At 43.7% G+C, this 115,343-nt stretch carries 96 protein-coding genes, 1 tRNA gene and 1 pseudogene (2 of these 98 only partly in view); 41 read left to right on the plus strand and 57 right to left on the minus strand.

What is annotated here, in order from left to right; genetic code table 11:
- The 3 genes in view from GQ671_RS08580 to GQ671_RS08590 are tightly spaced (at most 37 nt apart) and all read right to left on the minus strand, a layout consistent with a single transcriptional unit that may run on beyond the window.
- Window positions 1–615, minus strand: the start of a protein-coding gene (locus tag GQ671_RS08580; RefSeq protein WP_160655659.1) for a GntP family permease. Its footprint begins 735 nt before the window's first position; the window shows 615 of its 1,350 coding nt (coding positions 1–615); its start codon is at window positions 613–615; its stop codon lies off the left edge, out of view.
- Window positions 616–652: 37 nt separating this feature from the next.
- Window positions 653–2,329 carry a dihydroxy-acid dehydratase gene (locus GQ671_RS08585; protein WP_160655662.1) on the minus strand — a complete coding sequence of 559 codons (1,677 nt, stop codon included), beginning with the start codon at window positions 2,327–2,329 and terminating at the stop codon, window positions 653–655.
- Window positions 2,330–2,342: 13 nt separating this feature from the next.
- Window positions 2,343–3,011 (minus strand): FadR/GntR family transcriptional regulator, encoded by a 669-nt coding sequence (locus tag GQ671_RS08590; protein ID WP_160655665.1) that lies wholly within the window; start codon window positions 3,009–3,011, stop codon window positions 2,343–2,345.
- Window positions 3,012–3,823: 812 nt separating this feature from the next.
- Between GQ671_RS08590 and GQ671_RS08595 the strand changes: the two genes are divergently transcribed.
- From GQ671_RS08595 to GQ671_RS08620, 6 genes are all read left to right on the plus strand, one after another.
- Window positions 3,824–5,314 (plus strand): phytoene desaturase family protein, encoded by a 1,491-nt coding sequence (locus GQ671_RS08595; RefSeq protein WP_160655668.1) that lies wholly within the window; start codon window positions 3,824–3,826, stop codon window positions 5,312–5,314.
- A 78-nt stretch (window positions 5,315–5,392) separates the two neighbouring features.
- Window positions 5,393–5,866, plus strand: coding sequence for a glycosyl-4,4'-diaponeurosporenoate acyltransferase CrtO family protein (locus GQ671_RS08600; RefSeq protein ID WP_160655673.1), 474 nt, complete (start codon window positions 5,393–5,395; stop codon window positions 5,864–5,866).
- A 106-nt stretch (window positions 5,867–5,972) separates the two neighbouring features.
- Window positions 5,973–7,475 carry a phytoene desaturase family protein gene (locus tag GQ671_RS08605; RefSeq protein ID WP_160655675.1) on the plus strand — a complete coding sequence of 501 codons (1,503 nt, stop codon included), beginning with the start codon at window positions 5,973–5,975 and terminating at the stop codon, window positions 7,473–7,475.
- A 73-nt stretch (window positions 7,476–7,548) separates the two neighbouring features.
- Window positions 7,549–8,655 carry a glycosyltransferase gene (locus tag GQ671_RS08610; protein WP_246153216.1) on the plus strand — a complete coding sequence of 369 codons (1,107 nt, stop codon included), beginning with the start codon at window positions 7,549–7,551 and terminating at the stop codon, window positions 8,653–8,655.
- A gap of 65 nt (window positions 8,656–8,720) precedes the next feature.
- Window positions 8,721–9,599 carry an alpha/beta hydrolase gene (locus GQ671_RS08615; protein ID WP_160656362.1) on the plus strand — a complete coding sequence of 293 codons (879 nt, stop codon included), beginning with the start codon at window positions 8,721–8,723 and terminating at the stop codon, window positions 9,597–9,599.
- 422 nt (window positions 9,600–10,021) lie between these two features.
- Window positions 10,022–11,914 (plus strand): ATP-binding protein, encoded by a 1,893-nt coding sequence (locus GQ671_RS08620; protein WP_160655678.1) that lies wholly within the window; start codon window positions 10,022–10,024, stop codon window positions 11,912–11,914.
- Between the two features lie 238 nt (window positions 11,915–12,152).
- Here the strand turns inward: GQ671_RS08620 and GQ671_RS08625 are convergent, their stop codons facing one another.
- Complete coding sequence (locus GQ671_RS08625) at window positions 12,153–13,397, minus strand: DNA cytosine methyltransferase (protein WP_160655681.1); 1,245 nt, start codon at window positions 13,395–13,397, stop codon at window positions 12,153–12,155.
- 152 nt (window positions 13,398–13,549) lie between these two features.
- On the opposite strand from GQ671_RS08625, the gene GQ671_RS08630 reads away from it, so the two are divergent.
- From GQ671_RS08630 to GQ671_RS08645, 4 genes are read left to right on the plus strand one after another with little or no spacing between them, the layout of a single operon-like run.
- The gene (locus GQ671_RS08630; protein WP_160655684.1) at window positions 13,550–15,985 is read left to right on the plus strand and encodes a hypothetical protein; all 2,436 of its coding nucleotides are present in this window, start codon (window positions 13,550–13,552) and stop codon (window positions 15,983–15,985) included.
- Between the two features lie 30 nt (window positions 15,986–16,015).
- The gene (locus GQ671_RS08635; protein ID WP_211364904.1) at window positions 16,016–19,366 is read left to right on the plus strand and encodes a helicase-related protein; all 3,351 of its coding nucleotides are present in this window, start codon (window positions 16,016–16,018) and stop codon (window positions 19,364–19,366) included.
- Window position 19,367: 1 nt separating this feature from the next.
- Complete coding sequence (gene drmB, locus GQ671_RS08640; RefSeq protein ID WP_160655690.1) at window positions 19,368–21,236, plus strand: DUF1998 domain-containing protein; 1,869 nt, start codon at window positions 19,368–19,370, stop codon at window positions 21,234–21,236.
- Window positions 21,237–21,260: 24 nt separating this feature from the next.
- Window positions 21,261–22,217, plus strand: coding sequence for a DUF3883 domain-containing protein (locus tag GQ671_RS08645; RefSeq protein WP_211364905.1), 957 nt, complete (start codon window positions 21,261–21,263; stop codon window positions 22,215–22,217).
- 227 nt (window positions 22,218–22,444) lie between these two features.
- On the opposite strand, the gene GQ671_RS08650 is transcribed toward GQ671_RS08645, so the two are convergent.
- From GQ671_RS08650 to GQ671_RS08710, 13 genes are all read right to left on the minus strand, one after another.
- Window positions 22,445–22,735, minus strand: a complete 291-nt coding sequence (locus tag GQ671_RS08650; protein ID WP_322789467.1) for a MazG-like family protein — start codon at window positions 22,733–22,735, stop codon at window positions 22,445–22,447.
- Window positions 22,728–24,380, minus strand: a complete 1,653-nt coding sequence (locus GQ671_RS08655; RefSeq protein WP_160655695.1) for a DUF2075 domain-containing protein — start codon at window positions 24,378–24,380, stop codon at window positions 22,728–22,730. Before GQ671_RS08655 ends, GQ671_RS08650 begins: the two co-directional genes overlap by 8 nt.
- A gap of 88 nt (window positions 24,381–24,468) precedes the next feature.
- Window positions 24,469–26,139 carry a DUF262 domain-containing protein gene (locus tag GQ671_RS08660; protein ID WP_160655698.1) on the minus strand — a complete coding sequence of 557 codons (1,671 nt, stop codon included), beginning with the start codon at window positions 26,137–26,139 and terminating at the stop codon, window positions 24,469–24,471.
- A 513-nt stretch (window positions 26,140–26,652) separates the two neighbouring features.
- The gene (locus GQ671_RS08665) at window positions 26,653–27,822 is read right to left on the minus strand and encodes a PD-(D/E)XK nuclease family protein (protein WP_160655701.1); all 1,170 of its coding nucleotides are present in this window, start codon (window positions 27,820–27,822) and stop codon (window positions 26,653–26,655) included.
- Window positions 27,823–28,103: 281 nt separating this feature from the next.
- Entirely contained in the window at window positions 28,104–29,714 is a 1,611-nt protein-coding gene (locus GQ671_RS08670; RefSeq protein WP_160655704.1) for an OPT/YSL family transporter, read from the minus strand.
- Window position 29,715: 1 nt separating this feature from the next.
- On the minus strand, window positions 29,716–30,360 hold the full coding sequence (locus GQ671_RS08675) for an aspartate/glutamate racemase family protein (protein WP_246153217.1): 645 nt from the start codon (window positions 30,358–30,360) through the stop codon (window positions 29,716–29,718).
- Between the two features lie 31 nt (window positions 30,361–30,391).
- Window positions 30,392–31,465: a M24 family metallopeptidase gene (locus GQ671_RS08680; protein ID WP_160655710.1), complete on the minus strand. Its 1,074-nt coding sequence runs from the start codon at window positions 31,463–31,465 to the stop codon at window positions 30,392–30,394.
- Between the two features lie 28 nt (window positions 31,466–31,493).
- Complete coding sequence (locus GQ671_RS08685; protein WP_160655712.1) at window positions 31,494–32,165, minus strand: AroM family protein; 672 nt, start codon at window positions 32,163–32,165, stop codon at window positions 31,494–31,496.
- Window positions 32,162–33,274: a DUF917 domain-containing protein gene (locus GQ671_RS08690; RefSeq protein ID WP_160655715.1), complete on the minus strand. Its 1,113-nt coding sequence runs from the start codon at window positions 33,272–33,274 to the stop codon at window positions 32,162–32,164. Before GQ671_RS08690 ends, GQ671_RS08685 begins: the two co-directional genes overlap by 4 nt.
- 43 nt (window positions 33,275–33,317) lie before the next feature.
- Entirely contained in the window at window positions 33,318–34,253 is a 936-nt protein-coding gene (locus tag GQ671_RS08695) for a DUF1177 domain-containing protein (protein WP_160655718.1), read from the minus strand.
- A gap of 232 nt (window positions 34,254–34,485) precedes the next feature.
- Window positions 34,486–35,364, minus strand: a complete 879-nt coding sequence (locus GQ671_RS08700) for an IclR family transcriptional regulator (protein ID WP_246153218.1) — start codon at window positions 35,362–35,364, stop codon at window positions 34,486–34,488.
- Window positions 35,258–36,934: a hydantoinase B/oxoprolinase family protein gene (locus tag GQ671_RS08705; RefSeq protein WP_160655721.1), complete on the minus strand. Its 1,677-nt coding sequence runs from the start codon at window positions 36,932–36,934 to the stop codon at window positions 35,258–35,260. Before GQ671_RS08705 ends, GQ671_RS08700 begins: the two co-directional genes overlap by 107 nt.
- Window position 36,935: 1 nt before the next feature.
- Window positions 36,936–38,981, minus strand: coding sequence for a hydantoinase/oxoprolinase family protein (locus tag GQ671_RS08710; RefSeq protein ID WP_160655724.1), 2,046 nt, complete (start codon window positions 38,979–38,981; stop codon window positions 36,936–36,938).
- 284 nt (window positions 38,982–39,265) lie between these two features.
- Between GQ671_RS08710 and GQ671_RS08715 the strand changes: the two genes are divergently transcribed.
- The 3 genes from GQ671_RS08715 to GQ671_RS08725 all read left to right on the plus strand — a co-directional run bounded on the left by GQ671_RS08715 (window position 39,266) and on the right by GQ671_RS08725 (window position 43,611).
- Window positions 39,266–40,789, plus strand: a complete 1,524-nt coding sequence (locus GQ671_RS08715) for a Na+/H+ antiporter NhaC family protein (protein ID WP_246153219.1) — start codon at window positions 39,266–39,268, stop codon at window positions 40,787–40,789.
- 122 nt (window positions 40,790–40,911) lie between these two features.
- Window positions 40,912–42,099 (plus strand): MalY/PatB family protein, encoded by a 1,188-nt coding sequence (locus GQ671_RS08720; protein ID WP_160655727.1) that lies wholly within the window; start codon window positions 40,912–40,914, stop codon window positions 42,097–42,099.
- Window positions 42,100–42,231: 132 nt separating this feature from the next.
- On the plus strand, window positions 42,232–43,611 hold the full coding sequence (locus GQ671_RS08725) for a DHA2 family efflux MFS transporter permease subunit (protein WP_160655730.1): 1,380 nt from the start codon (window positions 42,232–42,234) through the stop codon (window positions 43,609–43,611).
- 42 nt (window positions 43,612–43,653) lie between these two features.
- On the opposite strand, the gene GQ671_RS08730 is transcribed toward GQ671_RS08725, so the two are convergent.
- The 4 genes and pseudogenes from GQ671_RS08730 to GQ671_RS08740 all read right to left on the minus strand — a co-directional run bounded on the left by GQ671_RS08730 (window position 43,654) and on the right by GQ671_RS08740 (window position 47,516).
- Entirely contained in the window at window positions 43,654–44,814 is a 1,161-nt protein-coding gene (locus tag GQ671_RS08730; RefSeq protein WP_160655733.1) for an aminotransferase class I/II-fold pyridoxal phosphate-dependent enzyme, read from the minus strand.
- Between the two features lie 67 nt (window positions 44,815–44,881).
- Window positions 44,882–45,055 (minus strand): annotated as a pseudogene (locus GQ671_RS13155) (IS30 family transposase); the annotation flags it as partial.
- Window positions 45,056–45,216: 161 nt separating this feature from the next.
- Window positions 45,217–45,681 (minus strand): TspO/MBR family protein, encoded by a 465-nt coding sequence (locus GQ671_RS08735; RefSeq protein ID WP_160655736.1) that lies wholly within the window; start codon window positions 45,679–45,681, stop codon window positions 45,217–45,219.
- A 449-nt stretch (window positions 45,682–46,130) separates the two neighbouring features.
- A complete protein-coding gene (locus GQ671_RS08740; protein ID WP_160655739.1) occupies window positions 46,131–47,516 on the minus strand; it encodes a PQQ-dependent sugar dehydrogenase in 1,386 nt (461 codons plus the stop codon).
- 135 nt (window positions 47,517–47,651) lie between these two features.
- On the opposite strand from GQ671_RS08740, the gene GQ671_RS08745 reads away from it, so the two are divergent.
- From GQ671_RS08745 to GQ671_RS08755, 3 genes are all read left to right on the plus strand, one after another.
- Entirely contained in the window at window positions 47,652–47,849 is a 198-nt protein-coding gene (locus tag GQ671_RS08745; RefSeq protein WP_160655742.1) for a hypothetical protein, read from the plus strand.
- 122 nt (window positions 47,850–47,971) lie between these two features.
- The gene (locus GQ671_RS08750; RefSeq protein WP_160655745.1) at window positions 47,972–49,315 is read left to right on the plus strand and encodes a YjiH family protein; all 1,344 of its coding nucleotides are present in this window, start codon (window positions 47,972–47,974) and stop codon (window positions 49,313–49,315) included.
- Window positions 49,316–49,409: 94 nt separating this feature from the next.
- Window positions 49,410–50,312 carry a DUF5996 family protein gene (locus GQ671_RS08755; protein ID WP_160655748.1) on the plus strand — a complete coding sequence of 301 codons (903 nt, stop codon included), beginning with the start codon at window positions 49,410–49,412 and terminating at the stop codon, window positions 50,310–50,312.
- A gap of 94 nt (window positions 50,313–50,406) precedes the next feature.
- On the opposite strand, the gene GQ671_RS08760 is transcribed toward GQ671_RS08755, so the two are convergent.
- The 3 genes from GQ671_RS08760 to GQ671_RS08770 are packed head-to-tail and all read right to left on the minus strand — an operon-like array spanning window position 50,407 to window position 54,692.
- The gene (locus tag GQ671_RS08760; RefSeq protein WP_160655751.1) at window positions 50,407–51,678 is read right to left on the minus strand and encodes an amidohydrolase; all 1,272 of its coding nucleotides are present in this window, start codon (window positions 51,676–51,678) and stop codon (window positions 50,407–50,409) included.
- Window positions 51,679–51,704: 26 nt separating this feature from the next.
- The gene (locus GQ671_RS08765) at window positions 51,705–53,228 is read right to left on the minus strand and encodes an AbgT family transporter (protein WP_160655754.1); all 1,524 of its coding nucleotides are present in this window, start codon (window positions 53,226–53,228) and stop codon (window positions 51,705–51,707) included.
- Window positions 53,229–53,261: 33 nt separating this feature from the next.
- Complete coding sequence (locus GQ671_RS08770) at window positions 53,262–54,692, minus strand: M20 family metallopeptidase (protein ID WP_160655757.1); 1,431 nt, start codon at window positions 54,690–54,692, stop codon at window positions 53,262–53,264.
- 279 nt (window positions 54,693–54,971) lie between these two features.
- On the opposite strand from GQ671_RS08770, the gene GQ671_RS08775 reads away from it, so the two are divergent.
- Window positions 54,972–55,044: transfer RNA gene (locus GQ671_RS08775), tRNA-Ala, on the plus strand.
- A 44-nt stretch (window positions 55,045–55,088) separates the two neighbouring features.
- On the opposite strand, the gene GQ671_RS08780 is transcribed toward GQ671_RS08775, so the two are convergent.
- The 3 genes from GQ671_RS08780 to GQ671_RS08790 form a co-directional block, all read right to left on the minus strand.
- Complete coding sequence (locus GQ671_RS08780; RefSeq protein WP_160655760.1) at window positions 55,089–55,466, minus strand: VOC family protein; 378 nt, start codon at window positions 55,464–55,466, stop codon at window positions 55,089–55,091.
- A gap of 113 nt (window positions 55,467–55,579) precedes the next feature.
- Window positions 55,580–56,683, minus strand: coding sequence for a threonine synthase (locus GQ671_RS08785; protein WP_160655763.1), 1,104 nt, complete (start codon window positions 56,681–56,683; stop codon window positions 55,580–55,582).
- Between the two features lie 50 nt (window positions 56,684–56,733).
- The gene (locus GQ671_RS08790) at window positions 56,734–57,108 is read right to left on the minus strand and encodes a RidA family protein (RefSeq protein WP_160656374.1); all 375 of its coding nucleotides are present in this window, start codon (window positions 57,106–57,108) and stop codon (window positions 56,734–56,736) included.
- 360 nt (window positions 57,109–57,468) lie between these two features.
- On the opposite strand from GQ671_RS08790, the gene GQ671_RS08795 reads away from it, so the two are divergent.
- The 3 genes from GQ671_RS08795 to GQ671_RS08805 are packed head-to-tail and all read left to right on the plus strand — an operon-like array spanning window position 57,469 to window position 61,747.
- Entirely contained in the window at window positions 57,469–58,902 is a 1,434-nt protein-coding gene (locus GQ671_RS08795; protein ID WP_160655766.1) for a sodium:solute symporter family protein, read from the plus strand.
- Entirely contained in the window at window positions 58,899–60,503 is a 1,605-nt protein-coding gene (locus tag GQ671_RS08800; RefSeq protein ID WP_160655769.1) for an amidohydrolase, read from the plus strand. The genes GQ671_RS08795 and GQ671_RS08800 overlap by 4 nt, the downstream gene beginning before the upstream one ends.
- Window positions 60,504–60,535: 32 nt before the next feature.
- Window positions 60,536–61,747 carry a DUF819 family protein gene (locus GQ671_RS08805; RefSeq protein ID WP_160655782.1) on the plus strand — a complete coding sequence of 404 codons (1,212 nt, stop codon included), beginning with the start codon at window positions 60,536–60,538 and terminating at the stop codon, window positions 61,745–61,747.
- A gap of 433 nt (window positions 61,748–62,180) precedes the next feature.
- On the opposite strand, the gene GQ671_RS08810 is transcribed toward GQ671_RS08805, so the two are convergent.
- The 11 genes from GQ671_RS08810 to GQ671_RS08860 all read right to left on the minus strand — a co-directional run bounded on the left by GQ671_RS08810 (window position 62,181) and on the right by GQ671_RS08860 (window position 73,942).
- Window positions 62,181–62,885 carry an MOSC domain-containing protein gene (locus GQ671_RS08810; RefSeq protein WP_160655785.1) on the minus strand — a complete coding sequence of 235 codons (705 nt, stop codon included), beginning with the start codon at window positions 62,883–62,885 and terminating at the stop codon, window positions 62,181–62,183.
- Window positions 62,886–62,908: 23 nt separating this feature from the next.
- A complete protein-coding gene (locus GQ671_RS08815; protein WP_160655788.1) occupies window positions 62,909–64,339 on the minus strand; it encodes a plasmid pRiA4b ORF-3 family protein in 1,431 nt (476 codons plus the stop codon).
- Between the two features lie 12 nt (window positions 64,340–64,351).
- A complete protein-coding gene (gene gntK / locus GQ671_RS08820) occupies window positions 64,352–65,866 on the minus strand; it encodes a gluconokinase (RefSeq protein WP_160655791.1) in 1,515 nt (504 codons plus the stop codon).
- A 91-nt stretch (window positions 65,867–65,957) separates the two neighbouring features.
- The gene (locus tag GQ671_RS08825; protein ID WP_160655794.1) at window positions 65,958–67,319 is read right to left on the minus strand and encodes a GntT/GntP/DsdX family permease; all 1,362 of its coding nucleotides are present in this window, start codon (window positions 67,317–67,319) and stop codon (window positions 65,958–65,960) included.
- Window positions 67,320–67,338: 19 nt separating this feature from the next.
- Window positions 67,339–68,487: a galactonate dehydratase gene (gene dgoD, locus GQ671_RS08830; RefSeq protein ID WP_160655797.1), complete on the minus strand. Its 1,149-nt coding sequence runs from the start codon at window positions 68,485–68,487 to the stop codon at window positions 67,339–67,341.
- A gap of 1 nt (window position 68,488) precedes the next feature.
- Window positions 68,489–69,115, minus strand: a complete 627-nt coding sequence (locus GQ671_RS08835; RefSeq protein WP_160655800.1) for a bifunctional 4-hydroxy-2-oxoglutarate aldolase/2-dehydro-3-deoxy-phosphogluconate aldolase — start codon at window positions 69,113–69,115, stop codon at window positions 68,489–68,491.
- Window positions 69,116–69,158: 43 nt separating this feature from the next.
- A complete protein-coding gene (locus GQ671_RS08840) occupies window positions 69,159–70,136 on the minus strand; it encodes a 2-hydroxyacid dehydrogenase (RefSeq protein ID WP_160655803.1) in 978 nt (325 codons plus the stop codon).
- Between the two features lie 63 nt (window positions 70,137–70,199).
- Complete coding sequence (locus GQ671_RS08845; protein ID WP_211364906.1) at window positions 70,200–71,177, minus strand: 2-dehydro-3-deoxygalactonokinase; 978 nt, start codon at window positions 71,175–71,177, stop codon at window positions 70,200–70,202.
- A 57-nt stretch (window positions 71,178–71,234) separates the two neighbouring features.
- Complete coding sequence (locus GQ671_RS08850) at window positions 71,235–71,987, minus strand: IclR family transcriptional regulator (RefSeq protein ID WP_160655809.1); 753 nt, start codon at window positions 71,985–71,987, stop codon at window positions 71,235–71,237.
- 206 nt (window positions 71,988–72,193) lie between these two features.
- Window positions 72,194–73,702 (minus strand): sodium:solute symporter family protein, encoded by a 1,509-nt coding sequence (locus GQ671_RS08855; protein ID WP_160655812.1) that lies wholly within the window; start codon window positions 73,700–73,702, stop codon window positions 72,194–72,196.
- Window positions 73,703–73,942: a hypothetical protein gene (locus tag GQ671_RS08860; protein ID WP_160655816.1), complete on the minus strand. Its 240-nt coding sequence runs from the start codon at window positions 73,940–73,942 to the stop codon at window positions 73,703–73,705.
- Window positions 73,943–74,283: 341 nt separating this feature from the next.
- Here GQ671_RS08860 and GQ671_RS08865 point away from each other — a divergent pair, with 341 nt between their 5' ends.
- From GQ671_RS08865 to hxlA, 8 genes are read left to right on the plus strand one after another with little or no spacing between them, the layout of a single operon-like run.
- Window positions 74,284–75,282 (plus strand): LacI family DNA-binding transcriptional regulator, encoded by a 999-nt coding sequence (locus GQ671_RS08865; RefSeq protein ID WP_160655818.1) that lies wholly within the window; start codon window positions 74,284–74,286, stop codon window positions 75,280–75,282.
- Window positions 75,272–75,826 carry a 6-phospho-3-hexuloisomerase gene (gene hxlB, locus GQ671_RS08870; protein WP_160655821.1) on the plus strand — a complete coding sequence of 185 codons (555 nt, stop codon included), beginning with the start codon at window positions 75,272–75,274 and terminating at the stop codon, window positions 75,824–75,826. Before GQ671_RS08865 ends, hxlB begins: the two co-directional genes overlap by 11 nt.
- A 13-nt stretch (window positions 75,827–75,839) precedes the next feature.
- Window positions 75,840–76,874, plus strand: a complete 1,035-nt coding sequence (dctP, locus tag GQ671_RS08875) for a TRAP transporter substrate-binding protein (protein WP_160655824.1) — start codon at window positions 75,840–75,842, stop codon at window positions 76,872–76,874.
- Window positions 76,875–76,918: 44 nt separating this feature from the next.
- Entirely contained in the window at window positions 76,919–77,413 is a 495-nt protein-coding gene (locus tag GQ671_RS08880) for a TRAP transporter small permease (RefSeq protein ID WP_160655827.1), read from the plus strand.
- Window positions 77,413–78,690: a TRAP transporter large permease gene (locus tag GQ671_RS08885; RefSeq protein ID WP_160655830.1), complete on the plus strand. Its 1,278-nt coding sequence runs from the start codon at window positions 77,413–77,415 to the stop codon at window positions 78,688–78,690. The genes GQ671_RS08880 and GQ671_RS08885 overlap by 1 nt, the downstream gene beginning before the upstream one ends.
- A gap of 3 nt (window positions 78,691–78,693) precedes the next feature.
- Entirely contained in the window at window positions 78,694–79,371 is a 678-nt protein-coding gene (gene rpiA, locus GQ671_RS08890; protein WP_160655834.1) for a ribose 5-phosphate isomerase A, read from the plus strand.
- A complete protein-coding gene (locus GQ671_RS08895) occupies window positions 79,371–80,324 on the plus strand; it encodes a sugar kinase (protein WP_160655837.1) in 954 nt (317 codons plus the stop codon). The genes rpiA and GQ671_RS08895 overlap by 1 nt, the downstream gene beginning before the upstream one ends.
- 7 nt (window positions 80,325–80,331) lie before the next feature.
- Entirely contained in the window at window positions 80,332–80,955 is a 624-nt protein-coding gene (gene hxlA, locus GQ671_RS08900) for a 3-hexulose-6-phosphate synthase (RefSeq protein ID WP_160655840.1), read from the plus strand.
- A 69-nt stretch (window positions 80,956–81,024) separates the two neighbouring features.
- Here hxlA and GQ671_RS08905 read toward each other — a convergent pair whose 3' ends face one another.
- The gene (locus tag GQ671_RS08905) at window positions 81,025–81,996 is read right to left on the minus strand and encodes a LacI family DNA-binding transcriptional regulator (RefSeq protein WP_160655842.1); all 972 of its coding nucleotides are present in this window, start codon (window positions 81,994–81,996) and stop codon (window positions 81,025–81,027) included.
- 92 nt (window positions 81,997–82,088) lie between these two features.
- Between GQ671_RS08905 and eda the strand changes: the two genes are divergently transcribed.
- The gene (gene eda, locus GQ671_RS08910; protein ID WP_160655845.1) at window positions 82,089–82,733 is read left to right on the plus strand and encodes a bifunctional 4-hydroxy-2-oxoglutarate aldolase/2-dehydro-3-deoxy-phosphogluconate aldolase; all 645 of its coding nucleotides are present in this window, start codon (window positions 82,089–82,091) and stop codon (window positions 82,731–82,733) included.
- Window positions 82,734–82,838: 105 nt separating this feature from the next.
- Here the strand turns inward: eda and GQ671_RS08915 are convergent, their stop codons facing one another.
- The gene (locus GQ671_RS08915; RefSeq protein ID WP_160655848.1) at window positions 82,839–83,468 is read right to left on the minus strand and encodes an SDR family oxidoreductase; all 630 of its coding nucleotides are present in this window, start codon (window positions 83,466–83,468) and stop codon (window positions 82,839–82,841) included.
- A 154-nt stretch (window positions 83,469–83,622) separates the two neighbouring features.
- On the opposite strand from GQ671_RS08915, the gene GQ671_RS08920 reads away from it, so the two are divergent.
- Window positions 83,623–84,381 (plus strand): SDR family NAD(P)-dependent oxidoreductase, encoded by a 759-nt coding sequence (locus tag GQ671_RS08920; protein WP_160655851.1) that lies wholly within the window; start codon window positions 83,623–83,625, stop codon window positions 84,379–84,381.
- A gap of 67 nt (window positions 84,382–84,448) precedes the next feature.
- Here GQ671_RS08920 and GQ671_RS08925 read toward each other — a convergent pair whose 3' ends face one another.
- Together GQ671_RS08925 and GQ671_RS08930 are read right to left on the minus strand one after the other, a co-directional pair.
- Complete coding sequence (locus GQ671_RS08925; RefSeq protein ID WP_160655854.1) at window positions 84,449–85,753, minus strand: amidohydrolase family protein; 1,305 nt, start codon at window positions 85,751–85,753, stop codon at window positions 84,449–84,451.
- A gap of 1 nt (window position 85,754) precedes the next feature.
- Entirely contained in the window at window positions 85,755–86,606 is an 852-nt protein-coding gene (locus tag GQ671_RS08930; protein ID WP_160655857.1) for a fumarylacetoacetate hydrolase family protein, read from the minus strand.
- 151 nt (window positions 86,607–86,757) lie between these two features.
- Here GQ671_RS08930 and GQ671_RS08935 point away from each other — a divergent pair, with 151 nt between their 5' ends.
- Complete coding sequence (locus GQ671_RS08935; RefSeq protein WP_160655860.1) at window positions 86,758–86,961, plus strand: helix-turn-helix transcriptional regulator; 204 nt, start codon at window positions 86,758–86,760, stop codon at window positions 86,959–86,961.
- On the plus strand, window positions 86,962–87,630 hold the full coding sequence (locus GQ671_RS08940) for a DUF3169 family protein (protein WP_160655863.1): 669 nt from the start codon (window positions 86,962–86,964) through the stop codon (window positions 87,628–87,630).
- Window positions 87,631–87,698: 68 nt separating this feature from the next.
- On the opposite strand, the gene GQ671_RS08945 is transcribed toward GQ671_RS08940, so the two are convergent.
- From GQ671_RS08945 to GQ671_RS08955, 3 genes are read right to left on the minus strand one after another with little or no spacing between them, the layout of a single operon-like run.
- Complete coding sequence (locus GQ671_RS08945) at window positions 87,699–89,063, minus strand: GntP family permease (RefSeq protein ID WP_246153220.1); 1,365 nt, start codon at window positions 89,061–89,063, stop codon at window positions 87,699–87,701.
- Window positions 89,029–90,414: a four-carbon acid sugar kinase family protein gene (locus GQ671_RS08950; RefSeq protein WP_160655868.1), complete on the minus strand. Its 1,386-nt coding sequence runs from the start codon at window positions 90,412–90,414 to the stop codon at window positions 89,029–89,031. The genes GQ671_RS08945 and GQ671_RS08950 overlap by 35 nt, the downstream gene beginning before the upstream one ends.
- 8 nt (window positions 90,415–90,422) lie before the next feature.
- Window positions 90,423–91,298 (minus strand): NAD(P)-binding domain-containing protein, encoded by an 876-nt coding sequence (locus GQ671_RS08955; RefSeq protein ID WP_160655871.1) that lies wholly within the window; start codon window positions 91,296–91,298, stop codon window positions 90,423–90,425.
- A 118-nt stretch (window positions 91,299–91,416) separates the two neighbouring features.
- Here GQ671_RS08955 and GQ671_RS08960 point away from each other — a divergent pair, with 118 nt between their 5' ends.
- Window positions 91,417–92,010, plus strand: coding sequence for a GntR family transcriptional regulator (locus GQ671_RS08960; RefSeq protein ID WP_160655874.1), 594 nt, complete (start codon window positions 91,417–91,419; stop codon window positions 92,008–92,010).
- 43 nt (window positions 92,011–92,053) lie between these two features.
- Here GQ671_RS08960 and GQ671_RS08965 read toward each other — a convergent pair whose 3' ends face one another.
- Both GQ671_RS08965 and GQ671_RS08970 read right to left on the minus strand, forming a co-directional pair.
- Window positions 92,054–93,247 (minus strand): MFS transporter, encoded by a 1,194-nt coding sequence (locus tag GQ671_RS08965; RefSeq protein ID WP_160655877.1) that lies wholly within the window; start codon window positions 93,245–93,247, stop codon window positions 92,054–92,056.
- A 15-nt stretch (window positions 93,248–93,262) separates the two neighbouring features.
- The gene (locus tag GQ671_RS08970; RefSeq protein ID WP_160655880.1) at window positions 93,263–93,670 is read right to left on the minus strand and encodes a MarR family winged helix-turn-helix transcriptional regulator; all 408 of its coding nucleotides are present in this window, start codon (window positions 93,668–93,670) and stop codon (window positions 93,263–93,265) included.
- 282 nt (window positions 93,671–93,952) lie between these two features.
- Here GQ671_RS08970 and GQ671_RS08975 point away from each other — a divergent pair, with 282 nt between their 5' ends.
- Window positions 93,953–94,696, plus strand: a complete 744-nt coding sequence (locus GQ671_RS08975) for a phosphatase PAP2 family protein (protein WP_160655883.1) — start codon at window positions 93,953–93,955, stop codon at window positions 94,694–94,696.
- A 113-nt stretch (window positions 94,697–94,809) separates the two neighbouring features.
- Window positions 94,810–95,247 (plus strand): acyl-CoA thioesterase, encoded by a 438-nt coding sequence (locus tag GQ671_RS08980; RefSeq protein WP_160655886.1) that lies wholly within the window; start codon window positions 94,810–94,812, stop codon window positions 95,245–95,247.
- A 45-nt stretch (window positions 95,248–95,292) separates the two neighbouring features.
- Here the strand turns inward: GQ671_RS08980 and GQ671_RS08985 are convergent, their stop codons facing one another.
- The 4 genes from GQ671_RS08985 to GQ671_RS09000 form a co-directional block, all read right to left on the minus strand.
- Window positions 95,293–96,144: an aldo/keto reductase gene (locus tag GQ671_RS08985; protein ID WP_160655889.1), complete on the minus strand. Its 852-nt coding sequence runs from the start codon at window positions 96,142–96,144 to the stop codon at window positions 95,293–95,295.
- Window positions 96,145–96,167: 23 nt separating this feature from the next.
- A complete protein-coding gene (locus GQ671_RS08990; RefSeq protein WP_160655892.1) occupies window positions 96,168–97,304 on the minus strand; it encodes a catalase family protein in 1,137 nt (378 codons plus the stop codon).
- Window positions 97,305–97,500: 196 nt separating this feature from the next.
- Complete coding sequence (locus GQ671_RS08995) at window positions 97,501–98,124, minus strand: SDR family oxidoreductase (RefSeq protein WP_160655895.1); 624 nt, start codon at window positions 98,122–98,124, stop codon at window positions 97,501–97,503.
- Between the two features lie 77 nt (window positions 98,125–98,201).
- On the minus strand, window positions 98,202–99,020 hold the full coding sequence (locus GQ671_RS09000; RefSeq protein ID WP_160655898.1) for a ZIP family metal transporter: 819 nt from the start codon (window positions 99,018–99,020) through the stop codon (window positions 98,202–98,204).
- A 128-nt stretch (window positions 99,021–99,148) separates the two neighbouring features.
- Between GQ671_RS09000 and GQ671_RS09005 the strand changes: the two genes are divergently transcribed.
- Window positions 99,149–100,036, plus strand: coding sequence for an EamA family transporter (locus tag GQ671_RS09005; protein ID WP_160655902.1), 888 nt, complete (start codon window positions 99,149–99,151; stop codon window positions 100,034–100,036).
- Here GQ671_RS09005 and GQ671_RS09010 read toward each other — a convergent pair.
- Complete coding sequence (locus tag GQ671_RS09010) at window positions 100,033–101,580, minus strand: M protein trans-acting positive regulator PRD domain-containing protein (protein WP_322789474.1); 1,548 nt, start codon at window positions 101,578–101,580, stop codon at window positions 100,033–100,035. The genes GQ671_RS09005 and GQ671_RS09010 overlap by 4 nt on opposite strands.
- A gap of 332 nt (window positions 101,581–101,912) precedes the next feature.
- Between GQ671_RS09010 and GQ671_RS09015 the strand changes: the two genes are divergently transcribed.
- From GQ671_RS09015 to GQ671_RS09030, 4 genes are all read left to right on the plus strand, one after another.
- Window positions 101,913–105,458: a vWA domain-containing protein gene (locus GQ671_RS09015; protein ID WP_160655908.1), complete on the plus strand. Its 3,546-nt coding sequence runs from the start codon at window positions 101,913–101,915 to the stop codon at window positions 105,456–105,458.
- A 36-nt stretch (window positions 105,459–105,494) separates the two neighbouring features.
- Window positions 105,495–106,967: a SpaH/EbpB family LPXTG-anchored major pilin gene (locus tag GQ671_RS09020; RefSeq protein ID WP_160655910.1), complete on the plus strand. Its 1,473-nt coding sequence runs from the start codon at window positions 105,495–105,497 to the stop codon at window positions 106,965–106,967.
- Between the two features lie 73 nt (window positions 106,968–107,040).
- Window positions 107,041–107,919: a class C sortase gene (locus GQ671_RS09025; protein WP_160655912.1), complete on the plus strand. Its 879-nt coding sequence runs from the start codon at window positions 107,041–107,043 to the stop codon at window positions 107,917–107,919.
- Window positions 107,912–108,748 carry a class C sortase gene (locus GQ671_RS09030; protein WP_160655914.1) on the plus strand — a complete coding sequence of 279 codons (837 nt, stop codon included), beginning with the start codon at window positions 107,912–107,914 and terminating at the stop codon, window positions 108,746–108,748. The genes GQ671_RS09025 and GQ671_RS09030 overlap by 8 nt, the downstream gene beginning before the upstream one ends.
- 61 nt (window positions 108,749–108,809) lie before the next feature.
- On the opposite strand, the gene GQ671_RS09035 is transcribed toward GQ671_RS09030, so the two are convergent.
- Window positions 108,810–109,910: a M24 family metallopeptidase gene (locus GQ671_RS09035; protein WP_246153221.1), complete on the minus strand. Its 1,101-nt coding sequence runs from the start codon at window positions 109,908–109,910 to the stop codon at window positions 108,810–108,812.
- 112 nt (window positions 109,911–110,022) lie between these two features.
- Between GQ671_RS09035 and GQ671_RS09040 the strand changes: the two genes are divergently transcribed.
- Complete coding sequence (locus GQ671_RS09040; RefSeq protein ID WP_160655919.1) at window positions 110,023–110,634, plus strand: hypothetical protein; 612 nt, start codon at window positions 110,023–110,025, stop codon at window positions 110,632–110,634.
- Window positions 110,635–110,676: 42 nt separating this feature from the next.
- Here GQ671_RS09040 and GQ671_RS09045 read toward each other — a convergent pair whose 3' ends face one another.
- From GQ671_RS09045 to GQ671_RS09060, 4 genes are all read right to left on the minus strand, one after another.
- A complete protein-coding gene (locus GQ671_RS09045; RefSeq protein ID WP_160655921.1) occupies window positions 110,677–111,228 on the minus strand; it encodes a sugar O-acetyltransferase in 552 nt (183 codons plus the stop codon).
- Between the two features lie 10 nt (window positions 111,229–111,238).
- Window positions 111,239–112,390 (minus strand): beta-aspartyl-peptidase, encoded by a 1,152-nt coding sequence (gene iadA, locus GQ671_RS09050; RefSeq protein ID WP_160655923.1) that lies wholly within the window; start codon window positions 112,388–112,390, stop codon window positions 111,239–111,241.
- A 36-nt stretch (window positions 112,391–112,426) separates the two neighbouring features.
- Window positions 112,427–114,379 carry a S9 family peptidase gene (locus GQ671_RS13115; RefSeq protein ID WP_160655926.1) on the minus strand — a complete coding sequence of 651 codons (1,953 nt, stop codon included), beginning with the start codon at window positions 114,377–114,379 and terminating at the stop codon, window positions 112,427–112,429.
- 87 nt (window positions 114,380–114,466) lie between these two features.
- Window positions 114,467–115,343, minus strand: the 3' portion of a protein-coding gene (locus tag GQ671_RS09060) for a FecCD family ABC transporter permease (protein ID WP_160655928.1). It continues 77 nt past the right edge of the window; the window shows 877 of its 954 coding nt (coding positions 78–954); its start codon lies off the right edge, out of view — the gene reads right to left on this strand; the stop codon is at window positions 114,467–114,469.

A 115,343-nucleotide genomic window follows, 5' to 3' on the forward strand; every position in this document is an offset into this window, starting at 1 on the left:
TTTTTTTGAAATGAATGTCCCAAAGATTGGACCTGCTATAATTACAGCTGGAATAGCTGCAATTACACCGAACAGAATTACGTATCCCAAATCAGCCCCAATAATACTGGCTGTTGCAATTGGTCCCGGAGTTGGTGGTATAAAAGTATGGGTAACACTTAAACCAGCGGTGAGCGGAATACCGTAATACAGCAATGATTTTTTGGAACGTCGAACTAAAGCATATGTGAGTGGTACAAGAATTACTATTGCTACATCAATGAAGACTGCTATCGATACAAGAAAACCACTTGCAGCAAGCGCCCACACGATGTTTTTTTCTCCGAACTTGTCCATCAGTGTCAATGCAAGCTTCTCTGAAGCCCCTGATGCCCTGAGCACTTCTCCAAAAATTGTTCCTATACCGATAATCAGCGCAACAAAACCGAGTGTTCCCCCCATCGATTCTTCAATATGCGTAATCAGCTCTTGAGGTGGCATGCCAACTGCCAAACCGACAAACAGACTGGCGATGATCAAGGCTAGAAATGCTTGCAGCTTTGTTTTAATGATCAAAAATAGTAGAATGAACATGGCCAAAACGGCAATAGTAATGATTAAAGCAGTGTTATCCAAAGTAAAGCCCCCTTGTTTGGTTATAAACTTAACAGTACTAAGGTATTAGAAAATCAAAGTCACATCCTTCTGAAGCTTGGAGAACATGAGATCTGTAAAGTTTAGAATATCCACGCTCTTCCTTGAAAATTGGTTTCTTCCATTCATTCTTCCGATCTTTAAGCTCTTCGTCAGAAATCAATACTTCAAGAACACCCTCTGCTACATTCAGATGAATTTCATCTCCATTTTTAACAAGTGCCAGCGGTCCCCCTACAGCCGCTTCCGGAGAAGCATGCAGTACCACTGAACCCGATGCAGTACCACTCATACGACAATCCGAAATCCGTACCATGTCTCTGATCCCTTTTTCCAGCAACTTTTGAGGAATAGGTATACCACCCGCTTCTGGCATTCCAGGCGCACCTACCGGACCGGCATTTCTTAATATCAGTACAGAATTTTCGTCTACCTCCAACGTTTCGCTGTTCACCCTATCCTCCATATCCTGGATGGATTCAAAGATAACAGCTTTGCCGGTATGCTTCATCAATGTTTCATTAAGTATTGCTTTAGGCTTAATGATGGCACCTGAAGGTACAAGGTTCCCCTGCAGCAGTTTGATACCCCCATTCTTGTAAATAGGATTATCCATTGTCCTGATCACATCACTGTACTCTTCGATTACTGTTGTATCCCCGATGTTCTCTTTTAAAGTTTTACTACTTACTGTCTTTTCTTCCAAATGTAATAGATTCTTCAATTCAGATAAAAGACCAGAAACACCTCCTGCATGATAGAACTCTTCCATCTGATACTTGCCAGCTGGCCTTAAGTTACCTATAATAGGTGTCTTTCTAGAAATGGCTTCGAAATCTTTAAGCGTCAGTTTTATACCTAATCGTTTCGCCATCGCAATCAAATGTATCACTGTATTGGTAGAACCACCCACAGCCATAAGAGTAGTAATAGCGTTTTCAAAAGAACGCCTGGTAACTATATCTGAAGGTTTTGTGTTATCTTCTACGAGTTTCACAATAGCTTTCCCGGTCTCTTTGGCCATTCTCAGCCTTTCATTTACGGTGGCTGGTGGTGTGGCGCTGCCCGGTAGCATCATACCCATAGCTTCAGAACATACAGCGATAGTACTGGCGGATCCCATTACCATGCAGTGACCATTGGTCGGTGCGAGCTGTGCATTGATTTCCATAAGTTCTTCTTTTGAAATGGTACCAGCCTTATACTCCTGCCAATATTTTCTGCAATCACTGCAAGCACCTAATTTTTCACCTTTGTATTCTCCATTTGCCATTGGACCGCCTGTGAAAAGGATTGCCGGTTTGTCAGCACTGAAAGCACCCATAAGCTGTCCTGGTGCCATTTTGTCGCAGCCTCCAACCAAAACCACCCCATCTATTGGTTGCGCCTTTATCATTTCTTCAGTATCCATTGCCACCAGGTTACGATAAAGCATGGTAGTTGGGCTGGTAAACATCTCTCCAACTGAAATCGTTGGAAACTCCAGTGGTATACCTCCAGCCATGATTACACCATTTTTAATGGAATTTATTATCGGATTCAGATGGGCGTGACATCTGTTTATCTCGCTAAACGTATTGCATATGCCGATGATCGGTTTTCCATAATCCTCTTCGTCATAACCAAGGTTCCGTTGAAAAGCCATTCTGATATATTCACTGAAACCTTGATCTCCATAAGACGTTGTATGTTTCATTTGTATCCCCCTATCAATTTTCAGCAATCCACATCTCGAGCACAAGTTCTTCGTTTGATTCAAGGTGTGATCGCATATACATTTCTGCCTGCCCACTATTTCTTGTTTTGATTGCTTCTGCAATCATAAGATGATAATGCGCAGCTTTTTCTTTCATGCCCGGAATATTAGTATGTTTTCTCGCTTTAGCCAATTCTTCTTGGAGCTCTTCATATACTTTAATCGAATAAGCATTATGTGTTGCTTTAGCTATCAGCATGTGAAAGTTCAAATCTTCATCTTTCGTCTTCTCATTATTTTTGGCCAAATCAGCCATCTTTTCAGCAGATTCGATAATCATATCTATTTCCGTTTGAAATGCCTGAACGGCAGCAGTTCTGGCAAACGATGGTTCCAACATTGCTCTGAATCTAGTCAGATCCAGAAGTTCTCGAATCTCAGATTTCGAAACAAATAGCTTGTTTGAACCGGGCTCATATATTACAAAAGACCCTCGCCCTTGCTCAATCCTAATAATTGATTGGCTTTGAAGTGCTCGAAGAACTTCTCGCATCATTGACACTCCGATTCCGTACTTATCTGATAAGTTGGAAACAGAGGGCAACTTTTCTCCATTTTTAATTTTCCCTTGAGTAATATCATTAAATAAACTGTTGTATATATTATCAAAACTTTCTCTCAAGTAACTGACCACCCTCCAAGTTATGTGATGAGTAAATAATACATCACATAAGTTGTAAGCGCAACCACTTATTAAAATATTCAGATTTAACTTACATAATTATCTCTAATCAATAGCAACTATCAATGATAAAACGGAGAAGTATCAGTTATAAATTTCAAGCCGGCCAAGTGTCGAAGTGTTCTGTCTGCATTGACCACCGACATTGAAGCATCAACAACCTGCCCCTACCACTCCGACCAGGAATGAGCCTATCAGATAAGAACTATCAGGCGAGACGCGAGGACCATGGTATAGTTCAGAGCATATCCCGGAAATGCGACTGTGCTGAAAAACGCATTAAAAATAGAGCAGCTTTCTCTGCTCTTAAAAGTCTATTTTATTGGGGTCGTTAAATCCCATAGATTGGGGGTTTAGTGCACCATGTTAAACAACAATACTCGATCACTTATACTACAGCACCTTTATTAGAATCTTAAAATGAATTCACAACTGCCTCTAAATATTAATGGATGTATTTATTTGATATGATACTAATACAATAAGGTGTCCATTTGAATAAAAATTTAATATTGGAGATACTTCCTGGTTGATTCCTACATAATGGAGATGGGAGACAGTTCATTCGAAAGTAGAAGTGGTTCCTATGATCACCCAAGGTGTGTCCACTTGAACATAAAAACATCAAATAATGGGTATAAATCATAAAGCTTGATTTCATTATGACAATGCATAAATTGAATCAGTGTATATATAAAAAATTAATAACGCAATGCACACCAATTATTTTCTACTATGAGGAGATGTCTCGAATGCCACAAAAAAGCGTATTGATCATCGGCGGTGGGCTCGGCGGCCTATCAGCCGCGATATCACTGGCACAAAAAGGATACGATGTATCACTATATGAAAAAAATGATCACCTGGGTGGAAAGGTGAACCGTCTCGAGCAGGATGGTTTCGGCTTTGATCTTGGCCCTTCCATTTTGACCATGCCGAAAGTGTTTGAAAAACTCTTTACTGCAAGCGGAAAAAAAATGGCGGACTATGTGCCAACCATGAGACTGGATCATCAATGGCGCTCTTTCTTCCCTGATGGCAATGTAATCGATCTATATGAAGACCTAGAAGACATGGAGGAGAAGAATACATCACTGACCGAAAAGGATATGAAGGAATACAAAAAACTGCTTACATATTCCAAAAAGATCTATGACACGACCGAGAACAGCTACTTCAAAGGGGTCGACGATGCGAGGGATATTCTGAAGTACCAGAGCATGTTCAGTGCGCTCCGAGGCTTTGATCTATTTTCAACAGTGCACCAGGCGATCGACAAGCGCATCAGCAACAAGCAGCTGAAGGATATGCTCTCCTATTTCGTCAAATACGTCGGCTCCTCGCCCTATGATGCACCCGCGGTACTGAACATGATGATCTATATGCAGCATGACCAGGGCGCATGGTATGTACCCGGCGGCATGGGCAATCTGGCCAAAGGGCTTGTACAGCTTGCCGAAGAAATCGGCGTGACCCTCCATACCGGACAGCATATTACACAACTCGAACATACCGATGGAAAAATAACGGGCGCTGTTTTGGATGATGGGACAAAATTGAGTGCAGACTATTATGTTTCCAATATGGAAGTCCTCCCGACCTATGAAAAGCTGATCGGGGAAAATAAAGCGTATACCCAGAAACTGAGAAAGAAATTCGAGCCGGCCAGTTCCGGCCTTGTCATGCACCTTGGGGTGAAGAAGAGCTACCCGCAGCTTGCGCACCACAATTTCTTTTTCGCTGAAGATATGAAGCGACAGATGAATAGAATATTCCACCGCCATGAACTGCCGGATGACCCGGTCATCTATCTGGTGAATGTTAATAAGACGGATCCGACTCAGGCGCCAGAAGGGTATGAAAACTTAAAAGTGCTGCCCCACATCCCGCCTATCCAGGATAAGCCTTTTACAGCTGAAGACTATGAGCGTTTCGCGGAACAGACACTGATCAAACTTGAGCGCATGGGTCTCACGGATCTGCGTGAAAACATTGTTATGAAAGATGTCTGGACACCGGAGGATATCGAGCGCACATATGGTTCCGACCGCGGCGCAATCTATGGCACTCTATCTGATCGCAAGAAAAATAAAGGCTTCAAGCACTCCAAACAGAGTGAACACTACGACAACCTCTACTTTGTCGGCGGGACAGTCAACCCGGGTGGTGGCATGCCGATGGTGACATTGAGCGGTCAGCATGTAAGCGACAAGATCGCCGAGAGGGATTCGGAAGCGGATTAACCCCCCTTCTTTATTAAAGCCGATACGTGTTTCGAGGGACTACTGCGATTAAATGAAGGTGTTAAGGAGGCCTAGCCCATGCAATTGATTTCGTTTTCCCTATTTTGGACAATCGCCATTGATATCGGTGCCTGGGTCTTCTTCCACCTGGCCATTTCAGCGCTCTGTCTAAGGCTCCCTCTCTCAACCTTTCAGAATAACGCATTCTGGTCCCGTATCTACCCCTGGGAAAAGTCAGGGGCGCTTTGGGACAAGTTGTTTCGAGTGAAGGCATGGAAAGGCAGATTGATCGACGGGGCTACGCTATTTAGAAGCGGGTACCAGAAAAAGACACTGCATGGCAAAGGTAAAGCGGACCTGCAGATGTTTGCCCTTGAGACGAAACGGGCCGAGCTGACACACTGGCTTTCCATACTGCCCGCCCCCCTATTCTTTTTATGGAACCCTGCCTCAGTCGGCTGGCTGATGATCGTATATGCGATTGTTTTCAACCTGCCCTTCATCGTCACCCAGCGTTATAATCGTGGACGTATCAGTAAAATGCTGTCATGAGACAAGTCGGCAACTTCAGAATGATTTTAAATAAAAAGGGATACCGTATAAAATTATTATATTTCCAGACACGACTCAATATGTTTTCAGGGAACGAGGTATATGCATGACAAAAAAAGTAATCGTCGTTGGTGCCGGTGTGGCAGGTTTGGCTAGTGCCATTAGACTACAGCACGCCGGATACCAAGTCGAAATATATGAAAAGGAATCTACACCCGGCGGAAAGATGAACCGGATCGAAAAAGACGGATATACATTCGATCTCGGACCAAGCATCGTCATGATGCCGGAAGTCTACCGGGAGATATTCGAGCTTTGTGGACGTGATCCGGATGACTACATTCCAATGGAGAAATTGGATCCCATGTACAGGGTGTACTTCACTGACATACCGGACACCCCCATCGATATCTCCTCTGACCTGACGGAGATGACCAGAACGATCGAATCCATCAACAAGCCAGATGTCGAAGGGTTTCTCAGTTATCTGAACGATATCTATAAAGGCTATACTTTCGCCATGGAAAATATTCTGAGGCGGCCTTTTTACAAAAGAGGCGATGTCTACAACTTATCGATGGTCAGGAAAGCACCGAAAGTGAAGCTCGTGGGAACAGCCGATCGTTTCATTGGAAGATATATAGAAAGCGAACGCCTGAAGCAGATCCTCGGCTTCCAGACATTGTATATCGGGGTTTCCCCGTTCAGTGGCCCTTCGTTCTATTCGATGATTCCGATGATTCAATTTCTATATGGGGTATGGTTCATCAAAGGCGGTATGTATACCATGGCATCGTCCATGGAACGGCTCTTCAAGGAACTTGGCGGAGAAGTCTTCTACGACAGTCCGGTGCAGGAAATATCGACCGAAAATAGACAGGCCACTGGAATTATGGTGAATGATAGAAAGATTGATGCAGATTTCGTCGTCTGCAATGCCGATTTCCCCTATGCAATGAAAAACCTGATGAAACAGCCTGAAGCTAGAGGCGCATTCACCGATAAAAAGATCGAAAGCATGAAATATTCCTGTTCCGGCTTCCTGATGTATCTCGGCATGGACCGGAAATATGAAGATGTCGAACATATCCATAATTTCATTTTCAATGAAGCACTCGAGAAGAACATGCAGGACATCTTTGAAGGAAAAAAACTCGAGCACGCCTCCTTCTATGTCTATATCGCATCGAAACTCGATCCTACGCTTGCACCCGACGGCAAGGATGGGCTCTACATCCTGATGCCCGTGTCCGCCCTCGATACAGCCGACTATGAGTGGAATGATGAAACAATCCAGTACTACCGCACCTACATTCTGGAAACGTTGAAGGAAATAAAAGGCTTTGAAAATATCGAGCAGGATATCGTCACAGAAACGCATATTACGCCGCTTGATTTCGAGTCCAGGTTCAATGCCTACAACGGCGCCGCATTCGGGCTACAGCCCACCCTTTCCCAGAGCATCCATAAGCGTCCGCAAAGCAAATCACCAAGCTGCGACAACCTGTACTTCACAGGAAGCAGCACGCACCCGGGCGCAGGTGTGCCCATTGTCCTGCTGTCCGCCGGGATTGCGGCGGATGCACTGATTGCGGACGATAAGAACTGACTCTGGTACTGTTCCAATTACAAAAATAAAGACATCGTGCATCCAATGATTGAATTGAAAGGAGGAGATACTCTTGATAGCCAATATATCACTCGGGCTTCTAGCAATCGGTGCCGGCGCACTCATGTTTCGCTCACTACCCACGCCGCGAAGACGGGATGAAGATGCCGAACATCCCTCCCTATCCATCATCATTCCTGCCAGAAATGAAGCGGAAAGTCTGCCACACCTGCTCGGGACCTTGCAGGAGCAAAATTTGGAATCGTTCGAAGTGCTGGTCGTCGACGATCACTCTACGGATGACACCATCTCCATCGCAAAGTCCTTTGGGGCAACAGTGCTGCATAATGAATCCAAAGAAGATGGGGCCGGAAAATCATCCGCATGCTGGCATGGTGTCCAGCATTCCAAAGGACAGTGGCTGCTGTTCCTGGATGCCGATACACGGCTCGAAGGCCCCGACAGTCTCGGGAAGCTGTTAAATTTGTATCAACATAAAGGCGCAAGAGGTATCCTTTCACTGCAGCCATTCCACCACATAGAAGATATGTACGAGAACCTTTCCGCCATCTTCAACATCATTGTGATCGTTGGTATGAATAAATTCACCGCATGGAGAGACCGCTTTGAACCCGCAGGCTCATTCGGCCCCTGCATCCTCTCTGATAGGGATGACTACCTTTCAACAGGCGGACACAAGGCGATTGAGGGTGCTATCATGGATGATCTGGCGCTGGGACAGGCATATCTCGACAAAGATCTGCCCGTGCATTGCATGGGCGGCAAGGGCGTTATATCTTTCCGCATGTATCCGGAAGGGTTCAAAAGTCTTGTAGAGGGCTGGTGCAAAAGCTTTGCGCTCGGTTCAAAATCCACACATCCTGTCGTCATGCTGATGACCATCCTCTGGATTGCCGGCAGCTTCATCACCACCGGCGCGTTCATCTCGTCACTTATAGCGATGAATTCAGCATCCATCATGCTTACTGGCGCTTTGTATTTCCTTTACGCACTTCAGACAATGATATTCGCCCGAAGATGCGGGAACTTCAACCGCTTCATTTTCATATTCCATCCCGTCCTGTTCTCATTTTTTGCAGGCATATTCGTATATTCCATCTTCCGGGTCCATGTTATGCGTTCTGTGACTTGGAAAGGACGGAAGATAAACATTAAGTAGGATGTCTGGATACCCTCATTCTCGATCTGAGCATGAAGACTAGAAGAAAACGAGGTAAGCCGGTTATGTACAAAATCATCATCGCAAAAATACTGCGACTTTTTCCAAATAAAGCAGCAAAAAATCCAATGATCAATCAGCCGCCTTTGAAAATTAAAAAAGATTTTGTGGTTGAAACATCCATTGGTCCGACTCCGGTTTCGCTCTATTATCCATTGGAAGCACAACAAAAAAAGCGCCCCGTCTACATTAACTTCCATGGGGGCGCCTTCATCATGAATGATAAGAATATGGATGAGCCCTACTGCAACTATCTGGCCAATGAGACGGGATGCGCCGTACTCAATATCGGTTATGTCAAAGCACCGGAATACCCTTTTCCGAATGCGATTGAACAGAGCTATGAAGTGCTCCAATGGCTAAAAAGAGAAGCGGATGATCTAGACATCGATTCTGAAAAGATAATGGTGGGTGGCCAGAGCTCAGGTGGAAATTTTGCAGCTGCCCTCTGCCTCTACCTTCAAGGCAAACAGGAAAAGCAACCACTTCTCCAAGTGCTGTCCTGTCCAATGCTCGATTTCGTCACACCCTATGCAGAGAAGCCGGAACCAAGCAAGTTGCGCGCACGTTACCCCCAAGTCGCAAACTTTTTAAATATGAGCTATGTACCTGAAGAAGAAATGGCCAGAAACCCCCTTGCCTCCCCTGTTTATGCGGACGTAAATGAAGATTTGGCTCCCGCACTTATCCTTATTGCTGAGCATGATGCTTTTAGACCGGAAGCGGAAAAGTATGCTGAGAAATTAAAAACAGCAGGCGTAAGTGTTCAAGATGAATTTTTTACAGGCTGTAAGCATGCCTTTACACATCTAGGGCCAAAAGAAAAAGCTCAGGAGGCCTGGCAGCTGGTATCATGGAAGATTAAAGAAGTTTCAGTGGATTGATATTCAAATAGAATAGACTCTGAACCCACTAAAAAAGTATGCTGATTGTGATGGAGTAACCATTGCATTTTTGATTGTACTGCTCTATACGTTCTTATCACAAAACACATACTACCCGTTCAAAAGCCCCTAAATCAGTTTATTTCTCTGATTTAGGGGCTTTTCAATTTATTTATCTGTTTAATAGAATAATAAATTAAGATCTCAAACACGAACTCCATATCAATTTAGCAATATCCACTCCAGTTCCTTTAAATCACTATTGAGGAACTTATCGACTTTGAATCGTACATTTTTATGTATATTTTCCTAACATAGTTATATATAATAACAGAAAATTTACATTTTTTAGTGTATTAACAGTTTGTATTTATATATCTTGTGTTAGAATAAACTAATAACTTTACCTTTAGGAGGGCGAAATGAGCCAACAGACTGGTTTTAAAATGAGTTACGACAAGAACACAATAGATCACTTAGGAATCAAACTATACAGTCAATTTCCTCCAGTTATTGCTGAATTGATATCAAATGCTTATGACGCTGAAGCAACTAATGTAGATATTACCATAGATTATCAAGAAAAGTGCGTTGTAGTTAAAGACAACGGACATGGAATGACACACGAAGAAATAAATAATTCTTTTTTAAAAATTGGAAGAAATAGAAGGCTCGATTCCAACTCAGGTTTATCAAAAAATAGTTTAAGATACGTTACCGGCAAAAAGGGTTTAGGTAAGTTGGCTGTTTTTGGGATAGCCAAAACAATTAGTGTCACATCTATAACTAATGGGCTGAAAAACGCACTTAAAATTAATTACGACGATCTGAAGAGTGCCGACGACAGTGATTATCAGCCTGAAACACTTTTAGAATATGAGCATACCGAAGAAACTAATGGAACAGTTATAGCCATTGAAGACATTCATTTAAAAAATATTACTCCTCATGAAAACCTAAGCAACAGCTTAGCAAAACGCTTTAATTTTTTTGATGAAGATTTCCAAGTAACTATCAAAAATTTAGAGGAACCTTCCGAACCAATCATAGTAACTCGAGACCTTTACTTACAATCGCTCAATGAACAATTTTCATGGGACTTCCCTTCGAGTTTTACAGATATAATAAAACAAGATGTAAGTTTCAAAGCATTAGACGAATATGGTGTTACCGGAAAGATCATCACAAACGAAACTCCTCTAAAAAAAGCAGATGCTGGCTTTAATATCTATGCTCGAAACAAAATGGCCGCTCAGTCAATCTTCTTTAATGAACGATCAAATGATCAATTCCACACATACGTAATGGGTTATTTCAATATAGATTTTATTGATGAAGATAACGAAAAAGATTTTATTGGAACTGCTCGTCAATCAGTTTTATGGGATCAAAGTGAGCAGCTAGAAGAGTTAAAAAATCATTTGGACAATCTAGTAAAATATATCGGGAGAGAATGGAAAAGGAAAAGAGGAGAGGAAAAAACTGAATTAATCGGTACAAAATTGCCTGAAAACTTTTACGCTGGACTATCGTCTGTTGATCAAAAGCAACTCACGAAAATACAAAAATCCCTAACATCTAATTCGACAGGTGAAGAAGACGCTGAAAATATTGTCAAAGTACTTTCTACAGTAAGAGACTTATTTTCTTTCGAAAGTTTCCAAGAATATATAACAGAATTAGAGCAAACGGAATTAACACTTGAGAATGTAGAAAAAATTGCTAGTGACTGGGAGCTGATTGAATCTAAAGAGCTTTCAAAAATTGCCAAAGGTCGCATCGAAGCTATAAACAAGTTTGAAACTTTTGTAAACAACGATGAAAGCGAAACTAAAGTAATTCAACCTTTTCTCGAAAAGTTTCCTTGGATGTTAGATCCTAGGATAGCTAACTTTGAAAGAGAAAAAACTTTCGCTAGGATTCTAAAAGAAAACTTTCCTGACGATTCCTTAGAAGAAAAGAATAAAAGAATAGATTTTTTGTGTGATACTGCAAACGGTGGAATTATCATTATTGAGTTGAAAAGACCCAGTATAAAAATATCACAAAAAGAATTAAATCAAATAATAGAATATAAAATATTTGTTGAAGAAAGGTATAAAGATTCTTATGGCAAAAAAGTAGAATGTTTTTTGATATCTGAAAATATCAAAATGGACCCTAATACACGTATTCTTGCTGATGGTTTAGAAAATAATGGTACTTTAAAAATATTATCCTATTCACAACTACTTAAAGATGCTAGGAATTACAACAAAGAATTTATCTCACAGTATGAAAAACTAACAGAAAAGATAACGAATGACGGATTGTAACAGGCATCCAATCGGTTCATTAAAGCCATTTTTTATTTAGATACATTCAAATATGATGATCTAGTAACCCGCTTCACCACTATAAGGGTCTAATTTCGTAACCTATAAATTGTACTTTTGAAATAAAAAATATTGCGATACTCAATCTAAATTCATCACAAAATTTAAACTATTTACCTAAAGTAATATTATTTTGCAGAAGATTTCATAAATAACTGTATCTCCCCAGTATTTCTGACTATAGGTACATATCATTTCGAACTACTCGTGCAAACTTCTGAGCCAAAACTGGGGGCACCGCATTCCCAATCTGTCTAAAAGCACTGGTTCGAGAATCTTCAAAATAATAATCATCTGGAAAAGACTGAATTCTTGCTGCTTCTCTAACAGTTATAGATCTGTTTTGTTTTACATCTGGGTGAATATAGTAATGTCCATCTTTAGCTATGTGAGCCACAACTGTATGAGCTATACCTGAACCATTCAATGCTTTAAAACGATCTAAAAAACCATAATTATTTTTATGCTTAATTAGATCGCTAGGCAAGTCATTATATTTTATATTCTTCCCTTGTTTTTTGCCTTCAGCAATTATTTGATATATTTTCAAGTCGTTTTCGTTATTGGGTCTAGAAACATTCTGACTTAAAGGTAAGTTAAATTTTCTATAATAATTTTTAATAATACTATTTTTCGCTGAACATTTATAGCAATTACTGGATTGACCATTTTTCAAGTAAGGCAAATCAGAGAACAGCTCATTTAACGTAAGCGAAGATTCTTTATATTTAATTAAAGACTTAAAGAATGATTTATTCATAAACTTCTTTTTTTTACCGAAAATAATCAAGCGTTCTCTGTTTTGAGGTACACCATACTCAGCACTATTTATGATTTCAAATTCTATGTCATATGAATTTTCATGTAACGCATTTTGAAAACTTTTTTTTATTAACGGAAGCAATAAATTCCCAGCATGATCTTTAAACGAAAGAAGACCCTTTACATTTTCAAAAACAAAAAAATCTGGCTCAAATTCTTTTAGAAAATCGATGTAGTAATTAAATAGGTATACTCTCTCATCAGTTCTTAGTTTGTCTTTATTTCTAGCTCTTCCAATCGTAGAATAAGCTTGACATGGAGGTCCACCAATAATACCGTGGATATGCCTATCACCTTTTAGATTATTTATATCATTTAATATTTCATTTATATTTTTTTGATTTATTTCTTTATTAATAACTTTATTTTGAATTGAACTTGGTACTAAAGAAAATAATTGTTCAAAACTCAGTTCATTTTTCAAGTATTTTTCATATAGATGTAACAGTTTCTGTTCTTTTAAGTAGTAAAAGGCTTCTCTTAACCGAAGAGTTTTAGAAGCATGCTTATCGACTTCTACATGAGCGATATTCTTAAATCCCTCATTGCGAAAACCCTCCGACAGTCCCCCCGCACCAGAAAACAAATCTATGATATTCATTAATATCCACCTCTAACATTAAAAACTGCACTTAAGTTTTATTGTTCACCATCCTTATGATTATAACACTTTTGCTATTCTAACCAATGCATATTAGATACATTTATCGTATAATGGAAATAATTAGAATTTTACAATTTAGGATGATGCTCATGGAACATTTTTTTTCTTTCATATCTAGAATAGAGTCTCTAGATTATTTAACACAGAATTCTAAAAGTAAGTTAGAGATTTTATTCAGTACAAAATCTAAATCTAGAACCGCCTTCTTTATAGAAGAAGAAAAATACTTTCCATATATATTATTAGGTGAAAGCCATATAAACCTACAACATAATTATGCCTCCTCAAATACTTTTCAGGTTGAGAACATAGAACTTAACTCTCCTGTAGCTTACAAAGAGAAGCAATACTATTTCCGCGGTATAGAGGAAACTGAACAGGAAAACATAGTGATTCTAGAAGAAGTTCCTCCTAAACGACAGAGCAAGAAAAACTCTCCAGTTACGATAAAAATTAAAGCTGAGACTGCAAATAAACTCATAACACCTGTCTTGGAAGTAAAACGAGGAGGCGAACATCATAATATCTCAACCTACTTATCTGAGTTACTCGGAATACCAAGTAACAAATTTTTTGTTAGCAAATCTCTTCTTGTGATCTCAACTATGAAAGAAATTTCTAAGATTAAAGATTTGAAGGTCGATATTAAAAATAAGCGTTTTAACTTTACAACCCTGAGTCCATCAATACTATTAACTAATAATAATAAAAACTATCGATACCTTGGTACGAAAAGCAAAAGAATTAAAAACTCTGATATTCCTTCCAACATTTTCACTACACAACTTGTGGGTGCAAAATTTTTTTTAGAAGATTATTTAAGTAATAAGCCAAATAAATTCAAAACTGATATAAATAAAATTGTTATTATAGGAAACCAATTTATACAACCTAACCAAAGTTCATACTTGTACGATCTTATTGTCTTAGCTGAAGAAGTAGGAATACCAATTTCTTTTTACGGTACTACAGACGTTATCTACAAAGGTTTATCACAAGATATAATCAAAGAATTTGAAGTTTACGCATGGACTCCAAAATTTATAAGCCAACCTGTAAATATTAAATTTGATGTAATTAACTCTAATGACTCTTTTCATAAAAGTATAAAAAAAATTAATTCCTATATTAAAGAATTAGAAGAACAAGGTCATTTTTATCTTAGAATACGGGTTATGGAATTAAAAAACTTAGTACTTCAACAAGTATATAAAGATAGACAAACTTTGGAATTATTAAATTCCAAATTAGCAGATCTACAACTATTTTATGCCTTTGATGATTACATCTCAAAAGAATTTTATACACTTTTTGAAAATAGATACCCTTATAATGTAACAAAAAATATAAGAAAATATTTAGAAAAAGATAATGAACTAGTATTAGTAGTTCCTATGCACTATAAGGGAGCAGCCGACCAATTAATAAAAGCTCACCATTTGAAGAATGAAATTATCGTAGCAGAAGATGTAGCCAAAATTCACAATAATAGTGAGAATAACTTTCTTCTTTCATATCTCCCGAAAAAAGATTTGAGCAAATGGTTTACTCGTTTTAAAGGAAATCATTTGACTGTCCTATTCCCTAATGTAGATGCTAAAAATGTAAATAGATTTATTAACTATTTCAATAACTCCTTAAATGAACTTGAAAAGAACAACTCATTAAACATCGTATATCCTAACAATATAAAATGGAAACTAGATCTGTTAAAGGAAGAACCACAAGAAGCATCTCCTCATTATGAGGTTGATAACCCTATTACCGAACCTTCACTATCTTTTTTCGATGTCCTAGAGGAAGCAAAGAATAATATAGAATTCAAGGAAAACTATAGTAGTAAAATTGTCAAAATTGATAGGGTTTTTGAAACAGAAAATTCCAGATTTTTAGCATCTACTCAAAAGTTTAAACTCTTTCATATTGATGACCAAAATTTCATTAAACAAGACATGGCCAGAAATTTTGAAATTGGAGATAATATTTTATTGTTAGACATTCCTTATTCAAATGAACTGTATTATGAAACCCTGCAGAAAGGTAACTCTGATTTATTTTTAAGTTCTTCTGAATATATAAATATTGGTAATATGAAAGAGCTAGATATCGAATGGAAAGAGCAACTTAGAGCTTATTATGATAAGCATCGACTAACTCCGACCCTCTTAGCAAACGAGTTTGCTAAAATCGGATTCTTTAGGTCCACAGGTTTTTTCCAATCTTGGATAAATCCCGATTCCGTCAATCTTGTGCCTAGAGATCCACATTTCATAAAATACATTGGGATTCTTAATGGAAACGATAACTTGGTCAATAATTATATGAAATACTATAAAGCTAGTGAAAAATTGAAAGAGGAGTTTAAGAATATACGCCGTGCGATGATAGAATCACTTATTAATAATAAATATGATGAAAAACATCTTAGTAGTTTAAATATTACAGCTTCCATCCATACTATTACAGATATTGAACTAAAAGAAGATTTTTATATTGATGAATTTCTGAGTAATAGGCTGATATAAATTTAAAAAGGGAATGGTTACATGGTTAAAATGGAAAGACAAGAGGAAATCAGGAAAGATATTATAAACTATACTAAAAGCCTCTTACTTGGCCCTGGTTCTGAAAAGGGAGTTCATCTTGTAGAGGAAGAAATCATTTCTGAAAGCCCATCTCAACGTTATTTAACAGGTGTTTTATACACTAGTGATGAGAATGAAAGTTCAATATTAGAAGAAGATACATATATCGATACATTAATTGACAATGAATTTAAACCTAAATCACTAGGTCTTACTTTTCATGTGAGCGACAAAGTAAAAAATATCAATTTTAGTCTCTCAACTTCTTATTATGAAAAAATCAACAATATAGAAATTGTATATTTACGTCCCGAAGATATTCTCATTTTTGAGAATGGTATGAAAAACTTTCCAGAGGCTGACACACTCATAGATTATAGTAAGGAAAAAGCTTCTCTAAAATTTAAAAACAAAAATAAAGAAGAATTGGAACAATTCTATGAGAAATGGTCAAAATCTTCTTCTTGGAAGAAAAGAGAAGATATTGTTTTTTTATCCTATATTAAAAAATTAAATAACTTCCTAAAAAATGGAGCTTACAAGAGACAAAACTGCACCATCCAAAAATTTCTTAGTTTACCAAAAGATAATGAAAAATCTATATGTAGAAAATATTTAGAGCTTAAGTTAAATGAGAAACAGAAAGTATTAATCACTTTATTAGTACGCAAATTAAATATAGTAGGATTTGATGCGAAATCAGTAACTATTGTAGTACAAAATACTGGCACGAGCGAACTATTTCAAAGCCAATTGTCAATAAGCACTGATGAACCATTTATCGCATCTGAAGATATAAAGCTTAGAGACTTAGTTACAAAAGACTATGATGAGATGCAGAATTTACTTTTGTATAGAGATAAAAAAACTTATGCTGTTGGGCATGGGGTATCCGTTCAATGGGAAAGTAAATCTCCAAAGAAGATTTTCACAGAGTACATCCCAGAATACGAAACAAAGCCCATGAGTTTTGAGATCCCTACCTTGAAAAATTTAGAAGTTTTAAATGCACTTAATTATATTTATCCTGATAGAAAAAAAGTAATTTCAAAGTTAAGATCTTTTATAATAGAATACAAAAAATGGATTGAGAACGAAACAAATAAAGTAGGATGTTTAGATGCAGTATTACAGGAAACTGCTATGGATAATATCGATAAATGCTATTTTTCATTAGAACGCATGGAAAAGAGTATTAATTTAATTGAGAAAGACGATAATGCTTTGAAAGTGTTCAATTATGCAAATGAAGCCATGGTGCTTCAAAGAATGGAGAACGCAAACGATAAACAAACTGCTTTTATTGAAAAAAGTTACCTCAATACAACGCTTGAATGGAGACCTTTCCAATTAGCATTTATACTTAACTCATTTGAATCTATTATTAATGAGAATAGTGAATACAGAGATCTTTTAGATTTAATGTCGGTATCGACTGGTGGAGGTAAGACTGAAGCTTACCTTTTTATCATTGCTGTAGCAATATTTAATAGAAGATTAAAGTTTCCTACAAAAGAAGATGGAACAACTGTTATTATGCGTTATACATTAAGATTACTTACAACTCAGCAATTTGAAAGAGCTGCCTCTTTAATTTCTGCCTGTGATTTTTTAAGATCTTATAATATCAGTGAATTAGGTGAAACTAGAATTTCTATCGGTTTATGGGTAGGTCAGAATACAACCCCTAATAGAAACAAAGAGGCAAATAAAAACATAAGCGATATAAAATTTCAAAAAAATAATTTCCCACAAAGTAAGAGTGTGTTCCAACTATTAAAATGCCCATGGTGTAAAACCGATAACAGTATATTCTCTAAATCCTCTACCGGAAGACTTAAGTTGGGTATAAAAGAGGCAGGTCCTTTCAACGATTATCATAATTTTGAATGTTTAAATCGAGATTGTCATTTTACCCATTCTTTACCTATACATGTAGTAGATGAAAACATCTATAGACACAGGCCTACCCTGCTTTTTGGAACAGTAGATAAATTTGCAAGAGTTCCACTAAACGCTGATACTATAAAACTCTTTGGGACGGATAAGGAAGAAATCAAACCTCCAGAATTAATAATTCAAGACGAACTACATCTGATTTCTGGTCCTCTTGGTAGTATAGTAGGACTTTATGAAACTGCTTTTGATTTTATTTTGTCTAAAAGTGGTATTAAACCTAAATATATTGCTTCAACTGCAACTATAAGGAATGCTAAAGAACAAGTAAAATCACTTTTTAATAGAGATTATCAACAATTTCCTCCCTCAGGTTTAGATGCAGATGACAGTTTTTTTGTAAAACTAAATGAAGAGGCTCAAGGAAGAAAGTATATAGGGTTGATAGGGAATGGAAAATCTCAAATTACTTCTGAAATACGAATAGTTTCTTCGTTAATGCAATCAGTTTTTGATTTAAATTTAACAGATGCTGAAAGAGAGCTTTTTTGGACTATTGCTGGTTACTTTAACAGTATTAGAGAATTAGGCAAGATGAATACATTGCTCAAAGATGATATAGATGATTATCTATTGATCCTTAGACAGAGAAACTTTAATGAAAAACGCTACATTAATAATTCGGAAGAACTGACAAGCAGAAAATCCAGCTCCTCAATTAGACAAACTTTAGATAGATTGGATATCAAATACCCAAACAGTAATGCCGTAGACATAGTTAATGCTACTAATATGCTTTCTGTAGGTATAGATATTGGTAGATTAAATTCTATGTTTGTTGTTGGGCAACCGAAGTTAACTTCAGAGTATATACAAGCAACATCTCGTGTAGGAAGAAAGGATCTCGGTATGGTATGGACACTCTACAATAGTATGAGAAGCCGAGACAAGTCGCATTATGAAAATTTTCATTCCTATCACCAATCACTGTACAAATATGTAGAGCCTAGTAGTGTTACACCCTTTTCTATTCCAGCTCTAGACAAAGCCTTAGGAGCAGTAATTGTTGCTATGATGAGAAATATGCGACCAAATATGGAAAGTCCAACATCAATAACTGAGTATGATTTGCAAGTGATTGAAAGATTCTTATTGGATAGAGTTGAAAGCATAGATAGTGAACATCGTTTGTATATAGAAGGTGCAGAAAATAAGATAAAAAAACTAATTGAAGATTGGCGAAACCTTATTCTTACTAATGATAAATTAAAATATTATATAAACTCAAAGCAAACATTTTCTAATGAGATAAATTATTTATTAAAAGATCACGGTATATATGACTATGCCACAGCTGAATATGTAATGAATTCTATGAGAGATGTTGACGAAAACGCTTATTTAATGATAATAGAGAGGGATTAATATGAGTATTATAAGAAATGATGAGTTCGAAGTGAGAAAATCGCAACTCTTAACCCCTTATGGTATTGGATCATTAATAGATATTAATAACCAATCAATAATGATAAGAGGCTCTGAAGATTGGAAGCACAATGAAAATGATATATCAGACTTCAGACTCGAAAAAGCTTTAAACTCAAGAGGATTTATTTCACCTCCTATACCTAGGTCGAATAAAACTGTCAAAGAAGAAGAAAGTATATTAGGTATCAGATTTCCTACATGGTTTTTTTCTCCATTATCTAGAGAACTAAAAACATTTGACAAGTGGAAATCTAGGATAAAAGAAAAGGATTATAGGGATTTTGAAAAACAACCCTTTGAATATATTAGCGGATACAAACGTTCAAATATCGTTCCAGTCAGATTAGTTTGTGCTTGTAAAAATGGTCACGTTCAGGACTTTCCGTGGTTTGAATGGGCACACTCAGAAAATCCTTGTAAAAATGAAAAAAATCATACTTTACAGTTAAAATCTTACGGTAACTCTACTTCTTTAAATCAAATGGTTGTTCAGTGCAATTGTGGATCAAAGAGGTCTCTGTCGGGTGTATTCAATCAAAATATATTAAAGCCAACGCTAGGTAAAATAAATATCTCTTGTAAAGGCAACTATGTTTGGAAAGATTCTAAAGACAAATGTAAATCTGAACTACATGTCTTGTTACGTAGTCAATCAAATCTATATTTCCCAAATTTAAGAAGCTCTGTCAATATTCCATTTAGTAAAGACAACTTTTTAGAGAAATTAAAAAGAAACACTTACTTCTCAGTTATAGAGAAAGAGTTAGACAATTGTTCCAATCTAGATGAAGCTATTAACAATGACATCATAAAAATAATGCTGCCAAAAGTTTCTTTAGAAATGGGCGAAACAGTAGAAAGAATATTAGAGGAGATAGATAACCATCACTTTTCTCTTAAGCATAAGAAAATAACCGTAATGGACTATAAGTATGACGAATACAAAGTCTTAACAGGTAAAGTTCCATACGATAAAACAAAAAATATCAGTTTCGATCTAAAAGTAATCAACAATAAAGAATTTAATAAGCAAAAATATACACCTCTTTTATCAACTATTACACTTGTTAAAAGTCTCGAAATTATTACAGCTTTGACTGGCTACTCTAGAATCCATACGCCAGAATCAGATTCCATGATCAACGATAATGAATCCCTCGAAGAAGGTAATGTAGTATCACTGAAAAGAGAGGATGGAAAATATGTAGCTTTGAAGTCAAAAGGAGAAGGGATTTTTATAGAGTTTTCAAGCGAGAAAATAGAAGAATGGAGCAATATCATTGAAACTTCACCAATATCATCAATAATATACGCTAAAGAAAACAAATTAAAACACGAATCCCAACAAGACTATGTAAATCCTAAATTCTATATGATTCACACGTTTTCTCATATTTTAATGAAAGAGTTAACACACACCAGTGGATATTCTTCGTCTTCCTTAAAAGAAAGACTATACTTTTCAGAAGAAAATAATATGTACGGAGTTCTTATATATACTTCAAGTAGTGATGAAAATGGTACCCTTGGTGGTTTAGTAAAACAAGGAATTCCTCGTAATCTTTTTAGAATTATAAATCAAGCTGTTGAAAGAGCAAGTTGGTGCAGTTATGATCCAGTATGTATAGATAGTAAAGGACAAGGAAGAGATTCACTGAATCTAGCTTCCTGTTATGCTTGTTCTCTAGTATCTGAGACTAGTTGTGAGTTTATGAATGCTTTTCTGGATCGCAAGACACTTATTGGAGAATTAGCTCAACCAATAAGTGGATTTTTCACCGGAGTGAATAATCGATGGACACATTAAAAACTTATTGTGAGGCGATATTAATTGAATTTGCCTAGCTTAGAATTTAATAAAAAAAGTTTTACTCCACAGAGACTAAAAGAATTTAACTCTTTTAACGAAAAGGAAAAAGCAGAGGTAGTTTATTCTTATCTATTTAAAGGACTTTCTCATAGAAAATTGGAAGAAGAAATCTTAGATAAACATAATCATGGTTACGCAGCAATGAATATCTTACATCACTATGGGATAATTAGTAAACATAAGTATATTTTTAGAGAAAAATCATTACAAGCCGTGATTAAACTCTTAGAAACCGATAAACTTAAAGAATATACTACTATTAAGAACTTGTTAGAAAGCATACAAAACAATCAATTAAACAATAATTATTTAAAAAATACAGCTAGAGAGGAGTCGGATAAAAGTCTATACGTAATTTCTCCTCAACCCACTTCTGTCGTTAAGGAAGACTCTGAGAACTATGATAGTGAAGAATATATAAATAATCTGATTACGGAAGAAGATTTAGAATTGCGACACCAGTATCGAAAACGCATTGGTAAGGCTGGGGAAAAACTAGTTCTGGAATATTATATTGAAAAAATTAAGGTTGCTGATATTGAGAGTAGTAAGAAAGATTTCCTCATCTCCAATATTTTAGACGTAAGTCAAATTCATGGCTATGGATATGACATTGTTGCTTATGATCTAGATACATTATCGAGAAGTCCACAAGAAATTTATATTGAAGTTAAGACTACTAAATCTAAAGAGTTGAATGAACCTTTTTACCTCTCTAAAAATGAAGCACTATGTGGTATGAGATTGGGAAGCCGTTATAGAATCGGACGTGTTATAGACATTAATAGCTCCCGTCCTAAATATTTCGAAATCAGCCCTTTTAAAAACTCGAATACTGAATTGGATTTGATAACTAACCTAGAAATGACTTTAGAAATTGAAGCAAGTGATTTCATAGTTAGAGGATGGAAGATTTAAATTAAACAAGATAACACTAATCACTATGCTTCTAAAGAAGTAAACTTAGAGTAAAAAAGTCTACTCTAAGTTTATTTATGCTTCTTCTACCTCAGTTTGGGGTAATACATCATATATTTTAAAACCACCTAGTGCACCCCCTCTCTTATTACATCCGCTGAATCGCTACGTGTTTCTCAAGTTTATATCCTAATCGATCACCTGAAATGTACTAAGTGTTCCGCTGTTTACTTAGGATACTTCTCTTTATTCTTCTCCAACTTTCTCAAAATTGCTTTTTCCATATCAATATCCATATCATCTGCTAACATCATCCCATATATAAATACATCAGCTAACTCTTCTTCTATATTGTGTCGGTTCTTTTCGATACCTTCTTCAGCAGTAATCCATTGGAAGTTTTCAAGAAGTTCTGATGCTTCCAAAGATAAGGATAAAGACAGGTCTTTTGCGTTATGATATTGTCTCCAGTTTCTTTCGTCTCTGAATTTATTTACCTCTTTAATCAATTCATCCACCTTGTTCACCCTCTTTGTGCTTCTCTTGTAAAACCTTTTTAAGCTTTTCATCGCTAGCATATAAATATAACCCTTTGACGCCCCGCTTCATCAAAACGTTAATGGAGTTCAGGATGATCTGCTCCTTCATTTCCTTTACGTTGTATTTAACTTGAGCTTCTGAAGAAGTTCTGAAAGCTTCTTTATCTTTGTACTTTTGCGGCAGAAGTTTCAGCTCCTGCCTTTCTTCGTCATATGAAACGGAAGGGCCAAGAATGACTCCGACGTAATTAAGGTCAAACCCTTGGATTGTATATATGGATCCGACTTCCTTAATGGTTTCAGGATGTTCTGCCCATGTCTCCTTATACTCGGTCCTATTCCAGATGCCTTTAAAACCAGGCTCCTCTACATAGTATTCTGCACCATCTTTCTTATGCTCATAATCGAAAGTTGCGACCACCCGCGACAGTTGGTGCTTTCTGTCTTTTTCTTCGATAGCCTTAAACATTTCAGCAGCGCTGTCAAAAAGTTTCAACTCATAATTTCCGGTTTTCTCTGGGAATCGTTTAATCTTCTTATCTACAAAGGCATCAATCCAATCGATGACTTCCTGATCAGCCTGTATTCTGAACTGATCCGTAAGTTCAAACCTTCCCACCTTGGCTCCCTCAGTCATTCCTTCAAGAAGATCGCTGGACCAGTGACTCTTTAACTTAAGAAATTGTTTTTCATCAAATACGACTACGGTCACCTTACTCCTCAGGCTGATATCTCTGAGCTGATTATCTCCTGCATAGCTATTATATTTATCGCTTCTGGAGAGAAGCAGGTGGGCTTCATCTACAAATGTAATATCAGCAATTTCTCCCATTTTATCCATACGATTAATAAAGGATGTTGGTTTCATGAAGTTCTTTTTCTTAAGGTTTGGTAAACTCTCGGAGATCGATTCGTATGTTTTGATCATCTCATTATGGTTGACCAGCAGATAATTATTGGTTCCTTTCAATGCCGACTCTTCATCTTTGCTCAAGTCTTGTATCGCGTTGAATGTTGAACTCAGAACAACACTTTTTCCTGTACCCGCGTCTCCTTTAATCAAAAATATTGAACGTTCTCCCGTTTGTATATGTGCTTTACAGAATTCTAGTATTTCTTCTTTCAATTCTACTTGAGATTCCGATAATTCTTTATAAGGAGATAGCTTGAATACATCCTTATTCTGAAGATATTCTAAAGTGTTATCTACCAGATCATCTGCCCTTAGTTTCTCCCACAGTTCACTAAATATCTCGTTATCGTACTTGTATTTTTCATAGTAGTTATGCGTCATTGATTTTGTCGTCTGACTGACATTTCTGAGAGTGTACTTGTTATCAGCTATGAAATAGTTGATCAGATTTGTTTCAATATTATATGTAGCAGATTGGTTGAACATTTCATGTGAAATTAACAGAACCTTATCCAGTCCTTGCTTCTTTTTATCTTTGAGGTGAGCTTTCATTCTATTTTTCATCTGAACCGTCTGTCCGATATAAGCACTCTGCTTTTTCATACTATTATGCAGTATATAAACAATAGGGAAATTATTATAGTTCATCCCAGTTAGAGTCCCCATACTTCTCTCGTTAAAATCGAGAGTTTCCAACTGCAAGTCGTTCATATTTCCACCTCTCACTCAAGTATTATGAATATTCTATCACATATAATACAAATAAAGCCTTGATTGTTAAAATCAAGACTTACAGCATTTAAATTTTCCATATTTTCATCGCTTTATTAGCAAGATCCGCTTGCCTATCTTGAATCTTATATTCATTCCATTCTTCATATATCATAAGGTCCTTTGTTAGATCTATATTCGACTGTTTATAAATATCTTTCTTTACGTCAAATGTGCTATTAGTACATTCTTTGTTATATTCATCACCTAACAAGGTTAAGTTGCCCAACCTATTTAAATACTGTTCATGGATTTCTGGACTCATATGCCAGTCAGTGGGGCTCTGAGGCATTATATGTTCTATATGGATTTTATTATTATCTCTTTTAATATCCGTTTCAATATTATCAATGCTATTTAACTTTCTTAAAATATATCTGACTACTCCTTTTTTCTTTACTGTGAAAGTTTTAAAACTACTTTTAAATTCTTCATTGGTGATAATTAAGTGTTTTAGATAATCTTTAATTTGATCTATAGTGGTATATTCGTGCTGCGATATTTTATATGCCAAGCTCGCAAAATTAGTTTCATATTTATTTGAAACCCTCCCTGCGACCACGAAATTGCGCACTATCAGCTTTTCTATCATATGCAACATTTCTAACACTTCTTCTTCCTTAAAATTCTCGTTTATCATGGCGAGAAAGATAGGATAATAGGTCGTCGCCCCTAAAAGCTTTAGATCTTTTAACTTTTCGTTTAATAATTCATTTTCAAAGTAAATTTCTTCAGTTGGATTATCGAGAGCACTATAAGTCAAGGAAAGCTCTTCAAGATTTTCAACTAACTCTTGTGACTTTTTAGGAGAATCGATAATATTTCTTATGCTTTTATATAAATCTTTTTCTCTCACAAACTTGTGGTTTGAATTCCAATAATGTCGGATAAATCTAGTTGCATCGATTCTGCCTAAATTATCGAGCATCTTATACCAACTACTCTGTACATCTGGTAACTTATTACCGGATACTCGAAGGACGTTATTTTTAAGTAGATCAGAGGTCTCTAAATCTTTACCACGAGCATTCAATGTTTCAAATATTATAAAAGCTTCATTCAGTTCATCAGTTTCCACATACATCACTTTAAAGTTTCTGACGAGCGTAGTGAACAAGTTATTTAAAATATCATATCTTTTATCCACGTTATTAGTTTCTTCTGTATACTCATCAATTCTTTTAGAGAAATAATTGAATGCATCATAGATTCTTTTTTCAGATTTTGAAAGCTTTCTTTGATTGATTTCATCCACCCTATCAGTTTTCTGTATATAGTCTTTGAAAAACCTTCTATCACTCTCTCCAAGAACCAGTTTCAGTTCGTCTCTTCTGTCAGTGATACGACCAATGTACTGTGTTGTAATATCGTCCCCGTCTATTTTCGCGTCTTCGAATCCATTAGATTTATGAATATCATAGAATTTCTTGCGTAGGACAGACAAAAATATTGCGACTGTAGAAGTTCTCTGCTGACCATCGATAATATATTTCTTATTTTCTTCATCATTGTAATGAATAACGATTTGACCTAGAAAATGATCTCGCAGTTCCCCCTCGTAAAGTTGTGTCAAATCTATCCATAAATCTTCTAGTTCATTTTCCTCCCATGAATATTCCCTTTGATATTCAGGGATAAAGTATGTATCTTCTTGTAAATAAGAACTTAAAGTCCTAAAACTTGAATTAATAATACCCATAATTAATACCCTCTTCTCTATATTCCTCTTTAAACCCATTATCAACAAATTTTGCTATTTGATCAATACATGTAGTTTACAAATGTTATATATAAAATGTGAAGATAATAGAAATTAAGGCATATTGTTTAATATTTCAATACATATTTTACTCAATAGTAAAAAAACATATAACATTAACAGATTATCTTTTAAAGGAGAAGGGAATATAGAAACTTTTATAAAAAAGTATGAGGAGAAGAAAAGAAACGAGATAAAAAATAGAAAATCCTAATGCAAATTTCTAAAGATATAGACCTCTTGACGATGTAGAAGGCGGACATGGAGATCAAGCACCGCTTGATGTACTCAGTGCCCTACTCTGACAGATTAGGTGTAATATGAGGCAACTGATTATTTATCATACAGGGTTCTTGCTATGAGACGTATACTAACTAAAGATATCTTGGACTTTTCAGAAATAAACAATAATATGTGAAAAAATATTAGATAGACTTTCCTATCAATCTACCTTTAAAGTACTTCATTCTTCATACTTTCTATCGCTTTATCTACTACTGCCCCATAATCACGATGCCAATTCCTAAATACTGATTCTATTAATTTAAAGCTTTCTACCACACTTTCTTTGTTAGTATAATTTATATCTATCACTTCAATTAAATACTGATCTTTTACTTTCTTAAAAGGGAGCGGCTTATTGTTTTGAAAGTATTGTCGAGATTCTTTACTTTCAACATCAATAGTTAGTTTTAATTTATTTGGCAAGATAAAGCCTTGAGTAGATTCTTCATCAAGCCTTCCCACTTCGTAATGGATGTCGAACTCGTCCCACCTTGTATGATTCAACTGAAACCAAAACTGGTTTTGAGTACTCTTCCCAATTTTATGCTCCCATTCCTCATCATCAAATACAGTATTCAAGCATTCGATTAGATCATTTTTAAATGCATTTAAGTTCTTTTGTCCTTCTTCCACAATTTTTTGCAGTTCTTGTGTGTTCGTTCCAATAAAACGTGCCCATTCTTCATTCATACTGCTTTCTCCCCCTTTTAAGTACTCTTCCACATAATTTACAAAGTCTTCAAGAAGAAAGGCACTTCTCAAGTTATTCAGATAGTCGAAGTGTAGTTTCCTAAATGCTTCTGCCAGTTCTTCAAATGTTATATGTATAAAATCATCGTATGGAATTTCTCTGCTCCACTTCGGAGTTAGTAGTATCAGTACAGGTATTTTCTTCTCTTCGCTTTTTTCTGCGTTGCCGACTATACTTTGCCCATACTTTTTCAATTGATTTATATGTAATGCTGCGTAGATTTTACTTTCTATACCAATCAGAAGTTTATCTGTAGTAATGAGAAAGTCGATTCTTTGCGCCTGACCAAGAGCTTCTTCTCGAGAAACTTCCACCAGTTCATTCTCCGTTACAACGTAGTCTTCTTCGTACTCTTCTCCCTTTAGCTTCAGTTTGGAAAAGTATAAGCTTAACAAAGCATTCAATGGTGCTTCTGATCCGAACCTCTCTGGATCAATCAGGAAAGCCAACCAATTGCTGATATAGTTCTCTTTATGTTCAATTCCAAATATTCTTGCCGTCGTGTCTAGTTTTTTCTTTACAGTACTTTCAGGTATATTTGCCAACTTTAACGTCATTTCATCAAATTTAAAATTTACAATCGACATATTCAGTCCCTCCTATTAAATTACATTATACCTTAAACGATAAAGAAGATTCTGTTTAGCTCGGAATCTTCACCGTCTATCATCCACGATTTCGCAAGACAGCTCTTTCTACCTAACATTATTCTGTCAGGTTTCCCTTCTCTATTACACTTGAAGCCATACTCTACTCAATATGAAGACACAACAATCCCCCTTAAAATCCAGCTTTACTAACTACCGAATTATTAAGAGGGTATAATGATTAAACTTATTTAATTGTCATAAAGATGAATATGCGTTCCCTATCTCGCTCTGAAAATAGAGTTGAAGAAACTGTAGAGAGCATCGCCTGCAATAAATCCTGCGGCAGCTGTGTACATCGTATTCTGAGCTTCTTCTCCTTTGATCTTAAGGATGGTGACTCTGATTGCCAACCCTGCAATCACTGTCCAACCGGCGATTGGATTTACCAGCAGTAATCCAGTGGAGAATAGAATACCCATCTGTCTTTTTGGTCCACCGATCAGTTGGAGCAGCGCACCTGGAATGGCCCATAGTACAATGGCCCACGCCACGGAGCTGTCTGCACCTGCTTCTATCGTCGCTGCGAATACATAGTCGACAGGGGGTACAAGATCTTGGGCAAAATAACTGCCGTGGAATAATGCGACCATCACTATGGCGATACCAAATCCGATCAAGGAGACGAAGAACTGCATTCTTCGTCCTTCCAGTTCAAACTCAAGTGATTCCTTCGATCTGAGAATGAACCCTGCTTTGAAGTCATATCCCATATCTGCAAATGCGGGGCCTGTCGCTGCGGTATACCCTACAAGCATTGCCAGAGCTGGTATCGGGAACCCGAACAGGATACCTACTACCAAGGAAATCAAAGAGACGGCAAATGCCGGAAACCAGCCGGAGTGCATTGCAGCAATACCTACTATTATTTCAGTGATGATTGCAGCAAACGCAGCATAGACAATAAATAAGAGAACCATCGTTAAAGACATATCCGTGATTATACCTGAAATTACTGCAAGCAGTAATGCTCCGATTATGTAGGCAACATAGCCAAAACCAAGTGCCTTGCCGACTTCTCTTTCTGTTCTTGTAACGCTTCGGTCTGGCTCAACCGCTTCATTGACCTGCATTGCTGGATCATTTTCATCTCTTTTTCTTCCTTTATTTCCTTTAATCAATAAGTAAATGAACTGTCCAAAGGCGACGAGTCCGGCACCGACCATGATACCATGTGGAATATATTCGTCACTCATCGTGATTCCGAATAGAAATTCCGAGTATCCACTAAGTAATAGTCCTAAGCCAAACATGGTCAGGGCGATGATATTACCAATGAATGCAACACCAAATGCTGACATCGGTATTCCAGCCATGGCTCCCCCGATACCAGCTAAAATACCAAATCCGAGAATACCTGCTTTCTTTCCACCTTCATCCCCAGCTTTGATTGCTTCTGCGGTTGCGATACCAGGCGGCCACGCGCCAGAGGCAGGGAAGACTTGTGAACCGAATAGTCTATACATTATTGTACCATCAATAACTAAAGCAATCCCTGCTCCAATAAGCATCGGAGTGATCAGTTCCGGCATGCCCAATACAAACGGAACACCGATTGGTATGAACAAGGTGTTTCCTGCACCAAACGTTGCAGCGGAAATTGCAGTCTGTATCAGGTTCTGATTGTGCGTCGATCTGAACTTATACAGAAAGGCAAACGGTATTCTTCCAAGCACCATAGCAAATAATGCACCAATGATGGAGGTGTTTGCTGTTATACCTAATGTAGTAATCAACTGCATTCCGATTATTGCACCCATCACAGTGAGTATAATGATCAGAATGATGAATACAGGATCAAAAAATATATTCTTCTGTTTTGTCTCTTTCATCTTATTCACCCCTTAATATAAATGACAACATGTTGCCTTCTGCTTCGACTGGGTCGATTACTGGTATCCCAAGCTGGTCTTCAATCATCTCTCCAAAACCGATTGTTACGTAACCTGTACATGCAAATACTATTATTTCAGCTCCATCGTTTATCAACTCTTTAGCTGAAGACATGGACTTTTCTTTTGCTTCTTCCTTCAGCAAGTCAGCTGTGTTATTTACATCTTCAGGCTTCCTCCACGAAACCAGACTGTCACCCATGATTTCTATCATGGGAGCCGGCACTTCGTTGGCAATCGTCAGAACACCTATCTTATTTGAGATTGTCTTCGCCATATGAGCCGCACAGCTTCCAGCACCTACAACCGGAATGGAAACTGCTTGCCTGACCAACTCCAAACCTGGATCAGCTGCACAGCTTATCGCGATACCATCGACTGCATGCTTCTCTTCCATTTCTTTAGCCAGCTCTACGATTTTAGGAATGGCTTCATGCTCGCTTTCAACATCATAGATACCTTTCGGCTGATCAGTGATACACCGGTTTATGCAACCGAGATTATAGAGTTTCTCGATTTTATTACCGTGTGCATGCAGTATCTTCTGATCTTCAGTCGTAAACACTCTTATGATTCCTACTGGCAAAACATCCATCCCCTTTACTGATATATAGCATTCAGACTTCAATCAGATCTTTTTCAAGGTTCATCAAGTTTTTATGTCCATCTTCAGTGACTGCAATTGTGTCCTCTATCCTTATGCCGAACTTGTTGGGTATGTATACCCCAGGCTCAACCGAGAACACCATTCCAGGTTCCAAGATCATTTCATTATTCTGCATAATGTATGGTTCTTCATGTGGATTGATTCCCAATCCATGTCCAGTACGATGGTTGAAATACGCGCCATAACCATGGGAACGAATGATGCCCCTTGCTGCTTCGTCTATTTCGCCCGCTGTTATTCCAGGTTTTACAAGATTGACGGCATGCTGCTGGGCTTCTTTTACTATTTCATAAGCTTTTCTTGCTTCGTCCGATATGTTGCCTACAGCCACAGTTCTGCATATGTCTCCGACATAACCATCTATTAAGCAGCCAAAATCGATGACGACCAGTTCCCCCGTCTCTATCTTCTTTCCACCAGCTCTGCCGTGCGGGCTTGCACCTCTCGGTCCAGAAGCAACAATGGTTTCGAACGGCGTTCCTGCAGACCCTCTCTTTTTCATTTCGTATTCCAGTTGTGCAGCCACTTCGACCTCCGGAATGCCTGATCTGATATATGGAAGCGTTGCTTTAAAACTATCCTCCAATACATTCACAGCGTTCAGCAGCCCAGCAATTTCCTGATCCTCTTTTATTAACCTGAAAGCGTTGATCAGATGATCTGCATCCGTCAATTCACAGCCAAGCGATTGAAACACTCGATATTCCGTCACTCTGCAATTACTGTATTCCACACTTGCTCTAAAATCTTCTTGGGGCAGCACTGCCTTCAATTGCTGTAGCGCACCTTCGATGCCTTCCTCGTCCTTATAGCTGATCACATTGTTTTCAAATACCGCTTTGAACTTATCCTGTTCCACTTCTGGTACAAGTGAATGAATTTCTCCATTTCTGAGGATCGCTATGAATGTCACTCTTTCACTCTGTTTGATCTTCAGGCCAGTGAAGTAGAGCATGTTAGGTCCTGGAACTATGAAAGTGGCATCCACATCATTCTGGCGCATCAATTTCAATAGCTTGTTCATTGCTGTATCATTAATCTGTAACACCTCCTTAAAGAAACTCGGATAGGATTTTCACCATCAGCGTATTTGATAGTATCACCGGTATGGTCACTTGGGCTGAAACCGCCTCTTTCATTTCCTCCGTGTATCCCATGCAATCCATCAATATGAAGTCGGCATTGCTTTGTTCCAAACTTTTGGCTGACACAACTATTTCATCCAGATCCAAGTAGGGAGAGGCACTTGCTATTAATGGATCCAGACCATATTTCCCCCACTTATCTTCCATCATTGACTTCTGATTCTCGTGTGGTATTAGTAGGCCCATCTTGCGATGCTTGGCAATATTGCTGATTACGGGAGAGATGATCTGATCTGGCAGATACAAGTTCGAAGTTTTTAGCACGATATCAGGAAAAGTGCCCGTACATAACAGGAGTATATGCTTATATCCTCTGTTTTCAGCATTCTGGATGATTTTCTGCAAGTGATCTTCGACGATTTTTGCATTTAATTCAATAGAATGCTCATCATCCACCCTGGAAACAAGCACTTCATCCTGGTCACTATAGCTGGAAATTACCGACATCTCGTAGTCCGTTAGATCATCCAGTACGCCAACCTGTTCCACAGCAATGTCATCACTTAGATAGCGTTCCATTACTGGACTGATATCTTTTCTTGGCGACCTGCCGATTGTAATTGCAAGCAAATTGGTCATCGGTTCTGATCACCTTCTTCAAAGACATCTGCGATATATTTGAGTATTTCTTTATCCACCACTTGTTCTACAACTTCATAGTTCGATTCCAACCTCATTCCACTGCCGAGAATCAGATTATCTCTGGAAGTATATATGACTGTAATTTCCTGTTCAGTCCGCAATTGTGCGCTCGTAACCGGATTTCCACTATCACTCTCAAACGTCATCAGCAAGTCAGGGAAAGTGGCAAGCCTTTCGCCGGAATCTTTTTCACAAGTAATATATTCATTCCATATCGTGAGCTCGAATGATTCTTTTCCTGAATTGACTACGACCTTTCCCAGATCAAAGCCGTCCACTGTTTCAAACACCAATGACTCGACCTTGCCTCTGCACACTATCTTTCCTTTCAGAACTTCTACTACCTTATCTATCTTTTCCGTACCGCTATTACCAGACTGGTGGGCGATACCCACATCGTAGGCCTGCGATAGCGCATTGACCGCTCCATTGGATGCCAGATAATCTTTTGTTACAGGATTTCTTGCTACCGCAACAAATCCACCTGCTGAAATTGAAGCCTGTCTGACCAGCTTTGAAGCAGTACCCAGACTGCCTCGTATTGTCTGGCTCAACCGGAAGTCAGTATGCGGCCTTCCACCTACGGCTGTTTGGAAAGATTCATAATCCTCTAGCATGTTCAATTGCATTGACCCCATGACTCCGGTAGGGTGTGCCCGTCCATTACATGACACGTCGAGAACAGGAATACCTGTTACAGCCGATTGAAAGAAACCGTTAACTGTTGCAATGCCGCCATTTTCATTTGTGATCAATGCTTTGGGCTTATTGCCAGTCACCTTTTCAATCAGTTCGATGGCTTCAACATAATCAAGCGGTTGTACAAACTGATTCTTCGCGGCAGGTGCTCCTACAGCCGACACGGTAACGATCATATCGTCATCTTCCAGTTCATCCAGAGCAAGCAGGCTGGGCTGTCCGATCTCAAATGCCAGCTTGCCCATTTTCAAGCCTTCTTTGATGGCACCACCACCGCCACCTCCTAGAATGCTGCCTCCAACAACCAAGGCTTCCAACATTTCCGGTCTCAATTCATTAATGCTCATTCTACTCTCCCCTTTACAGTCTCATCGGTAAAAGATGGGGTACCTATTTTTCCCCCAGTGTCTGAAGGTGGGCCATTGAACCGTAAAGATTACGCAATTTTGCATATTCTTCTGCATCATGGAAGAAAGCCTTTTGCTTACCAAACTGTTTAGCTGCTTCAACAGAAAATCTCGCCGCTTCTTCCACATCATTCAACTGTGAGGCGCCGCTGCCACTCCCTGGTACTGCCACTCCTGAAGTGATAGCAAGGCCAACCACAGGCTTGTCAGTAGCAGTACATGGTTGTAGAATGCTGTTTATATGATATACATCATTACCATACGGGGTGATATCCTGCATGGTGATCGGCAGTACAGAGGCCGGCTTTCCTGTAACGTTCTGTAAAATATCGATCAGTGTCTCACTCACTCTGAGGATGTACCCTTCCTTGACAGTCGGTGAAATGCATATTCCTCTGAAGTTGGTGATCCGGTTGCCTTTCGTGGCATCGATGGTTATGATTGCATCCATTTCATCATCAATTTCATGCTCGTTCATTACCGTCATATCCACTGAGGAACCCATAAATGGTACAGGATCATGCGGTATGGTAGGTGCATTAGGATCGATATGGGTTGCAATAATGACATCACCTTCCAGGCTCTCTCCGTTATTTTTCATATCAACAATTTTCAGTGCAGAAGTTAATGCAGCTAATGCACCGTCGCCATCTGAAACGAACCCTGTCTGCTCAGGTCTCGCACCTATTCCCCCAAGCCTTCCGATAATACCCAGTGTTGGCGCTTCTCCTCCTGCTGCTTTTCCATTGATGCCAGGAATTTTGATTTTCAGAAAATCGGTACCCCCATCATCTTCTCTGATTTCAGTTACTGTAATCTCCTTATGTCCATAAGAATTGAATAGATGCTCAATCTGTTCACCATTTGCGTCAGGTCTGTCTAATTCTTTGAATATTTTCAGGATAAGTTCATGCAACATGTGAAGTCCTCCTTAATAAGATTTCAAGCAAAAGAATAAAAAACTAATTATTCAGAAATAAATGGGCGTCTAATGGTTCTTTGTAAGAACCATCTGTTCTTAATATGTTTCGATTATACAGCTACCTATTATTCATTGCAATAGTTTACTGAAAAATCAAAGTATTCTTATCAATCATAATAAAAAAACACAAACTACTAATAGTGTAGTTTGTGCTTGATACAAAAAATAATTAAAGGTAATTATCTTTATCAAAAATACTTATGATTTCTGTTATTTTCTCTGTCGATTCCATCAGCATGGCAAGAATCGTCTGCCTGTTATCTTCATTTATTCTATAGACTGGCCCAGCTATCGTCAGTGAAGCCAGGATCTTCCCTTCAGAGTTGAATAACGGGGTACTGATTCCGAATACATCATCGGAATATTCTCCTTCTGTATAAGCCCATCTGCGAGATTGTATTATCCTAAGGTCCTTGAGCAGGTCTTCTTTTTCAGTAGTGGACTTTTCGGTCATTTTTTTCAACCCTTGGGCTATGATCTCATTTTGCTGCTCTTCTGATAGAAATGCCATGATCGATTTGGCTGAGGCTCCCAAGTAAAGAGGGGTCCGTGTCCCTTTTGAAACGGCAAATCTGATATTGCTTGAGCTTTCCGCTATTTCAACAGTGACGCCCTCATATCCTTCTTTCCACGTCAGGAAAACTGATTCCCCAGTCCTTTCACTTAAAGCTTCCATTATCGGCAGTATTAAGTCCGACATTTTATCCTTGCTTCTATAGGCTGCAAGCAAGGGAGCAAGTCCAGGACCAAGCTCATATTTCTTTGAATCTGGATTTTGAGTCAAAACCTGCTTGTCTTCAAAGGTTCTTAATACCCTATAGATGATGGTATGGTTTACCCCCATCTCTTTTGACAGGTCCCTCAATCCCCATGAAGGATTCTCTTTCGTAAACATTGAAAGTACTTCAATTGCAAAACCTAAAGATTTTAACGTCATAGCATTACCTCTGTTTATATCCGAATTGATCCATGGCTTCCTCTTCAGTGTAAAAGCCGTTTTTAATATCCTTCTCAACCTTACCATATTCCCTGTCGGAAGGGTTGCCATATCCACCACCGGACGGTGTTACAAGTTCGACCACATCTCCTTTGTCCAGAGGGAGTCTTGTAGTCACACCTAAAGGACCTATGATATTTCCATTGGCCTTATGCACTTCAATATAGCTGGAAGCACCTTTTTCTCCGCCTTTCATTCCCCACGGTTTAAATTGATGTCTTCCGTAGGTTGCAGACAGATACTGGTTATCACTCAGGATCTCATATGATCTAACAACACCGCGTCCGCCTATATATTCTCCTGCACCACTGCTGTCTTTCCTGAAACCATAATTGCCGACAAGAACCCCATACTTTGCCTCAGCAACCTCTATTGGAACATTATACGTTTCACCATTACCCATACAGAATTGTCCACTTTGTCCATCCGCTTCATTTGCTGCGCCCCATCCACCGACAGACGGTTCAACTATCAGAAAGTCTTCCCCATTATCCGGATGAGTACCGGCTACTGTGACGGAACATACCGATAGGGAATGACCCGCAGGTAATTTCTCGGGTATTTCAGGTGCTAAAGCCTTCCAGATCAACTCTGCCCCACCCAATCTGGCTTCAAAGTTCATGGATACCGGTGCCGGTCGTTCAGCAGATAATATGGATTTTTCATCCGTTATGATCTTCAGTGGTCTGAACAATCCTTCAGTAATATTGAACTGTGGCTGAACAATTGCCAGGTACATCACCCTTACACTGGCCAAGAGCCCAAAATAGGAACAGTTCACTGGATGGGACACTTGAGGATGAGACCCTCTGAAATCACAGATGAACGCATCCTCTGTAATCGTCACCTTGACTTTTATTTTATAAGGTCCGCCTTTCTCGGGATCTCCTTCTATATAGTCTTCAGCTTCAAAAACACCTTTTGGCAAGGAAGCGATGACTTGTTGAGAGTATTCTGCTGAACTTGAAATCAAGTCAGCAATCACTTGTTCTATCGTTTCTTTTGAATGAAGGCCACATAATTCCTTGAACCTTTTCTCACCGGTTCTTAGAGCCGCTACTTGCGCCCACATATCTCCGATCGAGAACTGAGGCAGCCTGATATTGTCTGTGATGATTGTTTCGACGCTTTTATTCAAAACACCTGCATCAAACAGCTTTACACCAGATAGCTGCAATCCCTCTTGATAGATTTCATTGGAATCACTTGTCAATGAACCTGGATTCTTGCCCCCAACATCTGTCCAATGGCCTTTGTTGGCTGAAAAAGCTACCAGCTTATTTTCATGGAAAATAGGCATTACGAGTCCGACATCAGAAAGATGGGATCCTCCTCCAATGTACGGATCATTAATAATGATGATATCTCCTGCTTTCAGTTCTTCACCGAACTTATCAAGGACAGATTTTACCATTGGACTCAGCATACCAATAAATGATGTTACACCATTGCCCTGGCTTATCAGATTTCCTTTGGCGTCAGTCAGTCCACATGCGTAGTCCAAAACTTCATAAATGATGGGACTCATTGATGTGCGGGCCAATGCAATAAACATTTCTTCACCAATGGACATCAATGAATCCTTGATGATTTCCTTGACGTATGGATTTGTTCCAGCCATATCATCTCACCTCTATTGTTAGAATAATATTACCATATACATCGATCTCAGCTTGCTGATTCTCAAGAATCAATGTGGACGATGTTTTCTCTTCTATAACGGCTGGACCCTCGACCAGGTGTCCTTTGCGGAGCAGATTCCTATCATAGATTCTTGTTTTTACCCAGCCATGTTCCTTATAGTAGATATTTCTGTTTTCCTTTATGGTCTCTTCAAGTTCCAGACCATTGGCTTCCAATTCCTTGAGAGCCGGCTTTTCAATTTCACCAATAGTCGTCAGATGCATATTCACGATTTCTACTTCAGTGTTCTCAAGTCTGAAAGAGTATGTGAATTCATGCATCTCATGGAACTTGATCTTGGCTTCTTCTATGAAATCTTGATTCCATTCATCATTTCCAATAGGCATCTTCACCGTATGTTCTTGACCTTCATACCTTAAGTCGACAGACCTTTCGAACTTGATTGGGAATCTATCCAGATTATTTTTGGAAAAGTCCTCTAAAGAAGCCTTCTCCATATCAGTCCATTGCTTATTGATATCTTCAAAGTCGAGAGCACCGAATTTTTTCAGATAGGTCTGTATATTGTCTTTTCTTGCATCCGACATAAGCATCCCCCAGGCAGAAAAGACTGAGGCAGCATGCGGAATGACGACTTTCCTGATTTTCAAATTTCTAGCCAGCTCTGCAGCATGCATGGGGCCGCCTCCCCCGAATGCTATCATGGTGAAGTCCTGAGGATTGTATCCTTTCCGAACTGAAATCAATTTTAATGCATTGAGCATATTTGAATTCGCAATATCAATAATGCCCAAAGCGCCGTCTTCTGCGGAAGTTCCGAAAGGTTTCGCCACCTGCTTATCTATTGCTTCTCGAACTTGTGAAAAATCAACATCACTATCAAAATTCTTATCAGATAACCTGCCAATATATAGATTCGCGTCTGTTGTGGTTGCTTTTTCCCCACCTTGTCCGTAAGAGACCGGTCCAGGGGTGGATCCTGCAGATTGAGGACCGACTTTCAATGAACCCAGTTCATCAATCCAGGCGATGGACCCTCCACCATTACCAATTTCCACTATATCCACTACCGGTACCTTGATCGGATATCCTGCGTACTTATCATTCTTCTCAATGTAGTAGTCTGTAGAGACTTTCACGTTGCCTTCACTTATCAATGAGCATTTTGCTGTTGTTCCCCCTATATCAAAAGATATGATGTTGGATTCTCCTATTATTTCACCAAGTATAGCGGCACCGTATACCCCTGCAACTGGACCGGATTCCACTAGATTGAGCGGATACTTCTTAGAATCGGAAAAAGAAGTGATACCACCATTGGATTGCATGATATAACGATTATTATTGGAACTTTTACTGTTGAGCCTGCCATCAAGGCTATCGATGTAACTTTCCATTACCGGCTTTACATATGCATTCAAAACAGTTGTATTGGTTCGCTCGTACTCTCTCCATTCTTTAATCATTTCGTGGGAAGCAGTAACAGGCAGTTCCGGCCAGTTCTCGTTGATCAGTCTGGTGATTTCAATTTCATGCCCAGGATTCTTATAGGCGTGCAGGAGGCAGATGGCGATGGCCTCTACGCCCTCATCTCTAAAATATTCAATGGCATCAATGACATTCTGTTCATTGAGCGTCTGTAGCACTTCTCCTTTGTAGTTCATTCTCTCTTCTACTTCCAACCTCAAATACCTTTCGACAAATGGTTCAGGCTTTTTATATTTGAAATTGTATAGATCTGGTCTGTTGCCTCTTGCAATCTCAAGAACATCCCTAGTGCCCTTTGTTGTAATCAATCCTACTTTTGACCCCTTTCTTTCCGTCAAAGTATTAATCACCACTGTAGAACCATGTATGAACATTTCAATCGATTCGTAGTCCAGACCCGATTGCGCCATAACATTCATGACGCCTTCTTCGAAGTTTGGTGGCGTGGTATGTGCCTTATCAAAAACAAAATCACCATTATCATTCATATAAAGTAAATCAGTAAAAGTTCCGCCGATATCTGTTGTTACTTTCATACTATCCCTCCTGTTGGTTCTTAAAAAGAACCATTGGTTCATATAATATTAATAATAGTATTAATTCTGAAAATTATCAATAATTAAATAGAACTCATTAATATTTTTAGAGGAGGAGACCTCCAGATTCAGCTACTGCTTTTAATACATATCAACTCAGTTGAATTCATAACTGTCTCTTGGTTCTATAAACTCATTGGAGAGAAAAATTTTTATTGCATATCTTCGCATATTTATTTAATATATATACATATTGTTTCATATTTATAAACGGAGGTGCTTTTTTGGAATTTGAAGCTTACGGCATGCTGTCACTGCTGCCGGTCATCATCGCAATTCTGCTCGCATTCATTACTAAAAACGTCATCATATCTTTATTCCTTGGCGCCCTGGCAGGTGTATTCATCATCAATGGCCTGAACCCGATCGACTCGATCACGACATTCATCGGAGACTATGTATTCGTCCAGCTGACGGATAGCTATAATGCGGCTGTCATTGCGCTGCTCATCTTCATCGGCGGATTTGTATCTCTGATGGAGAAATCCGGAGGTGCTGTTGCATTTGCGAAAAGTGTATCGAAGTACATTACGACACGCACGAAGGCAACACTAGCCACCTGGTTTGGTGGCATCATCATATTCTTCTCCGATATCGGTACACCGCTCATCGTCGGACCGATATTTGAATCTACATATGACAAATTGAAGGTTTCACGAGAAAAACTGGCCTGGATCTTGGACTCCACAGCAACACCCGTTGCGGTACTGATCCCATTCATTGGCTGGGGGATCTACATCATGGGGCTGATCAATGAGGAGTTCGCAAGACTGGGACTCACTGAATCGGATTTCAGCGCCTATATGAATGCTTGGCCCTACTTCATCTATCCGATTCTTGCGGTACTGATTGTTCCTGCAGTTGTCCTACTCAAAAGAGACTTCGGACCGATGCGCACTGCTGAGAAAAGAACAACTGAGGGTGAGAGATACTGGCCGAATGCCGCACCATTGAGACAACCTGCTGCACCGGACCTGCAGGCTGAGAACAACAGCCGTCCAATACTGATCTGGCTGCCGCTCGCTGTACTGTTCGTCACGCTATTCGGCCTGCTGGTTCCTGAAGGATTCCCATTCGAGGCAGTTTCCGGTTCAACATTCAGGGTGGCACTGAGTACGGCCTATCTGTTCGCAAGCATCACCCTGATCATCCTGATGATCTCCTTTAAAGTACACACATTCAAGGCATCGTTTGAAATCTATACGACAGGCATGCAGCGCATGATCAATGTCATCGTTATCATCGTCCTGGCATGGGCGATCGGCATGGTGCTTGAAGAGATGGGCACTGCCAACTATATTGTCCAGATCATTGATGGCAACATTCCGCTCGTAGTCATTCCGATGCTGATTTTCATTGTCGGTTCTGTCATGGCATTTGCGAGTGGGACATCATGGGGCACGTTCGCAATCATGCTGCCGATCGCCATTCCGATTGCCGCCCAGCTCGATATCTCCATCTACATCTGCATTGGCGCGGTCATTTCAGCGGGTATATTCGGCGACCACTGTTCACCGATTTCCGATTCGACGATTCTTTCGTCCACAGGTGCAGGGAGTGATCATATCGACCATGTTAAAACCCAACTGCCGATGGCACTATTGAACGGCACTATCACAGTCATCGCACTGTTTGTCGGTACACTCACCGACAGTCCACTCATTGTAGTCGGTGCCATTGCACTGATGGTCATCAGCGTGTTCATCATGAGCAGGCTGCCGGACAGGAAAACAGCATCAGAGCAGTAATACAAAAGAATATCTCCCTGATTGAAAGACTTCTTTGCCATCATGCGTTGTTTCAAGGGATGCTTTATTCTATAGTGGATATATGGTTTAAAATGAAGGATATGATAGGAAGGGAGATACATATGGATATACAAACGTTTGTAGACCGCTATTATGTAGAACGCAAAAACACGAATTCAACGAAATGGGATCTGCTCGAGGAACGTTTCGGCGATGCGGATCTGCTGCCGATTTGGGTGGCGGATATGGAATTCAAGGCACCGGATGGTGTCATAGAGGCACTGACGGAACGTGTACAGCATGGGGCCTACGGCTATTCGTTCATTCCGGATGCCTACTACGATACCTACTCCAACTGGATGGAATCACGCTTCGGCTATAAGGTGGAGAAGGAATGGTGCCGTCCGGCGACGGGTGTTGTATCCGCACTCTACTGGTTCATGAACTGTTATACGGAAGAAGGGGATGCGGTGATCATCACACCACCGGTCTATTACCCATTCTTCAATGTCATCAAGGATCTTGACCGCAAGCTTGTGACTGCGGATATGACGGATAATGATGGCCGCTTCGAACTCGACTTCGAGCTGTTCGAGCAGCGTATTGAGGAAAATGACGTAAAGCTCTTCATTTTATGTTCACCGCATAATCCGGCAGGTCGCGTGTGGACGGAAACGGAACTTGAACGCATGCTTGCCATTTGTGAGAAGCATGATGTCCTCGTCATTGCCGACGAGATCCATCAGGACTTTACTTACGGCGATCACACCCATACGCCGGCACCCCTTGTTGCCGGTGGCAAGTACGCCGACCGCATTCTGCTCGTCAATGCTGCCTCCAAGTCATTCAACCTGCCGGGACTGCTCCATGCCAACATCGTCATCCAGAACGCCGAGCTACGTGGACAGTTCGACAACTATGCGGGTCAGCATATCAAGAGTGAGAAGAACATCCTCGGCCACATTGCAACGCAAGCTGCCTATGAGACCGGAGAAGAATGGCTTGATGCTCTGAAATCCGTTATCCTATCGAACTTCGACTATCTGAAGACGCAACTCGCGGAACATATCCCGGAAGCGAAAGTATGCACGTTCGAAGGCACCTACTTACCGATGGTCGATCTACGTGGTTTCCTCGCCCCTGAAGATGTGAAGGATTTCATTCAGGAAAAATGCAAGCTCGCTGTCGACTACGGAGACTGGTTCGGCGATGCCTATCAGGGCTATGTGCGTCTGAATCTTGCGACACATCCGAAGTTCATTGAAGAAGCTGTCGATCGTATCGTTACCGAATATAAAAAACTGAAGTAAATAAAATGCCCTAGATTCCGTTGCGGATCCAGGGCATTTTTTGTATGATCTCTTTCGATCAATAGGCATTTTGACCGGCTCCTCCGTTTATGCAACAATGAATACAAATGAACCGGAGCGGAGGGGATCGGTATGGCAAAAGAAAAACTGGAGAATAAAGGTGTTGTTGTGGTGATCATCGCCGCAGCTTTTCTTTTGACCTTCAACCAATTCCTTTTAATCACAGCATTTCCAACAATCATGGCGGAATTCGATATTAATGCCACTCAGGTGCAGTGGCTGACCAATGCCTTCATCCTCGTTGCATTAATCTTCATTCCGATGTCGGGGTACCTTTCTACGACCTATTCCGCCCGGACACTCATCATCTTCTCACTCACCTGTCTATTGGTCGGTACGGCAATCGGCGGCTGGTCACCGAACTTCGGTGTACTGCTGCTATCACGTATGATCCAGGCGGTGGGGGCTGGCATCATCCTGCCGCTGATCCAGACGATACTGCTGATCGTCTTTCCCTATCACCGGCGGGGATTTGCGATGGGACTGCTTGGTGCCGTAACGAACATTGCCCCTGCTTCCGCGCCATCCATTTCAGGTATCATCATCGACTATCTTGACTGGCGGGCGCTACATTGGGTAATTCTTCCATTCATCCTGATCACATTCGTACTCGCACTCTTCTTCATGAAGAATGTACTCGAGCAGAACCGGTCGACACTCGACATCCGTTCCGTCATCCTATCGGCATCCGGGTTTGCGCTATTCATTCTCGGTCTTAGCAACATCAGCACCTATGGATTCCTGAATGTCTTCACTATACTTCCAATGGTCATTGGTCTCGTCGGTATACTGTTCTTCATCAGCCGACAGTTCAAAATACCAGTGCCCATAATGAACCTTAATCTCTTCAGGAACAGGACATTCAGCCTGGCCATCATTTTGATATTCATCAACATGATGCTTCTGCTGTCTACCGAAACAATTCTGCCGATGTTTGCACAGAATGCGCTTGGCACCAGTGCGTTCCTGTCCGGGTTCCTGCTCGTCCCAGGCACCATCATCCTATCTGTCATCACTTTCATTTCAGGTAACCTCTACGACAGATACGGAGGCAAACGGATCGCCACAATCGGATTCGCCTGTACGACCGCTTCCCTCATCCTGCTCAACACTGTCGGCATCGATGATTCACCCTACTGGGTCATGGTCCACTTCTGTCTGTTCATGACCGGATTCGGACTGACACTCATGCCACTCGTCACTGTCAGCATGTCGGAACTCGGGAAGGCCGATATCCCCCATGGTTCGGCAATTGTCAATACCGTACGCCAGTTCGCCATGGCCTTCGGCATCATCATACTGACATCCATCATCAGCATCACCGTTGCGGTCATGGATGCCCCTTATGCAGAAAGCAATTATGCCGGTACTTCGTATGCCCTGGTGGTGATGGCAGTGCTTGGCGCCATTGGACTCATTCTGACGCTGAGATTGAAGGAGAAAAGGGACTGACCACATAAAGATGCCCTTCAGATTAATTCTGAAGGGCATCTTTTATTTTTCTTCCAGCATATTGATATATTTCTCAAGGCGATCCGCCGCTTCTGTCAGCTCTTCCATGCTGCAGGCGAATGACAGTCGGATATGCCCTTCCCCATATCCCGAAAATGAACGCCCAGGGACGACCGCGAGCTGGACACTTTCCAATAGATCAGTCGCGAACTTGAAGGAATCGTCTTCATATTTCCTGATGGACGGGAAGATATAGAAGGCACCGGTCGGTCTGGATACTTCGAGCCCCATATCGATCAGCCGCCTGTAGATGTAGTCGCGTCGCTCGATATACGATGCATTCATCTCCTCGGGCACATGCCTCTGGTTCTTCAGTGCTTCAATGGCGGCGTACTGGCTCGGGATGGCCGCACAGATTGTGTTGTAGAGATGGACCGCAGTGATGTCTTCCATGATTGTCTTATCACCTACAACGTAGCCGATACGCCAACCGGTCATGGCATGGGACTTGCTGAGTCCGTTGACGACGAGCACCTTCTCTTTGATGTCGGTGTAGCTCGACAGACTGATATGTTCCCCTTCCAATGTATTCTCCGCATATATTTCATCAGTGATGATGAATATGTCATGCTGCCTGAACACTTCGACCAGCGCGTCCATCTGTGGCTTCGTATACGTCACCCCTGTCGGGTTGGTCGGATAGTTGAGGATGATAGCCTTCGTCCGATCAGTGATATTGGATTCGATCAGTTCCGGTGTTGCAATAAAATCCGTTTCCGTCATATCGACAAACTTTGTTACGCCACCCGAGAGTTCGACAATAGGTTCATATCCAAGGTAGGTTGGTGCCGGAATAAGCACTTCATCGCCAGGATCGAGGATGGCACGCAGGATGGCGTCGATGCCCTCACTGCCCCCCACTGTCACCAGCACTTCCCCATTCGGATCATACTCCGCTTCATATTTTTCCCTGTAGTACTGGCTGATGGTCTCTCTCAGTTCGAAGAGGCCTGTGTTATGGGAGTATTTCATGGATTTCGTATTGATCGCCTCAATGGCTGCATTCTTGATGGGCTGTGGTGTTTCAAAGTCCGGCTGACCCAGTGTCAGATCCACCGCATCCGGAAACTCATCCACCCGGTTCGCAAACTGCCGTGTGCCGGGCACTTCGATATCTTTCATACGCCTATTCGCCTGTGGCATCGTATCCCTCTTTCACTATGATTTCATGTCGATTATAACAGATATTCCATCTTTAACTTTAATACGCCTATTTTATTACAGATGATGTGCGATAGTTTAATAACTTTTTCGGTATGTGTTTTCTTCTTGCGGCGACAAATGAGACAAAAGTTTGACCCACCATGTTGCCATCCATGTTTCTAGACGGTTCATGTTTTCTGGGCAATCCATTGGAGCCCTGATTTAATCCCCGTTGCGACGGGATACTCGAACAGGCCCCTAGGCATCTAATGACTATCTATTAATGGTGATATTGATAATTGAGTGTGCATAGAAAAACCCGAACAATGGACGTTTTTCTTGATTATCCATTGTTCCGGTTGTGTTTCATATGACTCCAGAAGTCTTTAACTTAGAGTTCTGTTATTTTTTGCGGTTTAGATACCAGCTTCCCAGTGTGAGGTAAGCTGCGAATGTTGTCCATAGTGTATATGGCAACAGAATGAAGCCCGACAGTCTGCTCACTTTGAAGAATTTGGATACTACAGCGTACATCGTAACCCAGATCATTACACTGTTCACCAATGCGAGTTGACGTTTTCTGAGCCGGAAAAACAGGAAGGACCAAGTGTAGTTGATGATAAGGTGAACCCTGAACAGTCTACTTGCCTTACGATTGCCTTTTTTGTTGACGATGGCATGGGCCAGTCCCATCGTCAGATATAGAAAGGTCCACATGGGAGCAAAAATTTTACGCGGTGGGGCAAAGGGCGGCTGTCTAAGCTTCTTATATTGTCTCGGTGCGGATCTAGTAGATAATTTCCCTACTGTTTTACCTAATATGAGCGGGGTGACAAGATGAAATATAAACTCGATGACTGGTTTCATAGAATATCCTCATTTCCGAATTTGGTAACAAGTATATACTATATTCAGTTTAAAGACATAACGATAGTGATGTCGAAGATGCGGGTAATATTGAAGAACTTCTGGATACACAAAGTAGTTTGCCTAAATCAATAATAGAAGAAGAAAACGTGAACAAAACACCGCCGTTGAAGGAATACAGGCAGACTAGCAACCCTGGCATCTAGTCATTTATGTATACTGAGCATTCTGTTGCCGGGTCTGTGGTAAGTACTCTGCCATTTGATGGTAGGAAAAATAGGAGCGGTGTTTCGATTTTGTGGCAGTAATCATTGTGCAAATATTTGAAGCAAGCGTTTGCAAGGAGAAAATAGAAGCAGACATTCATGAAATACATAAATGTCTGCTTCATTAATATTGTCGAGCCACTTAAGTCTATCAATAATAGATTATTCAGCGTCTTCTTCTGTTCATTCACCTGCTGCAGTAACTCTATAGATCGAACCGCCATCAGTGGCTGCAATAAGCTCGCCATCCTCAGTTACAAGGATATCACGGAAACGTTCGCCTTCTTCAGTCAATAGACGTTCTTCTCCAACGATGGTGTCGTCTTCAATAACGACACGTACAATATAGTTCGGCGCTAGACCACCGATGAACAAGTTGTTCTCCCATTCAGGGATTGCGTCGTTGTCATAGAATGACATGCCACTTGGTGCACTTGTCGGATCCCAATAATATCTTGGTTCAACAAAGCCTTGCGCCTCGTGCTCTGAAATACCCTCATTGATCAATTCACCAGTGTATTCGATACCATAGGAGACGATTGGCCATCCATAGTTATTGCCTGGTTCAATGATATTCAGTTCATCCCCAGCCTGTGGACCGAATTCAACAATCCATAAGTCTCCTGTTTCAGGGTGGAAGTCCACACCTTGAATATTACGGTGACCGTAGCTGTAGATGCCATCCAGTGCGTCTTCATCTTCGACGAACGGATTCGAATCCACTGGTTCTCCATCTGGTGTAATGTGGATGACTTTACCCAAGTAGGCATCCAAGTCTTGTGCACGTTCGCGGATCGGGTCATCTGAACGCTCACCGGTTGTTAGGAACAGGTTGCCATCATCATCAAAAATAATACGTCCACCATAGTGCAAGGTGCCATCATATGCTGGTGTTGCCTGGAAGATCACTTCAAAATCTTCAAGTGAGGTTTCATCTTCTGACAACATACCTTTACCGACAGCAGTTACAGTACCCCCTTCGATATCTTGAGCAAATGTCATAAACACTAATCTTGATTCGTCAAAATCAGGTGCAATGGTGACATCAAGCAAACCACCCTGATCTTCGCTGTTCACTTCTGGTGTCCCTTCGATTGGATCCGAAACAGAGCCATCTTCAAGGTTTACGATAAGAAGTTCTGCTGAATCCCTTTGTGTAACAAGCAGGCGGTTTGTATCAAACTCCTGCATACCCCAAGGCACGCCAAGACCTTCAGCAACAACTTCCACCTCAAGTTCTGCTTCAGTCTCTACTTCAGGTGCTCTTGTCTGTTCCGGGAATGCGGGTTCAAACTCAGTAACTTTTGGTTCAGTTTCTGCTGATTCAGATCCAGTATCTGTACTTTCATCACTTTCTTCTGTTGCTTCTTCGGATTCTTCACTCTCTTCTGTTGTTTCCTCCGGTTCTTCAGTGGATTCTTCAGTAGATTCCTCAGTTTCTTCTGTTGCAGTATCTGATTCTTCAGTTGATTCTTCTTCTGAAGTACCACCATTGCCACATGCTGCCAAAGCCAACACAAAGATCAGCATCAGCAGGAACGTTAATCTTGACCACGAAACTTTCCCCATCGTTTTTCCTCCCCTTTATATAATATTGAACTGAATATTTTAAAATCCAGTCCTTAATACCCAGCATCAAAAATGGTTAAGACTTTCATATCATGACTGAAAGTATGAACTCCTTTGTATATAATTTTATCACAATTGTCTGAAAATTTTAATGATAAATTTACTATATTCACTATAAATGGAATTATACCATTTACTGATTTAGGTGATGACTTGCACTACAATTTAAAAAAACAGCTTATTTTTCACCGAGACCGCTGGGTTTTGAAGTTGAATGAGCAAAGCAACAATGGAAATATAAAAAATTTATCAGAAGAAGCCTTTGTAAGTTAGATTTCTTGGTTGGATAGCCCCCTAAATATATGACTTATTTTTTGACGTTAAAATGTATAGACATGAACCAATTTTTCCTTTATTATTAATTCATTCATAAAGATACGTAAAGAGGTTTATTTATGCATTTTTCTACTCAGACCAAAGTAAAGACATGGACAATTTCAATCATTGCCCTGCTTCTGTTCATCGTCCCGGTCTACTTCAACGGTCAATGGACCATCATCCTCGGTATATTTGCCGACTACATATTGGGCAACTACGACACTTTGATTCCAGCAATACTTGCTGTCATCATGGGAATATTTCTGATTGTCACCCTCTACGGTACACTGATCAACCGCAATGCCTTCGGTAGCTCTCAAAAACTGAAGGACATATTTGTCCTCGACTGGCTCTGGTTCACACTGCGTGTCCTTGGCACTCTATTTGCCGGCATGGTTGTGCTTGGACTGGGACCTGAAGCAATCACAAGTGATGCGACTGGCGGCACGATGATGTACAGCCTCGTCCCCATCCTTGCAACGTGGCTATTGCTTGCAGCCTTCCTGATGCCGCTGCTCATGAACTTCGGGCTGATGGAATTCATCGGTACGTTCCTCGAGCCGGTCATCCGCCCGCTGTATAAAGTTCCCGGCCGCTCCTCCATCGATGCACTCGCTTCATGGATGGGCAGCAGTCCGGTCGGTGTCATGATTACTACCCAGCAGTATGAAAAAGGATTCTATACAAAACGTGAAGCGATGAATATCGCAACCAACTTCTCGGTCCTCTCCATCCCTTTCAGCCTGGTCATTGCCTCTTTCATCGGTATCGAGGAATATTTCCTCCAGTTCTATATGACGATGGCCGTCGCCTGCATACTGACGGCCCTTGTCATGGTACGCATCCCTCCGTTATCCAGGAAGGAAGATACGTACTACGAAGTGACGGGCAAGCAGATCGATGACAGGAATGTTGAAAGTACAATGCTCAAAACCGCAACGACACGTGCCTACAGAAGAGCGGACGAAAGTGATGGTCCGAAAGGCATCATCAAGGACGGCACATTGAACGTCGTCGATATATATGGCGGTCTGATCCCTGTCGTCATCGCCATCGGTACGCTGGCCTTGATTTTCGCAGAGTATACACCCGTATTCACCTACTTGAGCTACCCGGTCCAGTTGATTCTCGAGCTCATCAATGTACCTGAAGCGTCTGCTGCAGCACCTGCGTTCATCATCGGTGTCACCGACATGTTCCTGCCATCGGTCATCGGTTCCGGTCTCGACAGCATGTTCACCAAGTTCCTGATCGCCACCATGTCCCTCGTGCAGATCATCTACTTCTCAGAAGTCGGCGCACTGCTCCTCAAATCGAAGATCCCCGTATCCGTATGGGAACTGCTTGCCATATTCTTACTGAGGACAATTATCTCATTCCCGATCATCTATGTACTGGCACTGCTGTTTGTTGGATACTGATTAATACCCAGGCTGAGCCTGGGTGTTTTTCTTTTGGTACAGTTGATGGCATCTTGACCGATTTCTTGGTTATAATGTCCTTGAGGTGATGTATATGAGTTTTTATCAGGAAAATGTAAATGAGATGACGACACTGCAGCTTGTTTCTCAGATTATCGGTAAAATCAAACTTGAATATGCACATCAGCAGCCCCAGTGGGCACACGTCGTTCTGGACATCACACCGCGTGGATTTACGACTGGACTATTGAAGCAGGATGAGGAGATTTTCGGCATCGAAGCAGATCTCGTCCACAACCGCATCATCATCGAGACCGTCACGGATGACAGGACCATTGATCTTGCCGACGGCAAGACCATAAGTTCATACTATGAGGACATCATGACAGCAACGCGCGAACTTGGCCTGGATATTTCCATCTATTCGACGCCACAGGAAATGAAGACGACAACACCTTTCGAAAATGACGAAACGCATCATCACTACAATCCGGAGGTTTCCCGGGAAATACTGAAGTGGTTCCAGTATGCCAGCGATGCGGAATCAATGTTCCTTGCACCTCTCAGAATACGCAAAGCGATGCCTGGACTGTTCTGGGGGACTTTCGATGTCTCCTGCATTGCAATTTACGACCAGTTCGAACCTTTCGCAGACGATTCGAAAATCATTGAACGTGCTGCGTTCGATGAACACATGATCGAGTTCGGCTTCTGGCTCGGTGATGACAAATACAAGCATCCGACATTCTTTGTCCTGCCCTATCCTTTTGTGTCCGATACGGTACTTGAAGTCGATGACAGTTTCCCTGAAGACAGCTACTTTGAAGCGGACATGGCCGAGTATCTGTACGAAATGAAAAATGGGCGACATGAAGAAGAGAAGGAAAAGATCGTCCAGTTCTTCAAGGCGTCCTTCATCAAGTCACGACAGTATCTCGACTGGGACAACCAGCAGCACTGCTTCAATTCTTTGAAGATGAATAGGAATAAAAGATAGGAGATATTTCCCGGTGAGCATCATCCTCTCCGGGGGTGTCGAATTTCCATATACGAAAAAGAAGCCGAGGACATGCCCTCGGCTTCTTGCTTTATCATTGGTTGCTCAATTTCTTTGCAGATGCGAACAGTGTCTCCACTGCCGGCAGCATGCTGGATTCATTGATGTCGAATTTCTCGTTGTGGTGTCCAGCGGCAAGATCGGTACCGAATACACAGTATGTCGCTTGGCCCCCCTGCTTCTGGACCGCATTGATCAGGAAAGTCGCATCTTCCGATCCTGCAGCTGCATCGCTTCTGAGTTCACTCGTCAGACCTGTCTCTTCAGCAATGCCTTTCAGGACTTCAGCGACTTCCATGGAACAGCTGACACTTTCCGCTTCGCCTACCAGTTCGATGTCGTATGTGGCACCATACATTTTCGCAGCACCTTCGATCACTGCTTCTGCCTGGGCTCTCACGTAATCGTTGATATCGGAGGTTTCGCCGCGTGTTTCAATCTTCATTGTGGCATGGTCCGCAATGACGTTTCTGCCGCTGCCTGCATGCAGTTCACCGACGTTGATGCGCGTCGCCCCACCTGAGTGGCGCGGGATGGCGTTGATGTTGATGACGGCATTCACTGCAGCGAGCATGGCATTCTTACCTTCTTCCGGTCTACCTCCTGCATGGGAGGATACCCCTTTGAAAGTGACATCCATCTTGGATGTCGCAAGGAAGCCATTGTTTGCAGCGACAAAATGATTCTGAGGGACACCAGTTCCGATGTGGGATGCAATCAGATAGTCGATACCTTCGACTGCACCGGCCTCCACCATGGAGCGGGCACCACGCGTGCCTTCTTCGGCCGGCTGGAAGAGAATCTTTATCTTGCCCTGAAGCTGATCTTTATTTTCCATCAGCTTTGTTGCCAGTCCAAGACCGATGGTCGTATGCACATCATGTCCACATGCATGCATGTTCTCTGTCGTCGATCTGAAACCTTTTTCGACGGGTACATGATCGTCACCGGTCGCTTCAAAGATCGGCAGTGCATCCATGTCGACACGGTATGCCACTGTCGGACCGGGCTTGCCGGTATCGAGTGTTGCAACGATGCCGGTGTAGCCTTCAGAGACGAAGCCGAGATATTTTTCCACAGCCCCATTCTCTTTCGCCCACTGCAGATGCTTTTTCGTCTCTGCTTCATCGGGCTTACCCATGCAGTAGTCGGGATTCATAACCGCTTTACCGATCTCGATGTCGAAACCGAGGTTCTCAAGTACATCTGCAACAATGGTTGATGTTCGCATCTCCAGAAATCCAAGTTCTGGATACTGGTGGAAATCCCTACGCCATTCTATCAGTTGTTCTTCAAGCTGAGTCATTATTTTCTCTCCTTAAAGATGATTTTTTATACTCTGTCTTCCAGGAACGTGTACACACCTGGACCATACGGTAGGCCTGCATAGTAGAACACCAGGATCAGGAGGATCCATGCCACGAGGAATGCGATCGAATACGGCAGCATCAATGAAATGTATGTACCGATGCTCGCGTTCTTATCATAGCGTTTCATAAATGCCAGGATGATGACCATATATGGGAACAGTGGTGTCACGATATTGAATGATGAATCTGCAATACGGTAGGCGACCTGTGTAAAGGCCGGGTCGTAGCCGAGCTGCATGAACATCGGTACGAATATCGGTGCCTCGATCGCCCATTTGGCTGAACCTGAAGTAATCAGGAAGTTCATTGCGCCCGTAAAGAGGATATAACCGATGATGAGCGGCATGCCTGTAAAGTTGACACTTTGCAGGAATTCAGCGCCGTTGACGGCAATCCAGGTTCCCAGGTTGGACCAGTTGAAGTAGGCGATGAACTGCGCAATGGCGAATACCAGTACAATGTAACCGGCCATATCTTTGATTGCTTCAGTCATGTTGTCTGTCACATCTTTACCAGAACGAATCTTGCCGGTAACAATACCAAACGCCAGACCGATGATGATGAAGAAGATCAGGATGATCGGTACGATGCCATCGATGAATGGGGATGGGATGATTCTCCCCTCTTCACTTCTGAGTGGACTATCTGGCAGCATGATTACAGTAACGATGACGGCCCAGTAGAGCAGACCTGCGATGACAGCTGTAAAGAACCCTTTTTTAGCGTTTGGCAGTTCTTCTGTCTTCTCTTCTTCAACAGCGTCTCCTTTGTACTTACCGAGTCTCGGCTCGACGAACTTTGAAGTCAAGAGACCACCGACAATGGTCAGCAGGAATACAGAAACAATGTTGAAATACCAGTTGTCGACGGGTGTAACAACGAGACTGTCATTGACGACCGCAACGGCTTCTGTCGTAATACCAGAGAGCAAGGCGTCGGTACCAGCGATGAACAGGTTGGCGGTAAATCCAGCACCAGCCCCTGCGAAACCAGCCGCGAGACCGGCAAGCGGGTGTCTGCCAACCTTGTAGAATACAAGTGCACCGAGCGGCGGGATGATGACTGTTGCCGCATCCGATGCCAGGTTGCCCATGATACCGACGAATACGACTGTATATGTCAGCAGGAATGGGGGAGACTTCAATATTGTCTTACGGATGGCGTAGTCGAGCAGTCCGACCTTCTCCGCCAGACCGATACCAAGCATCATGGCCAGGACAAGGCCGAGCGGCGCAAAGCCGGTGAAGTTTTCAAGCATGGATGTCAGAATGAACTGCAGTCCTTCACCGGACATAAGATTTCTGATGCCAAGCTCTTCCCCTGTACCGGGGTGTATAACTGACGCACCGGCAACACTGAACAGGAAGGATAGGAAAATCATCAGGAAACACAATGCAACGAATAGTACGAACGGATCCGGCAGCTTGTTGCCGACGCGTTCAACAACATCCAGGAATCTGGCAAATATGCCTTTCTTTTTTGTCATGGGACACCTCACTATTATCGTTTTTTTATTTTATTATCTATCGCTCAGTTTTGAAGGGGTCACATCATCCGGAATCGGATTCATGTAATCATGCTTCTCCCTGAAGCTATCGAATTCTGCCCTGACTTGGGCCAGATCTTCTTTTGATTCGAACAGTCGGACACCGGCAATCGCCATACCCTCTGCTGCCCGCAGCATGCCACGATTGGCAAAATCACTCAAGCCCTGTGACGTCATCTGCCAGGAATGCAGTATTGTGCCGAGTGCTGAAGTGGCTGCAGAGAGCTGTGCTGTCGGAACGACCCAGCTGACATCTCCGACGTCCGTAGACCCGGGTAGTATGCCTTCCCGTCCAATATACGGCGAGATGGTATCTGCCAAGTATTTACCGGCGTATTCCGATCCATCACCGGTGTAACCGAAGCCGCTGATCGGTTCCAGATAATTCTGCTGAACCGATTCGGGCAATGTGTCCCACAGCTTTTCAGCGAATGCTTTCTCTTCTTCTTTCGGTTCTCCCCCACCTGCTGCTTCGAGGCCTTCGTAGAGAAGCTTTTCAAGATGGCGGTTCGGTATGTAGTTTGAACAGCCTTTATCAAAATCAATCGTCATCTCGGTTTCCGTCATCATCGCCGCACCTTCGGCAATCTTGACGACCCGCTGATAGATCTCCTCCACCTGGTCCACACGGGGTGCGCGGATGAGGTAGAGTACTTCCGCCTGGGCCTGAACGACATTCGGAGAGATGCCACCTGTGTTGGTCACTGCATAATGCATGCGTGCGTCCGGTATGACATGCTCACGCAAATAGTTGACACCGACGTTCATGAGCTCGACTGCATCGAGTGCACTTCTGCCGAGGTGCGGTGTATGTGCCGCATGGGAAGAACGGCCGTGGAACTTGAAATAGACCTGGTAGTTTGCCAGTGTCGAAAAATCCATAATGGCATTTGTTGATGAAGGATGCCATGTCAGTGCCGCATCGACCTTATCAAATACGCCGTTCCGTACCATGAAGGTCTTGCCTGAACCGCCCTCTTCTCCCGGACAGCCGAAGAATGTCACCTTGCCAGGCAGATTGTGGTGTTCAAGGTATGCCTTTGTCGCACAGGCAGCAGCGAAAGCACCAGTGCCGAGCAGATTATGCCCACAGCCATGACCGATATCCGTCTCAAGCGGCTGATAAGTCGTTTCTCCCGGCTGCTGACTCAAACCTGACAATGCGTCAAACTCACCGAGAAAGCCGATTTCAGGCTCCTCTGTGCCATAAGTTGCTGTAAATGCCGTATCGATACCAGCGACGTTTCGTTCAACCTTGAATCCCTGCTTCTCACATTCCTCCGCCAGATACTTTGCGGATTCATATTCTTCGAAGCGTGTTTCGGGATGATTGAATATGTATGCACTAACCGATTCGAAATAAGATTTGTTTTCCTTCAAGTATCCGTTTACAAATTCGTTCATCAGTCCATATCCCCTTTCATATGTAATAAAACGATGCAACCGACCTCTTTATAAGCTTGGTAATGTTCGTGTTTTGTGATCTTAAAAGTATGAACACATAAATATGTTACAATTATTTTTCAGATATGTCTACCTCTTTAGAATATTATCATTAATCGTTCGCTTTATTCAATTAATGTAATTTTTATACATTATCTGTATATTATATTCCTCATAATAAATATAAAAATCGGACTTGTATATCCCATCTGATTCGTATAAAATATGGGAGTATGACTCGGGGCCATAGCTCAGCTGGGAGAGCGTTGCACTGGCAGTGCAGAGGTCAGGGGTTCGATCCCCCTTGGTTCCATATCAAAAGCCACACCTTCAAGTTGAAGGTGTGGCTTTTTTCTGTCATCCTTTCATCACCGCAAAATAGTTCTCTTCCTCATCAGAAAAATTGAATGTCCTCATGGATCCGTACACTTCGATCTTTCCGACGTTGACGTCCTTGTCAGCCAACTCCTGATGCAGCTGATCCAGGTCGTCTGTAAAAAACATGAGGGACGGTGTACCAAAGTTGAGTTCCGGTGAAAACTTCTCCACCGTCTTCCTGTCAAAAAGAATGATGCTTGTCTCCGTACCTTCCTTCGGTTTCAGTTCAACCCAGCGCATTTCATCCCCTGCTTCCGACGCGTTGATCACTTTGAATCCGAGCTTCTCCGTCCAGAATTTCTTCGATGCATCCTGGTCGTCTACATACAGCATGACTTCCGCGAGTTTGGTGAACATTTTCCTCTCCCCTTTGTAGAATGACGTTTCCAACTCTCAAGCAGACGGTAATTCGCAGCATCTATACGGTTATATTTTACCATAAATACTGCTCTGATTTTCATCACTTCCAACTATTTCGATTTGATACCAGCACCGCATAGGGGGATGACGATACGCTCATCCGCAGCTCGATTATATTTAAGGTAGCCTGCGTAATTTACAGCTGCAGTCACTTCCACATAGAATCCTTTATCACTGAGCATGTTGCGGGCGCTAGCAATCTCGTCTTCTTCAATTTCAATGAATGTGCCGCCCGTCTCACGTACCGCCTCGAGAATTTGTTTTGAACGGGCTGGTGCGGCAATCGCTATGCCTTCAGCCAATGTGTTTTTATTTATCGTGGGCTCGGCTTCGGTCTCCCCCTTTTTAAATGCAGCAGATAACGGTGCGCAGTTTTTGGCCTGGATAGCGATAATTTTTGGCAGACGGTCGATGAGACCGTTATGCTTTAGTTCCATAAATCCGTAATAGGCACCGAGGAGAAGCGTGCCATTACCGGCAGGAATAATCAGGCTATCTGGTGCACCACCGAGCTGTTCATACAGCTCATAGGCGTAAGTTTTCGTACCTTCGTAGAAATATGGGTTGTAGACATGACTGGCATAGAATACTTTTTCGCCCTCTACCGCTTTTTGTGCTGCCGCCGCGATATCTTCCCGCGTACCGTCAATCTTTTCGATTTTTGCACCATGCGCTTCAATCTGGGCTATTTTCTTCGGAGATATTTCTGATCTTAAGAAAATTGTACATTCAATATTCGCTCGTGCTGCGTAAGCCGAGAACGCAGTTCCGGCGTTACCACTGCTGTCTGCTATCATTCTCGAAACGCCCATTTCCTTTGCTTTCGCCACTAGAACAGCTGCACCCCGGTCTTTGAAGGATAAAGTCGGCATCATGTAATCGACTTTGACGTAAACGTCAGGTGTCTCTGGGTCCAGAACGATAAGTGGGGACTGACCTTCACCCATGGTTACATTACGCCATGCTTTGAATTGATGATCAAAAGGCATTGTGTTGAAATAACGCCATAATGAGTTGGGGTATTCGTTCCATATCGATGTGTCGATATCAGGTGTCTTTTTATCCAGATCCAGTACACCGCCACAATCGCATTTCCATCGGTCGGGTGTTATATCATACTTTTCATGACAATCATTGCATATATACTGTTCCATCACTGACCAGCCTCCTATTAATAGTTAACTTTGCGTAATAAACCTAAAAATTAAATGTACGCAATGGCATCCACTTCAACTTTAAATCCAAAATGCAGTTCGTTAGTAGGAACAACAGTACGTGCTGGCCGATGCTCACCGAAAAACGCTTTATAGACGGCATCTACCCGGTCCCACAATTGCACATCAGGAATGTAGATTGTCATACGCAATATATTTTCTTTTTTGCTTCCTGCAGATTCTACAATTCGTTCTACATTGCCTAAGGCGCGCAGTGTCTCTGATTCAATATCATCAAACTTCTTTTCGTTTGTTTCTGGATCGATAGAAAACTGTCCTGAAACATAAACTACATCTCCATGTACGGTAGCCAATGCATAGTGACCATTTGATTTCAGCTGACCCACTTCAAATATCTGTTCCATATTTTTTCTCTCTCCTTCATCTATTTTTAATTTCATCCAGACAACTGTAGACAGCCACCTGGAAAGCGTGAGCTTGGGTGGGGGTTTTCCAAAAGAGTCCTTCATCATAAAAACACTTCCTTCATCCATTACCAATACCCATTATTCGTATTCCCCATTATTATATAATTTTTTATAATTAAAATCAAAATAATATAATAAATTATATAATTTTGATGTACCGCATCTCAAATGGACATATGAGCCTGCGCTCCTTAATAATATCCGTCTCGAGACAGCATGAAGATGTAGGACAAGTTAGAAATCCTACTTATTTTACTATATAATTTAAAGCATCCTAAAAATCGGAGTTGATTACCATTGGGTTGGTATATAGTTTATTTTGTCCTGTATTTCATTTTCATGCTCGGTATCGCCGCATACTACTTTAGAAAGATCAACACATACGAAGACTACCTGATCAGCGGCTGGAACACCGGCTTCTGGAAGATCACCGGAACGATCATCAGTACGTTCTGTGGTGCGGCCGTCTTCATCGGCTGGGTCGGTCTCGGCTTCACGGTCGGATTATCCGGCTACTGGAAATTCGCCTTTGTCGCAATCGTCTTCTCACTTATTCTGATTCTTGTGTTCGCCAAGCCATTGCGCCGCCAACGTCTCATTACATTGGCTGACCTCTTTACCGTCAGATTCGGTGGCAAGGCGGGCATCGTCCCTTCCATCCTGTCTGCCTTCATCTATTCAGTTCCGACGACGGCACTGCAGATGGTCGGGATGTCGACCGTATTCAACATTACACTCGACGTCAGCTTGCCGGTGGGCATATTCATCGCATTCATCGTCATTTTGATATTCACCATCATCGGTGGACTGCCGGCAACGATTCTGACAGATGCCATCCAGTCGATCATCATCATATTGGGCGTCGTGCTTCTCGCCATCGTCACAGTATCCCATGTGGGCGGTCTCGGTGGGCTGTTCGAAGCCAGTGCACCAGAGTATCTGAGCATTGCCGGTCCTGACGGCTATGGTGAAATCCTGCTGTATGCCTTGTCCGTTGGACCTTTCTATCTCGTATGGCAGTCGACTTGGCAGCGCATCTTTGCCGCCAAGGATGAAAAGACCGCCGTAGGTGCAAACGCGCTCGGCTTCATCATCGCCGGCCTGATTTCATTCCTGCCGTTCCTGATCGGTCTGGCTGCCCGCCAGTTCGTACCACTTGATATGGCACCGGATCTCATATTCTCATATGTCACGGACTTCCTGCTTGCAAGCCCGCTTGGCGGCCTGGTCTTCCTGGGACTGCTGGCAGCACTGATGACTGGGGCTACATCATTCATTCTGCAGGGCTCAAGCAACTTGACGATCGATTTCTATAAGAATTTCATCAATCGCAATGCAAGCGGCAAACGTATGCTATTCTTCTCACGAATTTCCGTTCTGATCATCACAGGACTTGCATGTCTGTTCGCCTATACGGTCGAGGATATCGCAACAACCTACCAGTGGGCACTGCGCCTGACTGCCACCGTCATTGTCTTCCCGTTCCTCGCGGTCATGTTCTGGAAGCGCGTCACAAAGGCAGGTGTACTCGTCAGCATGATCGGTACGGCAGTCCTAGTACTCGCCTATCCGTTCCTGCCGATCGGCATGGACCATGCATTGTTCGGCTTCCTGGTTTCCTTCATCCTGCTGATCGGTGTCAGCCTCCTGACGGAACATGCACCATCTGAAACTGTACAGGCTGCCTATTTCGAAAAACTGCACAATCCGACATTGGAGGATAAACGATGACGACACTACTGATTAAAAATGCAAACATCATCGACATGGTGATGGATACACCCTATTTCGGTGACATCCTTGTAGAGGATGGCAGAATTGTTCATATCGATGAGGAGATTGCTGCTGGGGAGGAAGATGTGCTGGATGCGGAAGGCCGCTTCCTCATTCCAGGATTCATCGATACACACAGCCACCTGCTGCTGTATGGCCTGTATAAATCTCTCGTTGAGCTGACGCCACAGGCGGTCAGGAATATTGATGAAATAAAGGCTGCACTGAAAGCGCGTGTTGACGCGACACCAGCTGGTGAATGGGTTGTCGGCCATGGCTACAGCGAGATTGAACTTGAGGAAGACCGCCACATCACAATTGATGAACTGGACGCGATTTCGACAGATCATCCGATCTACATCCGCCACAGCTCAGCACATATGGGCGTTGCCAATTCACGCGCACTTGAAATTGCCGGCATCAATGAAGAAACGCCTGATCCTGATGGTGGTTACTTTGCACGGACAGACGGTCGACTGAATGGCCTGCTGTTCGAGCTGCCTGCAGTCGAAGTTCTGCTTCCACACTTGCCGAAACCGTCGAAAGCGGAGATGATTGAAGCATTGAAATCGGCAGAAGCAGATTACATTTCAAAAGGGATCACGACAGCAAGCGAAGCCTGTGTCGGCCTGGCACACGGCAAAGATGACTATGATGCATTAACTGCCTATATCCAGCAGGATAATGATATGAAACTGCGTCTGATGATCGACTACCAGCTGATGCTCCAATCGGAATCCCTCAAGGGACTTTCTTTTGAGGAACTGAAGCAGCAAATAGAAACGCTGTCCGACGGACAGTGTACGCTTGATAGTGCGAAGTTCTTCCAGGATGGGTCGATCCAGATCAATACGGCTGCATTGACTGAAAACTATCATAACGTGGATGATAAAAGCCATATCATCATTGCGCAGGAGAAGCTCGAAGCGCTGTATATGGATTTCGCACGCCGTGGCTATCCGCTGACGACACATGGCAACGGGGATGCTGCCATCAAGTCGATCATCGAAGCCTACAGCAAAGTCAATGCAGATCCCGACTACAATGAGGTGACTCGGGTTGAGCACATCCAGACCGGCAAATATGAAGATATCGAAGCGATGAAGAAGAACAACATCGATGGTTCATTTTTCACAAATCATATCTACTACTACGGAGATAAGCATTATGAGAAATTCCTGGGACCGGATCGTGCTGAAAAAATGGACCCGGCACGCTGGGCGGAGGATCTTGATGTACTCTACACCCTCCACTCCGACTGCCCGGTCACACCGATTTCACCACTCGATACGATTCGTATTGCGTGCGACCGCAAGACGAAAAGCGGACGGGTGCTCGGTGAAGATATGAAACTGACACGCTTTGAAGCATTGAAGGCGATGACCATCAATGGCGCAAAGCTCAATCGGACCGAAAGTGAGAATGGCTCTGTTGAGATCGGCAAGGCTGCTGACTTTGTGTTGCTTGATGAAAATCCACTCGATAACGATATTGTGCTTGAGGATGATTTGATTCTCTATACATTCATCGATGGAAAAATGGTCTATAAAAGGGATTAGCAATTTCGAGTTCAAACAAGGGGGACTGAAATATGAATTCTTTAATTTCACCGGATGAAACATGGCTGCTGTGGGCGTTTCTCGTCGGCTGGGCTGCTGTGTCCATCTATCTCGAACAGCGTTTCAAATGGGCATCGAAACTTTCAGGCGCCATCATTGCGCTACTCGGTGCCATGTTGCTTGCGAATCTCGGCATACTGCCTGTCGAGGCGCCGGTCTACGATGCAGTGTGGAGCTACGTTGTGCCACTGTCCATCCCATTGCTGCTGTTTCAGACGAATATCCGCCGGGTCTGGCAGGAAAGCGGCCGTCTGCTGCTTATTTTCCTCATCAGTACTATCGGTACCATGGCAGGTTCGATTCTTGCGTTTTTTCTCCTGAAAGATCTGATTCCCGGACTGCCGCATATCGCGGCGATGATCACGGGGTCCTACACTGGCGGTGGCGTCAACTTCGCAGCACTCGCTTCGCGATTCGATGTACCCGGAGAGACCGTCTCTTCCGCAGTCGTGGCCGACAATTTCCTGATGGCCATCTATTTCTTCGTGCTGATCACGATTCCGGCAATCGGTTTTATCAGGAAACGTTTCGGTACACCGCATATGGATGAGATGGAGCGAAACGCAGATACGAGCGATACCGCTGCCGCTTCCTATTGGAAGCGCAAGGAAATTTCATTAAGTGATATCGCAATGGCTGTTGGTGCTTCATTCGTCGTCGTTGCCGTATCATTCAAACTGGCAGAAGTGTTCAGAGGATTGATACCAGAAGACGGGAACACAATGACGACAATACTCCGCGCGGTTGTAGGTGATGACTACCTGATGCTTACGACTTTGACACTGCTCATTGTTTCGCTTGTACCCAAGTATTTCGAGCGGATCAATGGGGCTCAGGAGATCGGTACATTCCTGATTTATATTTTCTTCGTCGTTATAGGCGTACCCGCTTCGATTCCTCTGATTCTGCAGAACGCACCACTCATCCTTGTGTTCGCTGCAATCATCGTGTTCATCAATATGATCGTATCCTTCTCAGTCGGCAAGCTGTTCAAGTTTGATCTCGAAGAGATTGTACTCGCAAGCAACGCCAACATCGGCGGACCGACCACCGCTGCCGCCATGGCCATCTCCCGTGGCTGGACAAAACTCGTCGGACCGATACTGATCGTCGGGACACTCGGCTACATCATCGGCAACTACATCGGCACTGCTCTCGGACTCTGGTACAGCAGTCTGATGTAGGTGGAGGGCGTTGATCGGCTCCAATAACTGATGTTCGTTCGGGCGACCAGTGTCAGTTATGCATCCAAATTGCACTCACTGGTTTGCTCAACGCAAATTGGAGTCCCAAATTGCACTCACTGGTTTGCTCAACGCAAATTGGAGTTCCAACTTGCACTCACTGGTTTGCTCAACGCAAATTGGAGCCCCAACTTGCACTCACTGGTTTGCTCAACGCAAATTGGAGTCCCAACTTGCACTCACTGGTTTGCTCAACGTAAATTGGAGCCCCAAATTGCACTCACTGGTTTGCTCAACGCAAATTGACTTCCGTCACCAACTCCCATAAAAGTTCCGAACATAGCAAAAGGCATGATGTCCGCATCATATACAGACAGCATGCCTTTTGTTTACTTTTATTTTAAATTCTAAGGAGTACCCCATGGCCGCCCTTTTACCTATTCGGTCCGAACACCCGATTCTCACTGTTTCCTTCATCGCCTGCCAGACGTTTCCTGATGGTGGCCTTCCAGTTCTCAGCCAGAAGCTCGAGCGATGCCAGGCTTTCATTGAGGCCCATATTATCCGTCTGATTGTACATGACTTCGTTGCATGCTTCGATGGACCAGTCGGGATGCGGGCGACTGACGAGCTGGAAAACGTCTCCGCTCGCCACTTCCCCTTCTTCAAGCACTCTGAAATACCAGCCTGTACGGCCGGTCTTCTGGATGCGCAGTGCCAGATCTAGTACATTATGGCGGCGGGCGGGTTTCCAGCATGGCCGTCTCGGCTGGGAGACCTGGATGGTGGCCTCGCCGACCTTGTATATATCCCCGATGCAGACGGTTGCTTCATCCATATGCATGACAGCGAAATTCTCTCCGTTACCTCCGATTTCGATATCCGTATCCAGTTCATGCTGCCAGGACTCGTAATGGCTGACCGGATAGGCGAATACCGCTTTTTCAGGCCCGCCATGATTCTTCTTATCGGCGACATCATCGCCGATAAATCCGGTCCGGGTCAGATGGACCGCACTTTCCACAGCCGTTTTGAAAATGGCGCTCTCCCATTCACGATCCATCTTATTTTCAGCATCCTTCTGTCCGATCCTTTTCACTTTGCCGGTAAACAATCTGTATATCTTCTGCTGTTCCATATGAGCCTCCTTAAAATGAAATATCAGATATCCGCTTCCTCTGCATTGAACTCAGTCACAGGATGGGACTTCCTGAACAGTTTCTCGAGCTGGTTATTGATTGCTGTGATGGGATAGCGTTCCCTGAAATTCGTTGCCCGTACCTTCTCATACGTGCGGGCATAATCCGGATGTTTCGGGTCGCCAAGCACACGCAGTACGTCGGACAGATTACCGGCACCGCCGATATTCTCAATCGGTGCAGGCCCCACGTAGTCACGGATGCTCGGAATCCTCCGATGGATATTGGCTGTATTTTCAACCGATACCTGGAGCCTGTAGGATTCACCATACACATATTCCAGCGGATTGTGCTGGTCAAATACACCATCAATCTGGGTGAAACTTGCGACGAGCTTCATAACTTCCTCAGCGAATTCTGAAATCTGATTCATGCTTTCCAGTATGACCATGTCCCCCGACTTGAATACAGCATCATGCTTCCGCTGCCAGCCCATCGCCTTCTGAATGATGAGATGCAGTTCGAAAAAGTTGATGCCGGCCGGCACAATAATCGTCCGTGTAATTTCGATATCGATGTCTTCCACAGCCAGGCGGATGATATGGGCGTTGTAATCCCCACTCCGCCCTGTACTCCCGGAAAGTCTGCCCCGCTGCCGCTTCGCCTCCACAGCTTTAAAGTCGACCTGTTCAAGTGCGCGTCTCACGTCTTCATGCATGACGTAATGATCGGCATGGATCTTGACCAGCAGACCGATATCCTTCGCCGTCTCCCACCTGGAACTCGCTTCGTATACATTGAAGCTTTTCTCGACATTCTCCCGGATACTCATATACTCCTCCGGGCCGAGCTGGAGCAGAATGTCTTCGAGGTATTTCGGGTGGGTGATGACGGACGTCATATGGCGCAGATAATCTTCTTTCTGATGGCCATCCGGTTCCACATTGAGCCGCTTGAGCATTGCTCTGAGCATCCGCCACGTCAAGTTTTCGTACAGCCAGTAGATGGGACCTTTGTAGATATGATGAAGCTGGCTGATTTCCTCGGGATCAAGCGGGTCATCCTTATGGATATACATCGGATAGGCCGGAAGTGTGCCACTCTCTTTCAATATGCCGTGCAGTGCCCGGATGATGTCATGATGGATTGCACCGGTGCCTTCCCCAGCCTCAAGCACATATTGATAGTCGATCAGCACAGGATACTGTCTGACATCATAGGCCACGTAGTGCAGGCGGTCATCGGTCTCCATGTCGATCAGATGGCTGATGAGTTCGACTTCCGTCATGGACAGCATGCCGGCCACCGGTGAATTCGCATCGAGACCGGCAACTTCTGCCTTCTTAAAACGGACGAGTGCCGCCTTCGATTCAAATTGGCGGTCATTGATCAGGTTGGCCCTGACCAGTTCATTCTCCTCGAGAAAATGTGTAAAAAAATGATGCAGATCCATGATGCCACCTCCCTATCTGATATCATCCATCCTGTCATAGAATGGTTCCAGCGCACGGCCGATCTCGATATAAACACTCATGATGTCCTGATATTTCATATACGTCTGCTCGTCTGGTGTGTACGCATCACTTTCACCGACGAAATCCGCCACATCGTTCAGGTCATCCATCTCCCCGATGGCGTGCATGCCAAGCAGGCAAGCACCGAACGCACTCGATTCGTAGGATTTCGGCACGGTCAGCTGTTCACCGAATACATCCGACATGAGCTGCTTCCACATCTCACTTCTGGCGAATCCACCACTTGCCTTGATGCTTTTGACCGTGTTCATCTGCTCCCTGAGCGCAAGATAGACGCTGTACAGGTTATAAACGACGCCTTCCATCGCCGCACGGATCATATGACTTCTGCTGTGCGATAGCGTCAAACCATAGAAGGAGCCTACTGCTTTGGCATTCCACAGTGGTGCACGCTCACCCGCAAGATACGGATGGAAGATGAGGCCATTGCTGCCCGGCGCGATATCTTTCGCTGCCTGGGTCATCACTTCATATGGATCCTTGCCTTTCGACTCCGCCTCGCCGACTTCCTCCCGGCACAATTCATCGCGGACCCATCTCAGGACGACACCGCCATTATTCACCGGCCCGCCGATGACGTAGTGGTCATTCGTCAGATGATAGCAGAACGTCCGCATTTTCGGGTCGGTCTTCGGTGCATCGATCACCGTGCGGATCGCACCGCTCGTACCGATTGTAATGGCAATATCACCTTCCTGGATGGCGTTGACGCCAAGGTTGGCAAGTACGCCATCACTGGCGCCGATGATGATCTTCGTATTCTCGGCTATTCCCAGATGGTTCTCCACCCGATCAAGCGCAGTATAGACGCGTGTCGTATCCACAATATCGGGAAGTTGTTCCGGACTGAGTTCAAGAATATCAAGCACTTCCTCATCCCAGCTGGAAGTTTCAAGATCCATCATGCCCATGCTGCTGGCGACGGACTTGTCGACTTCATAAAGCCCTGTAAAGTGGTGCAATATATATTCCTTGATACCGACAATCTTGCCGATGCGGCTGTACATTTCAGGCGCTTCATTTTTAAAATAAAGCAGTTTGATGAATGGACTCATCGGGTGGATCGGGGTACCCGTCCGTCTGTATATGCTGACGCCCGCTTCCGTGTTCCACGCTTCGGCTACATCCTCGCTGCGTCGGTCCGCCCATGTGATGCATTCGGTCAGCCGGCTGCCGGATCTATCCAGCAGAATGAGGCTGTGCATGGCGGATGAACATGAGATGAATTCGATACTGTTGCTGCAGCGGTTGCGCTCCACCAGTACTTTGACAGCCTGCATCGCCTTCCCGAGAATCTCATCCGGATCCTGTTCTGCAATATGTACGTTCGGTGTATGGAGCGGATAGTGCGCCGTTTCTTTATCGACATATTCTCCCGTTTTGCTGAACAGTACAGCTTTCACTGCCGTCGTCCCGAGATCCAGACCCATCATATATTTCTTCATGTCTTCTCCTCCTCGTTTTTCCTGTAGCCTCTATTATATGTGTTTTTGCCGCTGTACACAAAAACCCCATGCATCGCATGGGGTTCTGGTGCTATATGAATATACTGATGATCAGTACAACCACAAAGCCGGTCAGTCCGATGATGGTCTCCATGACCGTCCACGACTTCAATGTTTCACCTGTGGTCATTCCAAAGAAGCGGTTGACCAGCCAGAAACCGGAGTCGTTGACGTGGGAGAGTACTGTTGCGCCACTCGCGATCGCAATGGCGATCAGACCGAGCTCAGGTTGCGTTACAGGGCTGACTGCAATGATCGGTGACATGAGTCCGGCACCAGTAACCATCGCCACCGTTGCGGACCCTTGCGCCACACGGACAAACGTGGTGATAAGGAATGCAGCAATGACAAGCGGCAGTCCGACACCGACAACAAGGTTACCCATGACATCGCCGACGCCACTCTGGATCAGTACTTCCTTGAATACGCCACCGGCACCCGTGATCAGGATGATGATACCCGCAGGTTCAAGTGCTTTGGTCGCAATCTCCTGCACTTCGCCTCTCGTGTAGCCACGGCGTGTACCGAGCAGCATGAATGTCAGAACAACAGTGATGATCAGTGCAACGAACGGGTGTCCGACAAACTGGATGCTTTCAGCAAAGAGGTTTGTGGACTCGTCCCCGACGATTGCACCGGTTACAGTATTGGCCAGAATCAGTACAAGCGGAATCAGGATGAGTGAGAATACCAGTTTGAAACTTGGCATGTCCCGCTCCTTCTGCATTGCACTGACATCTTCCTCAAGCTTCTGGTAATCCGGGATTTCAAGGTGAATTCTATTGCCGATGAATTTACCGAATACAGGTCCTGCCAGAATCATCGCCGGAATACCAGCTGCGATACCGAAGAGGATAACCCATCCGAGATCGACGCCGAGCATTGCTGCAACGGTCATCGGCCCTGGAGTCGGTGGGACGAAACTGTGTGCAACAGCAAGTCCGGCAAGTAATGGAATACCGTAGTACAGCAGTGATTTTCTCGTTTTCGTAGCCAAGGAGTAGACGATAGGAATCAGGATGACGAGCGCCACATCCAGGAATACCGGGATGGAGACGAGGAACCCTGTAAAACCGAGCGCCCACTGTGAACGTTTTTCGCCGAACTTGTCGATCAGCGTGAGGGCCAGTCGTTCGGCACCTCCGGAGACTTTCAGCACTTCACCGAACATGGCACCGAGACCGACGACTACTGCGATGAATCCGAGGGTGCCGCCCATCCCGGTTTCAATGACATCGATGATATCCATCGGGCTCATGCCTGTCGCCAGACCGATGAAGAGTGATGCGATAAGTAATGATACAAATGCGTGAAGCTGTACTTTCATGATCAGGAAAAGCAGTAGAGCGATTCCAATAATGGTCGCAATAATCAACCATACTTCATTAGACATTATTCATTCCCCTTTCCTATTACCATTCTGCGATACTGCCGTCTTCATGTGTCCATACCGGGTTCTTCCAGTTATGTCCGATCATGCTGCGCTCTCTGACGTAGTCTTCATTGATTTCGATGCCGAGGCCCGGCTTGTCGAGTACTTCGACATGTCCTTCTGTATATTCAAAGACCGAAGCGTCCGTCACATAGTCGAGGATGTCGTTGCCTTTATTGTAATGAATGCCTAGGCTCTGCTCCTGGATGACTGCGTTATGACACGTCGCATCGACCTGGATGCATGCAGCAAGTGCAATTGGACCGAGTGGACAGTGCGGTGCAGCCGCTACATCAAAGGCTTCCGCCATCGAGATGATCTTCTTGCATTCGGTGATGCCGCCGGCGTGTGACAGGTCCGGCTGGATGATATCCACGTAGCCGTCCTGCAGCAGTGTCTTGAACTGCCATTTCGAGAACATGCGCTCACCTGTCGCAATCGGAATGGATGTATGCATCGCGATATCCCGCAGATTCTCATTGTTTTCAGGCAGTGCCGGCTCTTCTAGGAACATCGGCCTGAACTGCTCCAGTTCCTTTGCCAGCACTTTCGCCATCGGCTTATGGACACGGCCATGGAAATCGATACCGATGCCGAAGTCCTTGCCGCAAGCCTCACGGATGGAAGCGACGCGCTCAAGTACTTCGTCGATTTTACTGTAGGAGTCGATATACTGGAGCTCTTCCGTCGCATTCATTTTTACAGCTGTAATGCCGGTGTTCTTCAGTTCAAGCGCAGCAGCACCAACGTCCTGCGGGCGATCGCCGCCGACCCAGGAATATACCTTGATCTTCTCACGTGCCTTGCCGCCGAGCAGCTGGTGGATCGGTGCATCGTAGTATTTGCCTTTGATGTCCCATAACGCCTGGTCGATACCAGCGAGTGCACTCATCAAAATCGGACCGCCACGATAGAATCCTGAGCGGTACAGTTCATTCCAGATGCCTTCTATATTCATCGGATCCTTGCCGATGATCGTATCCATCAGTTCGGCCACTGCCGCTTTCACTGTCGCCGCTTTTCCTTCGATTACCGGCTCACCCCAGCCGATGAGTCCGTCATCCGTCTCGACTTTCAGGAACAGCCATCTTGGCGGTACTGTAAACATTTCATAGCTTTTGATCTTCATTCTACTCCACCTTGCCTTTCAATTTCTGAACACGTTCATTAATTTCTTCTACAAGCGCCTCGTCTACTGTGCGATTCGAAGGGACGAGCGCAGAATTGATGCCGACTGCCGCCGCACCCACTTCGAAGAATGTATTGATATTGTCTGCACTCACACCGCCTGTCGGCAAAAGCACCAGATCATTCATCGGTGCCAGTACGTCCTTGATGTAGGCCGAACCGAGCTGACCTGCCGGGAAGACTTTGATCATCTTCGCCCCTGCCATGTGCGCATCGTAAATTTCCGTCGGCGTGTAGCAGCCCGGGATGTACAGGATGCCCTGTTCATTTGCGAACTCGAGCACTGCCTTGCCATACACTGGGGCCAGCAGGAATTCAACGCCGATGTCGATGCACGCCTTGGCATCCTCCACAGTCAGCACAGTGCCGGCACCGAGTGTGATATCATTGCCGAAATTCTTTTTCAGCGCCCTGAGCGTTTCTTTTGCGTTCGGTGAGTTGAGCGCCACCTCGATGACCCGGAAGTCATTCTGTACGAGCGTATCCACAATCTTCACTGCATCGTCCGTATCATAGCCACGCAGTATGCCAATCATCTTATGATCCTTGATCTTTTCGAGTACTGCCATTGATTTCGCCACCTATCTTTTATTTGATTCAATATATGCCTGTCTACTGGGATGTGTCGAGTTCCTTCACCAGATCTTTCGGTTTTTCTCCCTGCAGGCCCTGGACCAGATTTTCCGCCGCCCGCATGGCCATGCCATCACGGGTCTGCTGTGTGGCAGAACCGACATGGGGCAGTGTGACCACGTTGTCCATGCCAAGCAACGAGTTATCCGGAGAAACCGGTTCTTCTTCGTACACGTCGAGCCCGGCACCTGCAATCCGCTTCTCTTTGAGTGCTTGGATCAAAGCCGCTTCATCCACCACTTTCCCCCTGGAAAGATGGATCAGGAATGCATCCGCTTTCATCAGATCGAATTCTTCTTTAGAGATGTAGTTTGTCGTCTGCTCGGTCAACGGCAGCAGCGTTAAAATAAAGTCCGCCTGCTTCAAGACCTCTTCCTTACTCCTATAATCAATACCGTATTCTTTTTCGAGCGATTCATTCCGCGACCTGTTATGGTAGATGACATTCATATCGAATCCTCTGACAGCACGGCGAATGACTTTCTCACCGATTCTTCCGAGACCGAAGATGCCGAGTGTCGCATGATGGACATCCCGTCCCAGGAACATCGGATCATCTTTTACATCCCACCCACCCGTCTTTACATGACGGTCGAGCATTGAAAACTTGCGTGCGGTCATCAGCAGCAGTCCAAAAGCTGTATCGGCAACCGTTTCATCCAGTACATACGGTGTATTCGTGCCCATGATGCCACGTTTTTTCATTTCATCCGTATCAAAATTGTCGTAGCCGACGGAAATATTGGAGATGATCTTGAGGTTCGGTGCATGGTCGAGCAGTGAGTCATTTATCTTTTCCTTGGCCGGCATGAGCCCATCCACTGTGGCAAGCTTTTCAAACAGTGTTTCTTCAGGCATCGAATCAGATTCATTCCATATTTCATAGTCGCAGTGTTCAGCGATGAATTTTTCCACATCGTCCGGTATCGGCTTCATTATCAAGACTTTGGGTTTCATAACCAGTCATCCTCCACAGTTGAAATTTAAGAATTCTTTTATGGAATGCGATCGATTCAGCTTCTAGTTGTCCTGAATCATGATGGAGCCGATAATATAGGACTGTTCTACAACTTCCTGTGTCGCCTTGATGATTTTCTTGTCTGAGAACTCGAGTGAAAGCAGGTGTGACATACTATCTTTCAGAATTTCCGAACCGCCTACTATGAACCAGTCGAGATCGAGACCATCCGTATAGAATTTCAATGCCTGGACATCTTCATGGTAGATGGCACCAAGCAGATAGTTGGCCCGCTGGTTGCCGGAAATATTCGTGTACATATCGAGTAGCCGGACACCGAAGAGGGATCGGGTCAGACCTTCCTCTTTCGTCTTGAAATATCCATTTTCCAGATGGTCCATTTCGAGCGTGTCTATCAGACCATCCTCGAGGGAACTGGAGAGGATCGTGTTGCCCTGGACTGCCTGTACCAGCTCACCACCCAGAGTTGAAAAACAGGATACCAGTTCCTTGTCTTTATTCACCCTGACAAACTTTGTATGGGATCCGGGCAGTATGATGATTCCTTCCCCGCTAATATCCATCTGTTCAAGCAGACCGAACACTTCGACCTCCTCACCCCGCATGATGTCCATCTCCCGGATATCTTCGATGGTGCCATCCCCATCAATATCTTTATTTTTCATCCCGGGAATGAAGTGGCAAGGAATGCCGTAGATTTCATCTTGATCCATACCCCGGGAGAAATCACTGATTTCAGCAGGCGCGACGACGTGCGGTACTTCCTTGAGCCCGAGATTCGAAGTGATCATGCCGGAGGCGATGATATGAACAATATCCGACTTGCCAAGAGAGTTTTTGCCAAGCACTTCCTCCATCCCTTGTTCGATGGCCTCCTTCAGGCCCTGGTTGCTCTTGTCCATGGCGGCATTTTTGACGCCCACTTCAATTTTCAATGCATCAATCACTGCTTTGGACTGTTCATCCACTATTCTGATGCGGGTATTGGTTGTACCTGAATCTATTAGAATAACGTACATTTCATCTGCCACCTTTTTCATTTTAAGATGATGGACCGAGTGTGGATCGGTGCTCTGTCACATACTGTTGTGTCCTTGCATCTTTGAAATTTCCCTGCCTGCTTCCATAATATGGGCGGCAATATCCGCTTTGTTTTCCAACATCCTGTTTTTGCTGCCGGCACAGCTGACTGCTGCGATGATTTTGTCGGCATCGTTGTAGATTGGAGCAGCTAGACAGTAGACACCGTCCTCACCTTCTTCATCATCCACGACATAACCTTGGGCTTTGTACTTTTTGAGCTCTGAAAGCAGCGTGTCCATTTCCGTTATCGTATGACTTGTAAACTTTTCATAATCCATGCGATTCAACAGATCATCGCGTGTTTCCTCTGCTTCAAAGGCCAGGAAGGTTTTCCCGAGTCCTGTTGAATGAAGCGGTTTTCGTGTACCCGGCTGCGCCGTGGTCCGCTGGGCATTATCGCTGTCGACTTTGGCAAGGTATATGATTTCAGTTGAAGATCTGATAGCCAGAAATATGGTACCGCCTGTCAATCCAATCTTTTCTTTAAGTATCGGCAGGCTCGTACTGTATATATCATTGGTTGTGCGAGCCTTGTTTCCTGCAATGATCAGCTTATGACCCAGCTTGTAAAGGTTGCTTTCCGATTTTGTGAGATACCCTTTATTGACCATGGTCAGTAGGAGCTGGGACATGCTGCTTTTGGGTATTTCCATTTCTTTGGAAAGTGACATCAGTGAAACGCCATCTTCTATGCGGCTCAGATACTCGATAATATCCAGCACTCTTTCTGCAGATTTTACCGACATGGCTCCACCCCCCTGCTTCGTATATGATCTTAGTTGTTATGTTCTCATATGTGAACACTGTTCTTATATATGAACTTGTAACCAATATAATATGTGCCCATGATAATGTCAATAAAAAATTGAAAGGGGTTTCAATTTAGTTTCTTTCATATGAAAACGCACCCTTTCCAAGCTGGAATGAGTGCGTCCATTTATATAGCTTTTCATCATCTTATAGGTTGGGTCGTGTTCTTCCCTTCCAGCACATTCTTTTCCGTGATGACAGAAGGTGCCTTGCCGAAAATGAGGCTGCCGCAGACGTAGACCATGAGATTAATGATCAATCCCCAGACGCCACTGAAGATGCCGAGGGGCGTAAGACTTGCAAATGTAAAAACTGCAGCAACCAGTGCACCGATGAGCATCCCTGCAAAGACCGACCTGGCGTGACTCCGTTCCCAGTAGAGGCCGAGTATGAGCGCCGGGGCGACCTGGACCAGTATTTCAAGCTTGAGTACGAAGATCTGATACAGTGTGCCGGGTGGATTCCATGCAATCATCAATAGGAACCCGACCGCGATGACACCGATGATCTTGCCGACGAGAATCTTTTTGTTGTCGGTCGCATCCGGATTGATATAGCGACCATATATATCCTTTGAAATGATCGAAGAGAATGTCAGCAGCACGGAATCCGCAGTGGAGACGATTGCCGCTATGATGCCTCCGAACAGCAGTACCATGGCAATATAGAAGATGATATTCTCATTTGCAATGGCACTGGCCATCATGCCGACGATCTGCTCGGATTCTTCCACATTCAGATTCGGGAATGCCGTATAGGAGAGGATACCGATGACGAATACGACGCCGGCTGTAAGAAACGGCATCCATGCCATCTGTGTCAGTGAGCGTTTGAGTGCCCGTTCATTTTTGGCTGAAAATATTCTCTGGATGGCATTCGGATATACTGCTGCACCGATGCCGACCAGAATGAGGAAGTTGGTCCACCTGACCAGGCCACCACCCTCCGGTACACCCAGGTTTTCAGGTGAGTACGTCCTGATGTAGTCTCCCGCTGCGGGCAGTCCTCCAAAGTAGATGATGGTGCCGATCAGCAGCATGAATACACCCACCAGCAGTGCGATGCCCTGCATCGTATCCGTATATGCAACAGAACGCATACCACCGAGCCAGCCGTAGATGATCATGATGACGATGAAGAAGATGACACCCGCCTGGTAGGGTACAGTTCCGCCGGTCAGTCCTGCGACACCTTGTCCGATAGCAATCAGCTGCTCGAGCAGGAAGTTGCCGAGGGCATACAACATGAGGATCGCCGCCAGGATGGATACCGCTTTTGACTTGAATTTCATTTCCAGCCAGTCGACCGGTGTGACGATATTGTGCTTCTTGCTCAATCGATACATTCTCGGTGCGAAAACAAGATAGACCAGAATGATCATGATGAAGAATGGCACGGTCACCAGGTTGGCATACCCCACACGATAGGCTTCGGCCGAATAGCCGATGACGGTGTTGCCGCTGTACTGCGTCGCAAAAAAGGTGAAGAACAGGACCATGGTCCCAAGTCCCCTGCCACCCAGATAATATTCTTCAAGACTGCTATGTACTTTTTTATTTTTCATGAAGGTGACGACACCAATCAGCAGCATGATGACACCGTAGAAAAGCATGATCAGAATGCCGGAAGTACCAGAAAACGCCAGTTCCATCTATTTCTCCTCCTCTGATTCTTCATCTTCGATGTCCCAATGGTATCTGATGACGTATGTAATATAGAGCGAGAGCAATACGGTGACCCCGATGATGACCAGTGCCCAGAGCGGCACCCCGTAGATCAGTACAGGCTCCTCTGCAGATGGGAAATACCAGGGAGTGAGCAGAATGAAGATAATGAGAAAGCCAAGCCAGATCTTGTAGTTTCTAATTGGTTCACGTGTTTTCTGTTCCATTGCCTCACCTTTCTTTAGCACCTGCTTTTAATATCAGGTTAGATATAATTACCGATACATTAACACTTTATGTCCCAACTTTCTACGTTTTCTGAATATTTATTTAATGAAACCGTTTTCTTTAATATAATAATATTGTTTGTGAAGATATTTAACTTATTGTTGAGTATGGATATTAACTAAATCAAAGTTAATGTAATACATTAACAACCACTACATTTGAGTTATCTTTTATCTCTTTAATTTATTTGAATTTTCAGCTTGTAAAACGCTTTCAAGTGATTTATACTCTAATTAATCGGTTTAGTAAATCGGTTTAGTAAACTTCAGGAGCTTCTTTTATGAATAGAACGACTATGGCAGATGTGGCAGCAAAAGCAAAGGTTTCAAAAACTACAGTTTCCCATTTTATTAACGAGAATTTTTCATATATGGGAGAAGAAACAAAGAAAAGGATTGCCGAAGCAATAGAAGAATTGAACTACAATCCGAATATTGTTGCAAAAAGTCTCAAACAGAAGCAGACAATGTCGATAGGAATCATAGTTGCCAACATACTACATGCGTTCTCTACTGAAGTAATACGTTCTATAGAAGACTATGCACATATGCTCGGTTATCATGTAATCGTTTGTAATGCGGATGATGATTCAGAAAAAGAGAAGAATTATATCAGTATGCTATTAGCAAAACAGGTAGACGGCCTTATTGTAGTACCGACTGCTGGAAATAACGCTCTCTTCTCTTCCTTATCTGATGATGATTATCCAATTGTCTTTATAGACCGTTATATTGAAGACGTTCCAATCCCTGCCTTTCTGACAGACAATTCCCTTGTCATAAAGAAAGCTTATAATCATTTAATAGAAAAAGGGCATAAGAGCATTGGATTTATTTCTCAGGATGTAAGTAAAGGCATAACACCAAGAATAGAGAGATACTCAGCATACAAAGAAATGTGTTCAGCTTATGGTATCACCCCATATCTCATATCTGAGAAGTTGGAAAAAATTAAAGATGCAGTATTACATGAGATTGAAAGAAACCGCTTTCCAAAATCGGTTATAGTCGGTAATGACCTTGCACTCTATGAAGTTATGCGGGCAATCAAGGAGAAAGAATTAGAGATACCTCAAGATCTATCGTTGATCAGTATTGATAATGTAACCTTCACAGAGTTTTTCAGTCCTGGTGTCACAGTCATAGAACAACCGACATCCTTATTGGGTAGAGAAGCCGCAGATCACTTATTCAAGAAAATAAATAATGAAAGAATCGATTATGTGATTAAAAGATTAAAACCTGAGTTAGTGGAAAGGGAGTCAGTTTATGAATTATGAACTTGGAAATATTTTTAATCAGATTTCCAAAGAGGTATCCGAAGTTTGTACAAGGACTGATGATACCATGGCAGCACGATTTGCAGATTGCATTGCTAGAGCAGAAAAAGTTTTCGTCTACGGTAACGGTCGTAGTGGCTTGACTGGGAAAATGTTTGGAATGCGTCTAATGCATAGTGGCTATGACGTCTACATAGTCGGAGAGACCAATACACCAAGTTTTTCGGCCAAAGATCTGCTCATAGTCATAAGCGGATCTGGAAAAAGCGAAACAATCAACAATATGGTGTATAAAGTCCAAGAAATTGGTGGTACATCTGCCCTGGTTACAGCTTCAGAAGATCAATCAGTAAGTGAGAAGTTCGGTTGCACGCTTCACCTTCACGCAAGCACGAAACACAATGATATACCTACCATTCAACCTCTAGGCAATCAGTTCGACCAATCCTTACACCTTGTCATGGACGCCATAGTCATTTATTTGAATCAAAAAAATAACAAAACCAATGAAGCATTGAAAAAAATGCATTTCAATTTGGAATAAAGGAGACATTTATATGAAAAAGTATTTATCTTTGACTTTCTTGACAGCACTTAGCTTGGTCCTTACCGCATGTGGTGGAGATTCTTCCGATGAAGGCAACTCTGATGCTCAATCAGAAAGTAATGGAGAAAATATCAAAATCATTGCTGCCCATAATCAGACCTCAGCAGAGAACCCTTATCAAGATGGTTTACTGAAATTCAAAGAAGTAGCTGAAGAAGAATCTGATGGACAAATTGAAGTTGAAGTTCACGCTGGGACAATCGGCACTGAAGAGTCTGAACTTGTTGAGAAGCTCGGCACAGGAGCAGCCGATGTCGTTCTGGTCTCCCCTGGTTTCATGACAAGCACGGGTATCAGAGAAGTTGATCTCTTTGCGTTGCCCTACCTGTTCGAAGACTACGATCACTGGGAGAGTGTCGTTGATGGAGAAGTGGGAGATCAGTTAGCAGAAATTATTAATGATAAGTCAAATAACGAATTCAGAATGCTGGGATACTGGAGTGCAGGTCCGAGACACTACTACGGTAAAGAACCTTTAGAAAGTATTGATGACCTTAATGGCGTATCTATCAGAACCCAGACTTCAGGTGTCGTATCAGATTTCTGGCAGCAAACAGGCGCTGTCCCAACCTCAGTGGCCTGGGGAGAACTATACCAGGGTCTCCAGCAAAACGTCGTTGATTCCGCTGAGAACTCCTATCCATACTTTGTACAGCAAAATCACCACACAACACCAAACGGGAAACACATTACTGAAACTGCACACGACTACACTACCCGATTTCTTTTAACAAATGGGAATAGCTTTGATCAGTACCCAGAAGACATTCAAGAAATCTTGCTGAATGCTGCCGAAGAATCTGTTATTACAGAGCGTGAATCGGTCATGGCTCAAGATGAAGAATATAAAGAGATAGCGATTGAAGATGGTGCTGAAGTACACGAAATTGATACGACTGAATTTCAAGAAATCGCTAGACCGATACAAGATGATCTTGCAGAAGAACTGGATTTGACTGACGCGCTCGAGCAAATAAGAAACTAATAAAAGAGCACATGATTGTGCTCTTTTTTAGGAAGGTGACCTGAATGCAAAAACTTATAAGAGCTGTTGAGAAAATCCAAATTATCCTGGGCCTGATATTTCTGCTCGTCTTCTTTATCAGCATCCTGATACAGATTGCCACCAGATACCTTGGAGTCTCAGTAATTTGGACAGAGGAGATGGCAAACTACTCCTTTATTTGGGCTATCTTTATGGGTGCTGCGGTGATGGTGAATCGTAAAGAACATTTCACCTTTGATATCCTACAGAAAAAATTATCACCAAAATATCGAATCTTCCTAAATTTATTTATCGATATCATTCTAATCGTATTCAATGCACTTCTTTTCTTTTATAGCATTGAGATTCTTGAGCGTTTCTGGAATTATAATTGGACATCCCTTCCGTTTCTAAAAATGGGATACGTCTGGATTACGATTCCGATCATGACCTCAACAATGGTCCTTTATTCAATCAATCATGTCATCAATGGTATTAGGACTCTTAGAAGTTCTGGTGGAGAGGAGGTTCCCGACTAATGGGTATTGTACTTGTTGCATTATTTTTGATTCTTCTTATCATAGGCGTGCCAATCGCCTTCGTAATTGGCATTATTGCATTAGCCGGTATACTTAATATCCCTTATACACCAGAGATCACCGTTCCAATGAAAATGCTTAATGGACTGGATTCTTTCGTACTGTTATCCGTGCCACTTTTCATACTCGCAGCCAACCTGATGAATTCAGGTAAGATATCAGAGAAGATGATCGATCTTGCTCTAGCAATCGTCGGACCCTTGAAAGGCGGACTCGCACAGTCGAATATTCTGGTATCGATGATGTTTGCTGGTGTATCAGGCGCTTCCCAAGCGGACACTGCTGGTGTCGGTAAGATTCTTATACCCAGCATGGTGAAGAATGGTTATGACAAAGAGACAGCTGTGGCTGTTACTGCTGCTTCTTCCACTATCGGTGTGGTGATTCCACCAAGTATTCCCATGATTATTTTCGCAGGTATCGCAAATGCATCAGTTGGTGCACTATTCCTAGGTGGTATCATCCCAGGAATTCTCGTCGGTCTTGGAATGATGATCTTCATCTATATTATTTCAATTAAGAGGGGCTACCCTACATCTGTAAAAGTTCCTTTTAAAGAAATCGTCATCAAGTTTCTACAGGCTTTTCCAGCCCTTTTGACAATCATAATAATTATTGGCGGCATTACGACTGGGATGTTTACAGCTACCGAATCAGCTTCCATAGCATCCCTTTACACTTTATTTATCAGTATGTTCTATTATAAGACGCTAAAAATCAAAGACCTTCCAAAAATCCTCTTTGATACACTCGCGCTTAGTTCTCTTTCCCTATTCGCACTCGCGACTGCGAGTGCATTAGGAGAGTTGCTCAGTTATTATCAGCTCGGCGTGCTTGCCCAAGAATTCTTTACAGAAAATATCTCCATGAAATGGATGTTCCTTGTACTCCTCATCCTATTCTTCCTCTTCATAGGAACCTTTATGGATGCAATACCTGCAATGATACTTTTCGTACCCGTTATTCTACCAACAGCAACAGCTTTCGATATTGATCCTGTGCACCTTGGTATTATAGTTGTTATGACATTAGCAATCGGCCTGGCGACACCTCCTTATGGTTTGTGTTTATTGCTAGCCAGTAAAATTGGTGGTTTGCCAATTGAACGATCGTTCTTTGCAGTCATACCCTATTTGATCATCATTCTTGCTGTGCTGCTCCTGGTTGCATTCATCCCTGGTCTGATAACATTCCTTCCAGGTATATCGGGGGGATAAAAAATGACTAATATTAAAAATGATTTGTACAATACCCTAAACACATTGGTTTCTCATCATACCGTCATCGGCATCGGCTCCGGTTCGACGATCGAGGGATATATACCATACTTGGCAAAGTATATTTCCGAAAATGAGCTAGCAGTCAAACTGGTGCCTACTTCCATGAAAACAGAACGAAAGCTTAAAGAAGCAGGACTCAAAAGCACAGACGAAATTGATAGGATTGATGTCACTATAGATGGGGCCAATCAATTTACAGATGATTTCATTGCTATTAAAGGTGGCGGTGGTTCGTTATTGAGAGAAAAAATAGTCGGATACTTTTCTGAATCCATAGTCATCGTCGCCAGTGATAATAAGCATATAGAAGAACTCCATCATATTACTCTCCCTGTAGAAATCAATGCATATATGCACAGAGTGATTACAGATATGATAGAGCAAACTCTTGGGATCAGTACGGTCTTAAGAAAAAAAGAAGGAGAAATTTTCATCACAGATAACGGAAATTATGTCTTGGATTGTTTCCTGCCCGATATTTCAGACCCCTCTTTATTCGAAAGGAAACTCATGGCAATACCCGGGGTTCTTGAAACCGGACTTTTCACAAAACATATTAATCAAATTATTTCATTTAATGATGATGAAATAAAGACACTGTATAAGGAGCGGTTATAATGTCCGAAATAGTTACTGTCGGTGAAGCAATGGTTGTTTTCAATCCTACCAAGGATACGAAATTAAGATATGTAGACCAATTTTTCAAGTCTGTTGCTGGGGCAGAGTTGAATACGGTCGTAGGCTGTGCGCGATTAGGTATGCCAACACGCTATTTTACTTATCTTGGAAATGATGAATTCGGACATTACATCTACAAGTTTTTAAATAGTGAAAGAATGGATGTCTCAAATGTAAAATTTTTGGACGATTATCCTACATCGATAAACTTCAAACAGAATGATATGTTTTTCAAAGAAACTTTTTATTATAGAAGTCAGAGTCCTGTGATTCATCATTCTGAAAAACTTATAGAGGACGTCGCAAACCATCCATTCAAAAGTGACGACATCTTTCATATCTCTGGCGTATTTCTTGCATTAATACGTCATGATTTTGAATATTTCTATCAAACTGTTATACACATTCGAAACAAAGGCGTGAAAATCTCTCTTGATCCAAACCTTAGGCTGAAACTGTGGGATATAGAAGAAGTAAGACATGTGATGCTTAGATTATTTAACCTTACTGACATACTCCTCGCTGGCGAAGAAGAACTTGAGCTGATTTTTGACCAGAATGATATTGATATGAACATTTCTTCACTCCACCAATTCAATATTGAATCGGTATTTATAAAACGTGGAGAAAATGGAGCAATCGGTATCAAAGCTGGTAAGCAATATACAATAGGAACATTTGCTAAAAACGTCGTGGATACTGTCGGTGGTGGAGATGCATTCAATGCAGGCGTACTTTATGCTTTCAGGGAGCAGTTCAGTATGGATGAAACGCTTCATACTGCATCAGTAATTGCTGCAAGGAATATCAGTGTCATGGGGGATAATGAAGGTTTACCTACACAAGATGAACTCAATGCACTAATGGGATTTACTAAAAGAATAGAGAGGTAGCGATGTAATGAAGCTGCAAATTGCATTAGACCGTCTAGGTTATGATGAATGTTTTGAAATAACGTCGGAAGTACATGAACATGTGGATATCATCGAAGTGGGAACAGGCGTCATCAAAGAATATGGTCTCGGAATAGTAAGAGATCTTAAAACCAAATACCCCGATATTTCAATTCTTGCAGATGTGAAGATTTGTGATGCTGGTAAAAGTGAAAGTGAGAAGAGTTTTGAATACCTTTCAGATTTAATTACTGTTATGGCCCTTGCGGACATTAACACAGTTAGAAACTGCCAAGAAGTGGCAGACCGGTTCGGAAAGACACTGGTAGTGGATTTGCTTAACATAAAAGATTTTAGCCTACTCGATCATCTAAAAGAAGCGGGGGTCAGAGCTGTTAGTCTGCACGTAGGAAAAGACCAGAGAGAGGCTGACATGAAACCAGCTTATGACAAGTTAAAAGAATATGACTTTGATCTTTTTGTGGCCGGTGGCATAAATGAAGACAATCTCAAAGAGTATTTGAAATTCGAACCAGATGTCGTAATCGTCGGCAGTGGCATAACTCAGGCAAAAGATAAAGTGGACGCTGCAAAGACACTCAAATCTGCGATATCAGAATTCAGACTGTAGCTTTGAACCACAGGGTAGAGTATCCTGTGGTTTCTCACTTTGAATCTCTCGATAGGATCATTCAAATATTTAGCGTCTGATCAATTTTCCTGCGAAATGTTCGGGTCTTGTATATTCGCTACCTTCTGCTTTATTCATTACGGTCGTGTAAGCAGCTTCAGCGATATCCTTGATTGGCTGGGCAATTGTACTGATATTGGGACGGTAGACCTCAGCTAATGGTATATCATCTATCGATACAATATGGATATCTTCTACTAGATCAATATTGTGGGTATCAACATATTTCAAAAAAGTCATCAGGGCAAAATCATTTGCAATGACGACACCACACCCTCTAACAATATCGAATTCTGCTACTATGGTGTCATATAGATCATTAGTGGGTGCTGTAATCGTTTTTTTCTCAACCTCTTCGCCAATAATTGAGTTAAATGCTTCCATACGCTCTACTCTCGGCGTTAAATTCATAGCATCGGAAACACCAACATATTGATACATTCGTACGTTCTTCTCCGATAAGTATGAAATTGCCTGCTCAATCGCTTGATGATTATCTAATTTGAATGATGGAATGCCGACAGTCGATATATTCCGGTCAACAAAGACAACTGGAAAGCCCCGTTTTTCTAATTGCTGATAAAGCATAGTATTTTCTGTAGTCGGCATAATAATCAATCCATCTACCTGTTTTTCAAGAAGACCATCAATATATTTCTGCTCTTTATCAGGGTCATCGTCAGCATTACAGATGATGAGGTTATACCCATCTCGATCACAGTAGTTCTCAATTTCCCTTGTCAATGTAACCGCAAAGTGATGAAGGATATTGGAAACTATAATCCCGATTGTTTTAGTGGTTCTATTTTTAAGATTCCTCGCCATGTAGTTGGGATGGTAGCCGAGCAACTTGATAGATTCTTCGATTCTTTGACGGGTTGCTTCTGACATATAGTTATATCTACCGTTCAAGTATTGGGAAACAGTGCTTGCTGATATATTCGCATGTTTTGCAACATCTTTAATAGTAATCTTTTCCATGGTACGGTCTCCTTATATAAATAAAACGTTTTATTTCTTTTAACACCATTATTATATAGTATATCGTCAAGAAAAATGAGGAGGAAGATAAATTGAAAAAATATCATATCCTGAACAAAATCCGTAAAAACTATCTAATTGCAGTAGTACGTGGCAATGAGTTTGACGATACAGTTAAGATGATTGAATCTATCCTTGCCGGGGGAATTAAAAATATTGAAATTACCTACACCACACCAAAAGCTGGCGAATTAATCGAGCACTTCTCAAATAATAATGATTACTGCATTGGTGCAGGAACAATAATGTCTAGTGCGAGTGCGGATGAAGCGATTCGAAGAGGCGCACTTTATATAGTTAGTCCTCATTTCGATGCGGATATCGCTACAACTTGTAATCTCAATCATATTCCCTATTTGCCAGGCTGTGCCAGTGCCACAGAAATTATAATGGCTATGAAGGCAGGGGTGGATGTTATAAAAGTATTCCCAGGAGGCATACTCGGCGCATCTTTTATTAAAGACATCAAAGGCCCCATACCCCACGTCAACCTCATGCCTTCAGGTGGGGTAAACACAGATAATATGGTCGACTGGATCGATAACGGCTCTTTTTCAGTTGGTATTGGTAGTGCTCTAATAAAAGGCTATGATGGTACCAACGCTGAAGTGATTACAAAAAATACTGAATCATTCGTAGCTGCTTATGAAAAAGCAATCAAAGGAAATAAAGAATAGCATGACTCACTTGAGTCATGCTATTCTTTATTTCTCAGATTTTCTGGATGTCAGCCACTTTAAACTCCTGCAAACTGATGACGTAAGGTTTAGTTATAAGTGAGACTATATCACTTCAGCAACAGGCGTGTCACCCTCGATCAGGTAGTATAGTCTATTTTCCGCTTTTGATCCGATGATTTCCATCAGGACGCTCGCAACGTCTTCGCGCGGCACCTCGCCGTACTGGACGTCTCCTTTGTACTCGTAGAGATTGACCGAGCCTTTGCCGTCATCATTTGTCAGCAGACCGGGCCGGAGGATTGTATAGGGTACACCTGACTGCTCGAGATGCGCATCTGCCCGGAACTTCGCGTGCAGGTAGGGCCGCATCTTGCCTTCCACGGCTCTCGGGTTCTCGACACCCATTCCGCTCACCATGACGAAGTGTCGGATGGCATGCTTCTTGGCAAGGTCGATTGATTCCATCGCACCTTCCTGGTCGATCAGGATGGTCTTATCAGCACCTGTATGTGCGCCGGATCCAGCAGTGAATACAACTGCTTCAACACCTTCGAAAGCGTGGGAGAAGTCTTTTTCAAGGTCCCCAAGCACTGTCTTCACACCATTGTCTTCAAGTGCTTTTGCCTGCTCTTCCTTACGTACCATCGCAATCGGATCATGTTCACTTTCCTTCAGTTTATCCACGAACATTTTGCCAATCTGACCGTTTGCTCCAATAACCAGTACTTTCATTCCATTCGCCTCCTTGGATTTATAATTCCATGGTGCGCTCTGGCTACTCATAAATCAAATGGTCTGCCTAGTGTGCTGTTATAGGCATTATTGATTGTATTTTGTAAGCGCTTACTATATATTCAAAATATACACACTATTTAGGAGGCACAATATGCAGGACAACATTGTACTTATTACTGGCGGCGCAGGTGGAATCGGTCAGGCAGCAGCAAAACGGTTTCTCGATGGCGGTGCAAAAGTGGTTCTCGTTGATTTGAACATGGAAGCTCTGGAAAGCGCAAAGGAGAATCTCAGCAGTGACAACGTGCATCTGATCAAAGCCGATGTAACGAACGAAGAAGAGGTCGAAAACTACGTGAAGGAAACGGTCGATACGTTCGGCAAGATTGATATTTTCTTCAATAACGCCGGAATCAATGGACCTTTCAAGGAAATCAAAGATCTGGCGAAGAAGGATTTCGACCTGGTGATGAGCATCAATACTACCGGCGTTTTCCTTGGAATGAAATACGTCATACGCCAGATGGAAAAGCAGGATTACGGCAGTATTGTAAATACCGCTTCAAATGCAGCATATATTGGTTCAGCCGGCATGCCGGCCTATATCGCATCCAAGCACGCAGTGGCTGGTCTGACAAAGACCGCTGCGCTCGAAGCCGCAGGAAGCAACATCCGGGTCAATGCCGTTGCTCCGGCAGCAATTGATACAAACATGCTTTCAGATATCCAGAACAACCTGACACCGGGAGAACCCGAGAAGTCCGGCGAAGCCATCAAAGCCGGTATTCCTTTCGGTCGTTTCGGTACACCGGAGGAAGTCGCAAAAGTCGTCTACTTCCTCGCTTCTGACGATGCATCATTCGTCACCGGCTCAATGTATAATGTTGATGGCGGCATGCAGGCCGACTAGAAATCGAAAACAAATCCCCTGCTCGGTTGAGCAGGGGATTTGTTTTGTGTTGGCGGATGATTCCCGGTCAACCGCCGTATTTCGCTGTGATGGATTCAAACAGCTGTTCGAGCGCACTGACATCAACCCGATGTGAATAAAGATCTTCCACACTATGTAATACTCCTGCCCGGATCACACTATCAATGGATAGAAGATGGGTCAGGTCATCCAAAGGGTTCTCCTCGAGCAGTATCAGATCTGCTCCATATCCTCCAGCCACCCGGCCTTTATTTTCGTAGCCCATACTCAGGCATGCTTCCTCTGTCGCCTTTTTGATGACAGCACTCCGGGTCAGTCCCAATGCTTCGAACTCCATCATTTCCTCAATCAATGAAATGCCAGGATAATTCCATATGCCGGCAGGCGCATCTGTACCGATGTATACTTCCCCGCCAAGATCCATATAGCGTTTCGCAATGTAGCTTATTTTCTTGTAGGCCCATTTCTCTCTTCTTTGCATCTCTTCGCTGACGTGGGGTGCAATACGTTCGAACTGGGCATCTATTCCAAAATCTTCATCAGATTCGAGCTGTGATAGCTGTCTCGATGCAGCAATAGCAGAGTCTCCGAACTGCTTCCCTTCTGCAAGGTGTCGGTACAAGGTCAGAGTCGGGACCAGTTTGACATCTGCATCAAGCAGCGTGTCCAGTACTTCAACCAGCCGGTTCTCATCCAGAGGTTCTGTAGCCACTGCATCAAATGCTTCATCCGACAGCTGGGAGTGAAAGCCGGGATAGAGGCTCTGCAGAATACCGGATGCATGTTCCAGCCAGTCGACACCCATCTCAGCCGCCTTCACGCCATCGATATGTTTCGAATGAATGAAGTCTGCTGCGACTGGCAATCCATGTCCCTGTGCCTGCTCGACTACAGCAGCAAGAACATCTTCTGTAATATTGCCATAGACCTTTACAAATTCGGCTCCCTGGTCATGAAGCTCGTCGACACCTCCTTTTGCTTCTGCAGTATTATTTGTCGAAATGTTTCCATAGGAGGTCGGCCCCCAGAGCCCGGGGTCTCCGTCGATCATCCGGTAGGTGGCGTGGACTTCGGGCGAAACCTCATCCATCTCTTCAATCATTTCGTAATTGCCGGCTGTGTTCCGGACCGTGGTCACGCCTGAAGCCAGATAATGTTTGGCACTCTGTGGTGTAATATGGGTGTGCATATCAACCAGACCCGGCAGGAGAAACTTCCCTGTACCGTCTATATCATTTACCGTCTGACGGTCGCTGTCCGTTGATACAATCTGACGATCCTTTATTTCAACATTTGCCGTGCGTAATACGCCTTCATCAAAGATGTCGACATTACGAATAATATAGTGCATCCTATTCACTCTCCATATGTGTGATCAGACTGCCGAGGTCTTCAATTTCTACTGTAACGACATCGCCATCCCGCAGCCATGGACGACTGTCTTCCGGGTAGCCGAGTGCCACGCCTTCCGGTGTGCCTGTCAGAATGATGTCTCCCGGTTTCAGTGTCATATAGTGGGAAATGTAGCTGACCAGTGCTTCGCATTTGAAAATCATATCATTGGTGTTCGAATCCTGCCGGACTTCCCCATTCACACTGCAGCGGATCCGCAGCTTGTTTGGATCTTCTATTTCATCTGCAGTCACAATATATGGACCTAGCGGACAGAATCCATCCAGACTTTTGCCGAGCAGCCACTGCCCACTCCTGAACTGGAATGATCTCTCCGACAAATCATTGGCCGCACTGTAGCCGAAAATATAGTCCTCCGCCTCTTCCTCAGTGATATTTTTCGTTTCTTTTCCGATGACGATGGCCAGTTCTGCTTCGTAATCCACCTGCTCCGCCTCGAGAGGAATGGCGACCGTTTCCCCACTCCCAGACAAACTGTTCCTATACTTGCTGAAAAGTATTGGATGGTCGGGGCTAGGCATGCCGGACTCCTCTGCATGCTTCCTGTAGTTCAGACCGACGCAGATGATCTTCTCGGCACAGTCGATGGCAGGACCGAGTGACACGTGCCTCGGCTCAAGAAAGAAATCGGACTCCTCCTCGAGCGCAAACTCCAGAAATTCATCAAGTCCCCTATAACGTTCTATGGCTTCAATCATAGTCGGATAGGATCCGGAAATATCCAGGATGCCCCTATCTGTCAGCACACCCGGTTTGAGCTGCCCCTCACTATAAAACGTCAATAGTTTCATGCCTTTTCCCTCCATTATAAAAAATTGGTTTCCCACGCATTATATCACAAGATTCAGAAAATAGATGAATTGACTGCTTTACTTTTATTTATGACAAATATAATTGTCATTTTGACAATAATACTATATACTTAGATTAAGAGGTGAGATGATGAGAACACGATTGAAAGAATTCCGTGCACGCCATGGGCTGAATCAGACAGAACTCGCGAAACGCGCCAGAATATCCAGGCAGACCGTCAGCCTGATCGAACGGGAGGAATATATCCCCTCACTTTTAATCGCTAAGCGCTTTGCCAAGATCTTCGACGAACCGATAGAAGAGATTTTCATATTCGATGAGGAGGAGCTTTAAATGAAAACCACTTTGAAACTGCTGCTATATGCAACTTTAGGATTCATTGCCGCCTATCTTGTGATGAATCATGACGTACTATTTATGGGCAATTATGAATGGGTGCCGAAAGTTTTGCTGGTACTGGCCATCCTCTCTACAATCATTGCAATCTATAAGTTTTTCCATCTTAGAAATAGAGCGGCTGTAGAAGGTGTTGATGAAGATGCGATGGAGCAGTATAAATACCGGAAATTTGTAGATCTCACGTTGATCACCCAGATTTCAACCGTCCTAGGGGTCCTCGCTTTAGGGATGGGCGCTGTCATAGAGATGCCTGTCTGGTTTCTGCTGGCTGCCATGGCCACCTTCATCGCCTCATTCATTGTCCAGCTGCTGACGCCTTCCATTACAAAATTGATGTATCCCGAGAGAAACCTGCCTGATGTCTCAGACAAGCACTACGCAGATAAACTACTCGCCCTATCGGATGAGGGCGAGCGTCATGTCATGCTCAACGGCCTTTATAAAGCATATGTCAGCACATCGTCACTCCTTTTCATATCGCTCGTTATCCTCGCCGTCTATTCTGTGTTCACAGGGAATGCCCAAATACTCGGCATGTTTCTGGTTGCGGCCATACTGCTGATATCGATTGCACAATATGGCCTGTCCATACGAAATAAATGACAGTAATATCAAGAGCGGTCACCGTCCTTTGCAGGATGATGACCGCTCTTCGTTCATTATATAAGCGCTTACATCAATTGCCCAATAAAGTACATGATGTAGACGAGTGTGATGCCCGTCAGGCCGGCAACAAATCCTCCGAGTGACCATGCTTTCAGTGTCTGTGCCACCGTCAGGTTGCCGAAGCGGTTGACGACCCAGAATCCGGAATCGTTCGGTAGTGACAGACCGATTGCACCTGAACAGATGGCGAGCGCAAGCAGTACCGGGGACACTGCGAGTTCAGCAATCTGTGGTCCGAGTATGCTCGAAGTCGTCACAAGGGCAACTGTCGCGGATCCTAAAGATGCTCTGAGTATCTGTGTGAAAATAAAGGCAAGCAGCAGGATGTGGATATTCCAGCTGGTCATCATTTCAATGAGATAGTCCCCCATCCCACTGGCATTGATGACTGCACCAAATGCACCACCAGCACCTGTAATCAGCAGTATGCTTCCGGCATCCTGCATCGATTGGTTGAACTGCGCTTTGTAGGGTCCTGCGATGTAAGGTTTCAGTACAACCAGTGAAACGAGTACCGCAATCAGAAGCGCAACATTCTTATCCCCTACAAAAGCGAAGAACGATGACAATGGGTTATCGGGAATGAAGAGCTGGGACAGTGTGTTGCTCAGAATAAGCACAATCGGAAGCGCAATGAGTCCAAAGGAAAGCTTTTTGGAAATTCGCTTTATTGAGTGCTGTACTTCAGGATCATGCACCACCTCCTCTGCTTCTTCCGTTATTTCGGTCTTCATCCGTCTGCCGATGAACGTACCGTACCCGAAACCACCGACAAGTGTTGCGACGACGGCCACGAATATACCGGCGATCAGGAAGATGCCGAGATCGACACCGATGTTCTCCGCAACAACCAGCGGTCCCGGTGTGGGAATGACCATGCTGTGGGAGACGATCAGACCTACAGCGAGAGCGGTGACAAAAGTGATTCGCGCGATGCCGGTTTTCGTACTGAGACTTTTGATGACTTTGTTCAATATGACGAACGCAGCATCGAAAAATACAGGGATGGATACGATCGTCCCGGTCAGTGCCAGACCGGCCGGTGACTTTTTGGAACCTGTCAGGGAAAGGATTCCTTCAGCAATCTTTTCCACCGCGCCCGCTTTGGCAAGAAACTGGCCGAAGACGATGCCGAGCCCAATGAGGATACCGACACCTGCCAGTGTACTTCCGAAACCATCGGCAATGATGGCCGACGCCTCACTGATCGGTATCCGGACCGCCAATGCCAGACCGAATGATGTAATCAAAAGGGCAATGAAGGGTTCAATCTTGAATTTCAATATCAATAGGAACAGTACTGCAAGTGCCAGTATGAATAGGATCAGCAACATGTTACGATTCTCCCTTGTCCAGTTTTCTGTAGACATCAAGCAGTGTCCCGGCGTCACCGACGTTGCCCGGGAAGACGATATAAGGCATTGATGGATACTTCGACTCCGCCATCGTCAGCCAGACCGGAATGCCTTTCTCCGCCTGGCCAAGTACACGTGCCTTCCTGACGCCAAGCCCGATTGTCGCAAGGTCGCTTGAAGTGATGCCGCCTTTTGCGATGATGAACCTGGGTTTGACCTCCAGGTTCGATACGATTGCGACCAGGCTCTCGGATATCCGTTTCGATATCTTCAGGCTTTCATCTCTATCTTCGGTTCTGATCAGTTCACGGGATGTGAAGATGACGACATCCTTGCCATCCTCGATCAGCTGCTCAGCCTGTTTTCTATGGTGTTCGATATAGTCAGAGAGACCCGCCTTGTCCTTCACTTCCGACACACTGAATTCCAGTGCCTCGATATTGGAATGGCTGATCAGCTGTTCAAGCTGCTGGGTCGTCTTTTTGACATGGGAGCCGACGACGATGATGCCGCCATGGGTGTCCCCCTGGTCCGTCATCTGCGACTGGTCAAGCACTTCTCCCGGCGTGGCACAGATCGATTTGACGAAAGAAGCGGCCGTTCTGAATATGAATTTTTTATTTTCACGGTTCAGATAGTCCATCAGTACAGCCGTGAAAAACTCAAGATCCTTGTCGTTGGCAGCGTCCACGATCACCTGGTCAAAGTTCGACAGTGCATCGATGAATTCCAGAAGCTGGGCATCATCGCATCCTCTGAGCATATCGAGATCAATATGCTTCACGTGGCTTTCGTCCACTTCGCCCCGGCTCTTTTCGGCAACATATTCCTGCATCGTTGCTGCATTGAAACCGAAAGTCGAATCATTCGCGAATTCGCTTTCATGAACAGGTAAGAAAGTCTCACCCTCTTTCAAGTAGTGCACGCCCTGATACGTATAGCGTCCCCCTTCAAAGAAGGCAGGAATATGAAATACTGCATCAAATCCGTCCGGACTCGCGTCATTGATCGTTTTCGGCTCGATGTATGAATGCCCTCTCAAGGTCGAGTCCCCTCTGCTGATGATGAGATAAGGCTGATCGAGTTCCAATGATACTTTTTCAAGCACACGGGTGATCTCCTTATGAGTCCCGATTGTCTCCGCTTCGGACAGTGCCCTTGAATTGGTCATGATATAGAACATGTTGTTATCCGACAGGAAACCATCCCGGACAAGCGCTTCATCCCAGGCGGTATAGACATTCAGATCTTTGACGGTCTGTGTACCGGTAGGATCATCATCCAGGACGACGACCTTATAATCGAAGCTTTCAAAATCTCGTTCTGTGTCGCAATCTGCGACCGCATTCAATACATTCCAGTTCATGTCCATCCCTACTTTCCATTGATTCTTTCAATATGCTTGATGATGCCTGAATGATCATTCATCCCATTGCCGTTTATAATTTCAGACTTGTACATTTCCTTCACCATGTTCGTCAGTGGCAGCGTAATCTTCTCCTGGTCACTGGTTGTAGTAACATTATGCAGATCCTTGTAGTTGATGTTGATCGTGCCGCCTGGCGCATAGTCTTCCGCAATCATCTTTGGAAACTTGGCTTCCATGACACTCGAGCCTGCAAGTCCGTTCCTGATGGCCTCAAACATTGCGTCAAGATCGATGTTGAAACTTTTGGCGAGGACCACCGCTTCAGAAAGTGCTGCAATGTTCGTGTTGACGATGATCTGATTGGCAAGTTTCACCGTGCTCCCTGCACCCACATCACCTACTCTGATGACTGACTTCGCCATCGGTGCGACAATCTCCTTCAGTTTTTCAAGATATGTCTCCTCACAGCCCATCATGACCGACAGTTCTCCTGTGATCGCCAATGCTTCTCCCCCACTTACGGGTGCATCTGCAAAAACAACACCTTTTTTAGAAAGTCGATGACTGATTTCAATCGAGTCCGTCGGCGCCAGTGAGCTCATATCGAGTAGATACTGCCCTTCTCTCAGATGTGGATAGAGCGCGTTTTCTCCGTCGAAAAGAACACTATTCACAATGGCACCGTTCGGCAGCATTGTTATGATTGCTTCCGATTGTTCCGCCATTTCCCTAAGACTGCCCACTGCTGTTGCGCCATACGCAACCACTCTCTCTTCAGCCGTCTTGTTCAAGTCGTTCACCATTACCGTATATTCTTGCTCCAGCAGGTTCTTAACCATTGGCGCTCCCATGATACCCAGCCCAATAAATCCAATTTTCATAATATACTCTCCTTTGAAAACGTTTACTTAAAAAGTATTGTATACTATTATATTAAAAATGTATACATTTAATACGAACTTTCTTTCTTGTATAATTATTATTATGAGAGGTGAGGAAATGAATCAGGAGAGAACCTTGTATGAAAAAGTACGCGAGGATATATTGAATGGCACGTTCGATAAGACGGAAAAAATGACTGAGGTCAAGCTTGCGAAACTTTATGAAGTGAGCAGAACGCCGATACGGGAAGTGCTGAAGCAGCTTGAATTCGAGTATCTGGTCAAAGACGGATATATATACACACCCTCGCCGGAAGATTATCGCAACCTCTTTGAAATGCGCATACTGATAGAATCCCATGCTGTGGAAAAGGCGGTGCTCCTTTTCGTCGATGAAGATCTGAAGGAGTTGCGGAATTATATAAAGCAGGCCAAAGATGGAGATGCGTCCCTGACTTTGAAAGCGAACAAAAATTTTCACGATAAGCTGGTCCGCGCAATCAGAAATCCATTCCTGTCGGAAACTTATGACCGCTTGAATTCCACAATCTATCTATTCAGCCGAACTGTCGTAGAAAAACAGAGACCAGAGCTGCTGGATGAGCACGAAGCAATTGTCCAGTCGATAGAAGATAGGAAGATTGATCATGCCAAACAGCAGATCATATCCCATCTTCAGAAGGACTTGGAATTCACACTTTACTATATGTAGAAGAAGCGGCTGGAACAAAAGTTCCCAGCCGCTTCTTCTACATCTATTCTAGAGCGTTCTGCTTCCTGCTTTTCTCATGCCGACCATAGACAACGTAATAGATAAGCATGGCTACCAGTATCGACAGGACAAGGAACTGATAGAGTCCACCATAGCCGAGCGAAGGGATAAGCAGTCCGAGGAAGAATGGACCGAAACCGAGTCCCACTTCGAGCATGATGAAATACGTCGATGTCGCAAGGCCGACGTTTTCCCTTGATGCCAGATTGACACAGACAGCCTGGGCAACAGATTGAAAATTACCGAATCCGAGCCCGATCAGCGCACCGGCAAGCAGCAGTGTGAACCCCGTTGTCGCACCACCCAATGTAAAGAAGCCGATTGACATGATGATGAATGCCGGATAAAGAATGATATTGGCGCCTTTCTGATCGAGAATCTTACCCGTGAATGGTCGTGTCATCATGATGGCAGCAGAATATACGAGGAAGAAGAAGCTTGCTGCAGTAACAAGATTGATTTCTATCGCGTGCAGATTCAAAAATGACAGGATCGATGCATAGGCCAGTCCCATGAAAAGCGCCGTGAGCCCCATCGGCATCGCATCCCGATCGATCACTTTAAACTTCCCGGTCGGCTTCCGTTCACCTTTGACGATATTATTTGTCCTAACCAACGGCAGCATCAGTGTGCCGAGAAATACGGCGATACCGACAATGATGAGCAGCGTATTGAATGTCATCACTTCAAGCATCAGGAAACCGAGAAACGGTCCGATGGCAGAGCCGAGCACGAAACTCAGACTGAAGTAGCTGATCCCCTCACCCCTGCGATTTTCAGGTACTGCAATTGTTGCCAGCGTGTTGACTGATGTACTGATCAGTCCTGTGGCAAAGCCGTTCAGGAAACGTGCAGCAATCAGAAGTGCCAGCCCCCCATTTATAAAGTAGAGCATATAAGTAGTGAAAAACAGGACTGCGCCGATATACAGTATTTTCTGCGCACCCAGACGATTGATCTGAGGGCCCGTCACTATACGTCCGGCAAGGACACCGATAATAAAAATGCTGGAGACCAGTCCGGCAGTACTGGAGCTCGCTCCATACTGCTCAATCGCATAATTTCCTATTGTTACGATGGATACATACATTGAAAATAAAACAATGAAGTGATAGAAGAATATGACGACGAACTCCTTCGTCCATATCCGATCACCCAGATGTTCACTTTTCGCCAAGACCACACTTCCTTTCTATAATTTGATACGTCCCAATGCATCCACCAGACCTTCCAGCTCTTCATGCTCAAAGTCGCCAAGGACTTCCCGCTGCAGTTCATTCATTTTCGCCCTTACCTCTACAAACAGTGCTTCTCCCGACTCGGTCATCGTAAGGTGCTTGATGCGGCGATCCTCGCCTGGATTCGACTCGATGAAACCAAGTTCCAGAAGATGCTTGATCACCTTCGTTGCCGTCGGCTTTTCAATTCCCCGACGACGGCTGACATCCACAGAAGATGTCTTTCCGTGCTTCTCTATATCCTTCAGGATCAGCCATTGTGAACTGTACAGACCGTAGGCAGAAAGAATACGATTCGCCCGATTGATATAAGGCCGGTAGATTTCCATATAGGTATCAAAAAATTTCTGCTCGATATTCATTGGAACACTCCATTCCGTTAGTTAGCCTGACTAACTATATAGTAGAGGAATGAACTTGTCAATAACGGTGAAAGACTGGCAGATCTCAACTGATCAGCGTTTCTTCGGAACCACTTTTCATATAGGAGCCATCAAGTACAAGGATCATAAAAAGTTTTTCCCCGGTCCTGTCGGGTACAGTTTTAGATAGGAGTTGCATTTCAACTAGGATTGGGTATGCACGATAAGTAAATGCAAAAGGAATAGGAAATAAGACACTATTCGACGGCGAGTGATTGGATTATGGAAGACAAAAATAGGAAGACAAATTTCCCTGTGCTAGTTTTACTGATTGGACTCGGTATAGCTATTTTTTTCCTATGGCTATTCGCAGAACTTTCGGATGAACTTCTGGAAAAAGAACTGCAGCGTTTTGATAATATGATCATCAGCTCTTTTGAATCGATAGCAGCGCCTGCACTCGATAACATTTATATCGTCATCACAGAATTGGGATCTGTGTGGCTTCTGGCAGTCTTATCGGTTATTGTCATCTTGTGCCTCTGGATAAAATCCAAAGATAAATGGGGCATATTGCTCTTTATCATTGCGATGGGTGGTGGTGCCCTGCTGACATCACTGCTGAAACAAGTCTACGGAAGAAGTCGTCCCTCCATCAATGAAGCCATCGATGCCACGGGTTTCAGCTTTCCAAGTGGACACTCGCTGGGGGCACTGGTTTTTTATGGCTTTGTCGCCTATTTCATCATCAGAAGCAGTCGGAAAAGGGCAGTGAAAATTTTGACACTCACCATTTCCGCATTGCTGATCATCCTGATTGGAACGAGCCGCATCTATCTGGGTGCCCATTTCCCAAGCGATGTTCTGGCTGGTTATAGTGTGGGAACGGTCTGGCTGCTTCTGTGTCTACTGTCTCTCGAGTGGGTTCAATGGCAAAGTCACAGCAAGGTAGGCACAGTCCACGCATTGCGCATTTTTTTGAAAAACACTTATGAAAAAGCCAGGCAGAAAATAAAACGCTGGTAAATGATATGGAAAGAGGATGCAGTCGATGCACCTGTCCGGACCAATTGTAGTACAATGTATTTCAGATGCTCATGATGAGCAGGATGAATCGACATAAAGGAAGGTAGAGTAATATGGAACAAGGTTATGTTGCTGAGAAGGAAATACAGATCATGTATGCAGATACGGACATGATGGGCGTCATCTATCATGGCAACTACGCAAAATGGCTCGAACTTGGACGTATGCAGCTGATTGAAGATATCGGATATGACTATGTGGCTATGGAGCGTGCAGGCTACTATGCACCTGTATATAATTTGAATGTCACCTATAAGAAAGCATTGAAGTATGGTGATCGCGCCTTTGTACGCACATGGATCGAAGAAAATAGTGGGATCAAGACTGTCTACGGATATGAAATCGTCAATGGCTCCGGCGAAGTATGTACGGAAGCGACCACTACGCTCATTGTTGTAAAGAAAGTGGATGATGAATTCAAAACGGTTGCATTCAAAAAGACATTTCCGGAATGGTTCCAGAAATATGAACAGATAAAGATAAAGAAATAAAAAAGCGTTCCGGAAATTCCGGAACGCTTCTGTTTATCTGAAAGTCTATACATACTCTTCGTATTCATTCGGGTGCTGGTCTTCCACTCTGCCCGGCTCCCCTTTATCCAGAGCATCTATCGCACTGAGATCCTCATCTGTCAGCTCGAAGTCATATACCTCAAGATTTTCCTTCTGACGTTCTGCAGAAGATGATTTCGGAATGATCAGGACATCGTTCTGGAGGTTCCAGCGGATGATGACCTGTGCCGGTGATTTGCCATACTTTTCGGCAATTTCCTTGATGGTTTCATTTTCAAGTACATCATTGATTTCACGACCGAACGGACTCCATGCCTCCGTCACGATACCATACTTTTTATTTGTTTCGACGAGTGCCTTGTTGTTGAAATACGGATGGCGCTCGATCTGATTGGTTGCTGGTGTGACACCTGTCTCATCAATGATGCGCTCCAGGTGTTCTGCCAGGAAGTTTGATACACCGATGGTCTTGATCAGTCCAAATTTCTGGGCATCAATCAGTGCCTGCCATGCCTGCACATATTTATCCTGCTTCGGCAGTGGCCAGTGTATCAGGTACTTGTCGAAGTAGTCTATACCGATGCGGTAGAGCGACTCCTGAATCATGCCGATGGCTTTATCATAGTCATGCGCCGCACCAGGCAATTTGGAGCTGATGATCAGCTCTTCTCTCGGAACACTGGAACGGCGGATCACTTCGCCCACTGCGCCTTCGTTATTATAGTTCGTCGATGTGTCGATCAGACGATAGCCATTCTCTTCGACAGCTGTCAGCATATTGTTGACACCGATTGCACCCTGGATATTTACTGTACCCAGTCCAATTTTCGGCAGGCTGCTGCCATCATTCAGTTGATATTTTTCATTGTGCATCATTTAGATCTTCCCTTTCAGTATTTTTATAAATTTTCTCTTCCTAAAACCTTTACTACAGTTGAATTTAGCAATTTTGATACTTCGTATTTCATTGCCATGTCAGAGAGGAACACATTGATCGGATCAATATCGGCCGAGTCCAGCAGTTCCTGATACTGCACCCACTCCTCTGCATCGGCAGTCTCTGTAAAATGACTCCATACTTCAGTGAAATAGCTGCGTATCGTTTCTGCTTCATACTTCTTATCGTAAGCCTGATCCATCAGCCGGCTGAACGTCTCAACAGACATTTCTACACCTGCATCGAACAGATGGTTGATTTCATCATACAGCTGGCGGTCTTTGGAGAGGACGAAATACTTCTCTTCTTCCCACAATTCGCGAAGCATTTCATACTCATGCTGATCCAGTTGCACTTCATCCATGCGTCCAAGGAACGAGCGCCTGTAGACAAAGTGTCTGAGGAGCGGAATCTCTCCGTTCGGCGCACGGCCAAACGGTGCATTCATCGCATCCATGAATTTGATTTCCTTCACCTGTACCTCTTTATCGATCGTCACTTTCCCGAGATATAGTTCACTTTCAGGACTATAGCTGGTAATGGATGCATCGTGTTCAGCATACACATCGATCGTTTCGGTACCGGTATCGTAATCCAGTCGGAACTTCAAGGCATCTTTCCCGTAGCTCTGCGCTGAATAATATGAATGATCCATGCCCGTATCCTTCGGTAACCAGCGAGCAAGCGCACCCAGGTGCCGGTATAGATCCCCGGCACGGAATATATCCACAAAACGGATGATGTTTTTATTTCCCAGAAACCGATGGATTCTATAAAATAAATCGATGGTCTCGGACGCTGTCGCAAATGGAAAATATGGAAAGGTCACACCGATGATGTCGATGGGCCGGGCCGGATGGTCAAAGCGTATGGAACAGCCTTTGACATTGATTGTCCAATCCGGTACTTTTTCAGAAGTCGCCACGTTGGAAAGCCGGACGACCGACCGCTCTACATTTCCAAAAATCGCTTTCCCATTATCATTCAATGCAACATCCGCTCCATAGTTCGCACCATTTCCATGCGCTCTTCTGGCACCTGGATCATGCACATTAATCCGTTCGATCAGATCGACGATGATATCTGCTGCTGTTTTCATCAGAACCTCTCCCTCTGCACCTAAGTAAGTACAAACCTTCCATGGCCCCTGATGCAATAATGCCTACCTATATAAAGTTCACCTTTTCATCAGGTTTTAAACTTTTAATATCATTAATGTATAAACTTCTTACAATAAAGATTAGCCAATATGAAAAAGCTGCAAAGCCTGAACAGGCTCTGCAGCTTTTACTGATCTACAGTGTATCTTCTACCGGTGTATCGCCTTCATGCAGATAGAATGTCTTGCCTTCTGCTTTGTTTGTATCGACGATATGCACGAGTACGTTTGCAACGTCTTCTCTTGGAATCTCCGCAACTTCCGTACCGCCTTCAAAGAGCCTTACTTTGCCGGTACCTGCATCGTTAGTCAACATGCCAGGACGCAGAATTGTATAGTCGAGACCGGATGCCTTGAGGTATTCGTCCGCGCGGTGCTTGGCATACATATATGATTTGATCTGATCTGCATTTTTCGGATCGTCTGCACCCATGGAACTGAGTATGACGAAATGTTTCACGCCTGCTTTTTTCGCATTATCGACAGACTCGATTGCACCTTCCTGGTCGATGAGCACTGTCATATCAGTGTCCGTATCGCCGCCGGAACCGGCTGCGAAGACGACAGAATCTACGCCTTCAAATGCATGGGAGAAATCTTCTTGAAGATCTCCGAGTACTGTATCGATGCCTTTATCTTCAAACTGTCCCTGCTGTTCTTCCTTACGAACCATCGCTACTGGCTGATGGCCTTTATCTTTTAATTTTTCAACAACCTGATGACCGACTTGTCCATTTGCTCCTATTACAAGTACTTTCATGTGGTAATTACCTCCTTGTGTTATCCGTTATCTATACCCACATGGGGAGGGGGGCTTAAACATGAAGTTGCAAATTATCAGCCGAGTGCCACATCCAGGATCATCATCAAGGTGAAACCGAGCATCAGACACATGACGGCCAGGTCGGAGTGGCCATTTTTCTGGGTACTTGGAATGACCTCTTCGACGACCACAAAAATCATCGCGCCGGCAGCGAGAGCCAGGGCATACGGCAGAATCGGGCTCATGAATGAAATGGCCAGAATACCAGCGACTGCTGCCATCGGCTCAACAATTCCTGACATCCAGCCGAAGAAAAAACTCTTTGTACGCGACATGCCTTCTCCACGAAGGGGCATGGCGACCGCCATTCCTTCCGGGACATTCTGGATGCCGATGCCGAGTGCCAGTGTCGCCGCCCCGACAGCTACTGATGTCGGGTCAGCATTGGAAGCCAGTGCGCCAAACGCAATGCCGATGGCCAGTCCTTCAGGGATGTTATGTAGCGTGATTGAAAATACAAGCAGCGTACTACGACGCTGCCTTTCGGCACGCCAGCCTTCCATACGATCATCCGGTGCATTTCTGTGTGCATGCGGAATCAGCTTGTCGAATCCATAGATGAACAGCCCACCAAGCAGAAAGCCGACTGCTGCCGGGAACCATTCCCCGATTGGATTGTTCTGGCTGTTTTCTATAGCGGGCGCCAGAAGAGACCAGAAACTCGCCGCAATCATGACACCACCGGCAAAACCGAGCATCATATCCAGAAACTTGTCGCTCACTTCTTTTGTCAGAAATACTACAGCGGCACCAAGACCTGTCATGGTCCATGTAAATAGCGTAGCAGTCAGCGCCTGCATCCAGGGATCAAATCCCATAAAAGTATCTACCATATTCATAACCCTTTCGATATTTAAACATTCATGTAGAAATAATACTCCATTTTGGAGTATAGTAGCCATAATGTGGCTCATTCCATATCCATACCACACCCGTCATCTATTGAAACGGAGGGAGCATAATGAAATCCAGTCTGGCACCCATCATGATTCTCGTTGCAGCAATTCTGTGGGGCACCGCAGGCACCGCGAAAACATATCTGCCTGAAAATGTCGACAGTCTGTCTATCGGTGCCATGCGCCTGATCATCGGCAGCCTGATTCTGATCATCATCGCCCTGTTCATGAGACAGTTCAGAATAAAGGGCTGGCCCTGGCGTATGGTTTTGGCAGCAGGCATCGCCATGGCACTTTTCCAGCCGTTCTTCTTCAATGCAGTCACACTGACAGGTGTTGCCGTCGGCACTGTGGCCTCCATAGGAAGTGCACCGGTATTTTCCGGTCTGATCGAATGGCTTTTCTTCAAAATACGACCCGATCGTGTATGGTGGGTGTCCACTACACTTGCCATACTTGGCTGTGCACTGCTGATGTTCAACACGGGATCGATCACGGTCGACCCACTCGGTATCCTTTCCGGTCTTGGAGCAGGAGTAACCTTTGCGAGCTATACGATTATGAACTCAAGGATGGTCAGGAACCATCCACCCATCGCAATAACCGCAATCGTCTTCACCATCAGCGCACTGCTGCTCACACCATTCCTACTGTTGAACGACCCGTCCTGGCTGGCCACAACAGGTGGCATCTCGGTCTCTTTATATATCGGACTGTTCGCCACCGGACTTGCATACTTCCTGTTCGCCAGTGGTCTGAAGCACGTCAAATCTTCATCCGCCGTAACACTCTCACTGGCGGAACCTTTGACCGCTTCTCTCCTCGGCGTCCTGTTTGTCGGCGAAGTGCTCGCACTTTGGTCATGGGCCGGACTCATCATGCTGCTTGCCGGACTCGTCCTGCTCGCCTTGCAGTCGAGGGGACGATCCAGAAAGATTCCCACACAGACCTAGGACTGAATCGGATATGACATATTTCGATACTCGGGACTGATCGGCTCGGGGCCTTGGGATTTCCATCGCGAGAACACGGAATATGAGCTTATGGCTTCTCTCAACTGTTTGATATCATATCTATTCGGCACACTATTTATGCTGACCACGATTTTATTTTCAATCGGTTCGAGCGGAAAATTGGCAATGATCACTTCTGCATCATACTCAGCAAGCTGATCCAAACTTGTTATGCTGCCATTGCAGACTTTGATATCAATCTGGCTGCCGAATTCAACATCGAGTAGTTCCTTTGATATTTGAGCATGATAGATATCCAGGTTGCTGATCAGCAATGCTTTGACCTGTCCCTGTTTTTCAAGATAGAACTGGGGCAGGCCTTTCCAGTGGATGATCAGCGTATAGAGCAGATGATTGATGAAATCATTTTTGACGTTGAACGAAAGTTCATGCAAAACATGAGTCAGCCCCTCCTTAGCTGCTGAAAAGAAATCAGGCATGTGTGCTTCAGCTACTTCCAATATCGGATTGACACTCTTGAAAAAGACACTTTCAACATAGATTTCAAAGTTTTCAAAGTGCGCCGTGTTATGGAGGTTGAGAATGATATGCTCACGGTTATAAACGGGTATGTTAAAGCGCTTGGACAGCTGCTCGACCAACCTCGAAAAACTCAGGTGCGACCTATTCACCTCAGGCGTAACGAATGAAGCACTGAGTAGCGCACTGTAGTCGAAGTGTACGTTTCTTTGTGCATAGCCATAAAATATATCGCTCAAGACTGCCTCATCCAGATTCCTTTCCAGCAATCCATCGAACTTCTTGTACAGTTCCTCATCATCTTCCAGCGCAGCCAGCAAATATGCAGCCTTCTCTCGATCATAATCAAAAAATTCCACAGGATGATTCTGATTCACTCTCATTATCGACACGGACATCAGAATCTTTACATTCCTGATTATGGCAAAATCGAGGGGCTCATTGAAAGCCTTCATTACGAAGATGACGATTTTAGTGAGCGTACCTTCGTCTATGCTGTCGAATGGCCAAGAAACGCCCTTATACTTTTCACTGAGGTACTGAGCATAGAAATGCCGTATTTTCTCCTCTTCTCCTTTAAGACAGCATGGATTGGTCGCAAAATGCAGATCAAAGTCCGTAACGAGTATGCTGTCGATTGCACGGATACGCCGATATGTAGTGGACGTGCTGGTATGAAAATAATCTGCCAGCTCATCGACGGAGATTCCCTCATTAAAAAAGATGTGTTCCAGCATGGAATGTTCCATCGACAATTCAAAGTAGCGTCTATATATGTGATCCAGGTTCTTCCCCGGAAAGAATACCAGCTCAAAACACCTATCTTTATGTTCAATTTCAAAAATTCCCGTTCCAATACTATGATTGATGCTATGAATATCCTCTCTCAACACCCTTTCTGATATATCCACCTCTCTAGCAAGCTGTTCCACTGGTACTGGCTTAAAGCGAGTCGCCAAATACCTGATGATGTCCTTATGCCTTACAAACCACGCTGGTAGCACCCTTCTCAAAATCTCACCTTCTCCTTTTATTCTAATCGTGTATTATTTTACCATTTATTTTCATATTGTGTCTTTGAAAGCACATGAAATGGCAAAGTTATCTGCTCAAGGATTTTATATTACAAATAATAATGTATATTTATTCATAATACCTTCTTCTGCTATTATCTTCTCCTTTATACTACCCCCATTTTCTGATTCTTATATAAAATTAAGTTTCAAAAAGTGCATTACTTGTGAGACATGTTGATTTGTGCATCCATTCACTTACTTATAAAATGTTTGTAGGACATCATTTGATAGCAATCACCTGAAGTTAATAAGGGAGGTTTTTGAAAATCAGAAAAATCAGCTTCATCCTTCTAGCTGTCCTTCTACTGCATTCCACTTTTCTGGACACTCTGGTTTTCGCAAATCAATCTCCTGAGAATACAGGTGGCACTGGACTAGTCGAAGTAGAAGGGCATGAAGAAAATGACATTATGACATGGCGTATAAAAGTAAATGATCGTGCTGCCGCCTATACAGAAGGTACGCTGAACTTTCAGCTCTATGGTGGCCATGAACTGGATGCAGAGAACATCAATATTCTAAAGGAAACGGTCGGTACACTGGAAGAAAGAAGCGATGGTACATATACAATCCAGCTTGACGACCCATCAAAAGCTTCAAATTTTGTTCTTACAACGAAAATTACAGATCAGCATACTTCAAACTATACATTGAGTGTCGAGGCGTCATTGGATCAGCATACCGCCAAAGCTGCTGATATCCACCACACCATGCAGAATATTGAAGGTACCATCACTTTTAAGAATCTGCCAGAAGATGAAAAACCGCCGGCGACTCTGGTTCACCTGTTCGATACAGCAGCATCAGAAACAGTTGGAACTTTGGAGGTTCCACCAGATGAACCATCATTCATATTCAAAGATATCCGGAAATATGACGATGATAACTCCGAAATAATCTACGAAATAAAGACAGAACCCCTGGGCAACTACACGACCGTGGGAGAAACCGAAATTGTGCATGAATACCTGGAGGCGGAAGTCGAAGGTATGATCTCCAACACCTCACGGACTGCATTCAGTATCGAAGTTGCCAATGATCAGACAGGGACAGTCATCAGAACAATAGATATAGAGCCCGATGCACACAGCTATAAGATTGAAGAGCTGCCACTGAATGATGCAGAGGGGAATGCGATTACCTACAGTATCTACCCTATAGCGCAAGAAGCAATCGAAATAACAGTTAAAGATAATAATATAGAAGTAAATGATATCAAAGCCGAAGAAAATGCAGAAAAGCAATCTGAAGAAACATCTGCGGAACAGCCTGAAAACAGCTCTGAAGCAGTTCAAAAAGATGATGAAACAGAGACATCTGTCGATGAACCGGTGAAACTGGAAGAAGAAACGGTTGGACCGTCCGAGGAAAATGAAGCGCCAACAGAAGAAGCAGCGGAAACCTCAGAAGAGACTCAAGAAAAACCAGAATCACCCGAAGTTGATACTACAGAAATAAATGGATCTGAAATTGAAGCAGCTTTATCTGATAACGAAAAAGATAAAGAAGCACTAGAAGAAAGTACCGAAGAATCAAACCTCACCGAAGAAAGTGAATTATCAGAAAGCGAAGCGATGGATGAAATAGAGACAGAAGTGTTTGAAGAAACATCAGAAAAAAAGGTCGAGATTTCGAAGACGCAAAAGCTTGCACTGGAAGAAACAAAGTCAGTAAGTACTGAAGCAACGACTTTTGGCAACCTGACTCAAGAATACAGTTTCATGCCACGTATGGCGACTGCACTTGGAGCCATGTCTATATCAGGAGAGCAGCCACTCTTCCCGGGTTGTGAAAACACTATGGCATCACCTTTTCCAGGCATCGCAAGCAATCAGTCAAACATCGACAGGATGGGTTGGCAGGAATATGACCTTTATAGAAACCGGACCCCACAGCCCATAAAATATGATGAAGGCTACCTGCAGAAATGTGCCACACCTAATGATGCTGAACATTCATACAGCATCAATGTGTCTACACAAGGGAGTGCAACCACTACTGCACAGCCACTGGACATAGTGCTGGTACTGGACAACTCCAGCAGTATGGATGATCGGTACGCTGACGGTACAACACGGTGGCAAAGAACCCGTGCGGGCGTGGTGGATTTTGTTAAAACCATGACAGAGGACAACAACAATGTTCGTATATCCATCGTCAACTATTCGACAGAGATTGTCAGCTCAAGCAGCCTGACAAATGACACTGCACGTATACTTTCTTCACTTCCTCAGAAAAATCCGGGAGGAGGTACCTTTACACAACGTGGATTGATAAAGGGGGAAGAAATTCTATCATATTCTCCAGATGACGTTAAAAAAGTTATGGTCCTTTTGACTGATGGCGCTCCAACATATAGCTATAAGGGAGAGAGTGTCTCTGAGAGAGGTAATCCCGAGACGATAAATAAATTTGAAAGTACGTATTATGGCAAATTAAACATGATGGGGGATGGGACAAGCTACCACATGAGAAGCTTTTTAAGACATGGTTACTATATCTCTCATTCCCTATTCTCTTATACTCATATAGTTAACCACGGACAACCGACAATATCACAAGCAAAATTGATTAAAGACAACAACCCTGATTGGGACATCTTCACTGTCGGAATTGATTTAGAAAATAAATCTCGTAATGATGGTGCTTCATTAAAAGAAATGAACGAATTGCTTGGGAGAATCGCCAGTGATCCTACTTATGCATATAATTTGCCTGATCCAGCAAATGGTCTACCTGGTGCTTTACATGACATACAAGATAAGATCTCCGTCAATTCTTTCAGCGATGGAAAAATTACCGACCCAATCGGAGAGATGTACGATCTCGACCTTGGACCTGATAAAGTGTTCGATGCAAGTGACTACACACTGACTGCTTCATCAGCTGAAATAAAGAACACAGCAAAAATATCATACAACACTGCAATGCGCACCTTATCTGTAACAGGAGTTAATTTAGGGAAGAACGACTGGTTGAATTTGAACTATAATGTCATTCTTCGTACAGGTGACCCCAATTTCCAGATGAATACCTGGTATGCAATGAATGGTAGAACCACTGCTGTACCGACTAAGACAAGTAATAGAGTGCTCGATTATCCAATCCCTGAAGCCAGAGCACTGCCTAAAAAATATGATTTCATATTCACAAAAACCGATGAAAATGATAAGCCATTAGCAGGTGCGAAGTTTCAACTGAAAAATAGTGAAGGCAGCATTACTGCTACGTCAACATCAAGAAACGATGGAAAAGTTATCTTTCCACAAATCTCCGTCGGCGATTATGTATTGATGGAAACCTCGGCACCAAATGGCTACCAGCCGGACGGCATCAAGTACAAAGTAACCATCGGAAAAGATGGTACATACGCCATCAATGGAAAATTACATGACACGAAATCATTCTCAATAAAGAACATGCCTAAACTGAGCAAGCTGAAAATAATCAACCATACGCCGAGCAGTGAGTCCGAAGTATTACCAGGATCTACTTTCGAACTGAGAGACCTCAATGGAAAGGTCATAAGCACAGGCATTACTGATAAGAATGGTGAACTGATATTCAGTGAGCTGAGATCTGGTGATTATCTGCTCGTAATGACAAAAGCACCAGCAGGACATTCTTTGAACAGCGAACCCATGAGAATCGCTTTGAATGGCCAGGACATCGAGACAATCGAAATAGAAAATGCACCACAGATGCTTCCTGAAACAGGCGGCATGGGTACTATCCCTTTCTTCGCTATCGGACTCTTCATCGTTTTTATGTCATTATTTTCTAAAAATAGATTAAAAATCAAATAAGATGCTAAGCATCATAAAACCATAGGAGGCATTTATATGTCGAAACTTTACAAGCTTACTTCAATGATTTTTGCACTCTGCCTGATAATCACTTTAGTGATACCTCAGGAAATTATTCATGCTACAACTACTGAAACTGAAAACCTCACAAATCTGACTATTCATAAAATCACAGGAGACACTAAAGAAACAGCCAGTTACGGAGAATTGACTGGTACAGAAACTCCAGATGGCGAACCAATTTCAAATATTATATTCACCTACTGGGAAGTCAGTAAAGCACATTACGATGTAATGATGGAGAATCAGACCGCCTACCAAACAACCACTCAAGTTGAAACACTCACCAATACATCTGGTACAGCTTTGTCAGCTACGCAGGATGATGGAACAACAAGTATCAAGGGACTGACCGAAGGGTACTACTGGTTTGTTGAAAATAAATCAGCCGCCGTTATAAAATCAGCCGCTGTTCCGTTCGGACTGGTTCTGCCTATCACAAATAAGAATGGTAACGGATATATCACGAATCTTCATGTCTATCCAAAAAACACACTAGCAGCTACACCAACGATAGACGAAACAATTTCCGGAAATAACGATAAATCAAAATCTGCAGATATCGGAGAAAATATCACATGGAATATCAAAACGACTGTGCCGAAAGGGATAGAAGAATACGATAAATATACAATCGAAAGTACGATTCATGATCATCTTAATTTCAATGTCGATAACGTTAGTGTAGATTACAACGGCACAACTCTTAAGAAAGACATTGATTACAGTATTTCATTCAACGATGGTTCAAGAAATTTAATAATTGAATTACCAAAAACTAAGTTTAGTGAAATGGGAGCTGCTTGGAATGACTCCCAAAACCCGCCAACGTTACACATCTCTATGACTAACCGCATCAACAATCATGCAGAAATGGGAAATCCCATCAAGAATAACTCCAGGATACTTTTTGATAATGGTCATGGAACAAACAGCTCGACAAGCGTGGAAGAACCACCTGTGGTCTACACAGGAGGTAAGAAGTTTATCAAAGTAACTGAGGATCGAGATGAAAATGGAAAATTGGTAACCTTGCCAGATGCTGAATTTGTAATATTAAATAGTAATGGCAAATTCTTAAAACAAGACAAGGAAACATTAGATGTCTCTTGGGCGGCAACACAAGCAGAAGCGAAGAAGTTCACGTCGAACACAGATGGTACTTTTGAAGTTACAGGGCTATCTTACGGAATAGATAATGATAACAATGAAGGTTCATCTACTTATACGTTAAGAGAAACCAAAGCACCTACTGATTATGCTCTGCCTACAAATCGAAATACAGAGTTTATTGTAAATAATTCATCCTATAACGATACACAGCCAATCATTAATAAAAGAGTATCAATCCCTGATACCGGTGGTACAGGTACCATCCTTTTCACAGTGATTGGCCTGGCGTTGATGATACTTGCTCTGGTACTGATCAGAAGAAGAAAGCAGGCGTAGTGAATTTGAGATAGATAAAGGTGGACAGCACTGTCTGCCTTCTTTCTTTTCAGAATAAAACAGGAGGCATAGTATGGCTCAGGAAAAAAATCAAAGCAACCGTAAAAAGAACTTCATTTTCAATCTGATCATTGTTCTCATCTTCCTGATTGGCCTTGGCATATTGATCTATCCCATGGTCAGTGCGGTCTACTATGACTACCGTGCCAGTGATGAAGTGGCGGATTTCAACGCGGAGGCGAAGCGTCTCGACCAGGGTGGCATTGACGCGCGCATGGAAAAGGCGCATGCATACAATCAATCGTTGACAGGTCACGAGTCCCTGAATGACTTCTACACGGAAGCGGAAGAGGAAGAAGGAAAGGCAATGTACGCCCAGATGCTTGAAGTGAATGAAAAGATGGGAACAGTGGAAATTCCAAAAATTCATCAGGAGCTGCCCATCTACGCAGGTACCGGAGAGACTGTACTGCAAAAAGGAGTCGGACATCTTGATGGAACTTCCCTCCCTGTCGGGGGGAGAACCACTCATAGTGTACTGACTGCACATAGAGGATTGCCGGATAAGAAATTGTTCACGGATCTCGACGATATGGAAATCGGTGATGTCTTCTTCATTCATAATATCGATGAAACACTTGCGTATGAGGTCGACCGGATTGATGTGATTGAACCGTCGGATTTTGAAAAACTGAGGATCGAAGAAGGTGGGGATCATGTGACACTTTTGACATGCACACCGTATATGGTCAATTCTCACAGACTCATTGTGCGTGGTCATCAGATCGCATACACGCCGGAAGTCCAGGAATACCATGAAGAAGGAAAAGCACCATGGTGGATGAAGTTCTTCAATGTCTACAAAAACTACATGATCGGGCTTGGAATTGTAGTCCTCTTCTTCATACTTGGGCGGATATGGAAAAGGAGAAAGGGTAGAACCAATGATTAGAAAACTGGTTATTACAGCACTTTTCCTTTTTGGATTATTCATATTCCTGTATCCGACTGTCATGAAGTTCTATCACAACTACACCATGTCCCGCCAGTCGGACGCTATTTCAGAACAGTTTCAAGTGAGTTCAGAGGATCAAAGAACAGCCTATCAGAATTTCACACATTATAATGAATCTCTTTCGGGAACAAGCTCAATAGACAGCCCGCCTGTAGTAGTGAAGAAAGATCATACAGCGCGCATGTACGAGGACATGGAAAATGTTGTCGCGACCATCGATATACCCGCCCTCGATATCCACTATCCGGTGTTTGAAAAGGCGACGCCTGAGAATCTTGATCGCGGTGTTGCCCGTGTAGAGGGAACCAGCTATCCGGTAGGCGGGAAACCTTCCAATAGTGTCCTAGCGGCCCACTCCTATTCATCGGATTATGAGTGGTTCACCCACATCGATAAATTGCAAGACGATGCAATCGTCATCATCAATAACTTCGAAGATACCCTCTATTACAAAGTTTCAGGTCGAGAGATCATTTCTCCTGATGAAGTGGATAAGCTTGCGATACGTGAAGATGAAGATATGATCACCTTACTTACATGCACTGCATCTGGTGAGGATAGGGTGCTCGTCTATGCTGAACGCACCTCGCCTCCATCAATAGAGATGATCCAGGACACCGTCGCAAGTTCAAAGTCCAATTCTGAAATCAAAGAGGACAGGCAGTGGAAGGAACACATTAAAGTGATGTCCAGCTCTTCCGGGATCGTCGCCATCGCACTCATTCTGATCGCGTTATTTCTCCTGTTCATGAAGAGACGAAAGTAGCATCTGAATATAAAGAGGGTACAGCTCAGACCAGCTGTACCCTCTTTGAGTCTATTTTACTTTATCCTTCAATCGTGATACTGTCGATATCCTTAGGGAATTTCGTAAAGACATGCGTGGTATCATCGATATAGAGCATATCTTCGATGCGCACCCCACCGAACCCTGTTTTGTAGACACCCGGTTCGATGGTGATGACATGACCATTCTCAAGCTTGTCCGTATTCTGGGCGTCGAGTGATGGTGCTTCATGCAGTCCGAGACCGAGACCATGTCCAATACGGTGTGTGAAATATTCACCATAACCGTCTTCCATGATTTCATGACGTGCGGCTTCATCCAGCGCATTCATCTGTGTGCCGGCCTGCGCTTTCTTGATACCCGCTTCATTCGCTCTCAATACAGCGTTATAGATGGCTTCCTGCTCTTCGGTCGGGTCGCCGATGATGAATGTGCGTGTCATGTCGGATACATAGCGGTCTTTGGTTACAACACCGAAATCAATGAGCAGGAAGTGTCCCGGTTCGACGGTCGTATCGCCTGAAGTGCCGTGCGGCAGTGCGGAGTTTTCTCCTGTCAGTACGAGGGGACCGAAAGAAACATCAACTGCACCATATTCCTTCACTTTACGTAGCAGGAACTCTGCGATTTCCTTCTCCGTCCTGCCGGAAACAGGTTCATTCACCAGGTCCGCCAGCGCCTTTTCCGTTATATCAACAGCTTCCTGAAGCTTTTCCCTGTCGTCTTCATCCTTCTTGCCACGCAGACGATTGATCTCCGGTTCGATGGATTGAATCTGCTCGGCTGTATAATTTTCAAGCAGCTTCTGGTAGCGGTTGTATGTGACATGGCCCCCTTCGATCCCGATGGTCTCTGCATCCATCAAGTGTTCAAAGATCTGTCTGAAAGGATCCTCTCCGTCACTGTACGGTAGGTGATTGTCCACCGTCGCCTCATCATTGACCACTTCCTGGTCGAGTGCCGGGAACATCAGTGCCGTATCATTCGACTTTACATCTACCAGCAGAGCGAGCATCCGCTCATGTGGTTCAATGAAGCATCCTGTAAAATAGAAGACGTTTGTCGGTTCTGTAATGATGACCGCATCCACATCCAGCATGGATGTGAGATTCTCTACTCTCTTCTTGTATTTCTCTGTCATTTCAACCATCCTTTCGCTTTTGTTCGTCATTGTCAATATAACATAGTTTAAGTCGTTATTAATTGTGCGTCACTTGTGCTAATATGATAGCAATCGTCCAGGGGGTCTGATAATGCCACTATCTTTTTTCATGAAAATCCATAGGAGACTATACCCGACTTTCATCATTTCACCCTATATCACCATTCCACTTCTATTGATAGCCACACTGGCTACCAGCAGTTTCGGACATCTGCTCGGTGGAGAGCTGTTTACGGGAAACGCCATTTCAAATGTCCCTTTCATCAGCACACTGCTGCTGCGAATCGGCATTCTCACCATATATGTCGCATCCAATCTGCTTTTTCTATACTTCATGATCCGGTGGTTCAGAAAAAAACCGGTGCGTATACTGTCATTGCTTTCCTACTATGCAGTATTTGCGACCATCGTATTCGTTCTATCCAACTGCCTGTTCCTGCTTGTCACAGCAATCGACCACTTCTTTAATATGAATGAAGCACCACTGCTCATTCTTTTCGGCATCTCCCTCGTCATCATTTTTACGCTGCTCAACCTGTATCCCGGCTATTTGTTCTACCTGGCCATCCGGCACCGGCCGATCGATACGTTCTGGCCGGTGATCCTCTATATCATCGGCATCCACCTCATCACGTATACACTGCTCAGATTATGGAATGCTGTCGATATCATCATTCTATGGAATCTGGATGCAGTCATATGAAAAAACGTTGATCTCCACATAGGAAAGTCAACGTTTTATTTTTCATTCCGCTTCTATTGTACGGATCGGCTTGCAAGGATTCCCCACAGCCACTGTATTCGCCGGTACATCCTTCACAACCACCGACCCTGAACCGATGACTGCGTTCTCACCGATTGTGACACCTGGATTGACGGTGGCATCAGCACCGATCCATACATTGTCACCGATAGTGATTGGCTCCCCATACTCGAGCCGTTGTCTTCTTTTCTCCGGGTCGATCGGATGATTGACAGTGACGAGGGAAACATTCGGGCCCAGCAGCACGTCATCACCGATCGTTATTTTGGCAACATCGAGAAAGACGCAATTGTAGTTTGCGTAGAAATTGCGGCCGACTCTGATATTGATCCCATAGTCGCAGAAGAATGGCGGCCGGATGCTGAGTCCTTCGACATGATATCCAAACAGCATATCGAGCAGCTGTCCTTTGTCTCCGCCTCCCGGATGGTTGTACTGCGCCATCAGATTCTGGGCATTATCCCTCAGATGGACGAGCGTCGGATCTTCCGGATTGTAGTATTCGCCCCTCAGCATCTTTTCCTTTTCAGTCATTCTGCCCACCTCATTCATCAAAAGTTGATTTTGCGGTTACGCTGCCGGCCTCAAGCAGTATTCTCCCTTTTGCCATGACCATATCGAGCTGGTATTCGGAATCGAACAGCAGCAGGTCTGCATCATATCCTGCCTTCAGATTCCCTTTTTTATCGAGTTTAAGCACATCTGATGGATGTTTTGTCACCAGACTGAATATCTCTTCGGGGCTGAACTTTGCCGATTTCAAAAGCTGCCGGAGATTTTCAAGCAGCGCTTTCGGACGGGCTACAGCCAAATGGGTGAGCCGACCTGCCGCATCGAAAACCGGAAGACTGCCATTGCCATCCGAAGACAGTGTCAGTTTCGACATATTACCGCCTGCCTGCTGGAACAAGGAAACGTGCGAGACGATATCTTCATCGGCAGTCATATCCACATAGGCACCCCTTCTTGACAGATGGGCTGCATCTTCAATCAGTTCGGATGTCCGGTTGACATGGGTCGGATAGATCTTTTCAGCAGGGATATCATACTGGTCGAGCAGTTCGTGCAGCAGGCTGAGCTTCCCGGCACCTGGACCGACGTGGAAATGAGTCACCCCGGCCTTGCCTGAAGTCAGTCCGCCGATTCTGGTATCCGCAGCCACCTTTGCCAGTTCGTGTACACTCGGCTGACCCGAACGATGATCGGAAATCGCCACTTCCGCCGTACCGATCACCTTGTCGAGCAGATAGATGTCCTTTTGGATATCACCGGTCACGGTCGGCACCGGCACATGATAGTTGCCGGTATACATATATGCCGTCATCCCTTCCGTATCCAGTGCTTTGGCTTTTGCGTAGAGGGATTCCAGGTGACGGCTCGTCTTATCGGTGCCGATCAGACCGACTGCCGTTGTAATGCCTGCTGCAATGAAATCTTTGATGTTCGTTTCAGGTGTCCGTGTATGATAGCCGCCTTCACCACCGCCACCGATCAGATGGACATGGGGATCGATCAGTCCAGGTGCAATCAGCTTTCTCCTGCCATCGATGATGCGGATATCGAGACCTAAGTTTTCATAGGCTGAAGCATCAATTTCCCGGGAAATCTTTTCGATGCGGTCGTTGAAAATGATGATGTCCTGTGAACCCAGAGGTTCAGGCGCATAAATATATGCACCCTTCACTAATGTAATCAATGTTTAACCCCTTCCTCCTTCCTCGGGTTGATGGAATCAGTCGAGATATTTTTCGAACCAGTCGACCAGATGCGTCAGACGCTCGATTCTCAAGTTCGGCTTCCCTGTTCGGGACAGATTGTGGTCCGCTTCAGGGAAACGGACGAACTGCGTCTCCTTTTTCTGGTACTTGAGCGCAATATACAGCTGTTCCGCCTGCTCGATCGGACATCTGAAATCGCGCTCGCTGTGCAGGATGAGCAATGGTGTATTGATGGCATCGACATATTTGATTGGTGAATGGTGCCACATCTTTTCGATGTCGCTGAATTCCGCCTGGATCTGCCAGTCTGTGAAATAGTAGCCGATATCAGACACGCCGCGGAAGCTGACCCAGTTGCAGATGCTGCGCTGTGTCACTGCCGCCTTGAAGCGATCTGTATGTCCAACGATCCAGTTGGTCATGAAGCCGCCATACGACCCACCGGTAACACCGAGGTTATTCTGATCGATCCAGTCATACTGTCCTGTAATATAATCGACCCCTGCCATGATGTCCCGGTAGTCGCCACCGCCATAGTCGCCACGGACTGCATCCACGAATTCCTGGGAATAGCTGTGCGATCCTCTCGGATTCACAAACAGTACGGCATAGCCCTTTGCAGCAAGCACCTGCATCTCATGGAAGAAGGAGTTGCCGTAGAAGGCATGCGGTCCACCATGAATATTGGTGATCATCGGGTATTTCCCGCCTTCCGCATATCCTGCCGGTTTCATGAACCAGCCCTGCACTTCTGTACCATCTTCGCTATTGAAGGTGATATCTTCCGGATCCACCAGTTCCGTATCATCTGCATATGTCTGGTTCACATATGTCAGCTGTTCAAGTGAGGCATTTTTGAAGTCATATCTATATAGTTCACTTGGGGAAGTGTGCTGTGAAATCGTGAGCACCGCATACTCTTTCGTCGCATCCATGCCGAAGATGTGGTGACGGCCTTCAAGCAGCGGCTTGATTGTGCCATCCGTACTGCCTTCATATAGGTTGACACTGCCATCATCGGAAACAAGAAAGACAAAACGATCATCCGAGATCCACTGCACGGGATTGCCCTCGACCGATTGCTGCGTATCAGCTGCCAGATAGTCGCCAACTGGTTTGTCGAGCCCCTCGGTGATATCTGTCTTCTCTCCTGAATCTATATCATACAGATGGAGCGCACCATGCGTTGCATTTTCATACTCCCGGCTCATCTCCACAATCAGCAGGCGCTTTTCATCCGGTGAAACAGATACTTTCATGAAGCCGCCAGCGTCAGATGGGACTTCCTTCGGCTCATTTTCGCCCTGTCTGATATACAGTGTCTGGCTGAAGTTGAAATCGGGATCGTCACTCTGATCGGTCGAATAGACCAGCGTATCACTGCCGATGGTCTCGTGAAGAGTAAAATTCTCTTCTCCGTCGAGAAGTGTCTCTGTTTCTTTCGTATCCAGATCCACGACTTTCACTGCCTGGTATTTTTCCTTGAGCAGCCCTACACTGTCCGCCTTGTATTTCATACGGTCGATGACAACAGGTTCCGGCTTCTTATCTTTATCGGATTTTTCATCCTCATTCTCGTCTTCACCCTTTTCAACCGAGACATGATAGAAGACTTTCGTGCCATCCTTCGAAAACTCGGCACTGTTGACACCCGACTTCTCCTTTGTCAGCTGCGTCCGCTCACCCCCGGTTGTACGGAGTAGAAATACTTGCGGCTTATCCTCCACTTTGGCAATGAACAGTGTCCACTGCCCATCTTCAGAATGTCTCACATTCGACAGACGCTCCTCCTGATATGTAAGCTGCTGCAGGGATTCGTCCTGAATCCTGTACAGGTTGGTGATGTAGTCGTTCTTCTCCTCATCCAGGTGCGTCACCAGCGTTGTAATCTGCTGATTCGCTCCCACTTTTGGCGAAGATACCGATTTGATTTTGAAAATATCCTTTATATCTGCTTTTTGTGCCACTATGATTCCCCCTAGATTTTTAAAAAACTGAATTTACAGCCTTTTCACTATTTTATCATGAGGCAATAAAATTGCATACTCCTCCCGCTATCGGCGGGAGACAAGCATTCTTTTATACATGAGAAAAATAAAGAGTGGTACCGCTGAGATCATTACCATGACACCGGTCGGAATCTGGATGGGAGCGATGATGGTGCGGCCGATGGTATCCACAATGATGATGTAGAGTGCACCATAGAGCGCGGAGATTATGAGAAGCGGACGGAACATGAGTGGTTTGAAGTAGAGGATCATCTGCGGTACAATGATGCCGACAAGTGCGATCATGCCGGTAAAACTGATCCCGACAAGCGGTGGGATGGAGGCGGTGATGAGCAGCAGTGGACGGACTTTTTTTACATTCACACCGAGGCTGTACGCTCTCACATCACCCAGGTTGAGCAGGTCGAGCGCACGACCGCTGCGATGGAGGATGATGCCGCATACGAAGGTCAGCACTGCTGTCAGCATCAGTATGTCATAACTTGAACCGGAGAGGGAGCCGAACATGTAGCGGGCAATCGACTCCGTCTGGTCGGGCGCAATCAGAACGATGATGTACAATACCCCGCTCATCATGGCACCAAGCAGGACGCCGATGATGATCAGTGTTTCGGGACGATAAGCTGTATCCAGGCGACGCGCAGCCATAAGCACGATAAAAAGTGCCAGCAATCCTGCAAGAATGCTGAAGAGTGGACGGACGAAAAGCGGCAGTGCCGTGGTAACGGCAGCGGCACTGCCAAGAACCGCCGCATTGGCCATGCCGAGGGTGAAGCTGTCCGCCATCGGATTCCGCAATACAATCTGGAAGACCACCCCGCTCATCGCAAGCGCAGCGCCGAGCACTGCCGCAAACAGCACACGGGGCAGTCGGATATTGAAAATAATATTCTGCCATTGGGAACGGTTCAGTTCGAAAAGG

It is taken from the genome of Salinicoccus hispanicus (assembly GCF_009831115.1).
Taxonomy (GTDB): Bacteria; Bacillota; Bacilli; order Staphylococcales; family Salinicoccaceae; genus Salinicoccus; species Salinicoccus hispanicus.

Excerpts from the sequence above, each read along its gene's own strand:
- GQ671_RS08585 (WP_160655662.1), bottom strand. The coding sequence starts at position 2,329 with ATGAAACATACAACGTCTTATGGAGATCAAGGTTTCAGTGAATATATC.
- GQ671_RS08595 (WP_160655668.1), top strand. The coding sequence starts at position 3,824 with ATGCCACAAAAAAGCGTATTGATCATCGGCGGTGGGCTCGGCGGCCTA.
- GQ671_RS08600 (WP_160655673.1), top strand. The coding sequence starts at position 5,393 with ATGCAATTGATTTCGTTTTCCCTATTTTGGACAATCGCCATTGATATC.
- GQ671_RS08605 (WP_160655675.1), top strand. The coding sequence starts at position 5,973 with ATGACAAAAAAAGTAATCGTCGTTGGTGCCGGTGTGGCAGGTTTGGCT.
- GQ671_RS08615 (WP_160656362.1), top strand. The coding sequence starts at position 8,721 with ATGTACAAAATCATCATCGCAAAAATACTGCGACTTTTTCCAAATAAA.
- GQ671_RS08620 (WP_160655678.1), top strand. The coding sequence starts at position 10,022 with ATGAGCCAACAGACTGGTTTTAAAATGAGTTACGACAAGAACACAATA.
- GQ671_RS08625 (WP_160655681.1), bottom strand. The coding sequence starts at position 13,397 with ATGAATATCATAGATTTGTTTTCTGGTGCGGGGGGACTGTCGGAGGGT.
- GQ671_RS08630 (WP_160655684.1), top strand. The coding sequence starts at position 13,550 with ATGGAACATTTTTTTTCTTTCATATCTAGAATAGAGTCTCTAGATTAT.
- GQ671_RS08635 (WP_211364904.1), top strand. The coding sequence starts at position 16,016 with ATGGAAAGACAAGAGGAAATCAGGAAAGATATTATAAACTATACTAAA.
- drmB (WP_160655690.1), top strand. The coding sequence starts at position 19,368 with ATGAGTATTATAAGAAATGATGAGTTCGAAGTGAGAAAATCGCAACTC.
- GQ671_RS08655 (WP_160655695.1), bottom strand. The coding sequence starts at position 24,380 with ATGAACGACTTGCAGTTGGAAACTCTCGATTTTAACGAGAGAAGTATG.
- GQ671_RS08660 (WP_160655698.1), bottom strand. The coding sequence starts at position 26,139 with ATGGGTATTATTAATTCAAGTTTTAGGACTTTAAGTTCTTATTTACAA.
- GQ671_RS08665 (WP_160655701.1), bottom strand. The coding sequence starts at position 27,822 with ATGTCGATTGTAAATTTTAAATTTGATGAAATGACGTTAAAGTTGGCA.
- GQ671_RS08670 (WP_160655704.1), bottom strand. The coding sequence starts at position 29,714 with ATGAAAGAGACAAAACAGAAGAATATATTTTTTGATCCTGTATTCATC.
- GQ671_RS08680 (WP_160655710.1), bottom strand. The coding sequence starts at position 31,465 with ATGAACAAGCTATTGAAATTGATGCGCCAGAATGATGTGGATGCCACT.
- GQ671_RS08685 (WP_160655712.1), bottom strand. The coding sequence starts at position 32,165 with ATGACCAATTTGCTTGCAATTACAATCGGCAGGTCGCCAAGAAAAGAT.
- GQ671_RS08690 (WP_160655715.1), bottom strand. The coding sequence starts at position 33,274 with ATGAGCATTAATGAATTGAGACCGGAAATGTTGGAAGCCTTGGTTGTT.
- GQ671_RS08695 (WP_160655718.1), bottom strand. The coding sequence starts at position 34,253 with ATGTTGCATGAACTTATCCTGAAAATATTCAAAGAATTAGACAGACCT.
- GQ671_RS08700 (WP_246153218.1), bottom strand. The coding sequence starts at position 35,364 with ATGGCAACCCTTCCGACAGGGAATATGGTAAGGTTGAGAAGGATATTA.
- GQ671_RS08705 (WP_160655721.1), bottom strand. The coding sequence starts at position 36,934 with ATGGCTGGAACAAATCCATACGTCAAGGAAATCATCAAGGATTCATTG.
- GQ671_RS08710 (WP_160655724.1), bottom strand. The coding sequence starts at position 38,981 with ATGAAAGTAACAACAGATATCGGCGGAACTTTTACTGATTTACTTTAT.
- GQ671_RS08720 (WP_160655727.1), top strand. The coding sequence starts at position 40,912 with ATGGATATACAAACGTTTGTAGACCGCTATTATGTAGAACGCAAAAAC.
- GQ671_RS08725 (WP_160655730.1), top strand. The coding sequence starts at position 42,232 with ATGGCAAAAGAAAAACTGGAGAATAAAGGTGTTGTTGTGGTGATCATC.
- GQ671_RS08730 (WP_160655733.1), bottom strand. The coding sequence starts at position 44,814 with ATGCCACAGGCGAATAGGCGTATGAAAGATATCGAAGTGCCCGGCACA.
- GQ671_RS08735 (WP_160655736.1), bottom strand. The coding sequence starts at position 45,681 with ATGAAACCAGTCATCGAGTTTATATTTCATCTTGTCACCCCGCTCATA.
- GQ671_RS08740 (WP_160655739.1), bottom strand. The coding sequence starts at position 47,516 with ATGGGGAAAGTTTCGTGGTCAAGATTAACGTTCCTGCTGATGCTGATC.
- GQ671_RS08750 (WP_160655745.1), top strand. The coding sequence starts at position 47,972 with ATGCATTTTTCTACTCAGACCAAAGTAAAGACATGGACAATTTCAATC.
- GQ671_RS08755 (WP_160655748.1), top strand. The coding sequence starts at position 49,410 with ATGAGTTTTTATCAGGAAAATGTAAATGAGATGACGACACTGCAGCTT.
- GQ671_RS08760 (WP_160655751.1), bottom strand. The coding sequence starts at position 51,678 with ATGACTCAGCTTGAAGAACAACTGATAGAATGGCGTAGGGATTTCCAC.
- GQ671_RS08765 (WP_160655754.1), bottom strand. The coding sequence starts at position 53,228 with ATGACAAAAAAGAAAGGCATATTTGCCAGATTCCTGGATGTTGTTGAA.
- GQ671_RS08770 (WP_160655757.1), bottom strand. The coding sequence starts at position 54,692 with ATGAACGAATTTGTAAACGGATACTTGAAGGAAAACAAATCTTATTTC.
- GQ671_RS08780 (WP_160655760.1), bottom strand. The coding sequence starts at position 55,466 with ATGTTCACCAAACTCGCGGAAGTCATGCTGTATGTAGACGACCAGGAT.
- GQ671_RS08785 (WP_160655763.1), bottom strand. The coding sequence starts at position 56,683 with ATGGAACAGTATATATGCAATGATTGTCATGAAAAGTATGATATAACA.
- GQ671_RS08790 (WP_160656374.1), bottom strand. The coding sequence starts at position 57,108 with ATGGAACAGATATTTGAAGTGGGTCAGCTGAAATCAAATGGTCACTAT.
- GQ671_RS08800 (WP_160655769.1), top strand. The coding sequence starts at position 58,899 with ATGACGACACTACTGATTAAAAATGCAAACATCATCGACATGGTGATG.
- GQ671_RS08805 (WP_160655782.1), top strand. The coding sequence starts at position 60,536 with ATGAATTCTTTAATTTCACCGGATGAAACATGGCTGCTGTGGGCGTTT.
- GQ671_RS08810 (WP_160655785.1), bottom strand. The coding sequence starts at position 62,885 with ATGGAACAGCAGAAGATATACAGATTGTTTACCGGCAAAGTGAAAAGG.
- GQ671_RS08815 (WP_160655788.1), bottom strand. The coding sequence starts at position 64,339 with ATGGATCTGCATCATTTTTTTACACATTTTCTCGAGGAGAATGAACTG.
- gntK (WP_160655791.1), bottom strand. The coding sequence starts at position 65,866 with ATGAAGAAATATATGATGGGTCTGGATCTCGGGACGACGGCAGTGAAA.
- GQ671_RS08825 (WP_160655794.1), bottom strand. The coding sequence starts at position 67,319 with ATGTCTAATGAAGTATGGTTGATTATTGCGACCATTATTGGAATCGCT.
- dgoD (WP_160655797.1), bottom strand. The coding sequence starts at position 68,487 with ATGAAGATCAAAAGCTATGAAATGTTTACAGTACCGCCAAGATGGCTG.
- GQ671_RS08835 (WP_160655800.1), bottom strand. The coding sequence starts at position 69,115 with ATGGCAGTACTCGAAAAGATCAAGGATCATAAGATGATTGGCATACTG.
- GQ671_RS08840 (WP_160655803.1), bottom strand. The coding sequence starts at position 70,136 with ATGAAACCCAAAGTCTTGATAATGAAGCCGATACCGGACGATGTGGAA.
- GQ671_RS08845 (WP_211364906.1), bottom strand. The coding sequence starts at position 71,177 with ATGTACGTTATTCTAATAGATTCAGGTACAACCAATACCCGCATCAGA.
- GQ671_RS08850 (WP_160655809.1), bottom strand. The coding sequence starts at position 71,987 with ATGTCGGTAAAATCTGCAGAAAGAGTGCTGGATATTATCGAGTATCTG.
- GQ671_RS08855 (WP_160655812.1), bottom strand. The coding sequence starts at position 73,702 with ATGGAACTGGCGTTTTCTGGTACTTCCGGCATTCTGATCATGCTTTTC.
- GQ671_RS08860 (WP_160655816.1), bottom strand. The coding sequence starts at position 73,942 with ATGGAACAGAAAACACGTGAACCAATTAGAAACTACAAGATCTGGCTT.
- GQ671_RS08865 (WP_160655818.1), top strand. The coding sequence starts at position 74,284 with ATGAATAGAACGACTATGGCAGATGTGGCAGCAAAAGCAAAGGTTTCA.
- hxlB (WP_160655821.1), top strand. The coding sequence starts at position 75,272 with ATGAATTATGAACTTGGAAATATTTTTAATCAGATTTCCAAAGAGGTA.
- dctP (WP_160655824.1), top strand. The coding sequence starts at position 75,840 with ATGAAAAAGTATTTATCTTTGACTTTCTTGACAGCACTTAGCTTGGTC.
- GQ671_RS08880 (WP_160655827.1), top strand. The coding sequence starts at position 76,919 with ATGCAAAAACTTATAAGAGCTGTTGAGAAAATCCAAATTATCCTGGGC.
- GQ671_RS08885 (WP_160655830.1), top strand. The coding sequence starts at position 77,413 with ATGGGTATTGTACTTGTTGCATTATTTTTGATTCTTCTTATCATAGGC.
- rpiA (WP_160655834.1), top strand. The coding sequence starts at position 78,694 with ATGACTAATATTAAAAATGATTTGTACAATACCCTAAACACATTGGTT.
- GQ671_RS08895 (WP_160655837.1), top strand. The coding sequence starts at position 79,371 with ATGTCCGAAATAGTTACTGTCGGTGAAGCAATGGTTGTTTTCAATCCT.
- hxlA (WP_160655840.1), top strand. The coding sequence starts at position 80,332 with ATGAAGCTGCAAATTGCATTAGACCGTCTAGGTTATGATGAATGTTTT.
- GQ671_RS08905 (WP_160655842.1), bottom strand. The coding sequence starts at position 81,996 with ATGGAAAAGATTACTATTAAAGATGTTGCAAAACATGCGAATATATCA.
- GQ671_RS08915 (WP_160655848.1), bottom strand. The coding sequence starts at position 83,468 with ATGAAAGTACTGGTTATTGGAGCAAACGGTCAGATTGGCAAAATGTTC.
- GQ671_RS08920 (WP_160655851.1), top strand. The coding sequence starts at position 83,623 with ATGCAGGACAACATTGTACTTATTACTGGCGGCGCAGGTGGAATCGGT.
- GQ671_RS08925 (WP_160655854.1), bottom strand. The coding sequence starts at position 85,753 with ATGCACTATATTATTCGTAATGTCGACATCTTTGATGAAGGCGTATTA.
- GQ671_RS08930 (WP_160655857.1), bottom strand. The coding sequence starts at position 86,606 with ATGAAACTATTGACGTTTTATAGTGAGGGGCAGCTCAAACCGGGTGTG.
- GQ671_RS08935 (WP_160655860.1), top strand. The coding sequence starts at position 86,758 with ATGAGAACACGATTGAAAGAATTCCGTGCACGCCATGGGCTGAATCAG.
- GQ671_RS08940 (WP_160655863.1), top strand. The coding sequence starts at position 86,962 with ATGAAAACCACTTTGAAACTGCTGCTATATGCAACTTTAGGATTCATT.
- GQ671_RS08945 (WP_246153220.1), bottom strand. The coding sequence starts at position 89,063 with ATGTCTACAGAAAACTGGACAAGGGAGAATCGTAACATGTTGCTGATC.
- GQ671_RS08950 (WP_160655868.1), bottom strand. The coding sequence starts at position 90,414 with ATGAACTGGAATGTATTGAATGCGGTCGCAGATTGCGACACAGAACGA.
- GQ671_RS08955 (WP_160655871.1), bottom strand. The coding sequence starts at position 91,298 with ATGAAAATTGGATTTATTGGGCTGGGTATCATGGGAGCGCCAATGGTT.
- GQ671_RS08960 (WP_160655874.1), top strand. The coding sequence starts at position 91,417 with ATGAATCAGGAGAGAACCTTGTATGAAAAAGTACGCGAGGATATATTG.
- GQ671_RS08970 (WP_160655880.1), bottom strand. The coding sequence starts at position 93,670 with ATGAATATCGAGCAGAAATTTTTTGATACCTATATGGAAATCTACCGG.
- GQ671_RS08975 (WP_160655883.1), top strand. The coding sequence starts at position 93,953 with ATGGAAGACAAAAATAGGAAGACAAATTTCCCTGTGCTAGTTTTACTG.
- GQ671_RS08980 (WP_160655886.1), top strand. The coding sequence starts at position 94,810 with ATGGAACAAGGTTATGTTGCTGAGAAGGAAATACAGATCATGTATGCA.
- GQ671_RS08985 (WP_160655889.1), bottom strand. The coding sequence starts at position 96,144 with ATGATGCACAATGAAAAATATCAACTGAATGATGGCAGCAGCCTGCCG.
- GQ671_RS08990 (WP_160655892.1), bottom strand. The coding sequence starts at position 97,304 with ATGAAAACAGCAGCAGATATCATCGTCGATCTGATCGAACGGATTAAT.
- GQ671_RS08995 (WP_160655895.1), bottom strand. The coding sequence starts at position 98,124 with ATGAAAGTACTTGTAATAGGAGCAAATGGACAAGTCGGTCATCAGGTT.
- GQ671_RS09000 (WP_160655898.1), bottom strand. The coding sequence starts at position 99,020 with ATGGTAGATACTTTTATGGGATTTGATCCCTGGATGCAGGCGCTGACT.
- GQ671_RS09005 (WP_160655902.1), top strand. The coding sequence starts at position 99,149 with ATGAAATCCAGTCTGGCACCCATCATGATTCTCGTTGCAGCAATTCTG.
- GQ671_RS09020 (WP_160655910.1), top strand. The coding sequence starts at position 105,495 with ATGTCGAAACTTTACAAGCTTACTTCAATGATTTTTGCACTCTGCCTG.
- GQ671_RS09025 (WP_160655912.1), top strand. The coding sequence starts at position 107,041 with ATGGCTCAGGAAAAAAATCAAAGCAACCGTAAAAAGAACTTCATTTTC.
- GQ671_RS09030 (WP_160655914.1), top strand. The coding sequence starts at position 107,912 with ATGATTAGAAAACTGGTTATTACAGCACTTTTCCTTTTTGGATTATTC.
- GQ671_RS09035 (WP_246153221.1), bottom strand. The coding sequence starts at position 109,910 with ATGACAGAGAAATACAAGAAGAGAGTAGAGAATCTCACATCCATGCTG.
- GQ671_RS09040 (WP_160655919.1), top strand. The coding sequence starts at position 110,023 with ATGCCACTATCTTTTTTCATGAAAATCCATAGGAGACTATACCCGACT.
- GQ671_RS09045 (WP_160655921.1), bottom strand. The coding sequence starts at position 111,228 with ATGACTGAAAAGGAAAAGATGCTGAGGGGCGAATACTACAATCCGGAA.